The organism is Haloplanus sp. (genome assembly GCF_028275055.1).
Lineage (GTDB): Archaea > Halobacteriota > Halobacteria > Halobacteriales > Haloferacaceae > Haloplanus.
In genome coordinates, this window is record NZ_JAQCNJ010000006.1 from 1 (window position 1) to 102017 (window position 102017).

107 protein-coding genes, 4 tRNA genes, 1 rRNA gene and 1 pseudogene are annotated in these 102017 nt (G+C 66.9%); 65 read left to right on the top strand and 48 right to left on the bottom strand.

Annotated features, from left to right (window positions below):
• Positions 1 to 187: 187 nt before the first annotated feature.
• A 5S ribosomal RNA gene (gene rrf, locus Q0925_RS00365) occupies positions 188 to 309 on the top strand.
• A gap of 144 nt (positions 310 to 453) precedes the next feature.
• Positions 454 to 529: transfer RNA gene (locus Q0925_RS00370), tRNA-Cys, on the top strand.
• Positions 530 to 1063: 534 nt separating this feature from the next.
• Here the strand turns inward: Q0925_RS00370 and Q0925_RS00375 are convergent.
• The 3 genes from Q0925_RS00375 to Q0925_RS00385 form a co-directional block, all read right to left on the bottom strand.
• Positions 1064 to 1657, bottom strand: a complete 594-nt coding sequence (locus tag Q0925_RS00375; RefSeq protein WP_299330615.1) for a GNAT family N-acetyltransferase — start codon at positions 1655 to 1657, stop codon at positions 1064 to 1066.
• Positions 1658 to 1954: 297 nt separating this feature from the next.
• Positions 1955 to 3784 (bottom strand): phosphatase PAP2 family protein, encoded by a 1830-nt coding sequence (locus Q0925_RS00380; protein WP_299330617.1) that lies wholly within the window; start codon positions 3782 to 3784, stop codon positions 1955 to 1957.
• 375 nt (positions 3785 to 4159) lie between these two features.
• The gene (locus Q0925_RS00385) at positions 4160 to 4465 is read right to left on the bottom strand and encodes a hypothetical protein (protein WP_299330618.1); all 306 of its coding nucleotides are present in this window, start codon (positions 4463 to 4465) and stop codon (positions 4160 to 4162) included.
• A gap of 252 nt (positions 4466 to 4717) precedes the next feature.
• On the opposite strand from Q0925_RS00385, the gene Q0925_RS00390 reads away from it, so the two are divergent.
• Together Q0925_RS00390 and Q0925_RS00395 are read left to right on the top strand one after the other, a co-directional pair.
• A complete protein-coding gene (locus tag Q0925_RS00390; RefSeq protein WP_299330861.1) occupies positions 4718 to 5722 on the top strand; it encodes an alcohol dehydrogenase catalytic domain-containing protein in 1005 nt (334 codons plus the stop codon).
• 93 nt (positions 5723 to 5815) lie between these two features.
• On the top strand, positions 5816 to 7306 hold the full coding sequence (locus Q0925_RS00395) for a methyl-accepting chemotaxis protein (RefSeq protein ID WP_299330620.1): 1491 nt from the start codon (positions 5816 to 5818) through the stop codon (positions 7304 to 7306).
• Between the two features lie 210 nt (positions 7307 to 7516).
• Here Q0925_RS00395 and Q0925_RS00400 read toward each other — a convergent pair whose 3' ends face one another.
• The 4 genes from Q0925_RS00400 to Q0925_RS00415 form a co-directional block, all read right to left on the bottom strand.
• The gene (locus Q0925_RS00400) at positions 7517 to 7984 is read right to left on the bottom strand and encodes a dCTP deaminase (RefSeq protein ID WP_299330622.1); all 468 of its coding nucleotides are present in this window, start codon (positions 7982 to 7984) and stop codon (positions 7517 to 7519) included.
• A 39-nt stretch (positions 7985 to 8023) separates the two neighbouring features.
• Positions 8024 to 9397, bottom strand: coding sequence for an ATP-binding protein (locus tag Q0925_RS00405; protein WP_299330624.1), 1374 nt, complete (start codon positions 9395 to 9397; stop codon positions 8024 to 8026).
• Positions 9398 to 9463: 66 nt separating this feature from the next.
• Positions 9464 to 11332 (bottom strand): cation:proton antiporter, encoded by a 1869-nt coding sequence (locus Q0925_RS00410; RefSeq protein ID WP_299330627.1) that lies wholly within the window; start codon positions 11330 to 11332, stop codon positions 9464 to 9466.
• Between the two features lie 121 nt (positions 11333 to 11453).
• On the bottom strand, positions 11454 to 12353 hold the full coding sequence (locus Q0925_RS00415) for an MBL fold metallo-hydrolase (protein ID WP_299330630.1): 900 nt from the start codon (positions 12351 to 12353) through the stop codon (positions 11454 to 11456).
• 99 nt (positions 12354 to 12452) lie between these two features.
• Here Q0925_RS00415 and serS point away from each other — a divergent pair, with 99 nt between their 5' ends.
• From serS to Q0925_RS00430, 3 genes and pseudogenes are all read left to right on the top strand, one after another.
• Positions 12453 to 13838, top strand: a complete 1386-nt coding sequence (serS, locus tag Q0925_RS00420) for a serine--tRNA ligase (RefSeq protein WP_299330633.1) — start codon at positions 12453 to 12455, stop codon at positions 13836 to 13838.
• Between the two features lie 98 nt (positions 13839 to 13936).
• A pseudogene (locus tag Q0925_RS00425) lies at positions 13937 to 14575 on the top strand (IS6 family transposase).
• Positions 14576 to 14601: 26 nt separating this feature from the next.
• Positions 14602 to 14892 (top strand): amphi-Trp domain-containing protein, encoded by a 291-nt coding sequence (locus tag Q0925_RS00430; RefSeq protein ID WP_299330637.1) that lies wholly within the window; start codon positions 14602 to 14604, stop codon positions 14890 to 14892.
• On the opposite strand, the gene Q0925_RS00435 is transcribed toward Q0925_RS00430, so the two are convergent.
• Positions 14889 to 15239: a nuclear transport factor 2 family protein gene (locus Q0925_RS00435; protein WP_299330640.1), complete on the bottom strand. Its 351-nt coding sequence runs from the start codon at positions 15237 to 15239 to the stop codon at positions 14889 to 14891. The two genes, Q0925_RS00430 and Q0925_RS00435, sit on opposite strands and share 4 nt — an antisense overlap.
• Positions 15240 to 15319: 80 nt before the next feature.
• Here Q0925_RS00435 and Q0925_RS00440 point away from each other — a divergent pair, with 80 nt between their 5' ends.
• Complete coding sequence (locus Q0925_RS00440) at positions 15320 to 15808, top strand: DUF367 family protein (protein ID WP_299330643.1); 489 nt, start codon at positions 15320 to 15322, stop codon at positions 15806 to 15808.
• A 54-nt stretch (positions 15809 to 15862) separates the two neighbouring features.
• The gene (locus Q0925_RS00445) at positions 15863 to 16867 is read left to right on the top strand and encodes an NOG1 family protein (protein WP_299330645.1); all 1005 of its coding nucleotides are present in this window, start codon (positions 15863 to 15865) and stop codon (positions 16865 to 16867) included.
• Positions 16868 to 17205: 338 nt separating this feature from the next.
• On the opposite strand, the gene msrA is transcribed toward Q0925_RS00445, so the two are convergent.
• Complete coding sequence (gene msrA, locus Q0925_RS00450; RefSeq protein WP_299330646.1) at positions 17206 to 17766, bottom strand: peptide-methionine (S)-S-oxide reductase MsrA; 561 nt, start codon at positions 17764 to 17766, stop codon at positions 17206 to 17208.
• A 79-nt stretch (positions 17767 to 17845) separates the two neighbouring features.
• On the opposite strand from msrA, the gene Q0925_RS00455 reads away from it, so the two are divergent.
• From Q0925_RS00455 to Q0925_RS00515, 13 genes are all read left to right on the top strand, one after another.
• Positions 17846 to 18649 carry a CPBP family intramembrane glutamic endopeptidase gene (locus Q0925_RS00455; RefSeq protein WP_299330649.1) on the top strand — a complete coding sequence of 268 codons (804 nt, stop codon included), beginning with the start codon at positions 17846 to 17848 and terminating at the stop codon, positions 18647 to 18649.
• Between the two features lie 48 nt (positions 18650 to 18697).
• On the top strand, positions 18698 to 20197 hold the full coding sequence (gene tgtA / locus Q0925_RS00460) for a tRNA guanosine(15) transglycosylase TgtA (RefSeq protein ID WP_299330652.1): 1500 nt from the start codon (positions 18698 to 18700) through the stop codon (positions 20195 to 20197).
• 69 nt (positions 20198 to 20266) lie between these two features.
• On the top strand, positions 20267 to 20653 hold the full coding sequence (locus tag Q0925_RS00465) for a hypothetical protein (protein WP_299330654.1): 387 nt from the start codon (positions 20267 to 20269) through the stop codon (positions 20651 to 20653).
• Positions 20654 to 20758: 105 nt separating this feature from the next.
• Positions 20759 to 20953, top strand: a complete 195-nt coding sequence (locus Q0925_RS00470) for a cold-shock protein (RefSeq protein ID WP_299330656.1) — start codon at positions 20759 to 20761, stop codon at positions 20951 to 20953.
• Positions 20954 to 21347: 394 nt separating this feature from the next.
• A complete protein-coding gene (gene arcS / locus Q0925_RS00475; RefSeq protein WP_299330659.1) occupies positions 21348 to 23108 on the top strand; it encodes an archaeosine synthase subunit alpha in 1761 nt (586 codons plus the stop codon).
• Between the two features lie 25 nt (positions 23109 to 23133).
• Entirely contained in the window at positions 23134 to 25041 is a 1908-nt protein-coding gene (locus Q0925_RS00480; protein ID WP_299330662.1) for an aldehyde ferredoxin oxidoreductase family protein, read from the top strand.
• Positions 25038 to 25217, top strand: coding sequence for a hypothetical protein (locus Q0925_RS00485; RefSeq protein WP_299330664.1), 180 nt, complete (start codon positions 25038 to 25040; stop codon positions 25215 to 25217). The genes Q0925_RS00480 and Q0925_RS00485 overlap by 4 nt, the downstream gene beginning before the upstream one ends.
• Positions 25218 to 25271: 54 nt before the next feature.
• The gene (locus Q0925_RS00490; RefSeq protein WP_299330666.1) at positions 25272 to 25658 is read left to right on the top strand and encodes a hypothetical protein; all 387 of its coding nucleotides are present in this window, start codon (positions 25272 to 25274) and stop codon (positions 25656 to 25658) included.
• A 72-nt stretch (positions 25659 to 25730) separates the two neighbouring features.
• A complete protein-coding gene (locus Q0925_RS00495) occupies positions 25731 to 26012 on the top strand; it encodes a ubiquitin-like small modifier protein 1 (RefSeq protein WP_299330669.1) in 282 nt (93 codons plus the stop codon).
• Entirely contained in the window at positions 26009 to 26281 is a 273-nt protein-coding gene (locus tag Q0925_RS00500) for a hypothetical protein (RefSeq protein WP_299330672.1), read from the top strand. The genes Q0925_RS00495 and Q0925_RS00500 overlap by 4 nt, the downstream gene beginning before the upstream one ends.
• Positions 26282 to 26283: 2 nt before the next feature.
• The gene (locus Q0925_RS00505) at positions 26284 to 26652 is read left to right on the top strand and encodes a hypothetical protein (RefSeq protein WP_299330675.1); all 369 of its coding nucleotides are present in this window, start codon (positions 26284 to 26286) and stop codon (positions 26650 to 26652) included.
• A 293-nt stretch (positions 26653 to 26945) separates the two neighbouring features.
• Entirely contained in the window at positions 26946 to 27698 is a 753-nt protein-coding gene (locus tag Q0925_RS00510) for an AzlC family ABC transporter permease (RefSeq protein WP_299330678.1), read from the top strand.
• The gene (locus Q0925_RS00515) at positions 27695 to 28033 is read left to right on the top strand and encodes an AzlD domain-containing protein (protein ID WP_299330681.1); all 339 of its coding nucleotides are present in this window, start codon (positions 27695 to 27697) and stop codon (positions 28031 to 28033) included. Before Q0925_RS00510 ends, Q0925_RS00515 begins: the two co-directional genes overlap by 4 nt.
• A gap of 9 nt (positions 28034 to 28042) precedes the next feature.
• Here Q0925_RS00515 and aceA read toward each other — a convergent pair whose 3' ends face one another.
• Positions 28043 to 29104: an isocitrate lyase gene (gene aceA, locus Q0925_RS00520; protein ID WP_299330683.1), complete on the bottom strand. Its 1062-nt coding sequence runs from the start codon at positions 29102 to 29104 to the stop codon at positions 28043 to 28045.
• A gap of 465 nt (positions 29105 to 29569) precedes the next feature.
• Here aceA and Q0925_RS00525 point away from each other — a divergent pair, with 465 nt between their 5' ends.
• From Q0925_RS00525 to fer, 8 genes are all read left to right on the top strand, one after another.
• Positions 29570 to 30520, top strand: a complete 951-nt coding sequence (locus Q0925_RS00525) for an ABC transporter ATP-binding protein (RefSeq protein WP_299330685.1) — start codon at positions 29570 to 29572, stop codon at positions 30518 to 30520.
• Positions 30517 to 31284 (top strand): ABC transporter permease, encoded by a 768-nt coding sequence (locus Q0925_RS00530; RefSeq protein ID WP_299330686.1) that lies wholly within the window; start codon positions 30517 to 30519, stop codon positions 31282 to 31284. The genes Q0925_RS00525 and Q0925_RS00530 overlap by 4 nt, the downstream gene beginning before the upstream one ends.
• Positions 31285 to 31397: 113 nt before the next feature.
• Positions 31398 to 32297, top strand: coding sequence for a S49 family peptidase (locus Q0925_RS00535; RefSeq protein ID WP_299330689.1), 900 nt, complete (start codon positions 31398 to 31400; stop codon positions 32295 to 32297).
• Positions 32284 to 33297, top strand: coding sequence for a DUF4350 domain-containing protein (locus Q0925_RS00540; RefSeq protein WP_299330691.1), 1014 nt, complete (start codon positions 32284 to 32286; stop codon positions 33295 to 33297). Before Q0925_RS00535 ends, Q0925_RS00540 begins: the two co-directional genes overlap by 14 nt.
• 67 nt (positions 33298 to 33364) lie before the next feature.
• On the top strand, positions 33365 to 33955 hold the full coding sequence (gene trmY / locus Q0925_RS00545; RefSeq protein ID WP_299330693.1) for a tRNA (pseudouridine(54)-N(1))-methyltransferase TrmY: 591 nt from the start codon (positions 33365 to 33367) through the stop codon (positions 33953 to 33955).
• Positions 33956 to 34005: 50 nt separating this feature from the next.
• A tRNA-Pro gene (locus Q0925_RS00550) sits at positions 34006 to 34078 on the top strand.
• Between the two features lie 288 nt (positions 34079 to 34366).
• Positions 34367 to 34825, top strand: coding sequence for a hypothetical protein (locus tag Q0925_RS00555; protein WP_299330696.1), 459 nt, complete (start codon positions 34367 to 34369; stop codon positions 34823 to 34825).
• 345 nt (positions 34826 to 35170) lie between these two features.
• Complete coding sequence (gene fer / locus Q0925_RS00560; RefSeq protein ID WP_299330698.1) at positions 35171 to 35833, top strand: ferredoxin Fer; 663 nt, start codon at positions 35171 to 35173, stop codon at positions 35831 to 35833.
• Positions 35834 to 35848: 15 nt separating this feature from the next.
• On the opposite strand, the gene Q0925_RS00565 is transcribed toward fer, so the two are convergent.
• Positions 35849 to 36727 (bottom strand): hypothetical protein, encoded by an 879-nt coding sequence (locus Q0925_RS00565; RefSeq protein ID WP_299330700.1) that lies wholly within the window; start codon positions 36725 to 36727, stop codon positions 35849 to 35851.
• 85 nt (positions 36728 to 36812) lie between these two features.
• Here Q0925_RS00565 and Q0925_RS00570 point away from each other — a divergent pair, with 85 nt between their 5' ends.
• Entirely contained in the window at positions 36813 to 37178 is a 366-nt protein-coding gene (locus Q0925_RS00570) for a zf-TFIIB domain-containing protein (protein ID WP_299330702.1), read from the top strand.
• 23 nt (positions 37179 to 37201) lie between these two features.
• Here the strand turns inward: Q0925_RS00570 and Q0925_RS00575 are convergent, their stop codons facing one another.
• Both Q0925_RS00575 and Q0925_RS00580 read right to left on the bottom strand, forming a co-directional pair.
• The gene (locus tag Q0925_RS00575) at positions 37202 to 38236 is read right to left on the bottom strand and encodes a hypothetical protein (protein WP_349254376.1); all 1035 of its coding nucleotides are present in this window, start codon (positions 38234 to 38236) and stop codon (positions 37202 to 37204) included.
• Between the two features lie 130 nt (positions 38237 to 38366).
• Positions 38367 to 39308, bottom strand: a complete 942-nt coding sequence (locus Q0925_RS00580) for a DUF7139 domain-containing protein (protein ID WP_299330705.1) — start codon at positions 39306 to 39308, stop codon at positions 38367 to 38369.
• 104 nt (positions 39309 to 39412) lie between these two features.
• Between Q0925_RS00580 and Q0925_RS00585 the strand changes: the two genes are divergently transcribed.
• Together Q0925_RS00585 and Q0925_RS00590 are read left to right on the top strand one after the other, a co-directional pair.
• Complete coding sequence (locus tag Q0925_RS00585; protein ID WP_299330708.1) at positions 39413 to 40684, top strand: aryl-sulfate sulfotransferase; 1272 nt, start codon at positions 39413 to 39415, stop codon at positions 40682 to 40684.
• Positions 40685 to 40730: 46 nt separating this feature from the next.
• Complete coding sequence (locus Q0925_RS00590) at positions 40731 to 41288, top strand: NUDIX hydrolase (protein WP_299330710.1); 558 nt, start codon at positions 40731 to 40733, stop codon at positions 41286 to 41288.
• 49 nt (positions 41289 to 41337) lie between these two features.
• On the opposite strand, the gene Q0925_RS00595 is transcribed toward Q0925_RS00590, so the two are convergent.
• A complete protein-coding gene (locus Q0925_RS00595) occupies positions 41338 to 43272 on the bottom strand; it encodes an aldehyde ferredoxin oxidoreductase family protein (protein WP_299330714.1) in 1935 nt (644 codons plus the stop codon).
• A 118-nt stretch (positions 43273 to 43390) separates the two neighbouring features.
• On the opposite strand from Q0925_RS00595, the gene Q0925_RS00600 reads away from it, so the two are divergent.
• The 3 genes from Q0925_RS00600 (at position 43391) to Q0925_RS00610 (ending at position 47254) form a co-directional block, all read left to right on the top strand.
• Complete coding sequence (locus tag Q0925_RS00600; protein ID WP_299330717.1) at positions 43391 to 43756, top strand: VanZ family protein; 366 nt, start codon at positions 43391 to 43393, stop codon at positions 43754 to 43756.
• 62 nt (positions 43757 to 43818) lie between these two features.
• Entirely contained in the window at positions 43819 to 44889 is a 1071-nt protein-coding gene (locus Q0925_RS00605) for an archaeosine biosynthesis radical SAM protein RaSEA (RefSeq protein WP_299330719.1), read from the top strand.
• Positions 44890 to 45037: 148 nt separating this feature from the next.
• Positions 45038 to 47254, top strand: coding sequence for a hypothetical protein (locus Q0925_RS00610; protein WP_299330722.1), 2217 nt, complete (start codon positions 45038 to 45040; stop codon positions 47252 to 47254).
• On the opposite strand, the gene purQ is transcribed toward Q0925_RS00610, so the two are convergent.
• From purQ to Q0925_RS00625, 3 genes are all read right to left on the bottom strand, one after another.
• Positions 47251 to 47943 carry a phosphoribosylformylglycinamidine synthase I gene (gene purQ / locus Q0925_RS00615; protein ID WP_299330723.1) on the bottom strand — a complete coding sequence of 231 codons (693 nt, stop codon included), beginning with the start codon at positions 47941 to 47943 and terminating at the stop codon, positions 47251 to 47253. The genes Q0925_RS00610 and purQ overlap by 4 nt on opposite strands.
• Positions 47940 to 48191, bottom strand: coding sequence for a phosphoribosylformylglycinamidine synthase subunit PurS (purS, locus tag Q0925_RS00620; protein ID WP_299330726.1), 252 nt, complete (start codon positions 48189 to 48191; stop codon positions 47940 to 47942). The genes purQ and purS overlap by 4 nt, the downstream gene beginning before the upstream one ends.
• Before the next feature lie 223 nt (positions 48192 to 48414).
• Positions 48415 to 49428 carry a phosphoribosylaminoimidazolesuccinocarboxamide synthase gene (locus Q0925_RS00625; protein WP_299330728.1) on the bottom strand — a complete coding sequence of 338 codons (1014 nt, stop codon included), beginning with the start codon at positions 49426 to 49428 and terminating at the stop codon, positions 48415 to 48417.
• A 92-nt stretch (positions 49429 to 49520) separates the two neighbouring features.
• Between Q0925_RS00625 and Q0925_RS00630 the strand changes: the two genes are divergently transcribed.
• From Q0925_RS00630 to Q0925_RS00650, 5 genes are all read left to right on the top strand, one after another.
• Complete coding sequence (locus Q0925_RS00630) at positions 49521 to 50045, top strand: DUF4112 domain-containing protein (protein ID WP_299330730.1); 525 nt, start codon at positions 49521 to 49523, stop codon at positions 50043 to 50045.
• A 43-nt stretch (positions 50046 to 50088) separates the two neighbouring features.
• On the top strand, positions 50089 to 51396 hold the full coding sequence (locus Q0925_RS00635; RefSeq protein WP_299330732.1) for a tRNA pseudouridine(54/55) synthase Pus10: 1308 nt from the start codon (positions 50089 to 50091) through the stop codon (positions 51394 to 51396).
• A gap of 41 nt (positions 51397 to 51437) precedes the next feature.
• Positions 51438 to 53231, top strand: a complete 1794-nt coding sequence (gene pepF / locus Q0925_RS00640) for an oligoendopeptidase F (protein ID WP_299330734.1) — start codon at positions 51438 to 51440, stop codon at positions 53229 to 53231.
• Positions 53232 to 53350: 119 nt separating this feature from the next.
• Positions 53351 to 54580, top strand: a complete 1230-nt coding sequence (pan2, locus tag Q0925_RS00645) for a proteasome-activating nucleotidase Pan2 (protein ID WP_299330737.1) — start codon at positions 53351 to 53353, stop codon at positions 54578 to 54580.
• A 227-nt stretch (positions 54581 to 54807) separates the two neighbouring features.
• Positions 54808 to 55191 carry a DUF5811 family protein gene (locus Q0925_RS00650; RefSeq protein ID WP_299330865.1) on the top strand — a complete coding sequence of 128 codons (384 nt, stop codon included), beginning with the start codon at positions 54808 to 54810 and terminating at the stop codon, positions 55189 to 55191.
• Positions 55192 to 55536: 345 nt separating this feature from the next.
• Here the strand turns inward: Q0925_RS00650 and infB are convergent, their stop codons facing one another.
• Positions 55537 to 57339 (bottom strand): translation initiation factor IF-2, encoded by a 1803-nt coding sequence (gene infB, locus Q0925_RS00655; RefSeq protein WP_299330738.1) that lies wholly within the window; start codon positions 57337 to 57339, stop codon positions 55537 to 55539.
• Between the two features lie 134 nt (positions 57340 to 57473).
• Here infB and Q0925_RS00660 point away from each other — a divergent pair, with 134 nt between their 5' ends.
• The 5 genes from Q0925_RS00660 (at position 57474) to Q0925_RS00680 (ending at position 61721) form a co-directional block, all read left to right on the top strand.
• On the top strand, positions 57474 to 57719 hold the full coding sequence (locus Q0925_RS00660) for a PRC-barrel domain-containing protein (RefSeq protein ID WP_299330740.1): 246 nt from the start codon (positions 57474 to 57476) through the stop codon (positions 57717 to 57719).
• On the top strand, positions 57720 to 58178 hold the full coding sequence (locus Q0925_RS00665) for an NOB1 family endonuclease (RefSeq protein WP_299330742.1): 459 nt from the start codon (positions 57720 to 57722) through the stop codon (positions 58176 to 58178). It abuts the gene before it with no gap.
• 156 nt (positions 58179 to 58334) lie between these two features.
• Positions 58335 to 59369, top strand: a complete 1035-nt coding sequence (locus Q0925_RS00670) for a zinc-dependent alcohol dehydrogenase family protein (protein WP_299330745.1) — start codon at positions 58335 to 58337, stop codon at positions 59367 to 59369.
• Between the two features lie 47 nt (positions 59370 to 59416).
• Entirely contained in the window at positions 59417 to 61159 is a 1743-nt protein-coding gene (locus Q0925_RS00675) for a Rieske (2Fe-2S) protein (protein ID WP_299330747.1), read from the top strand.
• 40 nt (positions 61160 to 61199) lie between these two features.
• Positions 61200 to 61721 (top strand): OsmC family protein, encoded by a 522-nt coding sequence (locus Q0925_RS00680; protein ID WP_299330749.1) that lies wholly within the window; start codon positions 61200 to 61202, stop codon positions 61719 to 61721.
• On the opposite strand, the gene Q0925_RS00685 is transcribed toward Q0925_RS00680, so the two are convergent.
• A tRNA-Ser gene (locus Q0925_RS00685) sits at positions 61703 to 61788 on the bottom strand. The genes Q0925_RS00680 and Q0925_RS00685 overlap by 19 nt on opposite strands.
• 97 nt (positions 61789 to 61885) lie before the next feature.
• Here Q0925_RS00685 and Q0925_RS00690 point away from each other — a divergent pair.
• On the top strand, positions 61886 to 62329 hold the full coding sequence (locus Q0925_RS00690; protein ID WP_299330751.1) for a transporter: 444 nt from the start codon (positions 61886 to 61888) through the stop codon (positions 62327 to 62329).
• A 58-nt stretch (positions 62330 to 62387) separates the two neighbouring features.
• Here Q0925_RS00690 and Q0925_RS00695 read toward each other — a convergent pair whose 3' ends face one another.
• Complete coding sequence (locus tag Q0925_RS00695; protein WP_299330753.1) at positions 62388 to 62531, bottom strand: hypothetical protein; 144 nt, start codon at positions 62529 to 62531, stop codon at positions 62388 to 62390.
• 307 nt (positions 62532 to 62838) lie between these two features.
• On the opposite strand from Q0925_RS00695, the gene Q0925_RS00700 reads away from it, so the two are divergent.
• Complete coding sequence (locus Q0925_RS00700; RefSeq protein ID WP_299330755.1) at positions 62839 to 63006, top strand: hypothetical protein; 168 nt, start codon at positions 62839 to 62841, stop codon at positions 63004 to 63006.
• Between the two features lie 456 nt (positions 63007 to 63462).
• Here the strand turns inward: Q0925_RS00700 and Q0925_RS00705 are convergent, their stop codons facing one another.
• The 3 genes from Q0925_RS00705 to Q0925_RS00715 are packed head-to-tail and all read right to left on the bottom strand — an operon-like array spanning position 63463 to position 65574.
• Complete coding sequence (locus tag Q0925_RS00705) at positions 63463 to 63759, bottom strand: hypothetical protein (protein ID WP_299330758.1); 297 nt, start codon at positions 63757 to 63759, stop codon at positions 63463 to 63465.
• A gap of 1 nt (position 63760) precedes the next feature.
• The gene (locus Q0925_RS00710) at positions 63761 to 64033 is read right to left on the bottom strand and encodes a winged helix-turn-helix domain-containing protein (RefSeq protein WP_299330760.1); all 273 of its coding nucleotides are present in this window, start codon (positions 64031 to 64033) and stop codon (positions 63761 to 63763) included.
• Positions 64034 to 64086: 53 nt separating this feature from the next.
• On the bottom strand, positions 64087 to 65574 hold the full coding sequence (locus tag Q0925_RS00715) for a molybdopterin-dependent oxidoreductase (RefSeq protein ID WP_299330763.1): 1488 nt from the start codon (positions 65572 to 65574) through the stop codon (positions 64087 to 64089).
• A gap of 186 nt (positions 65575 to 65760) precedes the next feature.
• Here Q0925_RS00715 and Q0925_RS00720 point away from each other — a divergent pair, with 186 nt between their 5' ends.
• The gene (locus tag Q0925_RS00720; protein ID WP_299330765.1) at positions 65761 to 66957 is read left to right on the top strand and encodes an MFS transporter; all 1197 of its coding nucleotides are present in this window, start codon (positions 65761 to 65763) and stop codon (positions 66955 to 66957) included.
• A gap of 3 nt (positions 66958 to 66960) precedes the next feature.
• Here Q0925_RS00720 and Q0925_RS00725 read toward each other — a convergent pair whose 3' ends face one another.
• Positions 66961 to 67992: an NAD(P)/FAD-dependent oxidoreductase gene (locus tag Q0925_RS00725; RefSeq protein ID WP_299330767.1), complete on the bottom strand. Its 1032-nt coding sequence runs from the start codon at positions 67990 to 67992 to the stop codon at positions 66961 to 66963.
• 71 nt (positions 67993 to 68063) lie between these two features.
• Here Q0925_RS00725 and Q0925_RS00730 point away from each other — a divergent pair, with 71 nt between their 5' ends.
• Positions 68064 to 68747, top strand: a complete 684-nt coding sequence (locus Q0925_RS00730) for a TenA family protein (protein WP_299330770.1) — start codon at positions 68064 to 68066, stop codon at positions 68745 to 68747.
• Here the strand turns inward: Q0925_RS00730 and Q0925_RS00735 are convergent.
• Together Q0925_RS00735 and ddh are read right to left on the bottom strand one after the other, a co-directional pair.
• Positions 68744 to 70159: an MATE family efflux transporter gene (locus Q0925_RS00735; protein WP_299330772.1), complete on the bottom strand. Its 1416-nt coding sequence runs from the start codon at positions 70157 to 70159 to the stop codon at positions 68744 to 68746. The genes Q0925_RS00730 and Q0925_RS00735 overlap by 4 nt on opposite strands.
• Before the next feature lie 184 nt (positions 70160 to 70343).
• Positions 70344 to 71282, bottom strand: a complete 939-nt coding sequence (gene ddh / locus Q0925_RS00740) for a D-2-hydroxyacid dehydrogenase (protein WP_299330775.1) — start codon at positions 71280 to 71282, stop codon at positions 70344 to 70346.
• A 124-nt stretch (positions 71283 to 71406) separates the two neighbouring features.
• Between ddh and Q0925_RS00745 the strand changes: the two genes are divergently transcribed.
• On the top strand, positions 71407 to 73017 hold the full coding sequence (locus tag Q0925_RS00745; protein ID WP_299330777.1) for a thiamine pyrophosphate-requiring protein: 1611 nt from the start codon (positions 71407 to 71409) through the stop codon (positions 73015 to 73017).
• Between the two features lie 100 nt (positions 73018 to 73117).
• Entirely contained in the window at positions 73118 to 73354 is a 237-nt protein-coding gene (locus Q0925_RS00750; RefSeq protein ID WP_299330779.1) for a DUF2061 domain-containing protein, read from the top strand.
• 1 nt (position 73355) lies between these two features.
• On the opposite strand, the gene Q0925_RS00755 is transcribed toward Q0925_RS00750, so the two are convergent.
• The 7 genes from Q0925_RS00755 to Q0925_RS00785 form a co-directional block, all read right to left on the bottom strand.
• Positions 73356 to 75332 (bottom strand): aconitate hydratase, encoded by a 1977-nt coding sequence (locus Q0925_RS00755; RefSeq protein WP_299330781.1) that lies wholly within the window; start codon positions 75330 to 75332, stop codon positions 73356 to 73358.
• A 287-nt stretch (positions 75333 to 75619) separates the two neighbouring features.
• Entirely contained in the window at positions 75620 to 76171 is a 552-nt protein-coding gene (locus Q0925_RS00760) for an NUDIX hydrolase (protein ID WP_299330783.1), read from the bottom strand.
• Positions 76164 to 76547 carry a hypothetical protein gene (locus tag Q0925_RS00765; RefSeq protein ID WP_299330785.1) on the bottom strand — a complete coding sequence of 128 codons (384 nt, stop codon included), beginning with the start codon at positions 76545 to 76547 and terminating at the stop codon, positions 76164 to 76166. Before Q0925_RS00765 ends, Q0925_RS00760 begins: the two co-directional genes overlap by 8 nt.
• A 44-nt stretch (positions 76548 to 76591) precedes the next feature.
• Entirely contained in the window at positions 76592 to 77005 is a 414-nt protein-coding gene (locus Q0925_RS00770) for a DUF5809 family protein (RefSeq protein ID WP_349254378.1), read from the bottom strand.
• Positions 77006 to 77035: 30 nt separating this feature from the next.
• Positions 77036 to 77446: a DUF5810 domain-containing protein gene (locus Q0925_RS00775; protein WP_299330789.1), complete on the bottom strand. Its 411-nt coding sequence runs from the start codon at positions 77444 to 77446 to the stop codon at positions 77036 to 77038.
• Positions 77447 to 77493: 47 nt separating this feature from the next.
• Positions 77494 to 77976: a ribosomal protein S18-alanine N-acetyltransferase gene (rimI, locus tag Q0925_RS00780; protein ID WP_299330792.1), complete on the bottom strand. Its 483-nt coding sequence runs from the start codon at positions 77974 to 77976 to the stop codon at positions 77494 to 77496.
• An 81-nt stretch (positions 77977 to 78057) separates the two neighbouring features.
• Positions 78058 to 80034: an aconitate hydratase gene (locus Q0925_RS00785; protein WP_299330796.1), complete on the bottom strand. Its 1977-nt coding sequence runs from the start codon at positions 80032 to 80034 to the stop codon at positions 78058 to 78060.
• A 32-nt stretch (positions 80035 to 80066) separates the two neighbouring features.
• On the opposite strand from Q0925_RS00785, the gene Q0925_RS00790 reads away from it, so the two are divergent.
• Positions 80067 to 80666, top strand: coding sequence for a deoxyuridine 5'-triphosphate nucleotidohydrolase (locus Q0925_RS00790; RefSeq protein ID WP_299330867.1), 600 nt, complete (start codon positions 80067 to 80069; stop codon positions 80664 to 80666).
• Here Q0925_RS00790 and Q0925_RS00795 read toward each other — a convergent pair.
• The 5 genes from Q0925_RS00795 to Q0925_RS00815 all read right to left on the bottom strand — a co-directional run bounded on the left by Q0925_RS00795 (position 80663) and on the right by Q0925_RS00815 (position 83782).
• Positions 80663 to 81016 (bottom strand): hypothetical protein, encoded by a 354-nt coding sequence (locus Q0925_RS00795; RefSeq protein WP_299330799.1) that lies wholly within the window; start codon positions 81014 to 81016, stop codon positions 80663 to 80665. The genes Q0925_RS00790 and Q0925_RS00795 overlap by 4 nt on opposite strands.
• Before the next feature lie 116 nt (positions 81017 to 81132).
• Entirely contained in the window at positions 81133 to 81456 is a 324-nt protein-coding gene (locus Q0925_RS00800) for a hypothetical protein (protein WP_299330802.1), read from the bottom strand.
• Positions 81457 to 81718: 262 nt separating this feature from the next.
• Positions 81719 to 81829: transfer RNA gene (locus Q0925_RS00805), tRNA-Lys, on the bottom strand.
• 399 nt (positions 81830 to 82228) lie between these two features.
• The gene (locus Q0925_RS00810) at positions 82229 to 82900 is read right to left on the bottom strand and encodes a DUF7119 family protein (protein WP_299330805.1); all 672 of its coding nucleotides are present in this window, start codon (positions 82898 to 82900) and stop codon (positions 82229 to 82231) included.
• 57 nt (positions 82901 to 82957) lie between these two features.
• The gene (locus Q0925_RS00815; protein ID WP_299330808.1) at positions 82958 to 83782 is read right to left on the bottom strand and encodes a hypothetical protein; all 825 of its coding nucleotides are present in this window, start codon (positions 83780 to 83782) and stop codon (positions 82958 to 82960) included.
• An 85-nt stretch (positions 83783 to 83867) separates the two neighbouring features.
• Between Q0925_RS00815 and Q0925_RS00820 the strand changes: the two genes are divergently transcribed.
• Together Q0925_RS00820 and Q0925_RS00825 are read left to right on the top strand one after the other, a co-directional pair.
• Positions 83868 to 84542 (top strand): lipoyl protein ligase domain-containing protein, encoded by a 675-nt coding sequence (locus Q0925_RS00820; protein ID WP_299330810.1) that lies wholly within the window; start codon positions 83868 to 83870, stop codon positions 84540 to 84542.
• Between the two features lie 37 nt (positions 84543 to 84579).
• Complete coding sequence (locus Q0925_RS00825) at positions 84580 to 85872, top strand: dihydroorotase (protein ID WP_299330812.1); 1293 nt, start codon at positions 84580 to 84582, stop codon at positions 85870 to 85872.
• 15 nt (positions 85873 to 85887) lie between these two features.
• Here the strand turns inward: Q0925_RS00825 and Q0925_RS00830 are convergent, their stop codons facing one another.
• The gene (locus tag Q0925_RS00830) at positions 85888 to 86508 is read right to left on the bottom strand and encodes a DUF5806 family protein (protein WP_299330815.1); all 621 of its coding nucleotides are present in this window, start codon (positions 86506 to 86508) and stop codon (positions 85888 to 85890) included.
• Positions 86509 to 86609: 101 nt separating this feature from the next.
• Between Q0925_RS00830 and Q0925_RS00835 the strand changes: the two genes are divergently transcribed.
• Positions 86610 to 86978, top strand: coding sequence for a universal stress protein (locus Q0925_RS00835; protein ID WP_299330818.1), 369 nt, complete (start codon positions 86610 to 86612; stop codon positions 86976 to 86978).
• Entirely contained in the window at positions 86975 to 87511 is a 537-nt protein-coding gene (locus Q0925_RS00840; RefSeq protein ID WP_299330821.1) for a GNAT family N-acetyltransferase, read from the top strand. Before Q0925_RS00835 ends, Q0925_RS00840 begins: the two co-directional genes overlap by 4 nt.
• Here the strand turns inward: Q0925_RS00840 and Q0925_RS00845 are convergent.
• The gene (locus Q0925_RS00845; RefSeq protein WP_299330824.1) at positions 87490 to 87942 is read right to left on the bottom strand and encodes a universal stress protein; all 453 of its coding nucleotides are present in this window, start codon (positions 87940 to 87942) and stop codon (positions 87490 to 87492) included. The genes Q0925_RS00840 and Q0925_RS00845 overlap by 22 nt on opposite strands.
• An 81-nt stretch (positions 87943 to 88023) precedes the next feature.
• On the opposite strand from Q0925_RS00845, the gene Q0925_RS00850 reads away from it, so the two are divergent.
• Complete coding sequence (locus tag Q0925_RS00850) at positions 88024 to 88473, top strand: universal stress protein (protein WP_299330827.1); 450 nt, start codon at positions 88024 to 88026, stop codon at positions 88471 to 88473.
• 44 nt (positions 88474 to 88517) lie between these two features.
• A complete protein-coding gene (locus Q0925_RS00855) occupies positions 88518 to 89711 on the top strand; it encodes a DHH family phosphoesterase (RefSeq protein ID WP_299330830.1) in 1194 nt (397 codons plus the stop codon).
• A gap of 6 nt (positions 89712 to 89717) precedes the next feature.
• Here Q0925_RS00855 and Q0925_RS00860 read toward each other — a convergent pair whose 3' ends face one another.
• Together Q0925_RS00860 and Q0925_RS00865 are read right to left on the bottom strand one after the other, a co-directional pair.
• Positions 89718 to 90137: a DUF5807 family protein gene (locus Q0925_RS00860; RefSeq protein ID WP_299330833.1), complete on the bottom strand. Its 420-nt coding sequence runs from the start codon at positions 90135 to 90137 to the stop codon at positions 89718 to 89720.
• A gap of 49 nt (positions 90138 to 90186) precedes the next feature.
• Positions 90187 to 91173, bottom strand: coding sequence for an SHOCT domain-containing protein (locus tag Q0925_RS00865; protein ID WP_299330836.1), 987 nt, complete (start codon positions 91171 to 91173; stop codon positions 90187 to 90189).
• Between the two features lie 148 nt (positions 91174 to 91321).
• Between Q0925_RS00865 and Q0925_RS00870 the strand changes: the two genes are divergently transcribed.
• A complete protein-coding gene (locus tag Q0925_RS00870) occupies positions 91322 to 91606 on the top strand; it encodes a hypothetical protein (RefSeq protein WP_299330839.1) in 285 nt (94 codons plus the stop codon).
• A gap of 3 nt (positions 91607 to 91609) precedes the next feature.
• On the opposite strand, the gene Q0925_RS00875 is transcribed toward Q0925_RS00870, so the two are convergent.
• Entirely contained in the window at positions 91610 to 92035 is a 426-nt protein-coding gene (locus Q0925_RS00875) for a DUF7112 family protein (RefSeq protein WP_299330841.1), read from the bottom strand.
• A 2-nt stretch (positions 92036 to 92037) separates the two neighbouring features.
• Positions 92038 to 92418, bottom strand: coding sequence for a 30S ribosomal protein S6e (locus tag Q0925_RS00880; RefSeq protein ID WP_299330842.1), 381 nt, complete (start codon positions 92416 to 92418; stop codon positions 92038 to 92040).
• 189 nt (positions 92419 to 92607) lie between these two features.
• Here Q0925_RS00880 and Q0925_RS00885 point away from each other — a divergent pair, with 189 nt between their 5' ends.
• The 3 genes from Q0925_RS00885 to Q0925_RS00895 are packed head-to-tail and all read left to right on the top strand — an operon-like array spanning position 92608 to position 96603.
• On the top strand, positions 92608 to 95193 hold the full coding sequence (locus Q0925_RS00885; protein ID WP_299330844.1) for a heavy metal translocating P-type ATPase: 2586 nt from the start codon (positions 92608 to 92610) through the stop codon (positions 95191 to 95193).
• Between the two features lie 52 nt (positions 95194 to 95245).
• Positions 95246 to 96334: a matrixin gene (locus Q0925_RS00890; RefSeq protein ID WP_299330846.1), complete on the top strand. Its 1089-nt coding sequence runs from the start codon at positions 95246 to 95248 to the stop codon at positions 96332 to 96334.
• Positions 96334 to 96603, top strand: a complete 270-nt coding sequence (locus Q0925_RS00895) for a hypothetical protein (RefSeq protein WP_299330848.1) — start codon at positions 96334 to 96336, stop codon at positions 96601 to 96603. Before Q0925_RS00890 ends, Q0925_RS00895 begins: the two co-directional genes overlap by 1 nt.
• Here Q0925_RS00895 and Q0925_RS00900 read toward each other — a convergent pair.
• Positions 96600 to 97898 (bottom strand): cobyrinic acid a,c-diamide synthase, encoded by a 1299-nt coding sequence (locus Q0925_RS00900; protein ID WP_299330849.1) that lies wholly within the window; start codon positions 97896 to 97898, stop codon positions 96600 to 96602. The two genes, Q0925_RS00895 and Q0925_RS00900, sit on opposite strands and share 4 nt — an antisense overlap.
• Before the next feature lie 230 nt (positions 97899 to 98128).
• Here Q0925_RS00900 and Q0925_RS00905 point away from each other — a divergent pair, with 230 nt between their 5' ends.
• Together Q0925_RS00905 and Q0925_RS00910 are read left to right on the top strand one after the other, a co-directional pair.
• Positions 98129 to 98914: a CbiX/SirB N-terminal domain-containing protein gene (locus Q0925_RS00905; protein WP_299330850.1), complete on the top strand. Its 786-nt coding sequence runs from the start codon at positions 98129 to 98131 to the stop codon at positions 98912 to 98914.
• Between the two features lie 122 nt (positions 98915 to 99036).
• Positions 99037 to 100110: a PAS domain-containing sensor histidine kinase gene (locus tag Q0925_RS00910; RefSeq protein WP_299330852.1), complete on the top strand. Its 1074-nt coding sequence runs from the start codon at positions 99037 to 99039 to the stop codon at positions 100108 to 100110.
• 16 nt (positions 100111 to 100126) lie between these two features.
• Here Q0925_RS00910 and Q0925_RS00915 read toward each other — a convergent pair whose 3' ends face one another.
• The 3 genes from Q0925_RS00915 to Q0925_RS00925 all read right to left on the bottom strand — a co-directional run.
• Positions 100127 to 100876, bottom strand: a complete 750-nt coding sequence (locus Q0925_RS00915; protein WP_299330853.1) for a cobalt-precorrin-7 (C(5))-methyltransferase — start codon at positions 100874 to 100876, stop codon at positions 100127 to 100129.
• The gene (locus Q0925_RS00920) at positions 100873 to 101559 is read right to left on the bottom strand and encodes a precorrin-8X methylmutase (RefSeq protein WP_299330856.1); all 687 of its coding nucleotides are present in this window, start codon (positions 101557 to 101559) and stop codon (positions 100873 to 100875) included. The genes Q0925_RS00915 and Q0925_RS00920 overlap by 4 nt, the downstream gene beginning before the upstream one ends.
• A 119-nt stretch (positions 101560 to 101678) precedes the next feature.
• A partial coding sequence (locus Q0925_RS00925; protein WP_299330858.1) for a cobaltochelatase subunit CobN occupies positions 101679 to 102017 on the bottom strand: 339 nt, incomplete at its 5' end.

Below are 102017 nucleotides of genomic sequence, written 5' to 3' on the forward strand. Positions count from 1 at the left end.
GGGGTGTACGCGTCGAGGCAACGAGACGTTGAGCCCGCGAGCACTAACAGTCCAAGCCACATTCATCAGATGTCGCACTGTGACCCGATTTGATTGTCGGGTCCAGGCGCTAGCTGGATCGCACGTAGATACGGTCGACAGGCAACCGACAATGGATGGTCGGCGGTTCGATTCCGCCGGTCGGCATGAAGGCGGCCAGAGCGGCGGGGAGACACCCGTACCCATCCCGAACACGGACGTTAAGCCCGCCTGCGTATCGGGCAGTACTGGAGTGGGCGACCCTCTGGGAGTCCTGATTCGCCGCCTCACCACTCATACTTGATTTGCCTCGGCGAGCCGTAGGCTCGCCGGGGTGTTTCCGTACCCGAACGCCCGTCAACGGCCTGCGTACCGCATCATCGGCTTCAACGGCGACCGCTATGCTTAAGCGACGGGCACCGTAGTATTGAACGCGCCAAGGTGGCAGAGTCCGGCCTAACGCAGCGGCCTGCAGAGCCGCCCATCGCCGGTTCAAATCCGGCCCTTGGCTTTCTGACCGCCTAGAAATCCAGCGCCGAAGAGTAAAGCACCGATCAGTATACGCGGTACACGTTTCATTCCAATCAGTATGTACGGTGGTCCTTTATCATCCGATGAAAACATCAAGGTGGCGGGAATACGGATCTCACTCCTCCGATTCCTGCTCATCGTTCCATACGCCAATCGGTGTGGAGGGGACTCTCAACCGACAGGTGAGTTCTCAGTATCCAATAAGACAAAGAAGGCCTCCTGTGTGTCCGTGGCTCCTCTGGGCCGGCGAGGTGGGACTCAGGTGGATGAACATGATCGTCTCACTCAACGGATTGACCGACACTGCCGGCCTCCGGGGTGAGTCGACGCTTCGGCCTCAGCAGATGTCGTGTGGAGCCGCGGTCGGCGCAACAGCACCGAGGTCGGTCGTGACCATCGAAGACGAGGGAGTCCGTCCGGTCCCGGGCCGACCCACCGCATCGAGAGCAGTGCGACTGTCGGACTCCTCACGCGTGGGTCGCGTGTTATTCTGGGGCCCCCGAAAGGGGTGTCATCAGCGGTTCCGTTCCCACTCGTCGCGGGCGATGCTGTACCGAAGCGAATCACGGGGTTCCTCGCCAATGACGATATCGTTGCGAATCCGCCCCTCCCGACGACCGCCGAACCGGTCGATGTATGACTCGATGGCACGTTGTGAGGGCTCGTTCTCCGGGTCGCAGGTGACCGCAACCACCTCGAACTCCAATCGGTTGAAGGCGAGTTCGAGAAAGCGGGCGGCTCGCTCGCCGGAGTAGCCCCGCCCCCAGAAGGGTTTACGGAACCACGTCCCGAGCTTCGCCAACCGGCACTCCCAGTCGGGGTGCAATGCCGCCATACCGGCCAGTTCCCCCTCGCGGTCGCCCTCGGTCGGCCGGACGGCGTAGTGGGCGTCCTCTCCGGCCGCAAACGCTTCGCCGCAGTCCCGGATGAATTCGGCCGTCTCCTTCGGTGACTCGTGTGGATCCCACGGGACGTACCGCGTTATCGTGTCGATATCCGGTGCCTCGCGATGGACATGCTGGTACAACTCCAACGGGTCGGTCGTTTCGGGATGGAGTCGCTCGTAGACGAGCCGGTCACTCTCCATCCGATCAGGAAAAAGGCCCATAGTTCAACACCGGAAGCGAGCAACAAAAATCCCGGCTGACCGGCGGTTAACCGCTCCGCTTTTCATCCTGTCTGTGACCGGTCACGGCTCTCTCAGCGTGGTACTTCGTGTCTCACACAGCGCTTCTGACGGTAGTTCGGCAGTTCACACAGGCTCTGCTGAACGCAGGGCGTGCACCGGTCACGCCGTGTCACCGAACCACCGTCAGCAAGCGGTGACACATTTGTGAAAGTCCCCGACCATGGGCTGGAGCCCACATGCAGGCGCTATCGGATTAAAACTGGCCTGTCGCTCGGATCACGAAGGGTGCCTGGGGGTGTCCTGATCGGCTTCGTACCGGAGTTTTCTAAGCGTCCGTGTGTACTCGGTAATCGCCATCTCGGCATCAGCACCGTACTCCAGATACCGGGTGAATGTCGGGGCAATCGTTTCTCGCCCGTCGAACGCGCGGCCGAACACGTCCATCAGCAGGCCAACCGCCACCTGTTCGCCGAGTTTCACCCCTTCGTAATGGTCGCTGTAGTAGTGGACGCCGGCGAACATCCGCGCGAGCCCGACGTTCGAGATCAGCTTGTCGATTTCCTGATGAACACCGCGGTGCCCGTCGGGAACGTCGTTCATCGTCGGGGGGTGCTCACCCTCGCCCCGATCGACCGGTAGATAGTAGTCGGCCTCATCGTTCCAGTCGGCGTTCTCGAACCACGTTTTTAGGATGGTGCCGCAGGCACCGGCGATCACCGAGTGACCGCTGGGATACGCCGGGTGAACCGGCGACCCTTCTTGATACACCGTGGACAGGAACCCGGGGTCCCCGTCGCCGCCCGCCCGGAGTCGGCGCTGGCGATCGAGGATCTCCGCGTCCGCTACCAAGGCGTCGACATTGAACCTATCCCTGCCCGGCGAGTCGTCGTTGAACTCCTGTGCGTGAATCCGACCGGCGTAGGTTTCGGGCCGACACCGGAAGTGAGCATAATATTTCTGATAAAATGCCGCCAGCAGTGCCTCCCGGCCTGCCCGGGCGATCAGGTCCAGCAGTCCGACCGGACCGTTGTCGGTGTAGTTGAACACCGGTCCCTCCTCACGGGTAACGTACGCGAGTCCATCGTCGTAATCGACCCAGTCTCTGCCCAGCAGGTACAGCGCGGCGATCAGATACTCCTGATACGGCGGTTCGGCGTTGACGATCGTCGCCAAGTGTCGTGGGGTCTCGAGATAGCCGCGCCCACCCTCCGTCTCGGATGGAGGGTTCGGATTCAGTTCCGCCGAGATCAGGCTCCCGTCGTCGTCTGTCGGGGCGATTCCTTCAAGAACGTCCAGCCACCTTTCCCGGGATTTGTTGTAATCGATCTCCTGATACCGCAGATAGCGCTGCTTGGTCGGCAGCGACCATAGATCCACATCGTGTAACAGGAACTGGGAGACGTACGGCCCCCACCAGTCGGCCGCGCCAACGCCACCCTCCACGAACAGGCGGTCCGTGCCGTACCACCAGTCTTCATCTATGTCGGCGTCACCGATCCTGTCGAGATCGGTCGTCAGTGGATCGTACACGTCGTCGAACCGGTCACTGGTGGTCGTCGTGTCACAGTCATCGGGTCCCGGTTCGTTTTTCCACTCCACGAACGGCACGTCCCGGAGTTGCTCCATGGCATAGAGGTCGATCATCTCGGCGGCGGTGTGTGGTCCCGTCGGGTCCGGTGCCATCGGCATCACACCCCGCCAGGCCTCCATTCCGGCGAGACTGACCGAATGCACGCCAGGCACGCCGATAAACAATCGCCCGTCGACGTCCGGGTCGTTCTTTCCGCCCCGTTCGAACATCGTGGCCACGCTCGGGTCGGCCGCTTCCCTGACCGCATTGAGATAGTGCTCGACCTTTTGATCAGGGTCCACGACGCCCTCGGACCGTGTGTCGTCATCGCCGTCGTCGTCCAGTGGCATTCCCTTCGTGAACAGGTACGGCCTGTAGTCGCACCTGTCGATCGTGACGATGGTATCCTGGCGTTCGGTGCTACGGTTTTGATAGGTTTGTAGCCCGTCCACGAACTGTTCGACCGACTCCCGGCCACGCTCCGACTCAACTAACACCTCGCGCTCCTCGATACCGATTTGTGGGTTGTGAACCATACACGTACGCCCCGTGGTTTCGTACTCGATACTATCAATTAAAACTATCTTCTGACCCCGACACGGAACCCGTGACGTGGCTCCACCACGCGCTCCCCCGCCCGCGCTCGACGACCTGCGAGCCATCGGGGCCCGGCAGCGGACGGCCCACGAAGGAGTCGATGTCGTCCGTAGGTCAGACGGGGTCGATACGTCCGAGAACACGGCTCTGTGCCGGTCGGCGTACGCCGTCGGCGTGGGGTAACTCCCGGCCCCCAGACGTTCTCGTGGGGCCGCGGTCGCCCTCACTGGTGTGGCCTGTCCCGCCACAAAGGGTCGGCGTCCGGGATCCGGTCGCGTGGCCTCACGACCCGCGACCGAGCGGGCTCCGGCCGTTCAGGTACTGTTCGCCTCGACCGCCAGTTCGATGGCTCGGTCCACGGCTTCGTCCCCTTCGCCAACGTCGTCGTACGCCTCGGTGAACGAACTCATCACATCCTTGGCCAGTTCGCGGGCGTCGGCTTCGGACGGCTGGACGTTGTCGACCGCCGTCGACTCCTCTGCCTCCTCATCGACGACCCACACCTCGAACATCCCGTCCTGATCGGCGGTCGGTTGGAACTTCACCTCCACCTCGACGGTGCGGCTCTCGTACTCGCGACGTCCGGTCTTCAGCCATCCCGATGGAACCGATCTACTCATGGAGACATATTCGCCCGTAACCCAGATAAGACTATCCGTCAGCGCCACGTAGTTCGGCACTGGAGACAGATCCCTCGGGACCGCTGTTTCCGGTTTAGACGGACCCGCTGTGCGTGTCCACGTACACGCCGAAGAGACGGTGTCCGAGGCCGTCCTCGGAGAGTGTCCTCGTCCCGCAGGGAGGGGTGGTACCGTTCACGGACCCCCGCGTTTTTATCGCGCCGCCACGTCTGGTCGTCCATGACAGAGACGATGCAGGCGGCTGTCGTTCCGGAGGCGGGGGCCGACTTCGAGGTCGTCGAACGCGAGGTCGCGGATCCGGATCCGACCGAGGTCCGGGTCGCGGTCGACGCCTGTGGGATCTGCCACAGCGACGCGTTCGTGGTTGAGGGCACCTTTCCCGGTGTGACGTACCCACGGATCCCGGGGCACGAGGTGGTGGGTCGGGTCGATGCCGCCGGCGCCGACGTGACCGCTTGGAGCGAGGGGGATCGCGTCGGTGCGGGCTGGCACGGCGGCCACTGTTTCACCTGCGACCCGTGCCGCCGTGGCGACTTTCTCCAGTGTGAGAACGCCGAGATCACGGGGTTGAGCTTCGACGGTGGCTACGCCGAGTACGCGACGGTCCCATCGGAGGCGGTGGCCGCTGTCCCAGACGATCTGGATGCCGTCGACGCCGCACCGCTCCTGTGTGCCGGCGTCACCACCTACAACGCCCTCCGGAACAGCGACGCCCGCCCCGGGGATCTGGTGGCCGTCGTCGGCGTCGGTGGGCTGGGTCACCTCGGCGTCCAGTACGCCCACGCCGCGGGGTTCGAAACCGTCGCCGTCTCACGGAGCCCGGACAAGCGGGAGATGGCCGCCGACCTCGGTGCGGACCACTTCGTCGACGCGAGCGAGACCGACCCCGCCGAGGCACTCCAGGACCTCGGTGGCGCAAAGGTCGTTCTTTCGACTGCGCCGTCGGCCAACGCCGTCGAGTCGGTGATCGGCGGCCTCGGTACGAACGGCGAGGCCGTCGTCGTTGGGCTGCCAGGCGACCCCGTCCCCACGGACGTTCAGCATCTGATCGGCACCTGTGGCGCGGTGTCAGGGTGGGGGTCCGGCCACGCTCGTGACTCCCAGGACACCCTTGAGTTCAGTTCGCTGCGGGAGATCACCCCCGTCGTCGAGACGTTCGGTCTCTCGGATGTCGGCACGGCCTACGACCGGATGATGAACAACGACGCCCGGTTCCGAGCGGTACTCGACATCTGACTCGGCCGGGTCGGTGTAGCTCTCGGAATATCAATCGAGATACCCGGCCCACTAGGTATATACCCGCGAGTTCGATTATAGTAGCCGATAGCGATGTCCACGACACCACCTGCCGGTTCCGAGCCCCCTGCAGCCGAGTTTCCGCTGACCTTTGAACGGATCGTCGGTCGCATCGGTGCGCCAATCTTCATTCTCGACGCCGACCACGAGGTGGTGGTCTGGAACCACGGGATGGAGGAGTTGACCGGGAGCACACGCGCCGACGCGCAGGCGGCGGACTCGGTCGGTGAGGCGTGGTATCAGGACGGCCGTCGGGCCAAGACGCTGGCCGACAAGGTGCTCGAAGCCCCGCAGGACGCCCACGAGCGATTCGATGTCAGGCGGGTCGACAACGGCGAGTTCCCCGAGTACCGAGACCGGAGCACGTTCACCGACACCCGCGGCGACACCCGTCACATTACGTTCAGCGCGTCGCCGCTTTTCGACGACGGCAACCTCGTCGGTGTGGTCGAACTGGTGACAGACCGGACGGAGGAGGTGCGCCGGCGACAACGGATCGAGGACCTCGTCGCTGAGGTCACCTCGACGATGCATGCGATTCAGGACGGTGACCTCGCCGCTCGCGCCGACTTCGACGCAGGCGGGTCGATCGACGAGGAACTGTGTGCGGTCGTCGACTCGTTGAACGGGATGGGAGAGACACTCGACGGACTCGTGGCCGACGTGGACGAACAGACCCGGGAACTCCGGGAGATCACCCAGGAGGTCGCCGACAGCGCCACCCGAATGGAAGACATCGCCACGGAACAGGCCGAGCGAAGCGAGGCGGTCGCGAGCGAGGTGTCGACGCTCAGCGCGACCGTTGAGGAGGTCGCCTCGACCGCCGATTCGGTCGCCGACACCAGCCGTCAAGCCCGCGACCACGCCGAGGAGGGAAGCGAGACGAACCGCGAGGCCCGTGACGCGATGTCGGCGGTTCGGACGTCGAGCCGCGATGTCCGCGAGGACGTGGACGAACTCAACGACACCGTCGACGAAATCGACGAGGTGGTCGACGTGATCAACGACATCGCGGACCAGACGAACCTGCTGGCGTTGAACGCCAACATCGAGGCCGCCCGCGCCGACCGCGACAGCGACGGATTCGCCGTCGTCGCCGACGAGGTCAAAACCCTCGCACAGGAGGCTCAAGACCAGGCCGGCGAGATCGAATCCATGATCGTCGATGTTCAAGACCGGACCGAGGGGACGGCCGATAGCCTCCGGACGACCGAACGCCGGATCGACGACGGTGTCGCCGAGGTGGAGGCGAGCATGGAGAAACTCGACGACATCGTCGACGCGGTCGGTGAGGCCGTCGCGGGCATCCAAGAGGTGTCGGAAGCGACCGACGAACAGGCGGCGAGCGCCGAGGAAATCGCCGCCATGGTCGACGAGGCACGCGACCGCTCGGAACGCGTCGCCGAGGAGGTCACGCAGGTCGTCCGGTTGACCCAACGCCAGACCGAGAAGGTGGCAGAGATCGCACAGCGTGTCGGTCGCCTGCGCGGCGACGGTCACCGGTCCCCGAGCGACCTGCGATAACACCCACCGCCACCGAAACAACGCGGTGGCGGTCCTCCATAGCCCGCCGTTGCCCATGGCCCGGCGTGGGACTCCGGAGCCTCGCTCGCGGGCCCGGTCGTGGCACGGGTGACGAGGTGGGCCGGAGGCCGGGGCCGGCGCGTCGTGTTCCGTCCGCCCCGTTTCTGGTCGTCTCGTCGCCCGGTCAGTCCCCGACCGCCTCGACCCGCTCTACCGTTTCAACCGGGTGGTGTCGGCGCGGAGCGTCGAGACCCGCGCGTTCTCCTTGAGTCGGACACCATCCCCACCAACCGAGAGGGGCATCCGGGGAAGCGAGGCGACCACCCGCGTCGGATGGCTTGCGCCCCGTTCTAAGACCGCTCTGCGGGCTTGGAGAAGAACCTCCTCGTCGCCGGACAACGACTCGTTGTACTCGATCAGATACTGACCGGCGTCGAGGTGCCACCACCCGTGGTCTTCTCCGGGATTCCGGCGACGGGTTCCGTGGGGAGTGGTCGTCGCTGGGGCGAGTTCGCTGCCGCCGAAGTCGACCCGCCCGGGGTCGTCGACGACGTATACCTGCCGCGCCGTGAGGTCGACACCGTCGTCGTGGACCTGCGTGTCGGTGTGTAGAAGTCCGTCGACGGCGGCCGCCACGCCCTCGTGATCGATCTCGTCTTTGTCTCCCTGCCCCGTCATGTGTGACTGTACGACGTGCCGGCTCAAAAGTCCCACCGACTAGTGATCGTGATCGTGATTGTGGTCGGCATGGCCGCCGTCACCGGCCACAAGGGTATCGGCGTCGCCATCGATCATATCCATGTTCTTCAGGTTGTCTCGTTCCTCGAAGTCGGCGACGGCGTCGAGGATATCCTCCTGTGTGAGCACCGTCCGTTCCTCGGTGAGCGCTTCAAGTACCGCCTCCCGCAGCACCATCCGAAGGTCGCTCCCGGTGAGGCCCTCCGTCTGCTCGGCCACCGCTCCCGGATCGAACTCGGCGATGTCCATGCGGCGGGTGATCACCTCAAGGATATCGGCCCGCATCTGTACGTCGGGCTTGGGGAAGTTGACGATCTCGTCGAAGCGCCGCCACGCCGCGGCGTCGAGTTGGTCGGGGTGGTTGGTCGCGCCGATCAACAACACCTCGTCCCGAATGAGGCTGATGTCGTCGATGCTTTTGAGCAGGGTGTTGACCGCCCGTTTTAGCGCGGCGTGTTCGTCGGAGCGCCGCGTTTTCGCGACCGAATCGAACTCGTCGATAAAAAGGATACACGGCGAGAGGCGCTTTGCCACCTCGAAGGTCTTTTCGACGTTTTTGGCCGTCTCACCGAGGTACTGGCTGGTGATCATCGACAACTTCACCTCAACGAACGGCTGGCCGAGTCCGTGTGCCAGCGCCCGCGAGGCGGTCGTCTTCCCCGTTCCCGGCGGGCCAACGAAGAGGAGTTTGCCGATCTCGCGCAGGCCGATCTCAGCGAGGTAGTCGCGGTGTTCGATCGCCTTGACGATCTTTTGAATCTCCCCTTCCTGATCGTCCGTGAGAACGAGATCATCGAGTGTCATCTCGATCTCCTCGGGAGCCCGAACCTGCACGAGATCGAGCATCTCCGCGTCCTCCTCCTCGTCGAAGTACGCGTCGAGAAGGCTATCGATCCACACCCGGTCGGCGTGGATCGGTCGGGTCTGCTCCCGGGCTTCGGCGGCGGTCACATCGACCCCGTCGTGGCCGGAAAGGACCGACGCGAGCGTCGGGTTGGTGGCGATCCGATCCCGGTCGATCCGGTCGACGATCCAGTCGGCCGCCATCGACGGTTCCGTCAGCGAGATGCGGCCAGAAAAGTCCTCCTTTTCGGTGAACAGGAGGTCCGACACCGCCTCCCACGGTCGGTCGATACCGGTCGCTTGTCGTGCGGTTTCGTTGGTGACCACCAGTGGTCGCTCGATTCCGCCGGCCGGGACGTCGCCGTCCCGTTCCCCGTCGTCTTCACCTTCGTCGGTCCAGAACACCCGCCTGTACCGAGGCGGGAGATCGTTCTCGTCGAGGCTCCGGTCGTCGGTATAGACGTGGGCCGTCAGCAGAAACTCCACGACTTCGAGAGCCGGGTCGTTCATCCTTCAATTGTTCTCGCGGTAGCCGTTTAACATCGTCGGATCGGACGACGCCCGCGGTGGCTCGGGCTACGCCCCGTCGGGGTTGACGAACGTCAGCGCCTCCCGGACCGCCTCGTCGTCGCCGATGAGCGTGACCCGGTCGCCCAGCTCGATCGTCTGTTCCCCGTCCGGGACGAACGTCTCCCCGTTTCGGGCCACCAGCGCGATCAGACAACGCGGTGGAAGCTGTGGCCCGATCTCGGAGAGGCTCCTGCCGACGAGTTTCTCGGCGGTGACCTCGACTTCCTGGACATCGCCTCGCTCCCCGATGTCGTCCATCCAGTTGACGAGCGACGGCCGCTCGATGTAGTCGTCGAAGGCCATCGCGGTGGCGTCGACGGCGGAGATGGCCCGCACCCCGAGGTCCTCGAATGCGTCGACGTTGCCGGGGTTGTTTACCCGTGCGAGCGTGGTTTCGGGTCCGAACTTCGACTCCGCCAACTGGGCGACCAGCAGGTTCACGTCGTCGTCGCCGGTGGTCGCGGCAACGATTTTGGCGTTCTCCGCCCCCGCCGAGCGCAACACCTCGGTGTCGGTGCCGTCGCCGTGGTGGACGGTCAACCCTTCGTTACGAGCCGTTTCGACGGTGTTCACATCCTCCTCGACGAGGACGACGTTCTCTCCACGGCCTTCGAGCCGGGCGGCGAGGGTCTGGCCCACGCTCCCGGCTCCGATGATGATCACACGCATTGGTATCACGTCGAGAAATTCGGCAATCCGTCTGGCGAACCCGGCTTCCAACGCGACGGTGAGAAAGATGACGAGAAAGACCGTTCCGACGAGAACGTTCGCCGCCGCCGGCATCCCCTCGGCACGGAACTCGACAGCAAAGAGCGTCGCGACCGAGGCGGGAATAATGCCACGCGGGCCGACGAAGCTCATAAACAGTTGCTCGCCGCGAGTGAAGCGGTCACCGGCCGTGCTGACGAACACGAGCACCGGTCGGATCACCAACGCGACGGCGGCGGCGACGATCAACCCACCGACGCCCAACCCGAGGAGATACTCGAACTGTAGCAGCGCTGCGAGCGTGATGAACACAAAGGAGAGAACGATCAACGTCACGTCGCCTTTGAAATCGGTGACCTCCTCCTCGTATGGCACGTCGGTGTTGCCGAGGATGACGCCCGCGGTGGCGGCGGCGGCGATGCCGGCCTCCGTGGCGATGGCCTCGGCCCCGCCGTAGGCCACCAACGCCCCGCCGAGAACGAGGAGACGGGCGTTCTGTGGCGCGTTTCCGGGCGAGAGGTCGACATAGCGGAGCGCGTAGAAGACGACGGCGGCAACGGCCAACCCGACGACGATTCCGCTCCCGAGTCGCTGTGCAAACAGGGCGAACAACGCGGCGGGTTCGCGAACCTCCGCGATGATCGCCTCGAAGATGACCACCGCGAGGATGGCCGCCGTCACATCGTTGACGATCCCCTCCGTTTCGAGTGCGGTGCCCACCCGGCTCCGCACCGGCACCACCTCGAGAATGGGCGCGATGACGGTCGGGCCGGTGGCGACCAGCAACGCCCCGACCAGCGCCGAAACCAGCCACCCCACGCCGAGTGCGTAGTGGACGACGACCGCCGTTCCGACGAGCGCGATGGCCGCCCCGAGAGTCACCAACTTGAACGCCGCCGCCGGTGCCTCCCGAAGCCGGCCGATACGGAGGTGGAACGCCCCCTCGAAAACGATGACCGCGACCGACAAGCCAACGATGGCCGACAACGCGTTCCCGAAGGAGTCGGGCCCGACGACGCCCAACACCTCCGGGCCGAGGATCACCCCCGACGCCAACAGAAACACGACGCTCGGAACCTGAAACCGATCGGAGAGGAGCTGTGCCACGACGCCAACCCCGATGAGGGCGGCGACCAGCGTGATCAGATTCCCCCCGCCGGCTGTCATCGGTACGCCTCCATGCGTCCACGACGACACGAGCGACGCCGATAAAACCCGCCCTTTCGCCCCAAATATCAGTGAAAAAAACAGACCGACCCCCGAGCCACCCGGTGTGGGAGACGAGCGCTCACCCTTGACCGTCGAAATAGCCGAGAACGCCACGCACGTTGAGACGGCGTTCCGCCCGTGCCTTCCGTCCCCCCCACGGGTCGACCGGTTCCGTCGTCTCGACGAAATGGTCGATAACGGCCTCGTCGTCGCCGAGTTCCGACCGCTTCGTGCGGACGCGGTCGACCCACTCGGAGAGGACCTCGTCGTACTCCGTCATCAGTCCCGGCGTGAACGGTGCGTCGCCGAAGTGCCCGAAACAGATCCTGTCGGGGTTACGGTCGGCGATGGCCGCGGCGTCGTCGAGACAGGTTTCCAAATCGAAGTTCGCCGGCGGTGACGTGGGCTGTAATCGTTCCGCACCCGGCGGCCGGATACCCGCGGCATCCCCCGAAAAGAGCACGTCGTCGCCGCGGTCGTGGAAGCACACCTGATGTGGGGCGTGGCCGGGGGCGTGCACCACGTCGAGAACGCGGTCGCCGAGGTCGATCACGTCCCCGCCCTCGATCGCCTCGATCCGGTCTTCGGGGATCGGTTTCGGGTCGACGTAGTACCCCCACTGGTCGCCGACGGCCGCCTTCGTCCCGGCGACCAGCCGATCGGGGTCGACCAGGTGGGAGACGCCGGTCTCGTGGGTTCGAACCGTCGCGTCGGGGTACTCCGCCAACAGATAGCCCGCCCCGCCCGCGTGGTCGAGGTGGATGTGCGTCGTCAACACGAGGTCGAGGGCGTCGACGCCCACCTCGTCGAGGGCGTCGATCACGCGGTCGACGTTCGTCCCGAGGCCGGTGTCGACGACCGCCGGTCGCTCGGCGTCGAGGATGTAGACCGATCCGTAGCCGGGCACGTCGTACGCGCCCGTGTCGACGTAGTAGAGGTCGGTACAGTCGGGGACGGCGGTGAGGTCGCCGATAGCCATGGTCGAATCCCGACGGCGGCGGTAAAAAGCGTTCTGACGCCCCACCCCGGCCGGTCGGTCCCGACACGGTTTTGTCTCGGCCGCGAGAATCCCCGGCAAATGCTCAGCAGGCAGTATCTCCGCGAGAACCCCGACACCGTTCGGCGAACCCTCGAGAACCGGGGGATGGCCGACGACGTGGATCTCGACCGACTGCTGGAGGTCGACGAGGAGTGGCGGTCGCTCAAAAGCGAGGGTGACGACCTGAGACACGAGCGAAACGAGGTCAGCGACCGGATCGGCCGCCTCAAAGCCGAGGGAGAGGAGGCGGCGGCCCAGGAGGCCATCGAGCGGTCGTCGGAACTCAAAACGCGTCTGGAGACGGTCGAATCCGAGGCCGATGACCTCGAAGCCGATCTGAAGGCCGGTCTGCTGGAACTCCCGAACGTCCCCCACGAGGACGTGCCGGTCGGTGACGACGAGAGCGACAACGTCGAGGACCGCCGCCACGGCTTCGACGACCTGCGAGACCTGCCCGAGACCGTCACGCCCCACTACGACCTCGGCGAGAAACTCGACGTGATCGACGAGGCCCGCGGCGCGAAAACGACGGGGGCGGGCTTCTACTTTCTGAAAGGTGACGGCGCGCGTCTCGAACACGCGCTCATCCAGTTCATGATGGACGTTCACCGCGAACAGGGCTATGTCGACCTCTTTCCCCCGGTCCCGGTCAAGTCCACGTCGATGGAAGGGACCGGCCAACTCCCGAAGTTCGCCGATGACGCCTACCGGATCGGCGGCGGCGAGACGGAGGCCTACGACGACGACGACCTCTGGCTGTGTCCCACCGCGGAGGTGCCCGTCACCAACATGTACGCCGACGATATCCTCCTCCGGGACGACCTCCCGCTCAAACACCAAGCCTACACCCCGAACTTCCGGCGCGAGGCGGGCGAACACGGCACGGAGACGCGGGGTATCGTTCGCGTCCACCAGTTCAACAAGGTCGAACTCGTCAACTTCGTCGAACCCGAGAACAGTTACGACCGACTCGAAGCCCTCGTCGACGAGGCCGAGGCGGTGCTTCGGCGGCTCGAACTCCCGTACCGCGTTCTGACGCTCTGTACGGGCGACCTCACCTTCGCCTCCGCAAAGACCTACGACATCGAGGTGTGGGCCCCCGGCACCGACGCCGACGACGGCCCGGACCGTGGCGGGCGGTGGCTCGAGGTTTCCAGCGCCTCGAACTTCGAGGACTTCCAAGCCCGGCGCGCGGGGCTTCGTTACCGCCCCGAGCGCCACGAATCGGCGGAGTATCTCCACACGCTCAACGCCTCCGGCACCGCCGTCGGACGTGTGATGGTCGCCATCCTCGAATACTACCAGAACGAGGACGGCACCGTCACCGTCCCTGAGGTTCTCCGGCCGTACATGGACGGGAGGGAGGTCATCGAGGGCCACGAGAAGGTCGGCGAGAGTGCGGTGGGCGCGGGCGACAGGGAGTGAGGTGCCGCGGTCGACGCCGGTAGGCCAATCGTAACTATATGTGCGGGCTGCTAGGTCGCGTTAAGTTAGAGAATGAGGCGCTCGACTTCAGAGTGTCTATGGCCGAAATCGAACGCCTCAGCGAACGTATCGCGTGGATCGACTTGTCGTTTGTGGAGCGAGATCGAACGCCGCGATGGGCGATTGAAGTAGGGATCCGCGGTCATTTGGCCGGTATGTCACTACGTGAGGTAAGTAAATTTCTCGAAAGCTTTGGGATCAATCGGAGTCACGTCGCTATTCATAACTGGGTTCATAAAGCCGATCTACAGCCGATCTCGACCGTCTCCGAGGATCAACTTGCGGTTGACGAAAAGATGATCCGCCTCCATGGCCAGAAGTTCTGGCTGTACGGCGCGGTTGATCCACAGACGAACGAGATCCTTCACGTGAGCCTCTATCCGACCGCAAATAAACAGACCACGCGATGGTTTCTCACCGAGCTACACCGCCGCTATCAACTCAATGACGTGGAATTTCTCGTCGATGACGCAGACTATCTCGGATCAGTTCTCGCTGAAGATGGCTATCGATTTCAAATCATTCGACATGGAAATCGGAATGCCATCGAACGTGTCTTTTGGGAAATAAAACGATGAACATTATCGTTTGCGAATAGTTTCAGCAATGTCGCGCTAGAGACAGCTCAAAACTGGCTCGAAGCCTTCGCCGTCTACCACAATTCACGCCAAACTTAATATGACCGGCTGCTGCTGTCGACGTGATGGCAGACGTTCCAACCGACGACCCGACCGGCACAGTTACGAACGACTACTTTGAGCAGGAGTACGAAGTGAGTGCCGCCGAGGCCGGTGAGTTCCTCGCCGAACTGGGCGAACAGCTCCAGTCCGGGGACGGGGACGTGACGGTCTCCGGCGACGACTGGGACCTTCCCTTCACTTACAGGGAGCCAGTCGAACTCGAGTTCGAATTCACCGGCGGCCACGATTCGGAACTGGAGATCGAGGTCGAACTGTCGACGGCGGGCGACGAGTCGCCCCCGTCGCTCGGCTAGTCGGTGTACGTCGTGAGCGACGCGACCCGGTCGCCCTCGACCCGGTGGACGTCGACGAAGCCGAACAACTCGTCGCCGTCGACCGCCCGAAGGCGACCCCGGGCGAACGTCTCTCGCTCCCCGGCACACACCGAGTCGAGGACGTGTTCGGTGTCCGTTCGGGGTCGCTCCTCGCGCATGAACCGGACGAACCGGTCCCGGCCGTCGAGGGTGCGGTCCGGCCGCCGGTGGACGAACTCCGGGTCGAGGAGGCTCCGGAGGCGGTCGTACTCCCCGGCGTCGATGGCGGCGTAGAACGCCCGAACCGTCCCCGCTGCCGTCGCGTCCCCGCCGGCGTCGTCGTCCATACCCTCCGGTGGGGGACGGCGGGGGAAAATCGTTGCCGTCGCCCCGGTCCGCTTTTGTCCGTCGACCGCCTGCCTCCGGCGTGGACCTGCACGTTCGCTACGCGGGCGACGACGACCCCGAGAAGTGTACCGCCCGCAAACTCGCGCGGTTCGACCTCGCCGACCTCCACCGTTCGGACCGCGCGACACCGCATGGGGTCGTTCTCAATCCACACGCCGAACGGGCACTCTCCCCGGCCGATGTGACGGAAACGCTCGTGGCGCTCGACTGCTCGTGGGAGTCGGCGGACGAAGCCCGGTTTTCCCTCCCCGGCGACCACCGGGCGCTCCCCTATCTGGTCGCCGGAAACCCGATCAACTTCGGCAGGCCGTTCCGTCTGACGACCGTTGAGGCTCTCGCCGCCGGCCTGGTCGTTCTCGGTCATCGTCCCCACGCCGAGCGTATCCTCTCGAAGTTCACGTGGGGCGAGACGTTTCTCGAACTCAACGACGAACCGCTCCGGCGGTACGCCGACTGCGCGGACTCCGAGGCGGTCGTCGCGGTTCAACAGGAGTATTTGGACCGATAACGCGGCGAGCGCCGGAAGGACGGTCTTTTATCCGCGGGAGTTGAAAACACGACAATGATTTTCGAAGCCCTGCCGACCACGCCTCGGTCGGAGGAACTCATCGACAAGGCCTTCTCGCGGGCCGCCCGCTCCGGTCGCGCGAAGTCGGGACTGGAGGCCCAGCAGTCGATGCTCCAGACGGCGGGCAACATCCTCTCGGACAATCTGGAGAACGTGGTGACGGAGTGGCCGGATTTCGGCGTCGTCGACCCCTTCTACCGCGAACTCGCCGACGCCGTGTTGCGCGGCTCGATGCCTTCCCGTGCCGGCGACGACGGGACCGAACAGGTGGGCGTCGACGCCCTCCGGGCCAGTCTCTCCGAGGTGACGTGGGCTGGCCGACAGGTCGAGGCCATCCAGCGGGAGTACAACGGCAAACTCCGCAACGCCGACCTGGAGACGGCGCGAAAGCACCGCAAGCAGGCGTTCGCACGGATGGCGGACGTTGTTGAGGAGGTCGAGACCGACCTTCTGCGGATCGGCGAGGCACGGAACGCGCTCCGTGACCTGCCGGACATCCGCCCGGACGAACCGGCCATCGTCGTCGCCGGCTACCCCAACGTCGGCAAGTCGTCGTTCGTGAACGCGGTCACACGCGCCGACAACGAGATCGCGCGCTACCCGTTTACGACTCGGGGCATCCAGATCGGCCACCTCGAACGCGACCACGTCCGCTACCAGATCATCGACACGCCGGGCCTGCTCGACCGCCCGGCCGACGAGCGAAACGACATCGAGAGTCAAGCGGTGAGTGCCCTCGGACATCTGGCCGATGCCGTCCTCTTTGTCGTCGACGCCAGCGGGGCGTGTGGCTACCCCACCGACGCCCAACTCGACCTTCGTGATTCGGTCGTCGATCGGTTCGACGCCCCGGTCATCACCGTCTGTAACAAGAGCGACCGTTCCGACGATGTGGATGCCGACGCCTACATGAGCGTCACCGACGGGGAACGCGTTGAGACCGTTCTCGATCTGGCCGTCGACGCCGTCGACTGGGAGCCGGACCTTCCCTCGCGCTAGGCCGTGGCGTCGGTGCCACCGACGCTCGCGGTCACCTCCGGATCCGTCGCACCGTTTTCCTCCGTGTCGACCCGTACCCGCCGGCCGGCGACCGTCGCACACCCCCGCCTCGACGCACGGCTATGTGTCCACGACAACGAGGCCACCGGAGACACGGCCGAGTCGCCCGACGGGAAGCGGTGTGAGAGCGTCGACCCCTCGCCATCGAGAGTGTGACGGGGCGACTCCAACCTGCCCGCCGACACCGCCACCCGGACGAGTCACACGGGACCGTGTCCCGCCCACCCCGCCCGTTCGACGGAGCGCCGCCCGCGTTCCCGGCACCGACGCCCGCGGAATCAGTCCTCGACCGTCGCTTCCGACCCCGTCCGGTCGGCGAACTTCTCGCGCACCTTCCGCATCTTGGGGCGGATCTGCACCTGACAGTACGCCTGCTGTGGGTTGTTCGCGTAGTAGTTCTGGTGGTACGGGTCGGCCTCGTAGAACGTCTCCAAGGGCTCGATTTCGGTGACGATCGGGTCATCGTAGTCGTCGGCGAGGCGGTCGACAACGGCCTCGACGGTCGCCCGTTGCTCGTCGTCGTGGTAGAAAACGGCCGAGCGGTACTGTGACCCCACGTCCGGCCCTTGTCGGTCCTCGGTGGTCGGATTGTGAAGGGTGAAAAACACCTCCAACAGGGTCTCATAACCCACCACGTCGGGGTCGTACTCGACCTGCACCGCCTCGGCGTGGCCGGTCCGACCCGAACACACCGCCTCGTAACTGGGGTTCTCGACGTGCCCGCCACAGTAGCCCGAGGTCACCTCGTCGACCCCTGCCAGTTCCTCGAAGGGCGCTTCCAGACACCAGAAACACCCGCCTGCAAGCGTCGCCACCGCGTGGTCATTGTCGTCGGTCATACGCCCATGTAGGGGCCGGCCCCGTATGTACTCCGTGCCCGGCAGGAAGCTTTTCGACCCTGCCGTCCCAGATAATGGTATGCCCTCGCTTGATGACACGGTGACCGACCGGTTGCGGGCGGTCGTCATCGTGCTTCTGGTCTCCGGTGTCGGCCTTGGCGTCGGTGTTGCGCTCGTGGTGGCGCTTTCGCTCGGACTGACGGCCCGTGGTGTGGAGCCGTCGCCGGTGACATTTCTGGTTATCTCGCTCGTGTCCGTCCAAGGCGTCGCCTTCGGCGGTGTCGCCCTGAGCTACCTCCGTCTGCGCGACCGGTCGCTCCGGAGCCTCGGCGTCCGTCTCCCGTCGATCCGTGAGGTCCTGATCGTCGTCGGCGGGTACGCGGCGGCGCTCGTGGCCGCCGTTGTCGGGTCGATCGTTGTTTCCGTGACCGGCGCGCCGGCCGGCGAGAACCAGGTCTCGGAGTTCGCCAGCACCGATCCGACGGTTCTGCTCTGGCTCATCCCCGCCTCGATACTGCTCATCGGCCCAGGCGAGGAACTCCTCTTCCGTGGTATCGTTCAGGGCCGCCTCCGTGAAACGTTCGCCGCCGTTCCCGGTGTCGTTCTCGCGAGTGCCCTTTTTGCGGCAATCCACTACGTCGCGCTGACCGGTGGGGCGGGCGGCCGACTCGTGACGGTGGGGGTTCTCTTTTTCCCCGCACTCGTCTTCGGCGGCGTCTACGAACTGACCGACAACCTCGTCGTGCCGTCGCTGGTTCATGGGGCGTACAACGCGACGCTGTTTGCCTTCGCTTATTTGGCGATTCGGCTGTCCGAGAGCGGTGGACTTCCCGAACAGGGGGCGTCCGTCGTCGTCGTGGTGACGGCGGCGCTCCCGGGCTGATCCGGCCGGGAGCGGAACGCTTACCGCCACGCCCGGGGAAACCGGGGTATGCGCGAACGCTTCGAGCTCCGGCGCGGTGACGCACTCGGCCGGATTGGGGAGTTGACCGTCCCCCACGCCGGTCGAACCGTCGAGACGCCGGCACTCCTCCCCGTCATCAACCCCAATCTCCGGACGGTGTCGCCCGCCCGCCTCGAAGCCGAGTTCGGTGCCGACGCCCTCATCACCAACGCATACATTATCCGCGGGACCGAGGACCTCCGCGAGCGGGCACTCGATGAGGGACTCCACGAGATGCTCGAGTTCTCGGGTGTTATCGTCACCGATTCCGGCTCCTTCCAGCTTTCCGAGTACGGCGAAATCGACGTGACGACCCGCGAGATACTCGACTTTCAGCGCGCCATCGGCTCCGACGTGGCGACGCCGGTCGACGTGCCGACGCCGCCCGACGCCACCCGCGAGACCGCCGAGGCCGATCTTGAAACGACCGAACGGGCCCTCGCCGACGCCGAGGCGGTCGACACCGGCGAGATGCTTCTCAACGCGCCGATTCAGGGGTCGACACACCTCGACCTGCGGGAGGCGGCCGCCCGTCACGCCGACGCCACCGACCTCGACGTGTTTCCCGTCGGCGCGGTCGTTCCGCTGATGAACGACTACCGCTACGCCGACGTGGTCGACGTTGTCGCGGCCGCGAAACGGGGACTCGGCGCGGACGCCCCCGTCCACCTCTTCGGTGCGGGCCACCCGATGATGTTCGCGCTCGCGGTCGCGATGGGGTGTGACCTCTTCGATTCCGCGGCCTACGCCATCTACGCCCGCGACGGGCGTTATCTCACCGTTCGCGGGACGAAACACCTCGCCGACATCGACTACTTCCCCTGTTCGTGTCCGATCTGTACGTCTCACACCCCCGAGGAGCTCCGCGCGGCGGAGAACGGTGAGCGGGATCGTCTGCTGGCCGAACACAACCTCCACGTCTCCTTTGCGGAGATCCGCCGGATCAAAACGGCGATCCGCGAGGGGACTCTGCTGGAACTCGTCGAATCGCGCGCCCGTGCCCACCCCGCGATGCTCGACGGCTACCGGACGCTTCTGGACCACGCCGAACGGATCGAGCGCCACGACCCGGCCTCCAAGGGCACCTTCTTTTATTGTTCGACCGAAAGCGCCCGCCGGCCCGAGGTGGTCCGCCACCACGGCCGCCTCACCCGTCTCGACGCGCCCGACTGCCTCCTGTTGACCGAAGGTAACTCGCCCTCGGACGACCGCTTCGACGCCGCGTGGCGCGTCCTGCCGCCCTTTGGTCCCGTCCCTCGGGCCCTGTCGGAAACCTACCCCTTCACCGCCGAACTCCCCGACCGGATCGATCCGGCCGCACAGGTGGCCGCCGCCCGCGGGGTCGTACGCCTCGTCGCCGCGAACCCCGAGACGAGCGTGACGCTCGTCCACGACGACTGGCCGGCGTCGGCGCTCACACCGATCCCCGAGTCGGTGACCGTCGAATGCCTCGGCCGGCGGCATACCGGCGGCGTCGACCGAGACTGACCGTTCGTCCGAGGGTCTGCGCACCCACACATCATTCATATACACGCAGACCGTATGTGCCAGTGACAGATGTCCAACCGATCGCGCTCAGGCGACCCGACGGATCGAGACCACGACGCGCCGTCGACAGACGGGGTGACACGTGACGACCCGCTTTCGGCCGACACCGCCGAGGAACTCCGGGCCATCGCCGACCGGATCGACGACCTCGCCGGGTCGCTCCCGATCGGGCCCGCCCGACACCACGCCCGCCAAGCGGCCATGGCGGCCCGAACGACCGCCGACGGCGAGGCAAATCCCGTGGCCCGCCGCGTGGCCCTCGGCGAACTCGTCACGGAACTCCGAACCGCCGCCGACGAGGCCGCGGCGACCAGGACGCAGTACGAGTTTCTCGAATGCTTGTACGAGGACGCGTTGCCGGTGACCCGCGACGCGAGCGGCGCGATATACGGCTGAGTCCGGCCCCGTCACGGTCGGCCGGCACATACCGGCCTGCGCACCGTCCGTGGTACCACGACTCTCGGAACGGTTATACCCTGTCGGGGTGTACGTATGTTTGTAATGGCAAACGGTAAGGTTGATTTCTTCAACGATACAGGCGGCTACGGCTTCATCGAGACTGACGACGCGGACGACGACGTGTTCTTTCACATGGAGGACGTTGGCGGTCCGGACCTCGAAGAGGGACAGGATGTAGACTTCGAAATCGAGGACTCACCGAAGGGTCCGCGCGCGACGAACCTCGTTCGTAACTGATTCGTTCGTAACCGATCTCGACACGGCCGCCTCGCGGCGACACCGACCGAGACGCTCGTTTTCACGATACTACACGCCGAGCGACCGCTCCGGCCGCCGGCGTCAGCCACGGATCGTGTCCTCGTCGTTCATCCGACCACCGACATCCCACGAGTCACACCGTTCGGTCTCGTCGTCGACGCCCGTGTCACAACACGAGCCTCAAGAGGCCATCGTCGAGCGTCCGGCAGGCCGGTCCGATGGCCCCGATGGCTCCCGATCCGCCGACAGAACCGCCGCGATGGTCTCGCGGTCCCTCCGTCGGTGTGCCCCGTCACAGGCCGTGCCGGGACGTGGACGGCTACAAACGCGGTCGGAACGCAACGTAGTTCCGCCTCGGCCACGAGGCTCCCGCATGACCGAGTACTTCGAGGTACACGGGCGCGACGGGGCCGCCCGTCTGGGCGAACTCCGCCTCCGTGACCCCACGACGACGCCCGCTATCGCCGACGATGTCGTCGTCGACGCCGGAAGCCTGTGGGCCGCCGACCGCGACCACCCCACTGGAACCGACGCCGAACTGACGATCCTCCCGCATCGGGGCTTCCCCGCAGGGACCGACCCGACCGTACAGGACACCTTCACCGTCGACTATCCCGATGTCGATTATCCGAGTGCGGGCGTGATCACCGCCGAGACGGCCGACGACTACGGCTGTGACGCCTACGTTCTCTCGAACGCCGCCGGTGTCGTCGGCCATGGCGCCTCCTTCCGCGACGAACTGATCGCCGTTCGAGAGGCGATCCCACCGGACACCGCGCTCTACCTCGCCGGCGTCGCGACGCCGGCGAACGTCGCCAGCCTCGTCGCCGCCGGCGTCGACCTCGTCGACACGAAACTGGCGCGGGTAAAGGGCCGACAGGGGCGTTATCTCACCACGGAGGGCGAGTACCATCTCGACGAACTCGACGAACTGCCCGGTGCCTTTCCGTCCGATCCACCGGTCGATGCGTTCGACCGCGAGGCCTGCGTCGATCACAACGTCGCCGTTCTCCGATCCGCGCTCGCGACCGTCCGGACGCGGATCCGACGGGGCCGGCTCCGGGACTACCTCGAAGGCCAAGCCCGCCACGAGAACTGGCTGACCGCCGCGTTCCGGGAGTTCGATCAGGAGTACGGTTATCTGGAGCGACGGACGCCCGTGCTCCGCGACACGGAACTCAGCGCCGCGAGCGAGGACACCCTGAATCGCGTCGAGATCCAGCGGTTCGCCGACCGCGTGACAACACGTTACCGAAACCGATTCTCGAACCCGCTGGTGCTCGTGCCGTGTTCGGCGCGCAAGCCATACAGTGACTCCCAGAGCCACGCCCAGTTCCACCGCGCGATCGATTACCGCGGCCACATCGTCTCGATTACCTCACCTATCGGTGTCGTGCCCCAGGAATTGGAGTGTACCTACCCGGCCCAACATTACGACGCGGTGGTCACCGGCGACTGGACCGACGGTGAAAAGCGGTTCGTCGCCACGGTGCTGGAACGGTATCTGGAACGCAACGACTACCCGCGGGTGATCGCCCACGTCTCCGGCGAGGGTTACCGCGACATCTGTGCCCGCGTCGCCGAACGCGTCGACGTCCCCTTCGAGTTCACGGCCGAAGATCACCCCACCACCGACACCTCGCTCTCGAATCTCGATGCCGCGCTGTCGGGCGAGCTCAGATACTCGAAGCGGGAACGCCAACACAACACGATCCGGGCAATCGCGGACTACCAGTTCGGCCCCGGTGTAGGCGACGAACTCTTTTCGAACCTGCACACGACGAGTCACCACCCCAAGCTACAGGTACGCGACGGCGACGGGACACAGCTCGCGGCGCAGGTGCCACAGTACGGCGTGCTCTCCTTTACACTCGCTGGCGCTCGCCACTGGGCCGAGAGCGACGCGCCGACCAAACGGGTCCAAATCGACGGGTTCGTACCTCATGGGAGCGTTCTCGCCCCGGGCGTCGTCGACGCCGCCGACGGGATCCGCGTCGGCGACGAGGTGGTGGTTGAGGGGCCGGCCGCCTTCGGCGTCGGCCGCGCGGCGATGCACGGCCGCGAGATGCGGGCGAGTACCCGCGGCGTTGCCGTCGAGATGCGCCACGTCGAGGCGACCGAGGACAACGTTTAACATGGTCTCCCGACTACCTGCGCCGATGTCATCGTCCCCCCGGCGCGACGTGATCCGGATCGACCTTTCAGCGGGGACCGTCACCCGCGACCGTGTCCCGGCGTCGTGGCGCCGCGACTACCTCGGCGGAAAGGGGTTGGGTGCCCGCTACCTCTACGACGAACTCGATCCCGGAACGGACCCACTTGGTCCGGACAACCGGCTTTGTCTCCTTCTCGGACCGCTCTCGGGTTATCTTCCCGGTGAGTCTCGCTACGCGGCGATCACGAAGTCACCGCTCACCGGGGTCTTTTTGGACTCATACAGCGGCGGCTCCTTTGCCGACGCCCTCGCCGGCGCGCTCCCCGAGGCGTTCGGGTTCGTGATCGAGGGTGTCGCCGACGGCCCTCGGACGGTCACCGTCACCGACGGCGAGGTTCGGATCGAGGACGCCGCCGACCTGTGGGGGGCCGACGCCGCCGAAACCGACGCCGCCATCGACGGGTCGGTCGCTTGTATCGGCCCGGCGGGCGAGAACCGGGTCGCGTACGCGACCATCGCCTCCGACGGCGGCGACCACCACGCCGGTCGGGGCGGGGCCGGCGCGGTGATGGGAGCCAAACGGCTGAAGGCCGTCGCCGTCCGCGGTGAGCCACCCACCCTCCCCGACGAGTTGGCCGGCCTCCGTGACCGGTATGCCGCCGCCTACCGCGACGACGACACCGGCCGGTGGCAGGCCGCCGGCGAGACGGTCGAGAGCGTCGACTTCGCCAACGAGGTTGGCGTTCTCTCGACACGCGGGTGGCAGGGCGGGCGCTTCGACGACGCGGGCGACATCGGCATCGAGGCGGTCCGTGAGGCCGCGACCGGCCGGGAGAACGCCGAGGACGCGGTCCCCGGCGGTTTCCGGGTCGACACCGACGAGGGGGAGTCGATCCCCCGCGGCGGCGCGTTGATGTCCCTCGGTGCGGGCCTCGGCGTCGACGACGTCGAGACGGTGGTCCGCTTGGCCTCGATCTGTGACCGTCTCGGAATGGACGCCATCAGCGCCGGCAACGCGGTGGCGTGGGCGATGCGCGCCGGTGACGGTGTGGGACGTGGTTCCGCGGGCGGTAGCCCACAGGCCGGTAGCGGAGAGGGGTCACGCTCCCCGGACCCGACCGGCCGATCCGACGGCCTCGACCCCGACCTTTCGTTCGGCGACGCTGACGCCGCCGCCGCGCTCCTTTCGGCCATCGCCACCCGATCGACAGACCTCGGTGACGTTCTCGCCGACGGCGTGGCACGCGCCGAAAAGCGCCGCGACGGCGGCGCGGTCCCGACGGTGAAGTCGATGGAACTGCCGTCGTACGACCCCCGCGGGGCGGCCGGAATGGCGCTTGCATACGCCACCAGCGACCGCGGGGGCTGTCACCGCCGCGCCCGCCCGGTCGAGCGCGAGGCGTTCCAACGCGACGAGTGGACGACCGCCGACCGTGTCGCCACCGTGATCGGCGCACAGAACGTCCGGTCGACGCTCTGGAGCCTCGTTGTCGATGACTTTGCCGGCGAAACCATGTGGAGCGACCTCGGCGCGGAGTGGTTGGCCGCGGTCGGCATCGAGTACGACCGCGAATCGCTCGCGACGCTTGGCGAACGCGTCTGGACGCTCGTGCGCCTGTTCAACGTCCGCGAGGGGATCGACCGCGCCGACGACTCGCTTCCGGATCTGTTCGAGGAGCCACTCCCCGACGGCCCGGCCGCCGGTCGGACGGTCGACCGCGAGGCGTTCGACGCCATGCTCGACGCCTACTACGCGGCTCGAGGCTGGTCTCCCGACGGTGTCCCGACCGCCGACACGGTCGATCGGTTGGGACTACGCGCCGTTGTCGACGACGAAACGCCGCTCGGATCGGCCACCGCGGCGGGTGACGGGAACACGTCCACCGACGGCCCGCGCGGCCGGGGCCCGTGACCGACCGTCGTCCGACGGGGTCGAACCCCTCGCGACCCCACCCCTGTTACCGGTGTGGGGAGACGATCGAACCCGGACACGTCTACGGCGTCCTTGACCTGCTTGATGCGGACGGCGATCTTCAGGTGTTACTTTGTCGGCGCTGTGCCGCGGCGCTCCGTGACTTTCTCGAGTGAGGTGTGGTTGGCCGGGGTCGGGAGCCTTTTGCCCCTCCGGACGCACGCTCGGATATGGACGAGTTCGACCTCGGCGTTCCGCGCCAGATTCTGGAATCGCTCCCTGAAGACGACGAGGCCGCCCGACAGGACATGCAACGAGCCGTCGCGGGGCTTGAGGCCCGCCTCAACGAGACCGTCGAGGCCGCCGAAACGGAGCGCGAGGCCGCAAGCGGCGTCGCCGACGGCTTGGAGCGACTGGAGGACCAACTCGAACAGTACGACGACTTTGTCCCCGAACTCCGGGCGTGGGGCCAGTCGCCCATCTACGCCATCGCGTGGCGCAACCTGCAGGCGGATCTTATCATGCAGATCCAGGACGTTGGCTGGCTCGCCGGCCACCTGGACCGCGAACGGACCTACCGCACCGTCGACGACGGCATCCGCCTGAGCGATATCTGAGCCACACCCGCACGGCTCCGGCCGCCGCGCGTGGGTCGCGTGACTTTTCACTACGGCCGCTCATCCAACGGTATGGATCTGGAACTGCGATTCTTCGCGACGTTCCGCGAGGCTGTCGGTCAGAAGGAGCTTGAACGAGAGTTCAAGAACGGGTCGACTGTCGGCGACGTTCTCACGACGCTGGAAACGGAGTACGACGGCATGGAGGGACAACTGCTCGACGACGAGGGTGAGCTACAACCCAACCTCAACATCCTGAAAAACGGCCGCGAGGTGCTCCACATGGAGGGGTTGGACACGGTCATGGAAGACGGCGATACGCTCTCGGTGTTCCCCCCGGTGGCGGGCGGATGACGCCCGATGAGTGGGTGACGCGGGAGCGGTCCTTCCGCGGCATCTCGAAGCGTCTGGCGATCAACTATCTGGAGACGCTGGGTGCCGACCGGATCGACGACGATCGGGTCGAGGCAGAGGCGTGGGCGGCGACGCTCTCGGAACAGACCGTCGGCGTCGGACCGTCGGTGTCGCTGACGCAGGTCGACCTCGTTTTCGAGGGCGACCCCGAGGGCCTCGACGACCTGATCGAACGGTTCGCCCGCAAGGCGATGCGAGCCGGGGGATAACGGTGTCCGGCGCGCCGAACTCCCCGATCGACGGGCAGGTGTTTATGCTCGCCGCGGCAAAGGCGAGCGTCGGTCCCGGCTCGCTGTCGGACCTTCTGGCACGGGTTCAGACCGACCTCGCCGACCGCGTTGACGCCTACCGCCGGGAGTTCGAGCGGGTCGACGACGACGACGGTGACCGGGAGGTGTTTCTCGTCCCGGCCGACCACTGGGAGTCGGTCGGCGAGCGTCTCGGCTTCGGCCGGCGTGAAACACGGGCGGTCGCCCGCACCCACGCCGAACAGCTCCGCCGGATCGGCTCCGACACCGGCCGCCGCGAGGAGTTCGAGACGGCACTGGAGATCAGGCAGGCGGTCGTTGTCGGCCGCTGACGGTGCCGTGTCGGGCTATTGAACTCGTTGTGTGCTCCCGCCCCGGGTCGACCACACGCGCTAAACCGTTCTCGAAAAAACCGGTGTCGGCTGTCCACGCCGGCGGCCCTGTGCCGACCCCGACCCGGACCCCGAAACGACGCGGACCCGCCTGACAGCACGCTTGTTTTCGTCGGCCGAAGACGATGATCCCCGCCGGCACCCGCGGCGGGACCGGAGACACCTCCGAACCGGTCACGGAGCCGTGGTCTCGAACCGAAAGGTCGTTGCCGGCCCACGGTGGAGGGTGAGCCATGTCCCGCCTTCCCGCCCCCCTTCTCGCCGGCGCTCGGGCGTCGGTGCCGTTGTTGCTCGGACTGGTCCCGTTCGGTCTCGTCGCCGGTGTCGCCGCGGTCGATGCTGGCCTCTCGCCGCTTCAGGCCATCGGACTCTCGGTCGTCGTCTTTGCCGGTGCGTCACAGCTCGCCGTCGTCGACCTCCTCGGCCGGGATGCCCCCCTCGTGGTTGTCGTTCTCACGGCGACGATCATCAACCTGCGGATGAGTATGTACTCGGCGTCGATCGCTCCCTACTTCGCCGGCTTCCGTCGACGGTGGCGGGGCCTCTGTGCGTATCTGCTGACCGATATGTCCTACGCGCTGGCTATCGCGACGTTCACCGACGGCGGTGGTGCGGACGCCGCTCCCGACACGCCCGACTCAGACCCCGCTCGAGCGCGGCTCGACCCGGCCGAGCCGACACACCGCCGCGGCTACTACCTCGGCACGGCGGTCGCCATCTGGGCGGTCTGGCAGGTCGCCACCGTCGCCGGCGTCGTTGTCGGCGCCCGGATCCCCGATCGCTGGGGCGTCGGCTTCGCCGTACCGCTGGTGTTTCTCGCTTTGCTCGTCCCCGACCTGACCGACCGCCCCCGCGTGATCGCGGCGCTCGTGGGCGGCGGCGTCGCGGTCGTCGGGTCGGGGTGGCCCCTGAACCTCGGTCTCATCGGCGGTGCACTCGCCGGCGTGGCCGCCGGCGTCGCCGCCGACAGGAGGGCGACCGCGTGACGACGACCTACGGACCCCTCGCCGTCTGGGCGGTCGTTCTCCTCGTTGGCCTTCTCACGTTCTGTATCCGGTACTCCTTCATCTACCTTTTCGACCGGATCGACGGGGTGCCGCCACGGGCCGAGTCGGCGCTTCGGTACGTGCCTGCGGCGGTGCTGGCGGCGCTGGTGGCGCCAGCCGTCGTCGACCCCGGGCCGACGGTCGCCGCGACGCTCGTTGACGACCGCCTCGCCGCGGGTGCCGTCGCGGCCGCGGTGGCGTGGTACACCGAGGACGTGCTCGCGACCATCGGTGCTGGTATGATGGCACTGTGGACGATGGGTGCCGTTCTGTGAGCCACGGTGTCAGTCGTCGTTCGCCGGCGGTGTCTCCGTCTCGCCGTCGGTGGTGATCGGGTCGTCCTCCGCGTCGCTGAACCCGGCCGACTCCTCCATCCGACGGCTGGCCTCCGGGTCGAACTCGGCTTCGGTCCGTTGATACTTGCTCACGAAGGAGAGTTCGTGGTGGCTCTCCGTCGGGTGGCCGAGATACCGATCCTCGAGGTCGAACTGCGCTTGTTCGCCCGTCTCGGCGAGCGTCTTGAAGTCCTCGTAGGCGGCGTGGGCACCGGAGTGGAGGGAAAAAAGGGTGATGAAGACGTACCGGTATCCGAGGTCACCCAGCTCCGCGAACGTCAGCGGATCCTCCTCCTCGGACCACGCGAAGGAAGAGGAGTAGTTGAACGCCAGATCCAGATCGGGGTGTGTCTCGTGGATGGTCTCGGCGTACTTGACGGCATCCTCTCGGGAGGGGTCGGGCATCTCGGGCCACACCAGATCGACGCCGGCGTCGGCGTAGATCCGTCCGCGCTCGAGATGTTCCTCCCAGTCACCGTTGGCGGAGCCGTAGGCGTCGGTCCGGGCGATGATCACGGTGTCGTCGCACTGCTTGGCGTCGACGGCCGCCCGGAACCGGGCCTCGGCGTCCTCCCGTGAGACGATTTTCTTCCCGGCGATGTGGCCACACCGCTTGGGCGTCGTCTGGTCCTCGATGTGGACCGCGGCGACGCCGGCTTTCTCGTACTCCCGAACCGCTCGGCGGACGTTGTGTATCCCCCCGTATCCCGTATCGCAGTCGGCAACGACGGGCAGGGTCGTTGCCTCCACGATGCGCTTTGCGTTTTCGACCATCTCGGTCATCGTCACCATCTCCAAATCCGGGAAGCCGAACTGCCCGAGAACGGTCGAGTAGCCGCTCATGTAGACGGCGTCGTGGCCCGTCATCTCGGCGAGGCGGGCGTCGAGCGCGTGGTAGATCCCGGGAGCGAAAACGAACTGTTGATCCTCAAGCCGGTCCCGGAAGGCTTCGGCTGCAGGGTTGTCGATTTCTCTCGTGTACGTGTCGACATCGAGGTCGTTCGGCGTCATCGGCCGTTCTCCGTGCCGCCGGTCGGTTGTCCCCCGGGTCGATTGACGTCGGGAACGAGCGGGGCTTGCTGTGCCAGTTCATCATCGTACGCACGCCGAACCGCGGCGTCGGCCGACGGCCGCTGCGCCGGTCTGTCGTCGGTCGTTATCCGCCCGCCGTCGGTGCGCGTGTCGTCCGCGCGGCCGATGTCGGGAACGAGCGGGGCTTGCTGTGCTAGTTCATCGTCTGGCCGGGTCGTCGGTTCCATATCGGTGGTGGGTGGTTACCGGTCGGTTATCTCTCGATCCAGTCCGTCTCGCAGCCGTTGCCGTGTACGCACATTGCGTCCGTCACGAGACCCGCCTTGGCAATAAAGTTAATGATTTATAATGATAATATACATTCATTACATTATTCGGTGCGTGCCATCGGTCCCCAACCCGACTCCACGGTGCTTAATTCCGTCCGGCACCGAAGGTCAGCAGATGGTAGCCGCTATCGAAATCGACGGTCTCACGAAACGATACGGCGATGTGACGGCGCTAGATGGCGTCTCGCTTTCGGTCCCTGAGGGGAGTTTTTTCGGCCTGCTCGGCCCGAACGGCGCGGGGAAGACGACGTTCATCAACATTCTCGTCGGCCTCGCCCGGAAAAGCGGCGGCGAGGCGCGTGTGTTCGGTCACGACATCGAGACCGAGTACCGCGCCGCCCGCGACCGGGTCGGCCTCGCCCCACAGGAGTTCAACGTCGACCGCTTCTTTCCGATCCGCGAGGTACTCGAACACAAGGCGGGCTACCACGGTATCCCGAGCCCGGAAGCCCGACAACGGGCCGATGAGGCGTTGAAACAGGTCGGCATCTACGAGAAACGTGACACCCGCTTCGACTGGCTCTCCGGGGGCATGAAGCGTCGGTTTCTCATCGCCCGTGCCCTCGTCACTGACCCCGACCTCCTGATCCTCGACGAACCGACCGCCGGCGTCGACGTCCAACTCCGTCACGACCTCTGGGAGTTGATCACCGACCTCAACGAGGGCGGGACGACCATCCTTCTCACCACCCATTACATCGAGGAGGCCGAACGCCTCTGTGACGAGGTGGCGATCCTCGATCAGGGACGGGTCGTCACGGTCGCCACGCCGGGCGACCTGATGGACCGTGGCACCGACCGCATCACCGTCACGTTCCGCGATCCGATCCGGTCGACTCCCTCCATCGCCGCGGGCAACGGCCAGGTTGAGGCGGTCGAGATTCGGGACGGACGCCTCGTTGTCTCCGCCTCTCAGGGCGGCCTCGTTGCCCCCGAACTCGTCCGCGAACTCGACGCCGCGGGCTATGAAATCGTCGACTTGGACGTATCGCGCACCTCGCTCGAAGAGGTGTTCGTCGAACTGACCCGGTCGGACTCGTCGGTCACCGAGGAGGGGACGGCATGAGTCGCCCGACCGTCCAACTCCGGACGCTGGTGCGGCGGGAGATCCTCCGGTTCGTCAGGCGACCGTACAACACGTTCCTTCCACCGATCATCACGAACACGCTGTACTTCGCCGTCTTCGGTGTTATTCTCGGCAGTCGAATCGGCTCCATCGCCGGCGTGAGTTACATCCAGTTCGTCCTCCCTGGACTGGTCGTTCTCGGATCCATCTCCGACGCCTTCGAGAACGCCTCCTTCTCCATCTTTCACGGCCGGTGGAACGACTACATCGACGCCGTAATTGTCACGCCGATGTCGAATCTCAACATGGTCGCGTCGTACGTGATCGCGAGTGCGATCCGAGGGATCGTCACGGCGTTGCTGATCGTCGGCGTCGGCCTCGTGTTCACCTCTGTTCCCATCTCACACCCGTTCTATCTGGCCGCGAACGTTCTCGTCATCACAACACTGTTCGGTGGCCTCGGCATCATCGGCGGCCTGTGGGCCGACGATTTCGACTACCTCACGGTGATGAACCAGTTTATCCTCCGCCCGCTCGTCTTTTTCGGCGCGGTGTTCTACTCGCTTTCCGTGCTGCCGCCGCTCTGGCGACAGGTTTCCCTGCTCAACCCGATGGTGTACATGGTCAACGGCGTCAGATACGGGATGATCGGCGTCTCCGAGGTCGACCCGAACACCTCCCTGGCCGTTCTCTCGACGGCGACGGTGGCCGTTCTCGCGGCCGATTACCTCCTGTTCAGGCGCGGCTACGGACTGACGGAGTAGCCCGTCTCCGAGCCTCCCCCCGGACGGCAAAGGCTGGCAACGAGTGACATGGTACAATCGCCGTTTTCGTTAAACGGAGTTATTAATCGGCGGCGACCGCACAGCCAGTCGCTATGTCGAACAGTCCAGACGGTTCCTCGATGACCCGGGCCCAGTCGTACGCCCTCGTCGTCGCGGCAGCCGTCCTGTTGAGTGCAATCCTCGCGCCGGTCGCCTACGATCGGGCGACACAACCCGACAGTCGGGTCGCCGTTATCACGATCGAGGGGGCGATCTCCTCGAACACCGTGACCCCGATCCAAGAGGACCTTCGCGAGGCCCGCGAGAACGAATCGATCGATGCGGTCGTTCTGAACGTCGATAGCCCCGGCGGCGGTGCGGCCGCGAGTGAACAACTCTACCTCTCGGTTCAGCGGACGGCCGCCGAGATGCCCGTTGTCGCCAGCGTCAAATCCGCGGGCGCGTCGGGAGCCTACTACGCGATGCTCCCCACCGAGGACATCTACGTCACGCCGGCCTCCATCGTCGGGAGTGTCGGCGTCCGGGGCGCGGCCCCCACACCGTCCCTACCCGGTGAGATCAAAAGCGGTCCGGACAAGGCCAGTTCCACGGCCGACCGGCGTCGTGCACAGATCGAGACGCTCCAGCGCGCGTTTGTCGGGAGCGTTATGAAACACCGTGGCGACGACCTCGAACTCAGTCGAAGCGAGGTTGCCCACGGCAAGGTGTACACCGGCGCTCGCGCCGTCGACAACGGAATGGCCGACGAAATCGGCTCCTCACAGGATGCCATCCGTCGGGCGGCCGACGCGGCGGGCCTCGACGACTACGAAGTCGTCCGCAAGGAACCGCCGACCACCGGCGGTCTCCTGCTTCTCAGCACCGACGACGGCGGAACGGTCGTCGTCGAGAAGAGCCCGGTTGGCTACGACGCGGTCGACGCGCCGACGTATCTGATGGTTTACGGAACGGTCAACACACAAGACGAGGTGATCGGCAATGTCAGCGCCTAACTCCAGACTCGCCGCGGTGTTCGTCGTGATCGTGGTCGTTCTCGTCGGTGGCGCGGCCGCCGCCCCGTACGCCCTCGGATCGGGTGGTGGGGACGACGACCCGACCACCGCCGCGAACCAGCAGTTCCAACCCGACTCCGTTCTCCCCGACAGCGGTGCCGAGGAGGGCGAGGTCAGCATGGACAGCGATGCGAGTGACAAAACCGTTCTCGTCGATGTCGGGCACGCGAACGACGTCTCGGGGACACAACTCGAACCGTTGTTGTCGACGCTCGCAGAGAACGGCCATCAGGTCCGCTTCTATCGCGGCCAGCGTCGCAGTCTCAACGAGTCGCTTCGCTCCGCCGACGCGTTTCTCGTCGTTAGTCCCCGCGAGCGGTTTACCGACGACGAACTCGCCGGCGTCCAAGCCTTCACCGACGCCGGCGGCCGCGTCCTCGTGATGGGCGACCCGCCCGCCGTCCAAGCCGGCGGCGGTCCGTTCTTCAGCCTCGGCGGGCTTGAAGAGACCGGGCCACAGACGGCGTCGCTCGGCTCGAACTACGGCATCGCCTACGGTTCGGGCTATCTTTACAACATGGCAACAAACGACAACAACTACCAGAGCATCTACGCCCGACCCGCCGGCGACTCCGCTCTCGCCGACGGCGTCGACCGTGTCGTGATGCGCGAGGCCGCCCCGATCCGAACCGGGGAGGCGACCCAGGTGCTCGTCGCATCGGAAGGAACGCAACTCTCGACGACCCGCGAGACCGGCCGCTACGCCGTGGTCGCCCGCAACGGCAACGTGGCCGCCGTCGGTGACACCGAGTTCGTCACACGGGAGAACGCCCACGACGCCGACAACGAGGTGCTCATCGGCAACCTCGCCGACTTCCTCGTCGACGGCGACAAGGAGCCCGGCGCACCGGCCGATCCCGACTCCGATCGCCCGACGCAACCGGGCGGCGGTCCGCCCGAACCGCCCAGAACCCCGCAGCCGACCCCTGCCCCCGCCTGACCGACCGCTCCCGGTTCAGCCCGCCGCCGGGTGAAAGAGCCAAGTCCGGCGCCCTCCCACTCCACGTATGCGCCAGTTCGTCGTCATCGGCCACGACGCCCCTACGACACCCGAGTTCGCACTCGACGACCTCACGGGCGGAGCCGGCCGCCTCGACGTGCTCTGTCGGTGTGTCACGTCGGCCTTTGTTCTCTCCCACACGATCCGTGAGAACGTCCGCGTCCACCTCGTTCTTGCCGACGCGTTCACCGTGACGTTCGCGGGGAGCGACCTCCGCCGTCTCAACCCCGACGAGCGGAGTACGGCCGCGCTGATCCGGGGTGCACTGGAGCGACGTGACGACGCCATTGGCCACCAACCGGTCGAGTCCAGCCCCGGTGTCTCGATCCGCCACCGGGGACTCGAACCGACGCTTGACGCCACGGCGGGGTCGGTCGTCCACCTCCACGAGGCGGGCACACCGGTCGTCGACGCCGACCCGCCGGCCGATCCCGTCTTCGTTCTCTCGGACCATCACGACTTCACCGACGAGGAGACGGCCACACTCGCCGACTGCGCCGATCTGCGGCTCCGCCTCGGCCCGCGGGCGCTCCACGCCGACCACGCCATCACCATCGCCCACAACTACCTCGACACCGGTGGCTATCGGACGTACTGAGTGGGGCGAATCACAACTGTTAAACTCGCCGCTGGCGTTTCTCAGGTCGCGGGCCGGTGGGGTAGCTTGGTATCCTTCGGCCTTCGGGTGGCCGTAACCACGATTCGAATTCGTGCCGGCCCACTTCTCCCACGTTCAATATCGGTGAGAACCTGTCTTCGGGGGCCTAACGATGTCCTCACGGGTGGTTGTCCTGCGAGTTACGGCGCGCGTGGTGAACGCCACCGGCCCGCCCCGGATTCAGGTCGGTCACCGGGTTGCACTGGTCTGTCTCCCGTGACGACTCCCGGAAAAAAGTACTCGATGATGGTCGCCTACACCGAGGAGACGTTCACCTCCGTCGCCCAAGACGAGACAGGTGGCGGCCGACCCTGACCTGCCGTATTTGTGTGTCCCGACATCATAGGCGATATGGATTTGGATCGGTTCGCTACCGACACACCCACCGACGACGCGCCGGCCGACGGACAGGTCTGTGTGGTCGCGACACAACCGGACACGTTCGAACGGTGCCGAGCGGGCCTGTACCCATCGCCGCGGTCCTACCGGCGCACCCGGCGGTCGTTCGAGTGGTTGGCGTTCTACCGGACGAAGCCAGTCTCTGCAGTGACACATTACGCACGGGTAACCGACCGTGTCGACCAGACGCGAGGCGGTCCGGGGCCGATGGATGAGAACGACTGGGTCGCGACCATCGACCCCTTCTCGGACACCGAGGCGGTGACCGTTTTCGAGTTGGGTAACCTCGTTCCGCTCGACGCACCGGTCGACAATGACGGGACGGGTGTCCGTGGGGCGTGGTACTGTTCCATCGCCGACCTCCGGGCGGCGGCGACGTTGTCGGCGCTGGCCGAACGGGCGGAGACCTGACAGCCCCTCTCGGGCGCAGGGTGACACACGGTCGTGCCCGCGTCCCCGTGAGCGCCGTCGACCCGCTTGCTCGTGACGATACTGCAACGGGAGTGAATCAGTGGGGGGCACTCCCAAGCCGACCGATGGCCCGCCACCACATTGTAACCCGTCCCTTACCTGGCGGTTCGGCCATCGGCTTCCACGGTTCCCGCCGTCGGGACGTCCCATCAACTCCTGTGAACGCCCGGCCGGTGTGCCGACCGCCGACTCGCTCACGGCCGCCACGGACCGCCTCGCCCGACGGTGCCGAGAGGCGCAACACCGGCGGTGGGTGTTTATACCTCTGACCCTCTACCCGAACCTGTGGACGATCCGTACGACGTACTGGGGGTCAAGCCGGACGCCGACGAGGCCGAGCTAGACCAAGCGTACCGGCGGCGTGTGGTGGAGACGCACCCGGATCAGGGCGGTTCGGTACGTGCCTTCCAGCGGGTAAAGGCGGCCTACGAGGCCGTGATGAACGACCGGGACGAGTCGGCGCCGGACGCCGACGCTGCGGCCGACACCGAGGCCGACGAGGCGTCCGACGAACGCCGCGATATCGTCTCCCGTGTTGAGTATCTGGACTACGAGGTAATCCAAGACCGCGGGTGGTCACTCGATGACGACGACCTGTTCGAGAAGGCCTCGACAGCGGGACTCGACCCGACCGCCTACGGCAAGTTCTTGATCAACCCCGGAGAAACGCTGCTCGAGGCAGCCGAGAATCGTGGGTTCGCATGGCCGTACGCTTGCCGTGGCGGTGCGTGTGCGAACTGTGCGGTCGCGGTTGTCGACGGCGAGATGGCGACGCCAGTCGATCACATCCTGCCGGCGGAGATGGTCGACCGGGGCATCCGCCTCTCCTGTATCGGCGCGCCGACGACGGAGACGCTCCAGGTCGTCTACAACGTGAAGGGACTGCCCGACCTCGACGAACTCAAACTCCCCCCGTATCGGTTCGAGCGGGCGCGGTCGACCGACTGAGCGCCGCAACGCCGGTCAGTGTCGCCGGGCGAGCGCCATGGCGGTCAGCGCCAGTGCCGCGGCAAGAACCGTCAGGACACCGAAGCCGTGACCGTCGCCGACCGTAGCCGTCGCGGGGTCCGTTGGCGTCGCGGGCTGTTCAGCCCGCGTGGGCGTGGCGGGGAGTGGAGTGCCGGTCGGTGTCGGTGTGGTTGTTGATGCCGTCGTGGTGGGGGCCGACGCGGGCGTTGTCGTCGCCGTGGCCGTCGGTGTCGCCGTCGTGCCCCTCACTCGCACTGTCGCCGTTCGCGAGGCGGCATCGACGCCGCTCCCCGCCGCGGTCACCGTGTAAACACCCGGCACCGGGTCGCTGATTTCAACGCGTATCAGTCCCCTGCTCCCGGTGATCCGCCCCGTCGCCACGGTGGCCCCCGAGGGACCGACGACCGTCACGTTGAGGCGGTCGACCGCGTCGAAGTTGTACCGCGCCCTGACGGAGAGGCGGTTGAGGTGTTCGGGATCGGTGCTCCGGTTGGTGACAGTCACCGCCTGCTGGTCGCGGAGTTCGAGCGAATCGATTTCCGGCCGACGAACGCTGAGTTCCGCCTGCACGTCGCTGTCGGTGGTCACGTAGTACGATCCGGGCTCGACGCCGTCGAAGTCGGCGGCCGCGGGGGACTCGATGGTGAACGACGCGCCGCCGCCAACGGCGCGAAACGTCGTCGCGTTGGTTCCGATCGCTCCGGAACCGCCCGACAGTTCGACCGCCGAGATGTTCAGCGTCTCACTAACGTAGACACGAACGGGTGGCGTCGTCTCCGCCGGCTCGGATCGTGGGTCGTTGACGGCGGCCCCTGGGAGCGTGACCACGCCGACGAGGAGGACCACGAGCAGCGGGATGACCGTTCGGCGCATGTTTCAGATTGTTGAATGGTGTATCATAAATCTATGCCGGTGGAGGCGGGGGAAGGCTGAAGAGGCGGCGTGAAAACTCTGTGGCATGGACTGCCCGCAGTGTGGCGACACACTCGATACCTACGCCCTGAGCGGCCGGGAGGCGTCCGTCTGCGAGAACTGCGGCTACGTCGGCATCGACGCCGAACACCGAGGTACCCCCCGTCGGATCGAGTCGTGGAACGACGCGCTCCGACGGTTCTACGGGAGCGACGAGGACCCGAGTGTCGAACTCCGACCTCCGTTGTCCCGGCCCTCCGGGGACGACGCGAGCGATGAGTCGTGGAACGACGCGCTCCGACGGTTCTACAACCGGCAGACCGATGACACCGACGACACCGACGCGCCGACCGGTGGCCCCGTGACGGAGGGGGATGCTACCACGAAGCCGACCGACGCCGAGACCGGATAGCCGGCTTCTCGGTCACGGCCGCCTCAGTCTTCCGCCGACGATCCCTGCGCCTGTCGGGCGTTCTCGCCGTCGTCCTCCTGTTCCTCGTCGGAGCGGGCGGCGACGAGGGCACCGCGAGCGACACTGTAGAGCGGTTCGCTGACGCTCTGGACCTCGCTGATCGAGAACGGAATCGATGCCTCTTGAAGATGGTCCTCGAACAACTTCTCGAAGCCGCGGGGGCTGGAGGTGCCACCGGTGACGACGACCGGCACGTCGAGGTCCTCCTCGACGTCCTCCTCGTCGACCTCGCGGGCGATGTTCTCGATCACGTAGTCAAGCAGGTTCTCGTAGTAGATGGCGAGTGCGCCCTCGACGCCACCGACGTCGGTGCGGAAGTCGAGTTCGAAGTCGTCCTCCTTGATCGAGGTGATCTTGTCGACGGGCGTGCCCGTCGCTTGGGCGGCCTGCTCGTCGATCCAGTCGCCCCCCCGGGCGATGGAGAACTTCATGACGGGCACCGCGTAGTACGACAGACAGACGTTGGTCATGCCCGCGCCGAACGAGACGCCGAGGCCGGTAAAGTTGTGATTGGCGAGTTCGGAGTAGATGACCGCCATCCCCTCGTTGATCGGTTCGGTCTCATAACCCATGTCGCCAAGCATCGATTCGAGGGTCTTCTCGTGGTACAGCGTCGAGAGCTTCGAATCGATCGGGTCGGCCGGACTGGAAAAGTAGAGCCGTTCGCCCGGGTGGTCGGGCTGGCCGACCACCTGTTCGGTGATCAGTTTGATCATCGGGATGGCCGAGGACTCCTCCGAGGAGAGGATGCCGTGTTGCATCGGGCGGCGCGTCTCCTCGTTGAAGATGTTGGCGAAGTTCAGGGCGTCGTCGCCGACGACGTACACCTTGTCGTCTTTCCGGATGTGGAGAACGTCGCTCCGGGAGAGCATCTGCTCCGCCATATCGGAGTACTCGATTTCCACGAAGGAGTTGCGTTGCTGGACGAAGACCGTCTCCGCCCCCTCCTGCTGTGCCGAGATGAGGTTCATCGTCCCGACGTCTAGGCCTTTTGCCATACGGGTGTGATGCCCCGTCGCCATCATAAACGTTTCCGCCAAAGTGTCGACGGATTATATAGACCTGACACACGTCAGACGACGAAAATCGGGACACACCGGGTGACTGCGCGCCGGCGTGCCCGTGTCGTCACCACGAGAACAGGTTTTTTGCGCGGTCGACGAACCCCTCGTCGTCCTCGGTGGCCACTTCCTCCGCTTGCTGTTGTTGGCGGAGTTCGCTCAGCGCCGCCGTCTGGTCGTCGACTCCGGAGGCAGTGTCGGTGTTCTGCTCGCGGCCTTGCAGTTTTTGCAGGTTCGAGAGCGCGTCGTCGACGCCATCCCCGGACGACCGGACGGTCGTTGCCTCCGCGTTCTCGAAAGCCTCGCGGTCGACCTCCACGTCGGCATCCGTGTTCAGTTCGAGGCGTTTCGTCTCCGTCCGATCGACCCCGCCCCACGAGAGGTCGGCGTCGGCCATCGCTTCGTCGATGTCGCGACGCACCCGCTCCTCCGAGACGGAGTCGGTCGTCCCGCCGCCGGCCCCGGCGTCGCCCCCGCTCCTCCCGGCGTCCACCGCCCCGCTACCGGTCACCGCGTCGTCGCTTTCGGTTCCGGCGCGTGCCACCTGGTGGCCCACGAGAGCCGCCCCCGTCGCCCCGACAACGGCGACGAGGCCAACGGCGTACACGGCGATGATCTGTGCGCTGTAGTCCGGCGCCCGCGAGACGTTCCAGTTCATCGGATAGACCGACGCGAACGCCCCGACAGCGATGAGACACACCGCGACCCCGGCGAGGGCAGCGTACCGCATCCGGCCGTCGCCCGGCAGGAGGACGACGATGCCGAGCAACAGCGCCGGAAACCCACCCGCCGACGCCACCACCGCCACCTCCCGGAGGGCGAAGGCGGTGTCTCCCGGATCACTGGCGAGCGCCGACAGAAAGAACACGACGATACCGATGGCCCCGAGGGTAATACCCCCAAAGAAGAGCGCGAACCCCAGATAGACGTCGGTCTCCGTCTCGGGGGCTCCGATGTATCGCTCGTACAACTCGAAGAGTGCGTTGTCGGGGGTACTGTCAGGGGTCATGGAATGAGTCTATAGGCTCATCACACAAGACTGTTGCCGACCGTCTGACGCGGATCTGACGCCGTATCCGAAGGCTTATCATCGAACTCGCCGACCCACGTACGATGCCTTCTCGGTCCAGTCTCCGCGTGGGCGACGCACTCGTTGTCCTCGGCTGTCTGTGTCTGCTCGGAACGGTCGGCGGCGGCGCGGCCCTAGCCCCCGCCGGCACGCCCGGCGGGACCACCGACGCCTCCGGAGACGCCCGACAGACGCTCGTCGGTGTCCAAGGGGTCGGCAGCTACCACGACGGCGGCTCGGTCCGCTTTTTCGATGGCACCGACGAGGGGTGGCGCGAACCCTCCGCTCCGGTGTACTTCGACGTGACACGACTGGAGAACGGCCGCGTCCTCGCGGGCTACATGGCCGGCGGGTACGAGGCGTGTGGTCCTTACGAGGCGCCGTGTCACCGCACCGGCTACCGGATCATCGACCCTGACCCCTCGCCCGAGGTGGTCGAGGAGTGGTCGTTCCCGGTCCGTACCCGCGTCGCCAGCGAGGTCCACGATGTCGAACCCCTCCCCGGTGGCGGGTTCGTTCTCGCGGACATGGAACACGAGCGGATCCTGATCGTCGAGAACGGCGAGGTGACATGGGAGTGGAAGGCGAGTACGCGCTACACCGCTCCCGAGGATCCGACCACCCAGGACTGGCTCCACATCAACGATGTGGACCGCATCGGCGATGACCGATTCCTCGTCTCCGTTCGGAACGCGAACCAGTTGCTCGTTCTCGAACGCGGCGAGGGCGTCGTCGAGGTGATCAACGCGGACCCCGACGGCGACACCGACGACCCGACCGGCGACCCGGACGTCCTCTACCACCAGCACAACCCCCAGTGGCTCGGCGACGGGGCCGTTCTCGTCGCCGACAGCGAGAACCACCGCGTGGTCGAACTCCACCGGACCGAGTCGGGTGACTGGGAGCCTGCATGGATTCTCGAGGGGGCCGGCGGCCAGAAGTTCGACTGGCCCCGCGACGCCGACCGCCTCCCCAACGGCAACACGCTGATCACCGACACGCGAAACGCCCGGATCGTCGAGGTCAACGAGTCCGGCCGCGTCGTCTCGGAACGCCAACTCGACTACCGAGCCCTCCCCTACGAGGCCGATCGCCTGCCCGCCGGCGAAACGGTCGGCGGATCCACCTACGGCGACGAGGGGACGACGGGCGCCGCCGGCGGGAGCGTTCCGGTGTTGACGCCTGTTCTCCGGCTGGCAAGCGCCGCCGTGCGCCTCCCGCTCTGGGTCGGTGAACTCCACGTCTTTGCGACGCTTGTTTCCCTCGTTCTCGTCGGCTCCGGGGTCGGTCTCCGCATCCGCCGGCGCTTCCGGTGACGCCCCGGCCGGCGCGCTTTTCCCCGCCGCTTCCCCCACGTCCCGTATGGACGATGACCTCCGCTGGGAGACGACCGACTCGGCCATCGACTACTCCTGTCCCGGCTTCGACGTGCGAGACGACGAGGTAACGCTGCCCGACGGCACCGAGACCGACTACCAGTACGTCGATGAGTCCCCGGCTGTGGTTGTCCTTCCGTTCACCCCGAACGGCGACGTGGTCGTTATCGACGAGTGGCGACAGGCGGTCGGCCGAGTGAACCGCGGGCTCCCCGCCGGGTCCGTCGAGAACGACGACCCGGATATCGAGACGGCCGCCCGGCGCGAACTCCGCGAGGAGACGGGGTACGAGGCCGGATCGATGTCGCGGCTCCTCTCGGTCGAACCGACCAACGGCATCGCAAACTCGGTCCACCACCACGTCGTCGCCCACGACTGTACCCCCACCGGCTCGCGCAATCTCGATTTCAACGAGAGCATTCGCGTCTCCACGACCGCCTACGACGACCTCCTCGCGGCCGCCCTCGACGATGACCTGTGGGACGGGCGGGCTGTCACCGCGGTCACGGGATACGAACTTCGGGCACGAGACGCCGACACGTAGCCGTCGCTGACCGACTGAAAAATAAAGAAGTCGTGGGGTGGCCGGAGCCTCAGTCGTCGGCCGGGGCCTGGCCGCTGGAGCCGGAGACGCCCGTGCCGGGGCCGAGGTCGATGTCGAGGTGTTCGAGCGTGTCGTCGGTGACGACGCCGTCCTCCCAGCCACGGTGCTCGTAGTACTCGGTCTTCATCTCGCTGAGCTCGCAGAGTTCGCCCTCGGAGCCACCCTGACCGGGGATGGCCTCGTCGTCGCCTTCGACGAACCGACCCGGGAGCGAGTCGTCCGCGCCGTCGAAGCCGGCGAGGTTGTTGAAGTAGCGTTCGAGGTTGTACACCCGTTCGCCGGCCGTCATGAGTTCCTCTTCGGTGAGGCCACGGCCGGTCATGCCGTTGTACTGTTTGATGTACTCCTCGATGCCCTCCGCGAACGCGTTGAACTTGCAGATGTCGAACGAGTCCGAGATGGCGTGGAGGTCTTGGAAGGTGGCACAGAGTTCGCCCTTGCCTTCCCAGTCGTAGGGATCGACCTTCTCCGGAATGCCGAGGATCTCGGCCGCCGGGGTGTAGCCGCGCAGGTGGCAGGCACCGCGGTTCGAGGTGGCGTATCCGATGCCCATGCCCTTCATACAGCGCGGGTCGTAGGCCGCGATGGTCTGGCCCTTGACGTCGAGGCGGGTGTCGTGTGCGTCCATCTCCTCGGCGGCGCGCTCCGGACCCTTCGCGAGGAGGTCGCCGAGTTCGCTGTTGCGGTGGCCAACCTCCTCGATGAGGTCGATCATGTGCTCCTCGTCGCCCCAGTCGATGTCGTCGTCGAGGCCGTCGAGGTAGCCCTTCTCGGTCATCTCCATCGCCATGGCCAGCATATTACCCATGTCGATGGTGTCGACGCCCACGTCGTTACACCGGTCGATCATGATCGCGATGGAGTCTCGGTCGTCGTTGCCGGACATGGTCCCGAGGGCCCACGCCGACTCGTACTCGTAGGACTCCATCTGGACGTTCATGTCCTGACCCTTGTGCTCGTAGTTGACCTCGACCTCCTTTTTACAGGCGACCGGGCAGGAGTGACAGGTCGGCTCGTTGACCAGGATGTTCTCGCGGACGTTCTCGCCGCTGATGTTCTCGGCGGTGACGTCGGTCCCTTCCTCGTCGTTCATCGCGAACGAGGAGGTGTACTGGCCGTTCTTTGTCGGGTGGCCGTCCATCTCCTCGGTGATGTTCATTAGGACGTTCGTCCCGTACATCGAGAGCGCACCCTCGTTGGGCGCGGTGACGTCGGACTCCTGGATGACCTGCATCGCCTGCCGGGCACCCTCACCGAACGTATCGGAGTCCGCAGGCTTGGGCATCTCCGTACCGGCTTTCACGACGACGGCCTTGACGCCCTTGTTGCCCATCACGGCACCGGTGCCGCCACGGCCCGAGGCACGGTCGTCCTCGTTGACGATACAGGAGTAGCGGACCTCGTTCTCGCCGGCCGGGCCGATGACCATACAGGAGAGGTTCTTGCCGTAGGACCCCTCGACCTCCTCCTCGAGGATCTCGCGCGTCTCGTGGACGCCCTTCCCCCAGATGTGGGAGGCGTCATGGAGTTCGATCTCGCCGTCCTCTGCGACGGCGTAGACGGGGTCGTCCGTCTGGCCGTCGAAGAGGATGCCGTCGAAGCCGGCCCACTTGAGTCGAGCACCGGACCAGCCACCGTGGTGGGAGTCCGTCACCGTCCCCGTGAGCGGCGACTTCGTACAGATCGCGATCCGGCCGCTCATAACCGCCTGTGAACCGGTCAGCGGCCCGTTCATGAACGCAAGGCGGTTGTCGGGCCCCAGCGGGTCGACGTCGGGACCGGCGTCGAAAACGTACTTGACGCCGAGCCCACGCCCGCCGATATACTTCTTTGCGTCCTCGTCGTCGACGCTCCGGTAGGAGACGTCGCCCGAACTGAGGTCGACCTGTGCCACGTTGTCTCTGAATCCGCCCAAGTCTGTCATGGTAACGTGCGTTAGTTGGTTACGCTTCCAACCTGTTAATCGTTGCTCCGCCGACGTAATCACGTTTGGTTTCGTAACAAGTTTTAGGCCGGCCTAATGTCACGAAAACGCGTCACTAATGCACCGATCGATCATCACGGTCGCGGTGGGACTCGCCCTCATCTCGGGGTCGGTCGTAAACCCCGATTGGCTCGGGTCCTCGGGTGCCGACACGGCGGCGTTCTCCTGGGCGTTTCACCTCGTCGGCTACGCCGTTCTCGCCGCCGCCATCCGGCGTTCGTTCGGCCCTGGGTGGCGCGGTGCCGCCGCTGCCGTCGCCGTCGCGACCGGCGTCGGAGCGGGCGTGGAACTCGTTCAGTTAGGCATCGCCTACCGCACCGGCAGCGTCGCCGACGCCGTTCTCAACGCCGTCGGTTCGGTCGTCGGTGTGACGGCTGCCCGCGTCGCCCGGTACCGTCCGTGGGTGTCGCCGACCCGGCGGTAACTCCCTCCTGTCGTTGTACCGACCCCGAAGCCGCTTTACGCGTCGGCCGGCTACCGTCGGCAATGAGCGAACCGAGCCCCGACGTGTACGAACAGGGGAAGGGAATGGACGCACACAACCAGGTGATGCGGGGAATCCGGTCCCGCAAGAACGAGACGTACGACCCCCACGAGCCGACGCGGGTGTGGATCGACGAGGACCAGACGCCCGACGGCGTCTCACAGTCGCTGACCATCATCCTCAACACCGGCGGCTGTCGCTGGGCACGGGCCGGCGGTTGCACGATGTGTGGCTACGTTGCCGAGTCCGTCGAGGGGGGTTCGGTCACCCACGACGCCCTCATGGACCAGATCGACGCCTGTCTCGCCCACGAACGCGAGAACGCCGACGACCCCGCCGACCTGATCAAGATCTACACCTCCGGCTCCTTTCTCGACGAACGCGAGGTCGGCGCCGAGAGTCGGCGTGCAATCGCCGACACCTTCGCCGACCGGGAACGCATCGTCGTCGAGTCGCTTCCCGACTTCGTCGACCGCGGGAAACTCGCCGATTTCACCGATCACGGTCTCGCGACCGACGTGGCGGTCGGACTGGAGACCGCCACCGACCGCGTGCGCCACGACTGTGTGAACAAGTACTTCGACTTCGAGGACTTCGTCGACGCGACCGGGGAGGCCGACGCCGCCGGTGCAGGCGTGAAGGCGTACCTCCTGTTGAAACCCCCTTTTCTCTCGGAGCGCGAGGCCGTCGAGGATATGACCGCCTCCGTGCGCCGGTGTGCGGAGTACTGTCACACTGTCTCGATGAACCCTTGTAACGTCCAGCGCTACACCATGGTCGACGATCTTTATTTCCAGGGTGGATACCGCCCGCCGTGGCTCTGGTCCGTCGCCGAGGTGCTCGAACGAACGGCCGACACCGACGCCATCGTCGTCTCCGACCCCGTCGGCGGCGGCAGCGACCGCGGGCCGCACAACTGCGGCGAGTGTGACGGCCGGGTCGAACGGGCCATCAAGGACTTCAGCCTCCGGGGTGACCCGACCGTATTCGAGCAGGTGTCCTGTGACTGCGAGGCGACGTGGCAGACGGTGCTTGAGGCCGAGACGAGTTACGCGATGCCGCTTGCGCGCTGACGACCACGCCCACGCCACAACACCTTTCGCTCGCCGGCCGCAGGTTGTTCTATGCCCCACACAGCCGACCGTCCGGCTTCACCCCGGAGCGGTTGTCCCGGCCGCCCGACCCTCCCCACGTCCGGCCCGACACAACCGGGTGAGTCGAATGGTCGACACTGACGCCGACGCCTTCGACTTCGACTTCGGCCGCCGGTCGCTTCTCGCCGCCCTCGCGGGCGCCGGAACCGCGTCGCTGGCCGGTTGTCCGGCTTCGAACGGCGGGGGCGGGGGCGGCGACGGCGGTGAGGACCCGACCCCCACGACGACAGCCGACCCCGAGACGGCGAGCAGGCTGGCCGAGCGGTTCGCGCCGACCTTCGCGTTCGACACCGCCGAGCAGTGGCTTCCGACCGACCCCCGGCCGTACACGAGTGAACGCGACGGCCGGACGGTTGTCGACGGCTTCGACGCCCTCAACGGGTACACGAGTCGGCACGACGAGGCAGGCGACCCCCCGGAGCCGACGGTGTTCTACCACGTCGTCGAGTACGCGGACTCACCGCTCGCCGTTGTCCAGTTCTGGTACTACTTCGCGTTCGACCAGTTCACCACCAACTTCCACTGGCACGACTGGGAGGTGTTACACGTGTTTGTCGACACCGGCACCGACGACCCACAACTGTTCGTCGCGAGTTCGCACTCCGAACGGGTGCCGAACAACGAACACCTCGACCCGGACCCGGACCGCGTGCCTCGGGTTCTCTCGGAACTCGGTTCCCACTCCAGTGCGCTGTCGCTGAACGACCGCCGAAACAGCTTCCAGCGTCTACCCCTCGATACCCTGCCGGCCGACATCACGAACCGAGCGCTCGACGCGGTCGAGCAGTTGGCCGACCTCCCGGCGGCCTACGGCCTCCCCCGGGACGAGGGTCTCCGACTCCCATACGTCGTTCCCGAACTCGACGGCACGCCGGTCCACGAACACCCCGATCTGCCCGCCGTCGACCGCGACGCTCTCGTCCCCCGGCCGTTGACCGTCCGGTCGTTCGACGCCCTCTCCTCGCCCCCGACCGACCTCCCGTCCCGGGAGACGGGCCTCGTTTTCGCCCCCACAAACGAAGACGACGGCGACGTGACCTACGACCTCGTCCCGACCCGTGACCTCGAGACCATCGACGAGTTCACCGGGCCGCGATTGAGTTTCGAGTTTGCGGTTCCGGAACTCGCCGAGGACGCCATCGCGGGTCATATCACGACCGCGGGGACGCCGTGGAATCAACAGCGGTACAACGATCCGGTCGCGGATATCACTGAACCCGCACACCGGTCGGAACTGTCCGACCGCTACGACGCCGTCTCGCCGCCCGGGCCGATCAACGACCTCGTCGCGACGGTGTCCGAGACGGTCCGGTCGCCGGTCGCCCCCGACGACGAGGGTGTCGAGACGACCGACGCCTCCGTCGAGGCGGTAACCCTTCTCCAGAGTGACCCCGTCGCCGCACCGACGTTTCGCGGGGTTGCGATGCTCCGTGGCGTCGAGGCCGGCGACCACCGGTTGACGGTCAACGGGGCCGGCGTCGCTCCCCACACGGAACCGGTAACGGTCGGCGGGGGCGAGACGGAGGCGGCGACCGATACGGCCACGACCACGACCACGGTCACCGCCGCCGCCGACGCCGACGGGACCAACGCCGTCACCCTCGCGGGCGTCGAGGGCGAGATTCCCCTCGTTCCTGCGGGCGAAGCGACCAAACTCGAGGTCGACGCCGACGGCACCGACGCGGATCTATCCACCCTCGCTGTCGACGACGACTTCGGCGGCCGACTGTACGAGGCGTCGGTCGACGGTCCCGACGCCGTCTACATCCACCGCGGCGGGGCGTACACGGCGGAGGTCCGCGACGTCGACGACGCAGTCGGCGCATTCCGGGTCAACCCCTCCGGGACCGATCCGGTCCGGATCGACCGCCCACGGACGGGGACGGCGTCGCTGGCGTCGTTCGTCGAAACGCTGGTCGCGGAGACAACGGACCGCCTCGGCGAGGTGGGGGACGATGACGATGACGACGACGACGCGGACGAGGGCGGCGACGACGACGACACGACCGGTGGCGGGGGGACGACCCAGACCTTCGGCGGCTTGCTCCGGGCGCTGGAAGCGGTCAGTGGCGCGGCGGGCCGCGCGGCCGACCGGGCCGAGGCGGGTGACCGGGGTGGATCGGATCGGGCACTCTCGGCGCTCGCGTCGAACCTTGACCGCGCCATCGAACGCTTCGATGGGCTCCGCGAGACGCTGCCGGCCGACCGGGCGGCCGCGACGGATCGGCAGTTGCGGGAGGCCCAGCGACGGACGAACCAGGCGACCGCCGCGAAAAAACTTTAGACGGTCGCCGACGTGGCCCCGAACCCACGCAGGAGCACCGCCCCGTCCGTCCCACCGAGGTCGGGGAGTGTCGCCCGTTCGGGGTGGGGCATCATCACCGCTGTCGTTCGTTTCTCGCCGACGACGCCGGCGACGTTGTCCCGCGAGCCGTTGGGGTTGGCGTCGTCGGTGACCACGCCCTCGGCGTCGCAGTACCGAAGCAGGATCCGGTCGTCCTCTATCAGTCGCTCGTGGGTGTCGTCGTCAGCCTCGAATCGGCCCTCGCCGTGGGCGATAGGGAGTTCCAGTACGTCGCCCTCGTCGTACCCCCGCGTCCACGGCGACTCGGTCGTCTCGACCCGGACGTGGACCCGTTCACACTGGAAACGCGCGCTCCGGTTGACGGTGAACGCGCCCGGGGTAAGACCGGCTTCACAGCCGATCTGTGCGCCGTTACAGACGCCGAGGACCGGAATGCCCTCGCTCGCCGCCTCGCACACCGCGTCGATGACCGGCGTGCGTGCGGCCATCACCCCTGCCCGGAGATAGTCGCCGTAGGAGAAGCCGCCGGGGAGCAACACACCGGTCGCGTTCTCGGGCAGGCCGTTCTCGTACCAGACGCGTTCGGCGTCGATCCCGAGGTGAGACAGCGCGCGAACGGAGTCGCGGTCACAGTTGCTCCCGCCGAACTGGAGCACTGCGACCGTCATCGGCCCGAAACCTCAACCTCGTAGTCGTGGATGGTCGGGTTCGCCAGCAGTCGCTCGGCCATCTCGTCGGCGCGGTCGCGCGCCGCCTCACTGTTCTCGGCGTCGAGGTCGATCTCGAACCGGTCGGTCGACCGGAGGTCGTCGAGTTCGAACCCGAGTCGTTCGAGCGCCTGCTGTGTCGTTTCGGCCTCCGGATCGAGAACCCCGCGCTTGAGCCGGATCGTGACCGTCGCGGTGTATGCCGTCATCGGTCGACCGTGGGTGGCCACGAGGCAAAGCCGTTTTGGAGTGCCGGCCTCCGGCCGAACGGCGTAGATCGCTCGGCCCGCTAGCGTTCGTATGGCCGTCCAGTAACCCGACCGACTCCACCATCTCTGTCTGTGCTTTCGGTCGCTGCTCGTCTCGGCGGCGGTCTACCGGTTCACGACGAGCCTGCTGTACGACCAGCCACGGCCCGGCGTCGGTCCGTAGTTACAGGGTGCGGACGGCGTCGACGGCGTCCGTAACCGGCGGAGCGTCGAACCACGACCCCCCGGTGTAGGCGTTCGCGCCAGCGGCGTACAGATCCGAGACGGCGGTCACGACCGACGCCGGAAGCGGGTCGGGGTCGGCGGCACAGCGGTCGCGCCAGTCGGCGACATCCAGACGGTCGGCCTCGGCCTTTGCCTCGCTCACCGCCTCGACCCACCCGGGGTCGGCCCGCTTGTAGTACTGGCGAACCACCTCCTTCGACACCTCCTGACCGTCGTAGGCAAAGCGATTCTCGTCGAACGTCCCCACCACGTCGGCCACCTTCACCTCCCCGTCGACGTAGCAACACTCGATCTTGCCGTCCTCGTGGACGAACCCGGCGTTCTCGGCGCGGTCGGTGACGACGCGGTTCACCTCGCGGGCGAGAACGTCGAGGTCGTCGAGGGCGGCCGCGCCGGCGATACGGTTGGCCTCGGCCCTGTCGAGATACCGGTCCTGTTCCTCGTACTTCGTCGAGAACTCCACCACAGGGTCCGGCAGGTCGACCGGCTCCTCGGGCCAGTCGCCGCGGTCGAGACCGTACTCGCGCGGTTTGCCACGCCGCCGGAGGCTCGATCCCACCGGGACTGTGTTGCGAAAAACGATCTCCAGCGGGATCAGGTAGTTGTTCCCGGCCGCGCGGTGGAAGGCGTCGTAGTCGTACGCGCCCTCCTCGAAGGGCAGATCCGGCACCCGAACGAGTTCGATAGCGAGTTCCCGTGGCGCGTCGTCGACGGCCGACAACTGCACCGCGTCCGGTCCCACGCCACGGTAGTGGGTCGACACACCCTCTGATTCCAGCAGTTCGAAGTTGAACGCACCCATCGTACAAAGGCTCCGTCCCTTTTTGGGGATTCGGTCGGGCATCGCCCCCCAATCGAACACGGAGTAGTCGTCGGTGAAGTCGAAGCGCCCCCGCCCCGTCGCCGTCGCCGTGGGTTCGCGCTCGACGCGGAACTCCTTGACGCTCGTCATGGTGGCGTTCGCGCGCGCCGTCGGCAAGAAGCTTTCAGTTCCGACGCCCCCGACCCCCGAACGATTTTACGACGGCGCGCCACGGTACGAGCGTGTCACGTCCCCCCGCCCCGCCGGAGGAGGTCCCCGCCGACCCAGGGTCAGCGGGGTCCGACCTCGATCCGGACGTTGCGGCCGACCTCCGGCGCCTCCGTGGCCTGAGTCATTTTCTCGACGACTCCATCCGGATCCCCGGCACCACCTACCGCGTCGGTGTCGAACCCTTGCTTGGCCTCCTCCCCGTCGCCGGCGACGCCGCCGGCCTCGTGTTCTCGGCGTACGTTCTCGCCGTTGCCGTCCGAACGGGCGTCCCGCGGGCGACGCTCGGCCGGATCGTCCTGACGCTCTGGCTCGACGCCACCGTCGGGTCGGTTCCGCTTCTCGGCGATCTGTTCGACGCCTACTGGAAGGCGAACCTGCGGTCGACCCGCCTGCTCGATGCCCGTCTCGCCGACCCCGAGAGCGCGGCGGCCGACCGCCGGTACCTGCAACGAGCCGGCGTTCTCGTCGCCTGCCTCGGCTGTCTCGGTCTCGCCGGGGTTGTCGCGCTCGGCTGGTGGCTCGCCGGCATGGTCTGAGCGGAATGGCAAGACAGTTACGCGAGCCGACCTCCCGACCGGTATGAGCCTTCTCGACGACGCCCGACGGCTCGCCGCGACCGGCCCCGTCTGTGACGCCTGTCTCGGGCGCGTCTTCGCCGACCGGAGTTTCGGACTGACCAACGCCGAACGTGGGCGGTCGCTCCGCGTCGCCGTCGCCCTCGACGACGACGACGATTTCGACCCCGTCACCGTCGAGGACTGCTGGGTCTGTGAGGGGCGGTGTGGCGAGTTCGACGACTGGGCCGCCCGCGCCGCCGACACCGTCGGGAACGTCGAGTTCGACACCTATCAGGTCGGCACCCGGACGCCGCCGCTGATCGAGGAAAACGAGCGACTGCTCCGTGAGGAGGTGGGACGCGACCCCGAGATGGCGCTTGCCCCCGACGGCGACGCCGCGGGCGAGCCGTTCAAAATGGAGTTCAACCGCGAGGTCGGCAAACGCGTCGGCCGTCTCGTCGACGCCGAGGTGGAGTTCGAGCGGCCGGACGTGCAGTTCATCGTCGACCTCGACGCCGACCGGGTCGAGGCGGAGATCAACTCCGCGTTCGTCTACGGCCGGTACCGGAAACTCGAACGCGACATCCCACAGACCGAGTGGCCCTGCCGGGAGTGTCAGGGGAGCGGCCGGCAGGGACGCGAGCCCTGTGACCACTGCGGCGGGTCGGGCTACCTCTACGAGCGCAGCGTGGAGGAACTCACCGCACCGGTCGTCGAGGACGTGATGGACGGCGTCGACGCCCTCTTTCACGGCGCGGGTCGCGAGGACGTGGACGCCAGGATGCTCGGCACCGGTCGCCCCTTCGTCATCGAGGTGAAAGAGCCCCGCCGCCGCCGTGTCGACGTCGACCGTCTCGAGGCGGACGTGAACGCCTTTGCCGACGGCGCGGTGGAGGTCGAGGGGCTCCGTCTCGCGACCTACGAGATGGTCGAGCGCGTGAAACGACTCGACGCGAGCAAGACCTACCGCGCCGCCGTCGCGTTCGACGCCGACATCGAGGCGGACGCCCTCGACGCGGCGCTTGCGAGTCTCGACGGCGCGACGGTCGAACAGGAGACGCCGAGCCGGGTCGACCACCGCCGGGCGAGCATGACTCGGACCCGCGAGGTGTACGACGCCGACGGTGAGTTCGAGGATCCACGCCACGCGACCGTCGAGGTCCACGGGGCCGGCGGACTCTACGTAAAGGAACTCGTCTCGGGCGACGACGGCCGGACAGAGCCGAGTCTGGCGGGGCTGCTCGGTGTCGGCGCACGCGTCACCGCCCTCGACGTTCTCGCCGTCGAGGGCGAGGCAGGTTCCTTCGAGAACGGGGAGTACTTTGTGTAACACACGAACGCTTACGACGACCGCTCCCCAACGCTGACCCGATGAGTTCGGTTCCTGAACGGAGCGAGATCGACGACGAGAACAAGTGGGATCTGGAGAGCATCTTCGCGAGCGACGAGGACTGGGAGACGGCCCTCGCCGACATCAGCGACCGGATCGACGACCTCTCGGTGTACGAGGGGCGGGTGACCGAGAGCCCGGAGACGCTGCTCGAACTGCTCGAACTGCGGGAGGATCTCCTGCGGGACGTGTCGACGGTGTCGACATACGCCAGCCTCCGGAGTAGCGAGGACACGAGAGACGGCGAGTACCAGGCCATGTCGGCCCGGGCGGAGTCGCTCGCGGCCGACGCCCGGAGCGCCGCGAGCTTTGTTCGGCCGGAACTACAGGCCCTCGACCGCGCGGAACTCGACGACTTCGTCGAGACCGAACCTGTTCTCGCCGAATACGACCACTACTTCGACGACGTGCTTCGCGCGAAGCCACACACCCGTTCGAAGGAGGTCGAGGAGCTGCTCGCGGACCTCTCGGACGTGACCGACGCCGCGAGCGACGTCTACTCCATGCTCTCGAACGCCGATATGGAGTTCCCGACCGTCGAGAACCCTGACGGCGAGGACGTGGAGATCACGCTTGGCAACTTCACCAAACTCCAGAAGCATCCAAACCGCTCGTTCCGCCGCGAGGTCCACGAGGTTTTCTACGACCACTGGGCGGACGTGCGCAACGGCGTCGGGACGGCGTTGAAAAAGAGCGTGACCTCGGACGTGAAGCTCGCTCGCGCCCGCAACTACGACACCGCCCGCGAGGCGGCGCTCGACGGGCCGAACGTCCCTATCGACGCCTACGACACGCTCGTCGACACCGTTCGGGAGAACCTCGACTACCTCCACCGTCACGCCGACCTCAAAGCCACCGCGCTCGGTGTCGACGACCTGCGGATGTGGGACCTCTACGCGTCGATGGCCGACGGGGAGCCGCCGTCGATCCCCTACGGACAGGCGGTCGAGTACGTCGTCGACGCGGTCGAACCGCTCGGCGAGGCGTATCAGGAACGGCTGGCCGAGGGACTCGACTCCCGGTGGGTCGACGTTTACGAGAACCGCGGCAAGCGCTCGGGTGCGTTCTCGGCGGGCACGTACGACACCCAGCCGTTCATCCTCATGAACTACCAGAACGACGTGTCGTCGATGTACACACTGGCCCACGAGCTCGGCCACTCGATGCACTCGGAGTTGGCCAACGAAGCCCAGCCGTGGCAGTACAGCGACTACGACATCTTCGTCGCCGAGGTGGCGAGTACGGTCAACGAGACGCTGCTCACCCACCACCTGCTGGAGACCGTCGACGACGACACGCTCCGCCGACACGTTCTCGACGAGTACCTCGAACGCTTCCGGTCGACGTTGTTTCGCCAGACCATGTTCGCGGAGTTCGAACTCCGGATCCACGAGACCGTCGAGAACGACGGCGCGCTCACCCCCGACCGGTTCGACGACCTGTACCGCGAGTTGAAAGAGGCGTTCTACGAACCCGCGGTCGTCGACGACCGGATTGCCCGCGAGTGGATGCGGATCCCCCACTTCTACTACGGCTACTACGTCTACCAGTACAGCACGGGTATCAGCGCGGCGACGGCAATCGTCGACCGGATCCGGTCCGAGGGCGAGAACGCCGCCGCGGACTACCGCGAAGCCCTGCGGATGGGTGGCTCCGCGTATCCCGCCGAAATCCTGGAGCAGGCCGGCGTGGACACGACCGACGCGGGGTACATCGAGACGGCGCTTTCGACATACGACGAGACGCTGGACGAGATGGAACGGCTGATCCGGTAGACAGCCCGGTACTCCCTCGGGATCACGGGTGCGTCCCACCGGCGGTGTCAGTCGGGGTTCGCGTCCGGGTTCGCGTACCCAAAGGCCCATTTACACCCGCTACTTAGGAAAGATAACCAATGTCACGGAGTCCGTCGCTTCCGGACCGCCCGCGGTTGGATCTGGATCCCGAGATGTCCGACGCGGAGCGGCTGGACGCCATCCAGCAACATTACGAGCGGATGATCCGCGTCAACGAGGAACTGGCAGAGCGGCTCGATGAAACCGACGACCGTCGCGAGGAACTGATGGAAGAGGTCGACCATCTCAAGCGCCGAAACGAGGTGCTGAAGACCTCGTCACTGTACGTTGCCACCGTCGAAGAGGTGGCCGACGACGGCGTCATCATCAAACAGCACGGCAACAATCAGGAGGTGCTCACCGAACCGTCCCCGCGCATCCGAAAGGAACTCGCTGCGGGCGACCGCGTCGCCGTCAACGACTCCTTCAGCGTGCAGGCGATTCTCGACGACGAGACGGATTCGCGAGCACAAGCCATGGAGGTCGAGGAGTCGCCGACGGTCACCTACGACGACATCGGCGGCATCGGCGACCAGGTGCGCGAGGTGCGCGAGGCCGTCGAGGACCCCCTGTTGACGCCGGAACTGTTCGAAAAGGTCGGCGTCGATCCGCCGTCGGGTGTCCTGCTCCACGGCCCGCCGGGGACGGGGAAAACGATGCTCGCAAAGGCCGTCGCCAACGAGACGGACGCCACATTCATCAAAATGGCCGGCTCCGAACTCGTCCGGAAGTTCATCGGCGAGGGGTCCCGACTGGTCCGTGATCTCTTCGAACTCGCCGAGGAGCGCCAGCCGGCGGTCATCTTTATCGACGAGATCGACTCCGTCGCCGCCAAGCGGACGGACTCGAAGACCTCCGGCGACGCCGAGGTCCAGCGGACGATGATGCAACTGCTCTCCGAGATGGACGGCTTCGACGACCGCGGCGAGATTCGGATCATGGCCGCGACCAACCGGTTCGACATGCTCGACGAGGCGATTCTCCGCCCCGGCCGGTTCGACCGGCTCATCGAGGTGCCAAAGCCCGACGCCGAGGGCCGCGCTCAGATCCTCAGCATCCACACCCGCGACATGAACGTCGACGACGACGTCGACTTCGCGGAACTGGCCGACGATCTCGACGACTACAGCGGCGCCGACCTCGCCTCCCTCGCGACGGAGGCCGGGATGTTCGCCATCCGCGACGACCGCACCCTCGTCACGATGGCCGACTTCCGCGACGCAAAGGCGAAAATCGAGGACAACGAGGACTCCGGCCCGGTGATGGCTTTCACTGACTACCAGTACTGAGTCCGACCGGTTCCCGACGGATCGCTTTTTCTCGACCCGTTCTTCGGTGGTCGGTTCCGGGCAACCGCCGCGTACCGTGGTGTCGGTTCTCGGACGGACCGCCGTGCCCGCCGGCGTGTGTCGTCGGCATGACCTCCGATACACGGCGCTCGAAGGTCCGTACCGCCCACATCGTCCGGAGCGCCGACGGCTTTTTAGCCGCGCTCCCCCTACCTGAAACGACTGCGATGAATGGAAACACGCCGTACGGAGGCGCGCCGGGAGTCGTCGACGCCGGACAGCGGTCGACGGACGTCGAACTCACTCAGAACCAGCGACAGTCCCTCCAGCGGGCCGTGGCGGGAATCGTCTCACAGACCCGATCGTACCTGCCCGACAGTTACACCGTCGGGTCGGAGCTATCCTACGGGTCGAACGGACCGACGGCAACCGTCGCCGTCCGTCCGCCGGCGGGCCATCCCGTGAGCGCGGGGTTCGCGCCCGACCTCGACGATCTCGAAACCGGACTGGAGACCGACGAACGCGACGAGGTCGCGCGCGGACTGGCCGCGAGCGCCGCGCTTCAGGTGATGGATGCCGTCGGCGACGGTATCACGCCGACCGCTCGCTGACGTTTTTCTCGTTCGCCGTCGGCGGGGCGATCAGGACCGCATAACAGAACAGGAGCGCCGACGGCCGTCGGTGTCGCCGTCACCGCCGACACGAACGCCCCGAGAAGCAACGGCACCGGGAGCAGTGCCAGCAACAGGTCATACCGGGACGGTGTTGTCGGTAGGCTGATACTGTCGCTCTGGGGCGTTTGAACGCTCATACGTACTCACTCCACCTTTTGATTGCTAATTTGTAAACTAAAACGTTTCGCCGAGCGTATCTGAGGAGTCGACCGAACGTTCAAAAAACCACCGTAAATAATATGGATACGTTACTTCGGGCCATCGGTCCGGGCGCGGCTCGGCTTACTTCCCCCAGAACGGATCCCGCCGCCGGTGGTTGTCGAGAAAGCCTTGGAGCGCCTCGAGTTCGTCGGCGGCGATTTCGTCGGTCAGTTCCTGTTCGAGGATCTTCGCGTGTTTCTCGGGCACGTCGACCCAGAGCTCATCACCCTCGTCGATCCCGCGGCCGACGGTCGGGCCGTCGATGGCGACGCTGACGCGTTCGCCCGCCCGCGCCTCGTCGACGTCGTCGCCCTGTTTCTGGATGCCGCTCAACTGACCGACACGGTCGAACTCGTTGCCGTCGAAGCCGCCGACGTAGGAGTTGTTCTGGAGGGTGCCCGAGAGCACCTCGACGCCGACGACGGCGGGGTCGGACTGGCGGAAGACGTGGTCGTCAAGGATCCGGAAGCGGGCGGGCCGGACGATCTTGTCGAGAACGGTCTCCTGTTGGGCGCGCTGGCGTTCCTCGATAAACGTCTCGTAGTCCTCGACCAGTTGGTAGATCACGTCGTCGTGGAACAAACGTACGCCGCCCTCCTCGAGTTCGCGCTCGGCGTTCGCGAGAACGTCGACGTTGAACCCGAGGATCACTTGATGTTCGGCGCCGTCGGCGGTGCTGGCGACGGCCACGTCGCGGGGGGCCACGTCGCCGACCTCCGCCCGAAGGATCGGCACCTCGGCATCGACGAGAGCGTTTGCGATCGCCTCCAGACTGCCGAGCGTGTCGGCTTTGACGACGACGCCGTTCTCCTCGGTCTCGACCTCGATCTCGGCGAGTTCGGACTCTACATCCGCGGCGACGGCCGCCCGCTCGCGGTCGCGAACGACCCGGACGGGAGCGCCGGCCATGGCCTCGGCTAGATCGGGGGCGGCGATCTTCACCCCGGCGGCGGCGGCGACGGCGTCGACCCGTCCGAACCGCTTCTCCGCGCGGATCTCGGCCAGCGGCTTGGGTTGGAGGAGCGCTCGCACCTCGGTCACGATGGGGTCGCCGGTCCCCCCGACGACGATCTCGTCGCCCTCGCGGATCGTCCCGTCGTACATCACCGCATCGAGGGTGGTGCCGAAGCCTTTCTCCTCTTTCACCTCAAGGACCGTCCCCGCGCCAGGGCCGTCCACGTCGATCGTCATCTGTTCTTTCATGTACCGCTGTGACAACCCCATCAACACGGTCAGGAGGTCAGGGACCCCCTCGTCGGTCATCGCGGAGACGGGGACGACACCGATGTTGCCTTGGAAGTCTTGGACCCGCCAGTAGAGGTCGGCCGAGAAGCCCGAGTCGGAGAGTTGGCCGATGATCTCGTAGAGGTTTTCGTCGAGTCGGGAGCGGGCGCGATCGCTCTGTGACTCGTAGGAGACCTGTATCGGCTCGCCGTCCTGTGGGTTCCACCCCGGTGTGGTGTCGATCTTGTTGGCCGCGACGACAAACGGCGTCCCGGTCCGTTTGAGAATGTCGATGGCCTCCTCGGTCTGGGGCTGGAAGCCGTCGTTTACGTCGACGACGAGAATAGCGATGTCGGCGAGTGCGCCGCCGCGCGAACGAAGCGTCGAGAAGGAGTGGTGGCCGGGCGTGTCGATAAACAACAGCCCGGGCAGATCGAAGTCGTCGGGATCGACGAGGCTGCCGGCGATCCCCGAGATGGTGTCGAGGGGGACCGCAGTCGCCCCGATGTGCTGGGTTATCGCGCCGGCCTCGCCCTCACTGACCGCCGAGCCGCGGATCGTATCAAGCAGGCTGGTCTTCCCGTGGTCGACGTGCCCGAGCACGGCGACGATGGGGGTTCGAAGTGCGTCCGGTCGGTCGCGTGTGTCCGAATCTGACATGGTGTCCCCCGACAGAAGGTTGCTTAGTGGGCAAGAGCCGTGGACCGAAGTTAAGTCTTTCAACATCCCCTCACGCCGCTCGCTGCGGTGTCGGCCCCGTGGCGTTTAAGTTCGTGCCCTCGAATATCACGCCCATGTCCAACGTACTCGCGGAAAACCTTTCGGGGAAGTCCGTGATGGGTTCCGATGGAACCGAACTCGGGATGTTGTACAACATCACGATGAACCTGAACACTGGCGCGCTGAACGACCTGCTCGTGTCTCCCAACGAACAGTTCTCCGCGTCCGACTCCCGCTTCCAGCAGGACGACCAGGGGCGACTCCACGTCCCCGTCTCCCGTGTGCAAGCGGTGAAAGACTATATCGTTATCGACCGGTAGATGCACGTTCTCGACTCCTCAGCGTTTATCCACGAGTACCACACCTCAGAGTCGATGGCTTCCATCCCCGCGGTTGAGGAGGAACTCGAAGACGAGAGCGCCTACCGCTTCGACGCCATGGAGGGTGCGGGGATGCACATCCACATCCCGGCCGACAACACCGTCGAGACCATCGAACGGGCGGCCATCGAGACGGGTGACGGCGAGGAACTCTCCGATACCGACGTGCGTCTCGTCGCCACCGCCTTCGAACTCGACGGGACGCTCGTCACCGACGACTACGCGATGCAGAACGTCGCCGAACATCTCGGCGTCGTCGTCGAGGTGATCGCCCGTGAGGGCATCTCCGAACAACGCGACTGGCGGTTCCAGTGCCAAGGTTGTGGCCGCGAGTTCGACGACCACCGCGACCGTTGTCCCATCTGTGGGAGCGACCTCTCGCGAAAGAACCCCGCCTGAGAGGCGAGCGCCGCGCCCTCGGGCCGCCCGGGCCTCGTCGCCTCTCCCCAACGAAACACGACACCGCGCCTTCGTGATGCCTTTCCCGTCCACCCGTGGCGTGATCGTTCGGTGTCCCGGCGTGTCCATTTTACCCCTCGGGGTCGGTGGTGTGGTATGCGCGCCGCAACGTATCACGGTCCCGGCGATATCCGGATCGAGGAGCGTCCAAAGCCCGAACTCGAGGCCCCAACCGACGCCATCGTCCGCGTCACCCACACCGCGGTCTGTGGCTCAGACCTGTGGTTCTACCGCGGCGAGAGCGACCGGGAGGTCGGCTCGGCTGTCGGCCACGAGCCTATGGGAATCGTCGAGGCGGTCGGTGACGACGTGCGCTCGGTCAACCCTGGTGACCGCGTACTCGCCCCCTTTCGGATCAGTTGTGGCGCCTGTGAGTTCTGTCGGAAAGGCCTGCACACCTCCTGTGTCGACGGTGATTCGTGGGGCGGGGCGAACGGCGGTGGGCAGGGCGAATACGTCCGTTCGACCCACGCCGACGGCACGCTCGTTCGGGTTCCCGACCGCCACGCCGACGACGAGGACACCCTCCGGGCGCTTCTCCCGTTGACCGACGTGTTGGGGACGGGCCACCACGCCGCCACCAGTGCCGGCGTCGACGCCGGGGCCACCTGCGTCGTCGTCGGCGACGGCGCGGTCGGCCTGTGTGCGGTTCTCGCCGCCCGCCGCCTCGGCGCGGAGCGAATCGTCGCCGTTGGCCACCACGAGGACCGTCTCGCCGTCGCCGAGGAGTTCGGCGCGACCGACACCGTTGCCGCCCGCGGCGACACGGCCATCGAACGGGTCCAGGAACTGACCCACGGCGGCGCGAATCACGTCGTCGAGTGTGTCGGCGCGTCGTCGTCGATGAACGCCGCCATCTCGATGGCTCGTCCCGGCGGCACCGTTGGCTACGTCGGCGTCCCCCACGGCGTCGACGAACTCGACCTGTACGGCATGTTCGGCGACAACGTAACCCTCCGTGGCGGCGTCGCCCCCGTCCGGGCCTACACCGAGGAACTGATGGCCGACGTACTGGACGGCACGCTTGACCCCTCGCCGGTCTTCACCGAGACGGTCGGCCTCGACGGAGTCCCCGAGGGCTACCGGCTGATGGACGACCGCGAGGCGATCAAGGTGCTCGTGAAGCCGTAACGGGCACGCGAGCCACGCTTATTCCCCTCGGTGCGCTATGGCGTGCTATGACCGGATTCGAACGCGTCGCCGCCGCCGACGAGGCCCGCGAGGCGAGTCCGCAGGTCGTCACCGCCGACGGTCGACCCATCGGTCTCTTCTACCACGAGGGATCGTTTCACGCCGTCGACAACCGCTGTCCCCACATGGGCTTTCCCCTCGCCGAGGGGTCCGTCGACGACGGCATTCTCACCTGCCCGTGGCACCACGCCCGTTTTGAACTCTCCTGTGGTGATACGCTCGACCCATTCGCCGACGACGTCACCGCCTTCCCGGTCGAGGTGCGGGACGGCGACGTGTACGTCGATCCACATCCCGACCGCGAGACGCCGCCGGCGACCCATTGGGAGGAGCGCCTCGACCACGGCCTCCGGGAGTCACTCGACCTCGTCGTTGCCAAGGCGGTTCTTGGCCTCGACGACGCCGGCGTCGCGCCGACGGTCCCCTTGGAGGTGGGGACGGCCTTCGGGACACGGTACCGCGAGAACGGGTGGGGCAGGGGGCTGACGACGATGACGGCGATGGCGAACCTCCACGACGCCCTCCGGCCCGAGGACCGGCGGCGGGCCCGCTACGTCGGCCTCGGAGCGGTGGCCGACGACTGCGCCGGCGAACCCCCCTTCTTCGTTCAGGAGCCGTTGTCGACCGACGGCGTCGCCCCCGACCGCCTCGCCGACTGGTTCAGAGAAACGATCGAGCTTCGGGACGCCGACGGCGCGGAGCGGGTACTCCGGGCGGCCATCGCGAGCGACGCCGACGAGTCGGCACTCGCCGGAACCGTTGTTGCCGCGGCGACCGACCACCGGTATCTCGACTCCGGTCACCGCCTCGACTTCGCGAACAAGGCCTTCGAACTGCTGGACCGGATCGGCTGGGACCACGCCGACGCCGTTCTCCCCAGCCTCGTGCCCGCGCTCGCCTCGGCCGACCGCGCCGAGGAGCGGTCGGCGTGGCGCCAACCCGTCGACGTGGCCGGCCTCGTCGTCGAGGCGAGCGACGCGCTTCCCGACCTGATCGAGACCGGCGAGAAGAAGACGTGGACCGAACCGGACGGCTTCGTCGACCGGCTCCTCGCCGACGACCCCCACGCTGTGATGGATACGTTGACCGACGCCATCGAGGCGGGGGCGAGCGCCGCCGCCCTCGCCCGAGCGGTCGCCGACGCCGCCGCCAGACGGGTCGCGCAGTTCGGCACGGCAAACGAGTTCCGCGACTGGAACACAGTGCATCACACCTACACGTACGCGAACGCGGTCTGTGGCCTCGCTGGGCGCACCGACGCCCCCGAACTCTACCGCGCCGTTTTCGACGGAGCGATGAGCGTCTACCTCGACCGCTTTCTCAACACGCCGCCAGCCCCCCTGCCCGATCCCGACGGCGACGCCGACCCGGACGCCGTTCTCGACGACCTGTTGGAGACGTTCGAGGTTGAGGCCGACGACACCGTGTCCCGCGCCGGCCGACTCGTGGCCGAGTATCTCGCGGCCGGTGGCGACGCCGCCGGTCTGAAGCGCGCGATCGGCGAGGCGCTGTTGCGCGAGGACGTCGGCTTCCACCCGCGACAGAACGTCGAGGCGGCCGTGTCCCGGTACGACGCTGCGGCCGCGAACGGTCGGGAGCGCCGAGGACGCGCCCACCTCGTCGCGACGGCGCGTTACCTCGCGGCCCACACGCCCACCCGTCGAGAGGGCGAACAGACCTTCCGGATGGCCCAGCGCCTCGCCAGAGGCGAGACCCTTCACGAGGCCTGACGCCCGGAACGCTTTTTCTCCCGCTCAATCCACGGTACACATGGCGAGGAATCTCCACGAGCGACAGGCACCGCTGAAAGAAACCTACGAGTCCGACCCCGAGGCGGCGCAGGTGACGCTCACGGCCACCGGTGACGAGGCGGCAGACGCGACGGCCTGCAGTGTCGCGGTGGGTGAGGCCGTCTACGAGGCGGAACTCCACGAGGGCGCGGGTGGCTCCGGCACCGCGGCCTGTTCGGGCGACCTCCTGCTCGGTGCGCTCGCCGCCTGTTCGCAACTGACCGCACAGGCGGTGATCGAAAACTTCGGCGTCGACGCCACGGTGTCGGTCCGTGTCGAGGGCGACCTGGATCTCCGGGGAACGATGGGTGTCGCCGACGTCCCTGTCGGGTTTCAGGACATCCGCCTCGACGCGACGCTATCGGGTGACCTCGACCCGGAGACGGCGGCGGCGATTCAGGAGGCGACCGAGCGGTACTGTGTGGTGTACCGGACGCTGGTCGACACGCCGGACGCGACCACCGAATGGGCGTTCGAAAAAAGCGCCGAGGATGAGATTTGAACTCATGTGTCCTGAACGGACAGTTGCTCTCGAAGCAACCGCCTTGGCCGGGCTAGGCTACCTCGGCACATGATGAGTATGATCGTGCGGGCGTTTAATCGGTTTCGATTCGACGCCGGCTCCCGATCCCGCGGATTGAAGTCGCCGTAGCCCGAGCCGCGACCATGGCGACGGTCGACACGGCGATAAACGCGATACACCTGCTGGTTGCCGGTCTGTGGGCCGGCAGCGTTCTGTTCGTGGCCGGCGGACTGCTGCCCGCCGCCCGCGACGGCGACCTCGGTGCAACGGTGCTCGGCGGGCTGATCGGTCGCCTCCGGTGGGGGTCACGGGTCGCGTCGGTCGTTCTCTTGCTCACCGGCGGCCATCTCGCTGGAACACGGTACACCGCCGAGACGCTCTTTGGGTCTACGCGTGGCTACCTCGTTCTCGCGATGGTCGGGTTGTGGCTCGCCATGGCCGGTCTCATTGAGGCGGGGTCGGGCCGCCTTCTCGACGGCGTCGACGAGCGAAGGGTGCGAAAGCCCGCACGCGCGGCGACGCCGTTTTTTGTCGCCGCGACGGGTGCGGCCGTCGGGCTACTCGTTATCGGCGGCGTCCTGCTCTGACCGGTAGAAACCGACGCCGACCGCCGGATCCCGGCGGTCGACAGGTTGCCGTGGCGAGTTACGTCGTCGGGGTGTGCCGGTCGCCTCGGCCACGCACCGACGACGAGTCACCGTAGACGATGCGCTCGACGATTTCGTCGAAATCGGGAAGCGTACGGTCACGTGTCGGTTCGTCCGCTGGCACGTGTGGTACGAGGGTCATCTGCCGTCACCCCGTTCGAACATGACGGCGTTCTGAATAAAAAACGTTCTGCCGCTCCGATCACCGGCTGTGCCCCCGTCTGAGGGCCACGACAGCCGTCATGACGGTTCTCACCGGGCACCCGCTCCGGACGTCTCGGGCCGGAGGAGCAGACGACCACGGCCGCCGCCGATGGGCCGCGACGGCGGCCGACACGCCGAGCCACCCGGGCATAGCTCCGGACACACGCCCACGTCACGTCCTGGGCCACACTATCGGCTGCCACGAACCGCATACTTTTTATTTTAGGGTTACCTAAACAGTGTCAATGCCAACTGGTAAACGGTCCCACACGGACGATGACGGGGAGCCACAGTCGCCCGAAACGCCCAGGGTGTCGGTCTGTGAGAGCTGTCCCGGTCGAACGGTGTTTCTCGAGTCCGGCAACACGGACGGTTGGATCGCAAGCGACCTGACGATGGAACCGACGCGCTAGTCCGCGCTGTGTTTTCGCGGGCCCTCCGAACACCCGTTTGACCCGACCCGGACACCGCCACCGAGGGGCCTCGCCGCGCGTTTCGACCACCCGTGGCAGGCGTTCGTGCGTACACCCCGACCATGCCCGATGGCAGGCCCGACGTGGCTCGCGTCCGTCCGTCGTTTCCGTGCTGTCGGTCGATAACCCGCCGTAATCGCGCCCCAGTCGCGACCGGAAACAGGCGTCCTACGACACCACACATCCGATGGCATCGACCGAACGCGTCGCGTTCGCTCCACTCACGTCTCCCAACCCCAGCCAACCGATCCGGAACGACCGGATCTGCCACGGAGAGGAGAACGGGACGACGAGCGGTGTCCCGAACGCCGCCGCGTCGCTTGCCGTGGCCTGTGAGCGAAACGGGGACCGTACAGAACGGTCGTGTGCGGAGTCGGACAGCCACCCCGCTTGGCCTTACCGGAGCGTGACGGAGGTGAGAAACCCGAGGGCGACGAACTGGAGCGCCCGCATCGCGACCACCGTCGTCTGTGCGGCCGGGTCGGCGGCGTACAACATCCCCGAACTGATGAAAAAGCCGATGGCGACGACGTTCTCGACGGCGAGAACACCCGCAAACGCGACGAAACCCAGCGTGAGCGGGGTGCCGAACCGGCGGTAGTTTCGCCCCCACACGACGAGCAGGGTGGCAAGCAGGCCGATGTTCAGCGCGGACAGGACGGCTGCAACCGACAGCAGTGGTGTCATGTTCATTTCAGATATGCTCCGTTATCTCCTCGAACCGGTCGCGGTGGCGGTCGAACCGGTCGGTGAGAAAGTAGAGGCGGCCGTACTCCTGATCGCCGCTCTCGACGACGTCGTGATCTTCGAGCATGTCGAGATGGTGGCGAACGGAGTTGTAGTCGATGTCGAGCGCCTCACAGAGTTTGTTCGCGTTACGCGGTCGCTCGTCAAGGAGACGGATGATCCGCGCGCGGTTCTCGCCGCCACGCGTCCCGGCGAGCAGGTACCAGAGTGCCTTCTCCATTTGGGCGCTGTGTAAGTGGTGGTGAGCGGTGGGCGCAAAACAGTTCGCCTCGGTCACAGCGACCGTGGATCGACCGTCTTCGAGACCCACCCACTCGGTCCACTGGGGAACGCCTCCGCCTCCTCCTGTGGTTGGACGGTCCCCGTTCCGTCGACGGCGCGAACGACCACCTCGTGGCGGTTCCCGGCCTCATACCGGTGGACCCACTGTCGCCACACGTCGTCGCCCGGCAACGGCTCCGAAAGCTCTGCCTCGACCCACGTCGCTCCGGCGTCGGTCGATACCTCGACACGGTCGATCCCACGCGTCCCGGCGTAGGCCGTGCCGCCAACCTCGATCCGGCCGTCGTCGAGACGGTTCTCCGCCCAGAGTTTGGCCACCGTTTCGACCGGGCCTGTGCCGTGCCAGCCGCGCTCCTCCCAGTAGCCCGTCGCGGGTTCGTCGAGGATTTCGATTTCAGTGAGCCATTTCACGTTGATTTCGCCCCAGTGGCCCGGGATCAGCGCCCGTGCCGGCGCGCCGTGACCCCGGGGGAGCGGCCGGCCGTTCATTCCGACCGCGAGAAATCCCTCTTCGAGTGCGTCGACCGGGAACTCCTCGTAGAAGCCGTCGGCCGCCCGAAGCATGACGTACTCACCCTGTAGCCCCGCCTCCTCGAGAAACGTCGCGAGCGGGACGCCCGTCCACAGCGCGTTATCGAGTTTCCTTCCGTTGAGCGACTCACCCACACACCGAAGCGTCGCAAAGCGGTGTTCCTGCTCCATCGCCTCGATATCCGAGACGGTGATCGTCGTCTCCTCGTCGACCGCGCCGTGAATCCGCATCGACCAGTCCTCACGGGCCGGATCGGGATCGACGTTGGCGACGTCGACGCGGTAGAAGGAGTCGCTGACCAGCGGTTCCAGCCCGTCGACCGACAACGACTTTGACTCGGCCTCGTCGAGCAAGGTCGCCACGTCCTCGGGGACCGGCTCCGTACTCGCGGCGTCCGTTCCGACCCCGCTGTCGTCCACCGCTCGCCGCCCACCGACGCCGACGACACCGACCGCGAGGGCGGCGGCGCCCGCGAGCACCGTCCGCCGCGAGTCGTCGACATCGACCGCCGCCGCGGTCGGTTCCCGGAGGTCGGCGGCGACAGACACCAACGCCCCACCGACCGCGGCCCCGAGTGCCGAGGGAACCGACCCTGACAGGCCGACCGAAACGGCGGCAATGGCGACGCCCACGGCCGCCGGCGAGACGGTCCGTCGGCCGCGCCGGGCCGCGACGAGTCGCGCACCGCCGGCGACCGCCCCGAGTGCAACCACGGTGGCCGCGAGCCCCGAGAGGTAGGCGAGGTCGCTCCCTATGTCCCCGAGAACGGTGATGGCGAACGTGACGATGGCGGCCGGTGTCAGCGTCACCATCGTGTTCGCTATCGTCGCCGCGACAAACGCCGTGGACCCGCCGACAACGGCGTAGGACCCGGCGACTGCGGCCGTCCCGGCCGCGAACGCGACGGTGCCGCCGAGAACGACCCGCCGCCACGGTAGGGGGGTCACGCCCCACCCCGACAGTCCGCCGCGTCCGCGTTCGTTCGACGCCACCCGCGTCGGTTCGATCGGATCATACCTCCACCGAAGGGCGGTGACGTGTAAGGCGTTTCTCAACTTCCGTCCGAACTCCGTCTAGAATTCGATCGGAGTGCGTCGAAAGACAGTAGGCGACGGCCTCGGTATCGCCGTTACGTGTCGTCCAGTCAATCCCGGAGTCGTGTCGCCCTCGCGGTGGTGGTGTACGCGGTGTTGTTGGCACAGGTTCTGTTGTACCCCGGCGTCGATACGCTGGTCGCGGCGCTCGGCGCCGAGACGGCCGGTCTCGACGCGAGCATGTGGTTTCTGACCGCCGAGTTCGCCGCCTTTGTCGCCTTCGCCGTTCCATGGGGGGCCGCAAGCGACGCCGCCGGCCGGCGGGTCCCCTTTGTCGCCGCCAGTGCTGTTCTCGGGGGACTCGGCTACGCGTTGCTCGTGGTGTTGCCCGCCGCCGTCGCCGTCTCCTTTGAGGCGGTTCTGGTGCTCCGTGCCCTGCAGGGGGCCGCCACGGTCGGGGCGTTCTCGTTGTCGATGACGATGCTGATGGATCTGGAGGGCTCACACGGTCGCAACATGGGCGCCGGTGGTATCGCAATCGGGCTTGGGACGGCCACGGGCGCACCGATCGGTGGCGTTCTCTACGAGATCGGCCCGCTTGTCCCGCTCTACGCCGCCAGCGCCGTTCTCTGTGTTCTCGCCGTCGCCGTCCCCCTGTTCATCGACGACGCACCCTTGGACGGACGCTCGGCCGACCGGTCGCCGCTCGACGGCCTCCGCCGGACGCCACGGCTCGCTCTCCCCTACGCCTTCGGCTTTGTCGACCGCCTGACCGCCGGATTCTTCTCGCTGGTCGGCACGCTCTACTTCCGGACCGTCTTCGGGCTGAGTCCCGGCGCGACCGGGCTGACGCTCGCGTTGTTTTTCGTCCCGTTCGCCCTCCTGCAGTACCCCTTCGGCGTTGTTTCCGACCGGATCGGCAGACGGCTCCCGATCGTCGCGGGGTCGGCGTTGTACGGCGGGGCGGTGATCCTCGTCGGTGCGGCGGCGACGGTCCGGGCTGCACAGGCGGCGATGGTCGTTGTCGGCGTTCTCGGCGCGTTGATGGTCCCCGCGACGATGGCACTGGTGACCGACCTCGCCGCGCCGGACGAACGGGGCGTCGCCATGGCCGGATTCAACATCGCCGGAAGCGTCGGCTTTCTCGTCGGCATCCTCCTCGGCGGTGTCGCCGCAGACGCCTACGGCTACCCGGCGGCCTTTCTCCTCGTCGGCGGCCTCGAACTCACCATCGCGGCGGTGACGATTCCCGTCTTTCTCCGGGCCGGCGGCCAGGTGACCGAGACCGAGGGCTGACGCTCACAACGCGGACGCCAGTCGCTCACCGGTGTCCAAGCCGTTTCGGACGGCGGCGTGGAGGCGCGCCTCGCCGGTGACCCAGTCGCCGACGGCGTACAGTCCGTCGTTCTCTGCCCCGTCGAGAACCCCCGTCCGGAGCCCCGACTCCGGCAGCGCGTAGCGCCACCCTTGGTGGTCGGTCCACGCCGGACCGGCCAGACGGTCGTCACCGACGATACCGGCGGCGTGTTCCGCGAGAACGGCGACGTTGTCGGCCGGCGGTTCGTCGTAGCGGTCGGCGGACCACTCGCCGCCGGCCTGCACCACAAGCACCGACTCGCCGTCCGGGACGTGGCCCGGCTTGCACTCCTCGCGGCTGATCCAGCCGACCGCGTGTTCCTTGTCCGTGTTCACCAGCCCGTAGTACGGCCGGTCGAGTTCGAACTCGTAGCCGAGAACGGCCGTCCACACCGCCCGGTAGTCGATGTCCCGGGCGGCGGCGACGAGTTCCGTTCTCGCCTCGGCGTCCCAGTCCGCCTCCGCCAACAGGTCCGCTGTCTGTGGGGCCGGCGGGTTGCAGACGACGGCGTCGAACGGCCCCCAGCGCTCCCCATCGGCGTCGGTGAGTGTCCACGACCCATCCGCCCGCGCGAGGCGCTCGACGCGTGTTCGTCGGTGAATGGTCGCGTCGGTCGCCCCGAACAGGCTCTTTGCGAGGCGGGTCAGTCCGCTCCGGTAGGTCAACTTTCGCTCGTCGGCCTCTCGCCCCTCACTCACCGTCCCCGTCCGGTCGAAAACGTCGATGTCGCCCGCCACCTCGACGAGGCCATCGTCGAACTCCGAGACGAGGTCGACCACACGGTCGTCGTTGTCCTTGAGGTAGTTCGCGCCGTAGTCGTATGTTACGCCGCCCCGGCGACGGGTCGCCGCCCGGCCACAGAGCCCTCCCGACTTCTCCAAAACGGTGATCGAGGCCTCGGGAACCGTCTCGTCGAGAACGTAACAGGCCGCGGCGGCAGCCGCGCCCGCACCGACCACGCCGATTTCGGTCATACACACACTTCGGCCCCAGCAGTAAAACCCCACGGCAAGATATAGGTCGGTCCGCGGGATCACTCGTGGGTATGTCCGACTCCGACCCCTTCGAGACGGACCCCTCCGACCGCGCCGGTGTCCGGCCCACCGACTGGCTCCGCAACCGCGCCGAACCCGCGTGGCACGACGCGGTCGAGCACCGGTTCGTCCGCGAACTCGGCGACGGAACCCTTGAGGACGCGGTGTTTCGCCGGTATCTGGAGCAGGATTACGCGTTCGTCGAGACACTCGTCGGCGCGTTCGGCCACGCGCTCGGTGCGGCGCCGTCGATGGCTGCCAAGGGCCGTCTCGCGACGTTTCTGTGTACCCTCACCGACGAGGAAAACGACTATTTCGAGCGATCGTTCGACGCGCTCGGAACCGACGGCGACGCAGAACCGACCCCGACGACACGGGCGTTCGTGGATCTGCTCGGACGCGCCGCGACCGAGGGCGGCTACGGCGAGACGCTCGCGGTACTGGTGCCTGCCGAGTGGGCGTACGAGACGTGGGCGACCGGAATCGACGAGCCCTACCCCGACCGGTTCTACCTCTCGGAGTGGATCGACCTGCACGCGACCCCCGAGTTCGTCTCCGTCGTCGACTGGCTCCGATCGGAACTCGACCGCGAACTCGCCGCCGCCTCCCCGCGTCGCACACAACGGATCGAACGCCTGTTCCGGCGGACCGTCGAACTCGAACGGGAGTTTTTCGACGCCGCATACGACGGCTAGTCGCCGGCGGCGACGTGTGCACGCCCGATCGCCTTCCAGCGGTTCGACCGGACGCGTGCGACGTTCAGTCCGGCGGGGACCGCCGTCTCGACGACGAACGCGCCGAGCAACGCCGTCGATCCGAGCGGCGTCACGAGCCCCAACGCGGCGACGGGGAGTGCACACCCGTATCGGCCGACGAGCGACGTGACGAAGGGGTAGCGGGTGTCGCCCGCTCCCCGGAGCGTTCCGGTCGCGGAGCCGTCGACGCCGAGAAACACGACACTGACGGCCGCCGCCGCAACGAACCCGGTTGCGACGGCGACAACGGCCGGATCGGACACGAACAGCCCGGCGATCCGTCGGGACAGTGCGAACGCGGCCGTCGCCGCGACGACGTACACCGTCGCTGAGAGGCGAATGATCGCCCGGCCGTAGGCCTCGGCGTCGGCCTCGTCGCCCGCGCCGAGACGCTGGCCGACGAGCGTGCTCGCGGCGATGGAAAAGCCCCACGAGAAGCTGTCCATCAGCGTCCGGACGCGACGGGCCACCTCGTAGGCGGCGACGATGGCGGGGCCGAACGTGGCGGCGATGGCCACCAGCGGGAAGGCAACGAGCATCTCCGCGGTGCGGCGAGCCATCAGCGGCGCGGAGACGACGAGAAGCCGCCGGGTCAGGACGGCGACCCCGCCGAATCGGAGCGTCGCCCGCGAGACCGAGACCGGACACCTCCCTCTGCCCGCGTACGTGCGCCCGGTTAGTCCCCAGCCGAAGACGAGGGCGACGCCGCCGGTGGCGAGGGTCGTTCCGAGGGCGGCCCCCGCGACGCCGAGGCCGTAGCCGAAGATCAGCACCGCCGAGAGCACGATGTTGAGCGCCGCACCGCCCGCCCGGATCGTCATCGGCGTCACCGTGTCGCCGACGCCAGCGTACGTCCGGCTGGCGATCAGGTTCGGAAACTCGAAGGCGAGACCGGGCGCGACGATGGCGAGGTATGTCGCCGCGTGGCCGAGCGGTTCGGGGTCGGAGCCGAGAAGTCCGACGAGATCCGGTGCGAACACGGCGTATACCAAGGCGATGGGCGTTGCGATGGCGGCGGCGACGACCAGACTCACCGCCACCGTCGCGCTCGCGCGCTCGTACCGCTCCGCACCGTAGGCCTGTGAGACGAGCGTGACCGTTCCCCCCGCAAGGCCGATACCCAGAAACTTGCCGACCTGCCAGTAGGCGTTGGCGAATGCAAGCCCGGCGACGGCCGCCGTCCCAACGTCCCAGCCGACCATCGCGAGGTCGACCGTGCTCTTGGACATGATGGCGAGCCCGGTGATGACTCGGGGCCACGCGAGGTCGAACGTCTCGCCGAAGCGCCGACGGTCGATGACCCCGGCGCGGTCAAGAACGCCGGCGACGGCGGCGAGCGGTCGGCGGGCCATCGACGGTCATAACGGCTACCGATATACGAGTGTTGTGTCTCGGCGGCGACGGTCATGGGACGGGCACCCGAACGGCGCGGCACAGCCCGCCGAAATCCATCCCGATCGGGCGGTGGCGGTCGTAAGCGATCGTGAACGTTCGACGGCCCCGAGCCACCGGCTTCGTGGTGGCGCCGTACGATAGTCAGGCGACCCGGTTGCGGATGGCCTCGCCGGTTTGGTACTGTTCGAAGATCTCCTTGACGAGGTCGGCGATATCGAGGTGGTAGCGGTTCGTCGCAGAGCCGCGGTGTGGCGAGATGATGACGTCCTCGAAGTCCCACAGCGGGTTGTCCTCCGGAAGCGGTTCGGTCTCGAAGACATCGAGCCCTGCGCCGGCGATGGCCCCGGCGTCGAGGGCGTCGATCAGGTCGTCCTCGTCGGCGATGGGACCGCGGGCGATGTTGACGAGGTAGGCGTCATCGCGCATCCGCTCGAACTCGGGCGCGGAGAACATCCCCTCGGTCTCGGGGGTGTGGGGGACGGCGATGACGACGAAGCGCGCGTCGGCGATGGCCGCATGCAGGTCGTCGGGGTGGTAGCGTTCCGAGACGCCGGGGACGGGTTCGTCGGAGCGCCGGACGCCGACGACCTCCATCCCGAGGGCGTCGGCTCGCTTGGCGACGCCCTGTCCGAGCGTCCCGAGACCGACGACACACACCTGCTCGTTCTCGACGGTAAACGGACGCTCGTACTCCGGTTCGAGCCAGTCGTTCTCGTTTTGATGGTCGCGGTAGATGTGGAGCATCCGCGCCAGCGACACCATGTAGCCGATGGCGATCTCGCCGACGGTCGTGTCGTGGATGCCCGTGCTGTTTGTCAGGGGGACGCCCGCCGCGTCGTAGGCCTCGGTGTCGAACTCGTCGTACCCCGCGCGGATGCAGTGGGTCCAGCCGGCGTCGAGAAACGCCTCGCGAGGGCGGAAGGACGCCACCGCGTCCGTCTCGTCGAACGTCTCGTCGTCGCCGACGATTTCGACCGGCACGTTTAGATCATCGAAGGCGTCCGCGAACGCCTCGACCGGGATCTTTTGACCAACCGTTTCGTGGATACAGAGCCGTTCGAGGCTCGGTCGATCGGGCATACCTCCGACATCCGCGCTGTGTGTATTCAACGTTTCGACAGATGCCGAGTATCGGTTAGGTATCTGTCCTTATCTTTAATAAAAATTAACTTTACAATCCCGGGGGGGTATGTACCTCGTTACGATGAACGTAACAGATGCCATTGCCGAAATCTTGGCCGAAGAAGGTGTCGAACACCTGATTGGATTCCCGAGCCACCCCCTCTTTGACGACGAGGCGGCGAAAAAGGCGGGAATCCGCCCCATCGTCACCCGGCAGGAGCGGACCGCGGCCCACATGATCGACGGCATCGCCCGGGTCACCTCCGGCGATCAGGTGGAGGCGTTCGCCTGTCAACACGGTCCCGGCACGGAGAACTCCGTCGGTGGAGTCGCACAGTCATACGCCGAATCGGCGCCTTTTGTCGCGCTCCCGGCGGGGTACTCCCGTGCAAAGACGAACACCGACCCCAAGTTCAGTTCGCTCGTCACCTACCAGTCGGTCACCAAGACGGCCGAACAACTGACCGACGCCGACGCCGTCGGGGAGACGGTCCGGCGCGCGTTCCAAGCGGCCCGGAACGGACGACAGCGCCCCGGACTGGTCGAGATTCCGAAGGATATGTTCTCGAAGGAGGTCGGTGACCTCGACTACGAACCCACCTCGTCGACGCGGACGGCCCCCGATCCCGACGCCGTTGCGGCGGCGGCCGACGAACTCGTCGCCGCCGACGTGCCCGTCATCTACGCCGGCCAGGGCGTCCACTACGCGAAAGGCTGGGAGCCGCTGAAGGAACTCGCGGAACTGCTGGAAGCCCCTGTGGCAACGAGTCTCAACGGCAAGAGCGCCTTCCCCGAGGACCATCCGCTCGCGCTCGGTGCGGGGTCGAAAAGCGAGCCCCGACAGCTCAACCACTTCATCAACAAGGCCGACGTCCTGTTCGGCGTCGGGTGTAGTTTCACCAAGACGGCGTACGGCATCACGCCGCCCGAGGAGGACAACACCATCATCCACTCGACAAACGATCCGAGCGACGTCGATAAGGACGTGAAGTCGGATCTCGCGGTGATCGGCGACGCCAAACTCACCCTCGAGGCACTCATCGAGGAGGTCGAGGGCCGGGTCGACGACGACCGCGGCCGCTACGACGACGTCGTCTCCGAGATCGACGCCATCCGCGAGGAGTGGCTCGCCGACTGGGAGGACGACCTCACCGACGACTCGACGCCGATCAACCCCTACCGGGTCGTCAACGAACTCGACAACGTCGTCGACAAGGAGAACATCATCGCCACCGCGGACGCCGGCAACCCGCGGGACTTTATGTCCGCGTTCTTCGAGGTGACCGAGCCCCTCTCCTACATGGGCTGGGGGAAGACGACACAACTCGGCTACAGCCTCGGCCTCGCGATGGGTGCGAAGCTCGCTCACCCCGAGAAGCTCTGTATCAACGTCTGGGGCGACGGCGCTGTCGGGATGCTCGGCATGGACTTCGAGACGGCCACCCGCGAGGATATCCCGGTCCTGACCATCTACCTCAACAACCGCGAGATGGCCTCCTACGACACGCCCTTTTTCGGCAACTACGCCGAGGTGGCCGAGGCGCTCGGCGGCTACGGCGAACGGATCGAGGACCCCGGGGAGGTCGCTCCCGCGATCAGACGCGGGGTCGAAAAGGTCGAGAACGGCACGCCGACCATGCTTGAGTTTATGACTCAGAAGTACACAAAGAAGTCGCGACCCGATCTGGAGTGAGCGTCGTGTCGACCGGAACATAACCGAACCCGGTTACACCCGTTCCCACGGCTTGGCGTTTGTGGTTATGTTTATTTCGAACCGTCCCGTAGCATGAGCCATGTCGTCGAGCGTTGGGGGTCGTCGGCCACGGCAGGCGCGCTCCCGCGCCATCGTGAAGACGCTCTGTTACCGGCTGTTGATGATCGTGATCACCGTCGCCGTCGCGCTGGTCGTCGTCGGTGACCTCGGTGAGGCGGCGAGTATCGGCCTCGTCGCCAACCTCGCAAAGACGGCGACGTACTACGCCTACGAACGGCTGTGGGACCGGATCGCGTGGGGCATCCCGAACGCCTGACTCAGTCCGCGCTGCCGGCGTCCGTGCCCGCGGTGTCGGCGAACTCCTTGCGCGTGTGTGGAAGCTTTCCGCCACTCACCAGCAGTTCACGTTCCCGCTCGTTGGCGTCTAGCCGCGCCGTCGTCTCCCACTCGCCGCCGATACGGACCGTGAACGCCTCCTGCCCGCTCCGAACCGCCTCGGCGGCGTCATCGACGATTTCGACGGTGTCGCCTTGCTCGATGCGCTCGTAGGCGTCCGCGTCGACCGACAACGGCAACAGCCCGAAGTTGATGAGATTCGCCTTGTGGATGCGGGCAAAGGACTGTGCGAGAACGCCGTGGACACCGAGATACATCGGACAGAGCGCGGCGTGTTCTCGGGAGGAGCCCTGTCCGTAGTTCTCGCCGGCGACGAGAAAGCCGCCGTCGGCCTCGGCGGCCCGACCGGCGAACGTCTCGTCGACTCGCTTGAGGGTGTACTCCGAGAGCTTCGGCACGTTCGATCGGTAGACCGACACCTCCTGTGTCGCCGGAATGATGTGGTCGGTGGTGATGTTGTCGGGCATCTTCAACAGTGCCGGCCCCGAGAGGTCGCTTCCCATCGGATTTTTCAATGGCACCTCGTCGATGTTCGGTCCCTTGACGAGGCCGGTGTCGACCGACTCGTCGGGCATGATGATGTCCGCCTCGCTGGTGCCGATGTAGGACTCGGGCATCTCGACGCCCGGCGCGTCGACGCCGAGGTCGGCGGCCAGATCCCGCGGGTCGGTGATCTCACCCGTCAGCGCCGTCGCGGCGGCCACCTCCGGCGAGCACAGGTAGACCGCGTCCTCCTCCATCCCCGACCGGCCCTCGAAGTTGCGGTTGAACGTCCGGACGCTCACGGAGTCCGAGGCGGGGACGTGACCCGCACCGATACACGCCCCGCAGGTCGCCTCGGAGACGTTGACACCGGCCGCCATCAGTTCCGCGGTGTAGCCGTTCCGGGCCAGCATCTCCGAGGCCTGTTTTGACCCGGGGGCGATGATCGTCTCCGTCCGCCTCGCCGTCTCCCGGCCGTTGAGCAGTTTCGCAACCGGGAGGATGTCCTCGTACGCGCCGTTGGTACAGGAGCCGACGAGAACCTGATCGACGTTCTCGCCCGCCACCTCGCGGACCGGCACGACGTTGTCGGGCATCGACGGACAGGCGATCAGTGGTTCGATCTCCGAGAGGTCGACGACCACCTCGTCGTCGTACTCCGCGTTCTCGTCGGGCGAGAGTTCGACGTAGTCTTCGCCGCGACCCAACCGTTCGAGAAACTCCTCGGTCCGCTCGTCGCTGGGGAAAATGGAGGTGGTCGCGCCGAGTTCCGTCCCCATGTTCGTGATGACGGTTCGCTCGTGTGCCGAGAGACTCCCGACGCCCGGTCCCGTGTACTCGAACACCTTGCCGACGCCGAACTTGACGGAGAACCGGCGCAGGAGTTCGAGAATCACGTCCTTGGCGGTCGACCACTCGGGGAGTTCACCCTCCAACCGGACGTTGACGACCTCCGGTACGTCGATGTAGTACGGTGCGCCACCCATCGCGGTAGCCACGTCGAGACCACCGGTGCCGATACCGAGACAGCCCAGACCGCCCGCTGTCGGGGTGTGTGAGTCCGCGCCGAGCAGGGTCTTTCCCGGCGCGGTGTAGTTTTCCTTGTGGACCTGGTGGAGAATGCCGGTCCCCGGCCGTGCAAAGTACGCGCCGTACGTGCCTGCCGCCGAGCGGAGAAAACGGTGGTCGTCGGACACCTTGAAATCGGGCTGGTAGGTCTGGTGGTCACAGTGCTGGCCGGCCACCTCGACCTGTACCTCGTCGAGACCTAAGGCCTCGAACTGGAGCCACGCCATCGTCCCTGTTAGGTCGTGGGCGATGGTCTGGTCCACCTCGATGCCGACCTCCTCGCCCGTCTCCACCGTCCCATCGACGCGGTGTGCCTCGAGTATCTTCTCCGTGAGCGTTTGTCCCATAGGTAGTTGGGCTTGCGGACTCCGTCACATAATCGTTTTCACCGTCGCCCCCACAACATATCGATCGGAGTCTCCACCGATGCCTGTTATACCGGGCAGCCACCACTGAGTGTGCCCGCGCCCACCACAACCCCGACCCCGAGGATGGAAGCCCACGACCGGGGTCGCCGTGGAGGCGGCCGTTGACGATGGGACCGTCACGGCCAGCATACTGTCTATGTCGGCAAAACACCGCTACCACCCAAGCCGACCCGTTCGCCGGTCCACCTCTCCCACGTGGACGACCCCTACAACAACCCCTCCTCGCGTGCCAACAACACGCCCTCGACGGTGGCGTCGTTCGTGGGAGCCCGCCGCGCGGCGTCGAGGGCGTCCTCGACGGGAACGGCCCGCACCGAGAGAAACTCGTTGCTGTCGAGGTCCCGCTCCGCGGGGACTAACCCGTCGGCGAAAACGATACCGCGGCGGTGGCGTAACACGCCGGTCGCGGTCCAGAACTCCTGGAGTAACGCCGTCGACTCGGGGGTAAAACCCGTCTCCTCGCGGAGTTCGCGCGCCCCCGCGGTGGTGAACGATTCGCCGGTCTCGACGACGCCGGCCGGGAGTTCGAGTTGTGTCTCGCGGATCACCGGCCGATACTGTTCGACGAGAACGAGTTCGTCGTCGGTCCGGGCGACGACCACAACGGCGGGTGGCAGTTCCGCCCAGTAGTAGCGCTTGGTCGACCCGTCCGGTTGTTCGACGAGGTCGTAGCCGCCGGTGTACCAGCCGCTCTCGTACTCGACGACCGACTCGATCACCGGCCACTCGGTCGCGTCGTCCGACGGACGGTCACTCACCTTGCGTCACCTCGATCAGATACCGGTCGTCGCCGTCGACGACGACGACGATGCCGCCGCCGCGACGGGCGTCGGGGTTTCGCGTGAACAACGCGTCCTCCTCGTCGAACGGCGAGTGGGCGAACGACTCCTTCAGTCCAAACGGGCCCTGCCGGTAGGGCTCGGAACGCCCCGTTTCGATGGCGGCCGTGAGGTAGGGGTAGCGGCGCTCGGAGAGGTCGGTGACGTTCACCGCCGGTCCCTCGCGCTCGGTCGGCGTCGCGGTCATGTAGTACGCATCGCCGCTCCCCAACAGCGAGGGGAGGGCACCGAGAGCGAGGAGGCACACACAGACGACGGCGAACCCGAGTATCGCGCGGCGCGTGATCGGTCGCACAAACGGATTTGACTCCCCCCGAGTAAACCCGTTTCGCACCCCGGTTACAGGTGGTCGCGGTACAACCGCCCGAACGCCTGCCTGCGAACGGTTGCGACCGCCGCCTCACGCTCGTCCTGAAACGTAGCGGCGACGGCGGCATCCCCGAAGGGAGCGACGTGCCACCCGACGCGGTCCACGTCCGAACTGCCGAGCACCGTCACGTCGACGCCGGCATCGTCGCGCCACGAGTCGAACGTCTCGTAAGTGGCGACCCGAGCCACGAGCAACGAGGCGAAGATGGCGTCCCGGGCCGTCTCGACCACGTCGCTCGTCACCCGGTCGTGATACTCCTCCTTGCCGAAGTCCATCGCGGTCGCCGTCTCCCGAACGGCGGTCTTGGCCGCCGGGCCCACCGACTCGTATGCCTCCCGGGCCGACTCGAGCGTCTCGGGTTCGAACACGCCCTCCCGTTCCACGTCCATACGTTTCCTCCCGTGGGCGGCGGTTTACGCTTTTCTGTCGTTGTCTGTGTCGTCGTCACCGTCGCCACCCTCGTCCAACATCGCCCGGGTCATCTCCCGGGCTGTCGCGAGAGCGCTCCGGGCGTCCTTGTCGAGGGCCGCCGGGGCCCCACCGGCGCCCGCGCCGTCGACGGGTGGCCGATCGGCCTCGTGATGGTGATCGTGATCGTCATCGTGGACCGTGTCCTCGAACACCGCCTCGTAGGTCGCCTCGTCGGCGTGGTCGGCGACGACGGGAGCGAGGTCCGCGGCGCCGGCCTCTGCCCATCCGGGGACGTGGTCGTTGAGCCACGTCTCGTGGGCGTCGCCGTGGAGCATGGCGGTGAAAGCGAGGTGGTTCGCGAGATGCTCGGCGTCCTGCTGGGGCGTCTCACACACCGGGCACGCGTATTCCATGGCTCGATGTAGGTGGTCCTGCCTGAAACGTCCGGCGACCGTCGGCGTTACCCGTCCTGCCAGTCGGAGACGTGGAGCATCATCACGAGGGCATCCTCGCCGTCGCGGTAGTAGCCGGGAACCCGCCGCGTCGGCTGGAACCCCACGTCCCGGTACAGCGTCCGAGCGGTGTTGTTGCCCGCCCGAACCTCGAGTTTCACCAGATCCGCGCCCTCCACCGCGAGCGTCGTGAGCGACCGATACAGGAGAGAGCGCCCGATCCCCCGCCGCCGAGCCGACGGGGCCACCGCGAGGTCCTTGATGTGTCCCAACTCGCGGCCGAAATCCGGTGTCACGTCGCCGACAACGTAGCCGACCACGTCGCCGCTGCGGTCGGCGACCAGAAACCCCGGTTCGTCGACGAATCGGTCGAACGCGCCGTAGGGCCACGGCTGGGCGAACGACACCCGCTCGATGCGGACAACGTCGCCGAGGTCGCCCACCTCGGCGTCGCGGATGGTCACATCCGCCGGTTGCGTATGAACGGCCACAGGTCGGTTATGGCGGTGGAACGCAAAAACTCTCGGGAGAACGGGGATCCGATCATGCCACGACGGCCGCCGGCCGGCGCGTCAGTCGTCGGCTGGCGTCGCGCCGCCCGATTCCTCGTCGTACTGTTGTTTCGTGAGCGTGAGTTTGCCGCCGGCGGCGAGAATCTCCCGTTCCCGCTCCGAGGCGTCGAACGCTGCGGTCGCCTCCCAGTCGTCGTTGACGCGGACCGTGAACTCCTCTTGTCCGTTCTCGACGGCCGTGGCGACGTCGTCAACGACCTCAACGTGGTCGCCCTGTCCGATCCGGTCGTAGGTCTCCTCGTCGATGGTCAGTGGCAGCAGTCCGAAGTTGTAGAGGTTCGCCTTGTGGATGCGGGCGAAAGACCGGGCGAGAACGGCCTCGACACCGAGATACATCGGACACATCGCGGCGTGTTCACGCGAGGAGCCTTGCCCGTAGTTCTCGCCGGCGACGAGAACACCACTGTCGCTTTCCTTTGCGCGCTCGGCGAACGTGTCGTCGACCCGCGAGAGGGTGAACTCGGAGAGACGGTCGATGTTCGACCGGAACTTGAGAATCTCCGACGTGGCCGGGATGATGTGGTCGGTGGTGATGTTGTCGCCCATCTTCAGCAGCGTCTCGCCGGCGATGTCGGCTCCCAGCGGGTCCTTCAGGGGCACGTCGCCGATGTTCGGTCCCTTGATGAGTTCGTCGTCGACGGACTCGTTGGGTTCGATGATGTCGGCCTTCGAGCCGTCGTACCGGTCGGGCATCTCGACGCCCGGCGGTTCGAGATCGTCGAGTTCCGCCGCCAGATCACGCGGGTCGACGATTTCGCCGGCCAACGCCGCCGCCGCGGCCACCTGCGGCGAACAAAGGTAGACGGAGTCGTCCTCGATACCCGACCGGCCCTCGAAGTTGCGGTTGAACGTCCGCATCGACACGGAGTCCGAGGCGGGGACGTGGCCGATGCCGATACACGGCCCACAGGTCGACTCGGAGACGTTGACACCGGCGGCCATCATTTCGGCGGTCCAGCCTTCGCGGGCGAGGAGTTCGCCGGCCTGCTTCGAGCCGGGGGCGACGATCATCTCGAGGTCCTTTTTGATCTCGCGGTTCTTGACCATCTTCGCCGCCGGAAGAATGTCGGCGTACCCACCGTTGGTACAGGAGCCGACGATGACCTGTTCGACGTCCTCGCCGGCAACCTCGCGGACGGGAACGATGTTGTCCGGCATCGACGGACAGGCGACCAGCGGTTCGAGATCGGAGAGATCGACGACGATCTCGTCCGCGTACTCCGCGTCCTCGTCGGGCGAGAGGCCGACGTACTCGTCGCCACGACCCTGCCGTTCGAGATACTCCTTTGTGTGGTCGTCGGTTGGGAAAATGGAGGTTGTCGCGCCGAGTTCCGTCCCCATGTTCGTGATGGTGGTCCGTTCGGGAACCGAGAGGCTCTCGACGCCCGGTCCCGTGTACTCGAACACCTTGTCGACACCACCTTTGACCGAGAGCCGGCGCAGGAGATCGAGGATCACGTCCTTTGCGCTCGCCCACTCGGGGAGTTCACCCTCCAACCGGACGTTGACGACGTGGGGCATCTCGACGAAGTAAGGCCCCCCACCCATGGCGACGGCGACGTCGAGGCCGCCCGCGCCGATGGCGAGTTCGCCGAGACCGCCCGGGGTCGGCGTATGCGAGTCGGAGCCGAGCATCGTCTTCCCGGGTGCGGCGAAGTTCTCCTTGTGGACGTTGTGGCAGATCCCGTTGCCCGGACGGGAGAAGTACGCGCCGTAGGTGCCGGCAGCCGAGCGAAGAAAGCGGTGGTCGTCGGTGTTTTTGAAGTCGAACTGGTAGGTCTGGTGGTCGCAGTACTGCGCGGCGAGTTCTGTCTGGACCTCGTCGAGGTCGAGCGCCTCGAACTGGAGCCATACCATCGTCCCGGTCGTGTCCTGTGTGAGCACCTGATCGATCTCGATCCCGATTTCCTCGCCGGGTTCGAGTTCGCCTTCGACCAGATGATCGTCGAGTATTTTCTCCGTGAGCGTCTGTCCCATAACGTTCGAACATCCCTTGCCGACAGGTATAAATCCCGCGCCTTTCAGGCGCGAAACCCCGATACAGCGGCCTCTATCGCGGTGTTTTCAGCGTCTGCGGCCCACTCGGTCCGACGGACCGCTCCCGGAATCGGCACGGTTTTCTCCGCCGTCGCCGTCCGGTTTGTATGTTCCGTGCCGGGTCGTTTGTGGCCGCTCACACCACACCCATCGAGGCCGAACAGGTACAGCCAAACGGTGTCGACCTGACCGCCGACGAGATTTTCGAGACACGCGGTGGCCGCATCTCCCGTGACGGCAAACGGATCGGCGACCGAGAGGCCGTCGCCCCGGACGACGACGTCGGGGCGTACGTGCTCCCGACCGGCGGCTACATCCTCCGCTACGGTGAGACGATCCGGATCCCCGAGGACCACGTCGGCTTTGTTTATCCGCGGTCGTCGCTGCTGCGCAACGGTTGTATGCTCCACACCGCCGTCTGGGACGCCGGCTACGAGGGCCGAGGCGAGGGTCTGCTCGTTGTCCACCGGGATATCGAAATCGAACCCGGTGCCCGGGTCGCGCAGTTGGTGCTCGCCGAGGCGACCCACGACGGCACCTACGACGGTAGTTATCAGGGCGAGCACCTCTAAGGACTGATCACGACGGCTCGCTCGCCGGTACCCCACGCGACAACGACCCGGGTCTCCTCGCCGGCGGGGGCCCTGATTCCCGGCCGTCCGCGGTGGCCGACACGCTCGCCCGCCGGCACCTCGACGGCGACGACGGTGTTCCCGTCCTCGACCCGTGAGCCACTCACGTTCGCGTAGAACGTTCCGTCGCGGTCGCCCGTGTTCCGGACGATGAGGGTTACCTCCGGGTTTGTCTCGTCGGACACCGACACCGTCTCGACCTCGAACCGCGCCCCCGTTCCCAGCGACCCGACCACCGACTCCGGCAACGCCCACACCGCCGACCTCTGCAGCCCACGAACCCACGCCACACCCGCCGAGTCGGCAGCCGCCCGGTCGACGGGGATTCCGACCGGCCGTCCCCGCTCGGCGGGGTGGAACTCCGCCCGGAGCGGTGCCGATCCGCCATCGGCGGGAGTCCCGTCTGTCAGTACCCGGAACCGCGTGGGAGACTCGGCCCGGCACCGCCCTCGCTTTCGACGTTGACGACGACGAACTGGCGGGTGGCCGTCATCCCCACCGGACTCGTATGCTGGTCGATCACGACGGCCGGCCGCAGACGGGGGTTACGGACGGTCACCGTCGGACCCGAGCGCGGGTTGTGGGGGTCGTTTACCGACCGTTCGACGGTGGGATACCGATCCGTGGAGCCGCTCTCGCCGCCGACACATCCCCCGAGGGCCGCGACCCCGGTTCCCAGAGCCGACAGTGCGGCGCGGCGCGTTCGCGGCGATGTGGCGAGCCGTCGCATGAGTGTGACGCCTTGGCGGCCGAGATATAGGCCTTGTGACGGCTTGGGGGACACCGACCGTGTCTGGCTCCCGCTCCGCTTGCCGCATCGACTCCGCGGCAACGGAAAATCAAATGTGCCCGTTTTGCCGCGTGATCTCGATGTAACCCATCGGTGGCCGTCACGGTTTCCGATCAGATTTGAACGAACCCCGGCAGGGAGAAAGCCGAACCACGGTCGGTCCGCTCACTCGACGGTTCGCTCCGCTCACCGTCTCGTTTCACGGGCCGGGAGGGAGTTGAACCCCCGACCGTCTGGTCACTTCCGCAACCTCCCGGTTGACCGGGCGGCCACGTTAAAAGCCAGACGCTCTGCCTATCTGAGCTACCGGCCCTCAAACGTAGAACGTTGCGGGAGATATAAACACTTACGATGGCCGTTTCCCCGCCCCGACGAACTCCACGAACCGATTCCGAATCCACCACCCCGGCTGCCGTCGGCGGACGATTCCGCCGGAACACCGACCCGGTGGCCCATACCGCATCGACGGTGTTGTGGTGTGAATCACGATGCCGTTGCGTGGATCCGACGTCGGACACACTCACCGGTGCGAATCGGGACGTGAACCGAACACCCGTACCCACGCCGGGGTTGGCTGACGCCCGTGGACCGGGGAACCGGGAGCGTGTGTTCCGACCGTGCGTTGACCTGAGCAGGGCCACGGCCAGCGATCAAGGGTCAGTGTGTCGCTCCGATTCAACCTCCACCGGCGAACGGCGGTCTCACAACCTGTTTACACATCCAGGTACGCGTCAAGCGCCTCCGTCAACAGGTCGTCCGGGTCGCGGTCCTCGATCGACGCCCGCCGCCGGAGTTCGATATACTGGGCCGGCGGGAGCGTCGCCGCCATGCGTCCGAGGGTGAGTCCGCGGTCCGCGAGCGCAGACTCGACGGACGTGCCGTCGCCAACCTCGCTCGCCAGACTGCGGATTTCTCGGACGGTGAGGTCGTGGTCGAGAGTCGCCCACGCCAGTGCGTGGCGGTCGTCGCCGGAGACGCGAGCGATGTGTTTTGCGGCGGTCGGGGCGATGGTGCCGCGGGCGACGTGTCGGCGGATCGCCTGTGGCAGGTCGTGGACCCGCGCCCACTTCCGGATGAACGCCACTGACACGTCGCCGCCGGCGCGTTCCGCGGCTACCTTGTAGGAGCCGACACCCCGCACCAGCGCCGCACACGCCGCCGCGCCCCGGAGTACGTAGACGTGATCCTCGGAGCCGACGGTGTTCTCGGCGAACGAGCGAACCACGTCGGTAGCCAGTCCGACGCTTTCCGGGTCGTCGGGGTCGAACCCGACGGCTTCGTCCGCACGCTCGCCGGTCACCGACGGATCGGCGCGGACGACCGGTTCGCCAACCGGCGACTCCCGGTCGGCCGGGCGGTCAAAGCTGTCGGACTCGTCGCTCATTCTATCGAGTGTTTAGGGGGGAGGGGCAAAAGTCCCTCGCGGTCGCCAGACCACGGGTCATCCTCGCCGGACCGACAGATCGACCCGGTCGCCGACCGCGAGGTGGTGGTCCGGGCGGACGATTTTCGCGCCAAACGCCGCGTCCCGGGCGACAAACAACGACAGCCCCGTCACCGGCTGACCGTTCGCACACAGCGTGACGTCGTCCCATACCACGTCACCCCCCGCCGCGACGCCGACCCGCGTCCCCGCGATCGACACCGGCAGACGCTCGCGGTCGGCCGCCGGCAACACACCTCCGCCCTCGTAGTGGGGACACCCGCCGTCGAGAACGACCCCCGGTGTGCCGGCCAGCCCTGCCCACGACCCCGGGTCCGGATGTGTCGGCTCATCGAGCACGACGTACGTCTCGCCCGCCTCGCGGACGACACCCGTTCCGTCCCACGGGACCGGCCGTGGATCGACCCCCACCTCGACCGGGAGCGATCCGGACGCGCGATAGGGATTGGCGTCCGGCGTCCGGAAGCCGAGGTGGACGTGTCCGTCGACCCACGGGGCGAAAAACCCCGACCGAATCAGCGTCCCGAGCGAGTCGCCGGCCTCGACCCAGTCGCCAGTCTCGACCGCCGGTTCGACGTGGAGAATCCGGGCGATCCGATCGCCGGTGTCGATCAGGATCAGGTGGTCGTGGTCCGTGGCGTACCGACGGGACGGCGCACCAACCGTCCGGGTGCCGACCACCTCACCGGCGACGGGCGACGGGGCCCACGGCATTCCGGGGTAGAGATCGATCGCTCGGCCGTGCTCGTGGGCCGCGTACGGGGAATTGTAGCGGGAGAACCGCTCGAAGAACGCGAGCGTCGACGCCGGCACCGTGACCATATCGGTCGTTCGGGCGGGCGGAGTTATACGCGTCGCGACGCCGCGGCGCGAGCCAACTATGTGGCTTCCCACGTTTCGTCGAACCATGCGTGTGATCCGGGGTCCGGCCGGGTCGGTCGACGCCGACCGCCGGCGGACCGGTACGATGCTCTCGCGAACCGCCGAGACGGGGGAACCGGCCGTCCGCGTGTGGACGCCACCGCGCCACGTCGCCTTCGGCCGCCGGGAGGCCGCCGACCCGGGGTACGACCGGGCCGTCGCCGCCGCCCGCGACCGGGGGTTCCCGACGGTTGAGCGCCGGGTCGGGGGACGGGCCGTCGCTCACACGGGGTCGACGGTTGCGTTCGCCCACGCCGTCCCGGTTACGAACGCCCGGAGCGGGCTGACCGCCCGCTACGAAGCGACGACCGCCCGCCTCCGCCGCGCGCTCGCGGCCCTCGGCGTCGGTACGACGGTGGCCGAACCCCCCGACTCGTTCTGTCCCGGTTCCCACTCGTTGCGGTGTAACGGGAAGGTCGCCGGCGTCGCCCAGCGAGTCCGGCGCGACGCCGCTCTGATCGCAGGATGTATCATCGTCGCCGACCGCGAGGCGTTCGCCGGTGTTCTCGCTCCGGTGTATGAGGCCCTCGAACAGCCATTCGACCCCGAGACCGTCGGCAGCGTCGCGGCCGCCGGCGGGCCGGCCGAGACGCCTCCGGTCGAAACCGTCGTGGAGGGCGTGTTGGTCGGCGATGCGGAGCCGACGGTCGTTGAGGTGTGAACGAGGGACTTACCACGGCGGGGTCACAGATGTGGCTATGCTCGTCAGAAACGCGACGCTCGCGGACGGCCGGGTGCGCGACGTTCGCGTCGAGAAGGGGCGCATCGATGCCGTCGGGACCGACCTCACCGGCGGCGGCCGAACGGTCGATGCCGACGAACGCCTCCTGCTTCCGGGAGCGGTCGACGCCCACGTCCATTTCAGAGAACCCGGTGCGCCTCAAAAGGAGACGTGGCGGACGGGGTCCAGAAGCGCCGCCGCGGGCGGCGTCACGACGGTCGTCGACCAGCCAAACACCGACCCACCGACGACGACGGGAACGGCCTACGACCAGAAGGAACTCCTCGCCCGGGAGTCGCTCGTCGACTTCGGCATCAGCGGCGGCGTGACCGCCGACTGGACCCCCGACACGTTGTTCGACCGGCCGATCTTTGCGCTCGGCGAGGTGTTTCTCGCCGACTCCACCGGCGACATGGGGATCGACGGCGACCTGTTTGCCGACGCCGTCGCCCGTGCCGCCGCCGCCGGCGTTCCCGTGACCGTCCACGCCGAGGACGCCACCCGATTCGAGTCGGGCGTCCGTGACACCGGGTCGGGGACGGGTCGGGACGCCGACGCGGATCCTTGGAGCGCATACCGGACCGCGGAGGCCGAAATCGCGGCCGTCGAACGCGCCGTCGAGGTCGGCGTCGACGCCGGCGCGCGCCTCCACGTCGCCCACACCAGCACACCCGAGGCGGTCGACATCGTCGCCGACGCCCCCGACCGGGTGACCTGTGAGGTGACACCACACCACTGCCTGCTCTCGCGGGCCGACCTCGACGACCTCGGAACGTTCGGCCGGATGAACCCGCCGTTGCGGAGCGAACAGCGACGGGCCGCCCTCTTCGACCGGGTCGTCGACGGTCGGGTTGACACCGTCGCCACCGACCACGCCCCCCACACACGGGCCGAAAAGGAGACGACGCTCTGGGAGGCCCCCAGCGGCGTCCCCGGCGTCGAGACGATGGTTCCGCTTCTGTTGGCCGAGACGCGTTCGGGCCCCTTGACCGTCGAACGGGTCCGCGACCTGACGGCTGCGGTCCCCGCCGAGACGTTCGGATTGCATACCAAAGGACGGATCGAGACGGGTCGGGACGCCGACCTCGCGTTGTACGATCTGACCCGGACACGACCGATTCGGGGGAAACGCCTCCACTCGAACTGTGGGTGGACGCCGTTCGAAAACCGGCCGGCCGTGTTTCCCGAGTGGACGACAGTTCGGGGTACCCGCGTCTACGACGGGACGATGGACGAGTTCCGTACGGCGGCAGGCGAGAACGTCCGTTGAGTGTGGTCCGGCCGGTTAATCCACGTCGTTCCGGACCTCCTTGCTCGACTCCCGCACCTCGCGCATGACCTCGGAGATGCGGTCCTCGGCGTCGAGTTCCTCGGCGGCCGCGAGGTCGACGCCCTCGACCTCGAGGAGGAACTTCGCCACCTCGGTCACCTCGTACATCATCTCGTCGAGTTCCTCGGCGGTGAAAAAGCCGGACATTGCGCCGTAGAGAAAGGTCGCGCCGGCCTTCTGGACCTTCTCCTCGAAGGCGGCGCGGGCCTGATTGACCGCCTGTGGCGAGTAGGTGTCGGTCATAAAGGGAACGAGGCGAGGCAGGTTCTCGCCGATTTTCGTCATCTCGACGCCGGTCTCGGTTCGGAAGTCGACACAAAGGCGGGCGATGGCCCATTCGCGGGCGGTAACGTAGGTCCGATCCCGGAGAAAGTCGTTGACGCGGTCGTACTGTGCACCGTCGATCTTCTTGAAACGCTCGTACTTGCGCACGTCGCCCGGAACCGACGATTCGGGCGCGGTGGGGTCGACATCGACATCGACATCGACACCGGCCCCGGCCTCGCCGTCACCTTCCCGGGTGGCGTCGGTCCCGGTTCCGGTCCCATCGTCGGCCGTGGGCGCGTCGTCGCTCATGCGCCGCGGTTCCCCGCGCCAACGCAAAAGGGTTCCGTCGCGTCCGACCCGTGTCCGACACGACGGCCACCCTTTTTGACTCAGGGCCACGATACCCATGCATGAAGCTACTGCTGGGCATCGGCGGAAGCGACGACTCGTTCCACGCGCTGGAGCGGGTGGTCGAACGCGTCGCCGAGACGGGAGACGACCTGACGGTCGCGATCCTTCGAAACCCGGCAACCCAGGCGGCGCCCGATGGGATCGAACAACGGGTCCGGGCGACCCTCGACGAACGGGCGGTGACGGCGTCGATCCGCCACCTCGACGGCGACCCGGGGAGCCAGCTAGTCGCACTCGCCGAGCGGGAGGGGTTCGACCGGATCGCTCTCGGGGGCGGCGAGACCAGCCCCATGGGCAAGATCAAACTCGGGCGCATCGCGGAGTTCGTCCTGTTGAACTCGCACGTCTCGGTGACGCTCGTCCGATGACCGACGACGCTGCGGGCGAGCCCCCGTCACCACCGAGGACGTTCGACGACCGCGAGGGGCGGACGATCATCGTCCGCGACCACGACCACGACCGGGACCGTGAGGCGTTGACGGCGATGTACGAGGCGTTCGACCCCGCCGACCGTGCACAGGGCATCCCGCCTATGACGACCGACCGGATCGTCGACTGGTTGGACGCGATCACCGGGCCGGAGACGGTGAACGTCGTCGCGTGGCACGGCGACGACGTCGTCGGTCACGCGACGCTCGTCCCCGACGACGAGAACGGGGCCGTCGAACTCGCCATCTTCGTTCTTCAATCACACCAGTCGGCGGGGGTCGGCACGCAACTCATCCGAGCGTTGCTCGGTGCGGGACGGGCGGCGGGGTTCGAGCGCGTGTGGCTCACCGTTGAGCGCTGGAACGATCCCGCGATCAGCTTGTATGAAAAGATGGGGTTCGACGCCACCGACACCGAGAGCCTCGAACACGAGATGGAACTGGATCTGACTCAGACCGACAACACCGGCTGACGCGCGTAGAGGAGGACGTACTCGGCGGCCTTTGCAAGCATCTCCTCGGGGTCGTCGGAGATCGGCTCACGCGGGACGACGACAAAGTCGGCGCCGATCTCCTCTGCCGTGTCGAGAACGACACTCCCCGGATGGCGGGACAGTCGTGCCGTCGAGAAGCCATGCGTCATCGACGTCGAGAGCGACACGCCAGCCGCCGCGACGGTGTCTGCGACCCCCCGCAAAAACGCCTCGGTGTCGGCCGCGAGCGTTTCGTGATCGACCGCGCCGGTGTCGATGGCGTGGGCGAGGTCCTCGCCGACGACGTAGAGCGCGTGGATCCGGGCGTCGTACTCGGCGGCGATGGCGGCCGTGTACTCGACGGCCGAGAGCGACTCCTCGCTCTCGTCGACGGGGACGAGGACGAGCGACGGGGAGAGCGGACCGGTCATATGGGCTTGTCCACGGGCCATGATAAAAAACGCCCACGTCGTGACGCGGACTTTATGAGTCGACCGGCCGAACGTACTCCCATGTTCGACACCATCGTCGTCGCGACGGACGGGTCCAAGAGCGTTCGCCGGGCCGTTGGTGTGACGCTCGATTTTGCCGACCGGTTCGACGCGACGGTCCACGCCCTCTACGTCGTTGACGAGGGGGAGATCGGATCCTCGCCCGAACGGGTTCGTGACGAGATGCGAGATGCCCTCGATGCCGACGCCCGCGACGCCCTCGACGACGTGACCGCGGCGGCGGATCGGCCGGTGACGACCACGGTCCGGGAGGGGCGACCCGCCACAACGATCCACGAATACGCCGCCGAGGTCGACGCCGACGTGGTGGCGATGGGGACCCGCGGCCGCCACGGCGAGAACCGGTTTCTCATCGGTAGCGTCGCCGAGCGGGTGGTCCGGACCTGCCCCGTTCCGGTGTTGACCGTGCGTCAACTCGACGCCGGCGAAACTGCCGAGGCCGCCGTCTGACGGGGAACCACGGAATACTTCGGGGCGGCCCCCGACCGATCCGTATGGACGACGACCTGATCGACGCCGACAGGCTCTCGCTCTCCCGGAAATCCCGGCTTCCAGGAGCGGGGTTTTTTTACCCCGATTCGCTCGACGACGAGTACGCCGACCGGCGCGCCCGTGAGGCCGTCGAGGGCGCGGAGGTGGTGGTGGTCGCCGACGGCGACGCCGACGGGTTGGGGTGTGTGGCGCTGCTCCGCGAGGTGTACGACGCCGCACTCGACGTGGCCCCCTTCGAGGAGTCGTTGATAAACCGTCTCGACCCGGCGCTCAGTGACGACGGAGCCGACGAGGCCGGGGACGAGGCCCACGACGAGTCCCCCGTCGCGCTTGTCTCCGCCGGACCACACTCGCTGCTTGATGCTCTCGACCGCGTCGCGGAGTACGCCGATCCCGGCGTCGACGTCTACGTCTGTGACCTTTGTCCCGACGACGCCGCGATCACCGAGACGATCGACGCGGTCGTCGACCGCGCCGAGACGGTGCGGTGGTTCGACCACCACCAGTGGGACGACACGGCCGCTGCCGCCGTCCGCGAGGCGGGCGTCGACCTCGTCGTCGGCGCGTCCGACGAGGAGTGTACGACCGACGTGGCGCTCCGATCGCTCGATGCGACGTTTCCCGACCACCTCAAGGCGCTGGCGACGGTCACCCGGGACCACGACCTCTGGGTCAAGGAGGATCCCCGGAGCGACGACTTGGCCGACTACGCCCACTGGGCGAGCGCCGACGAGTACGTCACCGTTGTCGGTCGGTACGGTCCAGACCTGCCCGACCCGGTGATCGACTATCTCGAGGAGCAACGCGTCGAGAAAGAACGGTTGATCGAGGCGGCGGTTGACCGCGCCGAGATGCGGTCGGTCGGTCCGTGGACCGTCGGCGTCACCTACGGCCGTTGTTCGCAAAACGAGGTGGCCGAGACCCTCCGCGAACGGGGTGCCGACGCCGCCGTGATCGTTAAGCCCGCGGGGAGCGCCAGCATCCGGGGAAGCGAGGGGTTCGAGCGGTGTCACGAGGTGGCCGAACAGGTAAACGGCGGGGGCCACCCCCGCGCAGCCGGCTGTAAGCCCGACATCTACGACGACATGCTCGACTACGCCCACCACTGGTCGTCGGAGGGCTACGCGACCCGACAGGTGATCCTCGCGGCGTTCGAGCGACTCGTGGGGCAGGACACCGACGCCGCCGACGAGTGATCGTCCCTACGCCTCCCCGACGAGCCACCGATCGGAGAAGGCGTCGCCGTCGGGACAGGCGGCGTAGGCGTGGATCACGTCGCCCTCGGCGTAGATGCCGCCCACCTCCTCGTTCCGTGCCTCGGCAAAGGCGAGGACGAACGCCGCGTCCGCCCCGCAGTCGGGGCAGGTGCCACCCTGCAGGGTGTGGTCGACCTCACCTTCGGTGCCCATCGCCTCCTTGGCGAAGGCCATGGCGTCCATCCCGGTGCCGGCGGAGAAGAGGTCCCGCCCGCGCTCGCCGGGCACGACGAGGACGACGCCGCCCTCGACGGCCGTCCCGTGGGCCGACAGGGCGTCGTCGTCGAGGTAGTCGTCGGTGAGATAGAGCGCGACGTGGTCCAAGCGGTCGCCCGCGAGGAAGTCGTCGAGGTCGGTCTCGGTCATACCGGCCTGTGGCCGCCGAGCGGTAAAGAACGGTCGTTTCCGTCCGCAGTCAGTCGCTCAGCGTGAGGTCCGATGGGTCGGTCTCGTAGACGGTCCGGACCAGTTCTACGAAGTGCGACACCTCGTCGTCGACGTACCCGCTCGGCAGGTCGTCACGGAACCCGTCCTGCCTCCCGTTTCTCCCGATCATCACGCTCGGGCTCATACTGTCGTCGGAACTGTCGATCACCAACTCCCACTCTCCCCCATCGAGCAACTCGAACGTGCGCTCCTCGTGTCCGCGCTCGTGGAAGAAGCACTGGTACCTGAACCCGCCCTCGTCCGGAGAGTAACTCGCGGAGATCATGAAGGTGTCATCGGTCCTCCCGTCTTCGACCATGACTTGGTCGAAGCCGTTATCGTACTTGTCTTCGGGGATGAGGTCTCGGAACTCCCTGCCGAGGTCGAACCGGACCGCCTCCCGCCACGAGTCGTCGTCCGACGCCTCGTCCGCGTCCGCCTCGGCGTCCGCGGAGGGGAGGTCGTCAAGGAGCCGCGATTTTAACAACTCGTACTCTTCGGTCGTGAGGTCGCCGCATTCGTAGAGCGTTGAGAGGCGGTCGAGGTCGTCGTGAGCCTCCTCGGACATGGTCGACTCGCTCCGCGTAGACGCGGTGGAGGCTTCGATCGTCTCGCGAAGGTCGTCGACCTCGGCCTGATTCGGACCGGTGTACTCGTTGAGGTAGTTGAGGAGTTGCTCCCGTTCCCGTTCAGTCAGGTTGTTCGCGACCCCCAGTTGCCGGAACGTCTCGTCGGGGTCATCGACGGTCTCAGGCGGGTCGTTGATCGTCCCCGACGTGTAGAGGATCCCGATGTCGAACATGGACCATACGACCGTCGTCGGGACGTTGTCGCCCCCGCGATAGCCCGCCTTCCGCAGGATCCGCTCGCCGAGGTCGGTCACCTGTATCGTGATCGGGTGCGACCCGCCGACGTTGGCGAGGATGTAGTGGCCGGTCTTTGGGGAGTCGTCCGTGTAGCTCTTCAGTTCGGGCATGGATCACCATGCCCGAGAGTCGATAAAAATCCCCCTTCGAAGGCAGCGCGCCGTATACGTCCGCTATCCTTCGGTCCTCGACACGCGACGATCGCCGCTCGCCGTGGGAAACCGAAACACACCTGTCTCCGGACGCTCGACTGTCGGTATGGATGTCGACCGACCCCGACTCACCGGCGTGGTCTACGCCGCGTTCGGCGCGGCGGTACTGGCCGACAGCGCGCTCGACCTCCTGTCGTCGGTCACGCTCCTGCCGGCCGCGACGGCCGTCTTGGGGCTCTGGATCCTCGTCGCCGCCGTCGCCTCCATCGTCGACTCGGACGCGACGGTGTTCGGAATCGAGGTTGCGGTCGGCGAACAGGCTACGTGGATTCTGGTCCTCCTGACGCTCGGCACCGCGTTTCTGTTCGTCAGCACGGCACTCAGGCTGTGAGGGCTACTCCAGATCCTCGGCGATGGACGACAGCGACGAGTCCGGTCGGCGGGTGACCTCGTATATTGCCCGCTTCCCTGGGACGCGGACGCCGTAGAGATAGCCCGGGGTCACCTCGTCGAACTCGACGCTCTCCCCGGGGTCGCGGTCGACCCCCCGGAGCCACGCGACGAGTCGGTTCTCGCCGTCGCCGTCGGTTCGCGCGAGGCGGCGGTTGTCGTAGGCCCCGCGGAGCAGGCGGCCGTCGGCGTCGGTGACCACGGGCGCGTGGCACTCGGTTCCGTCCAAAACGAGACGGATCACGTCGTTCTCACCGAGGTCGACGGCTTTGGGGAGGCGCAGACAGGGGCGACGGGTGCCACCGCTTCGAGCCACCCGGGCGCGGTACGCCGTCACCCCGTCCCCGTCGCTGGCGACGCGGTCGGACACGGCTACCCGTCGCCGGTCAGGTCATCGAAGTCGGCGTCACTGTCGACGATTTTCACGTTGATCTGGGCGACGGCCTCGCTGATCTCGCGGCCCCGGACGGTGACGCGCTTTCGTTCGCCGTCACGGGACGGGTCGAAACCCACGCCGCCTTCGAGGAGGAGTTCTTTGAGCGCCGACCCCGAGACGTCAGCCCGGAGCGGCCGCCCGGCGTTGTCCGACCCGCCGGCCAGTTCGAGCGTCGCGCCGTCGAGGCCGACCGCCCCGCCGTCGACCTCCTCTCCGAGTTCACGCCCGAGAAATCTGTTCGCGTTCTGTCCGTCTACCTCGACCTGCGTGGTCCGACCCGCGTCCGGGTCCGAAACGACGACTTTGAACTCTGCCATGCCTGGATGCAGGCGGCGACCGATAAAAAGCACGTCGAAAGCGCCCGTCGCCACCGTCGGCGCTCGACCCGTTCGGACGGTGACCCGCCTGAATTATGAACTCAATCCAAATATTTTGTTAAGCATTCGGGTCAAACTGCGGCACACGTGGCAGGAGCGTTAATAAGGCCGGAGTCGTTAGAACCGATAATGAACGACGAAAACGACGCCGGCGAGGAGTCGGCGTCCGTCGGCGATCCGGCCGACGGGACCGAGGGGACGGTCCGTGCGTCGGTGCCGGAGATGGACTGTGCGTCGTGTGCGAGCAAGGTTGAGCGGAGCGTTCGGTCATTGTCGGGGATCGAGTCGGTCGACCCGCGGCCGGCGGGTGGAACGCTGGTCGTCGACTACGATCCGGGGGCGACAACGGCGGCCGCGGTCCGGGACCGCGTCGAGGGAGCGGGGTATGCTGTCGCCGAGACGACGACGGAGACGCTCGTGGTGCCGGGGATGGACTGTTCGTCGTGTGCCGGCACGGTCGAGTCGGCGCTTTCGTCGGTCGCAGGCGTCGTCGACTACGACGCCCGCCCCGCCTCGGGCCGGGTCGAGATCACCCGCGACCCCGGTCGGACGACCCGCGGCGACGTGGTGGCGGCCGTCGAGAACGCCGGTTACGAGGTGGTCGACGGTGACCGCGAGTCGCCGTCGGTGTGGCGGAGTCGCCGGGCGTTGAAAACCGCCGTCGGTGCGGTCGCTCTTCTCGCCGGTGTCGGCTTCGAGTACCTCCTCACGGGGTCGAACACCACCCTGACGACCGTTCTGGGTCGGCCGATCACCACCGCGTGGGCGCTGTACGGCATCGCGGCCGCCGCGGCGGGACAGGCCATCCTTCGCAACGGATGGTACTCGCTTCGTACACGGAGCCTCGACATCGACTTTCTGATGAGCGCCGGCGTGGTCGGGGCGGTCGCGGTCGACCTCCCTTTCGAGGCCGCGACACTTGCCGTTCTGTTCTCGGTGTCGGAGTTGTTGGAGCGGTACTCGATGGATCGCGCTCGGTCGTCGATGACGGAACTGATGGATCTCTCGCCGGATACGGCGACGGTGCGTCGTGAGGAGTCAGGGGCAGACGGGAGCGCGCGCGAGGAAACGACCGTCCCTGTCGACGAGGTGGCCGTCGGCGAACTGGTCGTTGTCCGGCCGGGCGAGCGCATCCCGGTCGACGGCGTCGTTCGTGAGGGCACAAGCGCCGTCGACGAGTCGCCGATCACGGGCGAGAGCGTCCCGGTCGACGTGACCGCGGGCGACGAGGTGTACGCCGGCAGCATCGTCGAGGAGGGGTATCTGGAGGTGGAGACGACCGCCCCGGCCGACGAGTCGACGCTCGCGACGGTGATCGACCTCGTGGCCGACGCCGAACGCGACAAGTCCGACCGCGAGCGGTTCGTCGACCGCTTCGCGTCGTACTACACGCCGGTCGTGGTCGGCCTCGCTCTCCTGACCGCCGCCGGCCCGCCGTTGCTCGTCGGCGCGCCCCTCGAGGTCTGGTTCACGCGCGGGCTGACCTTGCTGGTTGTCGCCTGCCCGTGTGCGTTCGTCATCAGCACGCCGGTCAGTGTCGTCTCGGGCATCACGAGTGCCGCCCGCAACGGTGTCCTGATAAAGGGCGGCGACCGCCTGGAGGCGATGGGCGAGGTGGACGTCGTCGCTCTCGACAAGACCGGCACGATCACGACCGGCGAGTTGGGTGTCACCGACGTGGTGGCGCTGAACGACCGCACCGCCGACGACGTTCTCGGCTGTGCGGCGTCGCTCGAACGCCGGAGCGAACACCCCATCGCGACCGCTATTGTCGACCATGCGGCCGGCCGCGGCGTCGGCGAGGGCGACGTCACCGCGTTCCGGTCGATCACCGGCGAGGGGGTCCGTGCCGACCTCGACGGCGTCACCCACTACGTCGGCAAGCCGGCGTTGTTCGAACGGTTGGGGTTCGACCTCGAACACGCACACGTCGCGACCGACGGGGGCGTCGCCGTCGGCGACGACGTGGCCCCCGAGCCCTGCGACCACGGCCCGGGCACGTACCTCGACCTCGTCAACGACGTCGTGCCGCGCTTGCAGGCCGACGGGAAGTCGGTCGTTCTCGCCGGGACAGAGACGGAACTCGAAGGCGTTATTGCCGTTGCCGATACCGTACGCCCCGAGGCCGAGGGGACCGTCGCCCGCCTGCGTGAGTCCGGGATCGACCGCGTGGTGATGCTGACGGGCGACAACGAGCGGACGGCCCATGCCATCGCCGACAGGGTGGGGATCGACGAGGTGCGTGCCGACCTCCTGCCCGGGGAGAAGGTCGATGCGGTCCGTGAACTGGCCGCCGACTCGGAGGCGGCGGCGGACGAGGCGACGCGCCTGCCGTGGAACCGGACCGACGGGGGTGTGGCGATGGTCGGCGACGGCGTCAACGACGCCCCCGCCCTTGCGGCCGCCACCGTCGGCGTCGCCATGGGCGCGGCGGGCACCGACACCGCCATCGAGACGGCCGACGTGGCGCTGATGGGCGACGACCTCACCCGCCTCCCGTATCTCGTGGTTCTCGTACGGACGGCCAACGGTGTCATCCGGTCGAACGTTTGGTCGTCGCTCGCGGTGAAAGCCGTTCTCGCCGCGGGCGCGCCCCTCGGCCTCGTGAGCGTTATCCACGCCGTCGTCATCGGCGACATGGGGATGAGCCTCGCGGTGACCGGCAACGCGATGCGACTGGCGAACGTCCGACCGGGTGGCGACACCGACTCCTGATCGCCCACGCCGCCCGAACGGCTTTTTTCCCCGCGCCACTGACCTACGACAAATGCCGGGTCGCCGAACACCGCTCATTCCCGCGGCCGCCCTCGCGGTCCTTCTCGTCACCGCAGGGTGTGTGACCCCGTTCGTTCCGTCACCGTCGTCGCCGGCCGGTTCGACGGCGACGCCGACGGCGACGGGGACGAACGCGCCAGCCACGCCCGCGGCCGGCGGTGACGACGGCGCTGATGGGAAGCCGAACAACGTAACGGCGAACCCGTGGGGAAGCGATCCGGTCGTCGTCGCCGTCCGAAACGAGGGGCGCAGCGACCGTGCGTTCGTGCCACTGGTCCGTGAGGCGGCCGACTTCTGGTCGGAGCACGACGACCGGTATCTCGGCTTTCAGGTTCGGTACGACGTACGCCCCGACGCCGAGGATCCGGATCTCGTCGTGGCGTTCACCGACACCATTCCCGACTGTGGCAACGTGACCGATGCCGTCGGCTGTGCACCGTTTTTCACCGACTCCCGTCAGGTCGACCGACCGGAGACGGTGTGGGTCCAGACGGGTCTCGACAACGAATCGACGACGCTGGTGACCAAACATGAACTCGGACACACCCTCGGGCAGACCCACGCCGACGCGCCGTCGTCGGTGATGCAGGCGAAGTCGGTCATCTACACCGAACCCAAACCGGACGCCACCGAGCGTGACTTCCCGTGGGACGACTCCGAGTTCACCGTCCACGTCGACGCGGCAAACGCCTCCGATCCCGACGGCGTGCAGCGACAGACCGACCGGGCGCTAACCTACTACGAGAACGACCCGCCTGGGATGCCGGGCAACCTCTCGTTCGACCGCGTGGCGTCGCCCACCCCCGACACCGAGGTTCTGGTCCGTTTCGGCGCGGTGCCCGACTGCGAGCCGTCGGCCGGGTTCTGTGTCGAGTCCTACGGCACGGACCCGGACGGTGACGGGGCAATCGAGACGTACACCCGGATCGAGATCAGACTCGTCGGCGTCGACACTGACGCCGTGGGGTGGCACGTCGGCTACTGGTTGGCGCACGCCCTCGGTGCCGACGCCGACGAGGAGAAGCCGCCGCCGTTCCGGGACGCGGGGTACCGCGAGCGACGCAGCGCGTGGTGGAACTGATGGACGAGACGCGCCTCGGATCCGAACTCGCCGACAGGTACGACGCCGGTGAGGGGGAGCGTCGGGCGGTCGTGCGGGCGGCCCGCGACCTCGCCGACTCCGGCAGACTCGCCGCCGACCGCGGCGCGGCGCTCACCGCCGGGACCGTCGTTGAGGAGGTGGCCGATGCCCCCGGGGGATCGCTCGCCGAGCGCTGGAACTGGTGGATCGGGGCCTTGGAACTCGCATACGGCGGCTACGGCGAGTTCCGGATCCGCAAACACCGCTAAAACGAATCGAGAAAGGCGTCGAACGCCCCGCTTTCCGGGTGGACGTGACAGTACGTGCCGAGCGTCCGGTGGGCGGTGAGGCCGTCGTGGTCGCCGTCGATTCCGTCGCCCCGTTCCACGTCGAACACGAAGCGGGCGTCGCCATCCACGTCGGCGCTGGAGTAGTGGAACTCGTGGCCTTGGAGCGACGACCCCGTTTCGGCGGTGAGGGTGTCGTCGCGGGTACGGAGTTCGACGTGATCGAGCGCCTGGTAGCGGTCGTGCATCCGCACGTCGGCGGGGAGCACACCGGCCATCGCGTGGGTCTCACCCTCGGTGGTCGTCAGCGACCGCGCGAGCGCCATCAACCCGCCACACTCCCCGAGAACGGGCAGTCCCTCGCCGGCCCGGTCGGCAAGCGTCGACAGCGCCGGACTCGCCGCCAGTGCCGCGCCGTTGAGTTCCGGGTACCCCCCGGGGAGGTAGACGCCGTCGCAGTCGGGCAGGTCGTCGCCCGCGGTCGGGGCGAACGTCGTGACGGTCGCACGCTCCCGAAGACGTTCGAGGGTTGCCGGGTAGCAAAAGCGAAAGGCGTCGTCGTGGGCAACGGCGACCGTCGCGTCGGTCGACGTGTCCGGACCGGCCGGATCGGGGTGGGGTGGCGTTCGAGCGACCTCGTCGAGGCGGTCGGCCCGGATCGTCTCCGCCGCGGCGTCGAGTGCGTCGTCGCCGACGGGGAACTCGTCACCCATGTGGAGTCCGAGGTGACGGTCGGGAATCTCCAACCGCTCGTCCGGTGGGATCCGACCGAAATACGTCATCCCGTCGGGCAGGGCGTCGCGAATCCCCTCGGCGTGGCGGCCGCCGTGGGCTCGCTGGGCGAGAACCCCTGCCACGTCTATGTCGCGGCCTGCTTCGGCGGCGTAGCGCTCGAACCCCAGCGCCGTAGCGGCGACGCTCTCCATCCCGGCTTTCGCGTCGACGACGAGAACGACGGGGAGGCCAAGCGCCTCCGCGACGGCGGCGGTACTGGAGCCGTCGCCGTCGTACAGGCCCATCACACCCTCGACGACACAGACGTCGGCGTCGCCGCGGTGGTAGTTTCGGCGGACGCCGTCGACGCCCTCTAGCCACACGTCGAGCGTGCGGGACGGGCGGCCGGCGACGGCGGCGTGGTGGCTGGGGTCGATAAAATCCGGCCCGGCTTTCGCCGGTTGGACGGTCCGGTCCTCGGCTTCCAGTGCCCTGATCGTCGCGAGCGCCGCGACGGTCTTGCCGACGCCGGAGCGCGTCCCGCCGAGAACGAACCCCCTCACGCGCCGACCCCCGCGGAATAGAACGAGCGGTTCGGACGACGGAACGACCGGATTTGGACTCGTTGAGCCGTCATATGACCGGCTGTCGGCGACGCAGACGCCTACCTTTTGGGGTGGGTCGTCGAACCGCCGCCCCGTCCCAAAGTTATTTACTGATCGACATCGAGGCTTGAGAACAAGCCGGCTTGGATTAACTCAACAGAGATTGAGTTACGGCCGGAACCACACAGATGACACACGAGACAGTCCTGCTCGTCGGACGGCGGGGAGCCAACACGGAGGCGGTGTTGCGAACACACGCCGAGCGACTGCGAACGCGTGGTGTCGCCGACGGCGTGGTCGTCGCGACGTACGATCACGAACCGGTCCGGGAACTGCGGGGGACGCTTTCGGGCCTATCGGCCGACCGCGTCTACGCGCTTCCGGCGACGCTCGCTCACAGTTACGAGACGACGGAGGACCTTCCCGCGGCGTTGTCCTACGTTCCCGGCGAGGTCCGCTACTGCGAGCCCGTGGGTCGGAGCCCGGCGATCACCGACGTTGTCGAGGGCCGGGCGACCGAACAGGTCCCGGCCGCGGCGTCGGCATCGGTCGTGCTGGTCGGGTTCGGTAACAGTTCTCAGCCCTACCACCGGCAGGCCGCGGAGTACCACGCGTCCCGTTTGCGTGAGCGAACGGCCTACGGCGAGGTGCGGACCTGTTTCCTGCTCCAGAACCCTGCCGTCGAGTGTGCACGCTACAACGTGACCGGAGACCGGGTGGTTGCGGTCCCGTTGTTTGTCTCACGAAGCGACGCCACCGAGTCGGAAATCCCGGACAAACTCGACCTCGACCGGGGTGGCATCGAGTACGCGGACCCCTTCGGTACACACCCCTGTGTCACCGACGCGTTCGAGGCCGAGGTGACCAGACAGCGTGTTCTCTCGGCCGGCGGATCAACGCCCTCGACGTTCGAGTCGACGCTCGCCTCCTCGCGGACACCCCTCGCCACGGACGGCGAGGGACCGTCCGACTGACCGCCCCGTAATCCGCCGGTCACAACGTCTCGACAACGGTTGCGTGCCTGGTAAGTAGCCGAACCGCCAACGGATTGCGCAGTAATTTAAGGTACTGGCATTTTTATCGAGTGTCACAGCACGTGACGAACGATACAGATCCGAAATCCGAACAAACAGTCGACGAACGTCGATACCGTCACCTCATAAGCCACATCAACGACGCGGTCGTTGAGTTCGAACTGGTAGACGGAAACCCGGTCGTCAGGGGTGTCAACGAGGCTTTTGTCGACATCTTCGGCTACGACACCGCCGAACTACAGGGGGAGTCGCTCAACGAATGGATCGTTCCGGCGTGGCACAGCGCGGAGGCACGAGAACTCGACAAACAAATGGCCTCGGGAGCGGTTACGACCCGGCAGGTCGAACGGAAAACCGCCGACGGACTCCGGGAGTTCCTGTACCAAGGGATCCCGTATGACCATCGCGCCCCCGGAATAGACGGGTTGGCTATCTACACCGACCTGACCGACATCACCAGACAGAAACGGCAGTTACGGGTGATGAATCGGCTGCTCCGTCACAACCTGCGGAACACGATCAACGTTCTTTCGGGGGCGACGGCTCGACTGCTCGATGAGTTCGACGAACGGGCCGAAACGCCGACGCAGTTGGCGGCGACCGTCGAGCGGGCGATTTCGGATCTGGAGACGCTGACGCGGGACGCGAGCGACATCAACACCGTCATCAACGCGACAACCAACGACCCGGTGATCGACTGCGTGCCACTCGTCCGGACGGCCGTCTCGGAGTACGCCCGACGGCATCCGGAGGCGTCCGTCCGAACCGCACTCCCCGCGTCGATGACGGTGAACGCGGACCGCCGACTCCGGTTTGCCATCGAGAGTCTCGTCGATAACGCCATCCAACACAATCCAAGCGACGGGCCGACGGTTCGGATACGGATCGAACGCCCCGAGTCGGCCGGTTGGGCCGACATCTACGTCGACGACGACGGTCCCCGGATCCCCGAAGAACAACGACGGATCATCACCGACGACGCGGCGATCACGCCCCTACAACACGGGAGCGGGCTGGGACTCTGGCTCGCCAAGTGGACAACGGAACTGTTCGGCGGCAAGCTATCGTTCACCGCGAGCGAGTTCGGCGGCAACAGCGTCCGGATCCGGCTTCCGCGGCCCCGAGGCGGCCGGTAACATCACGGTCGCCCGATCAGCCCCGACCGGACCGAACCGCGAGCACCGACAGGTCCGAAAAGGGCGTCTCCTCTCGGCCGGACCCACCCTCGTGAGTCGCCAACTCCTCGAGCGTCGAGCGTGTGATCGTCTCGTTGTCGTGGGTCAACCGCTCCATGACCAGCGCCGTCGTCGTCGGCACCGCGCCCGCGTCCAGCAGGTGGGCCGCCACGTCCCCGGGCATCCAGTCGTACGGCCGCGGCAGTATCAGCAGATGTCGGTCGCCGACATCGGCCCGCAGGCGAGCGAGGTCGCCCGCAAGCGACCCGCGCTTATGGAGGGTGACGAACGTCGTCGCTTCCATCGGCGTCCGGGCACGGCTCGCGGCCACCTGCAACGATGAGATACCCGGTACGACCCGCACTCGGCCTTCGACGGCCGACGCAACCTTACCGACGAACTGGTAGCCCGAGTGGTTCGGGTCGCCCATGAGGACGGCAACGCCGGCGGCGCCGGCCGAAACCCGGTCGGCGAAGGCAGACAGCGTCTCGCTCTCGTCGTCGTAGCCACAGGTGAGCCAACGCGCGTCGGTGTCGACTTCACCCCGCACCACGTCAACGACCGTCTCGAACCCGACGACGACATCGGCCTCACGGATCGCACGCCGTGCCCGCGGGACGAGATACTCCGGGTTCCCGGGGCCGACGCCGACGGCGTCGACCCGCTCGTCGCCCCCCGTTTCGGGTGTGTCCGCGGCGACGGCCGCAGGGTCGCGGTCGCCGGTCATAGGTCGACGGTCCCGTCGCGGGCGTCGCTGGCGACGTGGACCAGTTCGTTCGTCAGGCCGGCCGCCAACCCGCTCCCGCCGCGGCGGCCCACGTTCGTCACCGCCGGGACGCCGTGTTCGGCGGCGACGGTCCGCAGGCGCTTCCGGCTCTCGGCGGCCTTGACAAAGCCCACGGGCGTGGCGACGACGACGGCCGGTCGGGTGCCGTCCTCGATGCAGTCCGCGAGCGCCAGTGCCGCCGTCGGCGCGTTGCCGACCGTTGCGATCGCGCCGTCGTAGACGTTCTCGCGGTCGAGTTCGAGCACCGAGGCCGCGGTCCGGGTCATCCCCGTCTCCGCGGCCAGTTCGGTCCCGTTGCCGATGGCCTTCCGCACCGGACAGTCGTGCCCTCGGCCGGTGATCCCCGCTTTCACCATCGTGATGTCGGTGACGATCGGTCGCTCGTCGAGAACGGCGCGTGCGCCGGCACGAACCGGGTGGTCGGGGTCGTCGCCGGTGAACCGAACGAGGTGCTGGAACTCCGGGTCGCCCGTGGCGTGGACGGCCTTCTGGCGAATCCGGTCCGCGAGCGTCTCGTCGGGGACGAGTTCGCGCACGCGGTCCATGCTCGTCTCCGCGATCGCCATGGCGTCCGCGGTGGTGGCGCCGAGGTCGGCGTACTCCTCCATCCCGTCAGTCGTCATCGCTCTCCCTCCCGATGACGACACACGACCACCGGCACGCGACAACGACCACCGTCAGTCGTCATCGCTCTCCCTCCCGATGACGACACACGACCACCGGCACGCGACAACGACCACCGTCAGTCGTCATCGCTCGTCACCTCCGCGGTGTCGGCGTCGGTCGATGCCCGTGCCTCCAGGTCGCCGTCGACACGCAGGTTCAGGTCACGCAGGCGGTCGGCCGTCGCGTCGTCGGCGTCCCAGAGGCCGCGTTCGATCGCCTCCAACAGGGTGTCGGTGATGCTTTCGAGCGCCCACGGGTTCACATCGCGAAGCCATTCCTGTCGCCCCTCGTCAAAGGCGTACTTCTCGGCCACGTCTGCCCAGAGCGTGTCGCTAACGACGCCGGTCGTGGCGTCCCAGCCAAGCGCCACGTCGACCGTCGTCGAGAGATCGCCCGCACCCTTGTAGCCGTGGTC

Coding starts and splice junctions, on each gene's coding strand:
- Q0925_RS00375 (WP_299330615.1), bottom strand. CDS start 1,657: ATGGGCCTTTTTCCTGATCGGATGGAGAGTGACCGGCTCGTCTACGAG.
- Q0925_RS00380 (WP_299330617.1), bottom strand. CDS start 3,784: ATGGTTCACAACCCACAAATCGGTATCGAGGAGCGCGAGGTGTTAGTT.
- Q0925_RS00385 (WP_299330618.1), bottom strand. CDS start 4,465: ATGAGTAGATCGGTTCCATCGGGATGGCTGAAGACCGGACGTCGCGAG.
- Q0925_RS00390 (WP_299330861.1), top strand. CDS start 4,718: ATGCAGGCGGCTGTCGTTCCGGAGGCGGGGGCCGACTTCGAGGTCGTC.
- Q0925_RS00395 (WP_299330620.1), top strand. CDS start 5,816: ATGTCCACGACACCACCTGCCGGTTCCGAGCCCCCTGCAGCCGAGTTT.
- Q0925_RS00400 (WP_299330622.1), bottom strand. CDS start 7,984: ATGACGGGGCAGGGAGACAAAGACGAGATCGATCACGAGGGCGTGGCG.
- Q0925_RS00405 (WP_299330624.1), bottom strand. CDS start 9,397: ATGAACGACCCGGCTCTCGAAGTCGTGGAGTTTCTGCTGACGGCCCAC.
- Q0925_RS00410 (WP_299330627.1), bottom strand. CDS start 11,332: ATGACAGCCGGCGGGGGGAATCTGATCACGCTGGTCGCCGCCCTCATC.
- Q0925_RS00415 (WP_299330630.1), bottom strand. CDS start 12,353: ATGGCTATCGGCGACCTCACCGCCGTCCCCGACTGTACCGACCTCTAC.
- serS (WP_299330633.1), top strand. CDS start 12,453: ATGCTCAGCAGGCAGTATCTCCGCGAGAACCCCGACACCGTTCGGCGA.
- Q0925_RS00430 (WP_299330637.1), top strand. CDS start 14,602: ATGGCAGACGTTCCAACCGACGACCCGACCGGCACAGTTACGAACGAC.
- Q0925_RS00435 (WP_299330640.1), bottom strand. CDS start 15,239: ATGGACGACGACGCCGGCGGGGACGCGACGGCAGCGGGGACGGTTCGG.
- Q0925_RS00445 (WP_299330645.1), top strand. CDS start 15,863: ATGATTTTCGAAGCCCTGCCGACCACGCCTCGGTCGGAGGAACTCATC.
- msrA (WP_299330646.1), bottom strand. CDS start 17,766: ATGACCGACGACAATGACCACGCGGTGGCGACGCTTGCAGGCGGGTGT.
- Q0925_RS00455 (WP_299330649.1), top strand. CDS start 17,846: ATGCCCTCGCTTGATGACACGGTGACCGACCGGTTGCGGGCGGTCGTC.
- tgtA (WP_299330652.1), top strand. CDS start 18,698: ATGCGCGAACGCTTCGAGCTCCGGCGCGGTGACGCACTCGGCCGGATT.
- Q0925_RS00465 (WP_299330654.1), top strand. CDS start 20,267: ATGTCCAACCGATCGCGCTCAGGCGACCCGACGGATCGAGACCACGAC.
- Q0925_RS00470 (WP_299330656.1), top strand. CDS start 20,759: ATGGCAAACGGTAAGGTTGATTTCTTCAACGATACAGGCGGCTACGGC.
- arcS (WP_299330659.1), top strand. CDS start 21,348: ATGACCGAGTACTTCGAGGTACACGGGCGCGACGGGGCCGCCCGTCTG.
- Q0925_RS00480 (WP_299330662.1), top strand. CDS start 23,134: ATGTCATCGTCCCCCCGGCGCGACGTGATCCGGATCGACCTTTCAGCG.
- Q0925_RS00490 (WP_299330666.1), top strand. CDS start 25,272: ATGGACGAGTTCGACCTCGGCGTTCCGCGCCAGATTCTGGAATCGCTC.
- Q0925_RS00495 (WP_299330669.1), top strand. CDS start 25,731: ATGGATCTGGAACTGCGATTCTTCGCGACGTTCCGCGAGGCTGTCGGT.
- Q0925_RS00500 (WP_299330672.1), top strand. CDS start 26,009: ATGACGCCCGATGAGTGGGTGACGCGGGAGCGGTCCTTCCGCGGCATC.
- Q0925_RS00510 (WP_299330678.1), top strand. CDS start 26,946: ATGTCCCGCCTTCCCGCCCCCCTTCTCGCCGGCGCTCGGGCGTCGGTG.
- aceA (WP_299330683.1), bottom strand. CDS start 29,104: ATGACGCCGAACGACCTCGATGTCGACACGTACACGAGAGAAATCGAC.
- Q0925_RS00525 (WP_299330685.1), top strand. CDS start 29,570: ATGGTAGCCGCTATCGAAATCGACGGTCTCACGAAACGATACGGCGAT.
- Q0925_RS00530 (WP_299330686.1), top strand. CDS start 30,517: ATGAGTCGCCCGACCGTCCAACTCCGGACGCTGGTGCGGCGGGAGATC.
- Q0925_RS00535 (WP_299330689.1), top strand. CDS start 31,398: ATGTCGAACAGTCCAGACGGTTCCTCGATGACCCGGGCCCAGTCGTAC.
- Q0925_RS00540 (WP_299330691.1), top strand. CDS start 32,284: ATGTCAGCGCCTAACTCCAGACTCGCCGCGGTGTTCGTCGTGATCGTG.
- trmY (WP_299330693.1), top strand. CDS start 33,365: ATGCGCCAGTTCGTCGTCATCGGCCACGACGCCCCTACGACACCCGAG.
- Q0925_RS00555 (WP_299330696.1), top strand. CDS start 34,367: ATGGATTTGGATCGGTTCGCTACCGACACACCCACCGACGACGCGCCG.
- Q0925_RS00565 (WP_299330700.1), bottom strand. CDS start 36,727: ATGCGCCGAACGGTCATCCCGCTGCTCGTGGTCCTCCTCGTCGGCGTG.
- Q0925_RS00570 (WP_299330702.1), top strand. CDS start 36,813: ATGGACTGCCCGCAGTGTGGCGACACACTCGATACCTACGCCCTGAGC.
- Q0925_RS00575 (WP_349254376.1), bottom strand. CDS start 38,236: ATGGCAAAAGGCCTAGACGTCGGGACGATGAACCTCATCTCGGCACAG.
- Q0925_RS00580 (WP_299330705.1), bottom strand. CDS start 39,308: ATGACCCCTGACAGTACCCCCGACAACGCACTCTTCGAGTTGTACGAG.
- Q0925_RS00585 (WP_299330708.1), top strand. CDS start 39,413: ATGCCTTCTCGGTCCAGTCTCCGCGTGGGCGACGCACTCGTTGTCCTC.
- Q0925_RS00590 (WP_299330710.1), top strand. CDS start 40,731: ATGGACGATGACCTCCGCTGGGAGACGACCGACTCGGCCATCGACTAC.
- Q0925_RS00595 (WP_299330714.1), bottom strand. CDS start 43,272: ATGACAGACTTGGGCGGATTCAGAGACAACGTGGCACAGGTCGACCTC.
- Q0925_RS00600 (WP_299330717.1), top strand. CDS start 43,391: ATGCACCGATCGATCATCACGGTCGCGGTGGGACTCGCCCTCATCTCG.
- Q0925_RS00605 (WP_299330719.1), top strand. CDS start 43,819: ATGAGCGAACCGAGCCCCGACGTGTACGAACAGGGGAAGGGAATGGAC.
- Q0925_RS00610 (WP_299330722.1), top strand. CDS start 45,038: ATGGTCGACACTGACGCCGACGCCTTCGACTTCGACTTCGGCCGCCGG.
- purQ (WP_299330723.1), bottom strand. CDS start 47,943: ATGACGGTCGCAGTGCTCCAGTTCGGCGGGAGCAACTGTGACCGCGAC.
- purS (WP_299330726.1), bottom strand. CDS start 48,191: ATGACGGCATACACCGCGACGGTCACGATCCGGCTCAAGCGCGGGGTT.
- Q0925_RS00625 (WP_299330728.1), bottom strand. CDS start 49,428: ATGACGAGCGTCAAGGAGTTCCGCGTCGAGCGCGAACCCACGGCGACG.
- Q0925_RS00635 (WP_299330732.1), top strand. CDS start 50,089: ATGAGCCTTCTCGACGACGCCCGACGGCTCGCCGCGACCGGCCCCGTC.
- pepF (WP_299330734.1), top strand. CDS start 51,438: ATGAGTTCGGTTCCTGAACGGAGCGAGATCGACGACGAGAACAAGTGG.
- pan2 (WP_299330737.1), top strand. CDS start 53,351: ATGTCACGGAGTCCGTCGCTTCCGGACCGCCCGCGGTTGGATCTGGAT.
- Q0925_RS00650 (WP_299330865.1), top strand. CDS start 54,808: ATGAATGGAAACACGCCGTACGGAGGCGCGCCGGGAGTCGTCGACGCC.
- infB (WP_299330738.1), bottom strand. CDS start 57,339: ATGTCAGATTCGGACACACGCGACCGACCGGACGCACTTCGAACCCCC.
- Q0925_RS00660 (WP_299330740.1), top strand. CDS start 57,474: ATGTCCAACGTACTCGCGGAAAACCTTTCGGGGAAGTCCGTGATGGGT.
- Q0925_RS00665 (WP_299330742.1), top strand. CDS start 57,720: ATGCACGTTCTCGACTCCTCAGCGTTTATCCACGAGTACCACACCTCA.
- Q0925_RS00670 (WP_299330745.1), top strand. CDS start 58,335: ATGCGCGCCGCAACGTATCACGGTCCCGGCGATATCCGGATCGAGGAG.
- Q0925_RS00675 (WP_299330747.1), top strand. CDS start 59,417: ATGACCGGATTCGAACGCGTCGCCGCCGCCGACGAGGCCCGCGAGGCG.
- Q0925_RS00680 (WP_299330749.1), top strand. CDS start 61,200: ATGGCGAGGAATCTCCACGAGCGACAGGCACCGCTGAAAGAAACCTAC.
- Q0925_RS00690 (WP_299330751.1), top strand. CDS start 61,886: ATGGCGACGGTCGACACGGCGATAAACGCGATACACCTGCTGGTTGCC.
- Q0925_RS00695 (WP_299330753.1), bottom strand. CDS start 62,531: ATGACCCTCGTACCACACGTGCCAGCGGACGAACCGACACGTGACCGT.
- Q0925_RS00700 (WP_299330755.1), top strand. CDS start 62,839: ATGCCAACTGGTAAACGGTCCCACACGGACGATGACGGGGAGCCACAG.
- Q0925_RS00705 (WP_299330758.1), bottom strand. CDS start 63,759: ATGAACATGACACCACTGCTGTCGGTTGCAGCCGTCCTGTCCGCGCTG.
- Q0925_RS00710 (WP_299330760.1), bottom strand. CDS start 64,033: ATGGAGAAGGCACTCTGGTACCTGCTCGCCGGGACGCGTGGCGGCGAG.
- Q0925_RS00725 (WP_299330767.1), bottom strand. CDS start 67,992: ATGACCGAAATCGGCGTGGTCGGTGCGGGCGCGGCTGCCGCCGCGGCC.
- Q0925_RS00730 (WP_299330770.1), top strand. CDS start 68,064: ATGTCCGACTCCGACCCCTTCGAGACGGACCCCTCCGACCGCGCCGGT.
- Q0925_RS00735 (WP_299330772.1), bottom strand. CDS start 70,159: ATGGCCCGCCGACCGCTCGCCGCCGTCGCCGGCGTTCTTGACCGCGCC.
- ddh (WP_299330775.1), bottom strand. CDS start 71,282: ATGCCCGATCGACCGAGCCTCGAACGGCTCTGTATCCACGAAACGGTT.
- Q0925_RS00745 (WP_299330777.1), top strand. CDS start 71,407: ATGAACGTAACAGATGCCATTGCCGAAATCTTGGCCGAAGAAGGTGTC.
- Q0925_RS00750 (WP_299330779.1), top strand. CDS start 73,118: ATGTCGTCGAGCGTTGGGGGTCGTCGGCCACGGCAGGCGCGCTCCCGC.
- Q0925_RS00755 (WP_299330781.1), bottom strand. CDS start 75,332: ATGGGACAAACGCTCACGGAGAAGATACTCGAGGCACACCGCGTCGAT.
- Q0925_RS00775 (WP_299330789.1), bottom strand. CDS start 77,446: ATGGAATACGCGTGCCCGGTGTGTGAGACGCCCCAGCAGGACGCCGAG.
- Q0925_RS00785 (WP_299330796.1), bottom strand. CDS start 80,034: ATGGGACAGACGCTCACGGAGAAAATACTCGACGATCATCTGGTCGAA.
- Q0925_RS00800 (WP_299330802.1), bottom strand. CDS start 81,456: ATGCGACGGCTCGCCACATCGCCGCGAACGCGCCGCGCCGCACTGTCG.
- Q0925_RS00810 (WP_299330805.1), bottom strand. CDS start 82,900: ATGAGCGACGAGTCCGACAGCTTTGACCGCCCGGCCGACCGGGAGTCG.
- Q0925_RS00815 (WP_299330808.1), bottom strand. CDS start 83,782: ATGGTCACGGTGCCGGCGTCGACGCTCGCGTTCTTCGAGCGGTTCTCC.
- Q0925_RS00820 (WP_299330810.1), top strand. CDS start 83,868: ATGCGTGTGATCCGGGGTCCGGCCGGGTCGGTCGACGCCGACCGCCGG.
- Q0925_RS00825 (WP_299330812.1), top strand. CDS start 84,580: ATGCTCGTCAGAAACGCGACGCTCGCGGACGGCCGGGTGCGCGACGTT.
- Q0925_RS00830 (WP_299330815.1), bottom strand. CDS start 86,508: ATGAGCGACGACGCGCCCACGGCCGACGATGGGACCGGAACCGGGACC.
- Q0925_RS00835 (WP_299330818.1), top strand. CDS start 86,610: ATGAAGCTACTGCTGGGCATCGGCGGAAGCGACGACTCGTTCCACGCG.
- Q0925_RS00840 (WP_299330821.1), top strand. CDS start 86,975: ATGACCGACGACGCTGCGGGCGAGCCCCCGTCACCACCGAGGACGTTC.
- Q0925_RS00845 (WP_299330824.1), bottom strand. CDS start 87,942: ATGACCGGTCCGCTCTCCCCGTCGCTCGTCCTCGTCCCCGTCGACGAG.
- Q0925_RS00850 (WP_299330827.1), top strand. CDS start 88,024: ATGTTCGACACCATCGTCGTCGCGACGGACGGGTCCAAGAGCGTTCGC.
- Q0925_RS00855 (WP_299330830.1), top strand. CDS start 88,518: ATGGACGACGACCTGATCGACGCCGACAGGCTCTCGCTCTCCCGGAAA.
- Q0925_RS00860 (WP_299330833.1), bottom strand. CDS start 90,137: ATGACCGAGACCGACCTCGACGACTTCCTCGCGGGCGACCGCTTGGAC.
- Q0925_RS00865 (WP_299330836.1), bottom strand. CDS start 91,173: ATGCCCGAACTGAAGAGCTACACGGACGACTCCCCAAAGACCGGCCAC.
- Q0925_RS00870 (WP_299330839.1), top strand. CDS start 91,322: ATGGATGTCGACCGACCCCGACTCACCGGCGTGGTCTACGCCGCGTTC.
- Q0925_RS00880 (WP_299330842.1), bottom strand. CDS start 92,418: ATGGCAGAGTTCAAAGTCGTCGTTTCGGACCCGGACGCGGGTCGGACC.
- Q0925_RS00885 (WP_299330844.1), top strand. CDS start 92,608: ATGAACGACGAAAACGACGCCGGCGAGGAGTCGGCGTCCGTCGGCGAT.
- Q0925_RS00890 (WP_299330846.1), top strand. CDS start 95,246: ATGCCGGGTCGCCGAACACCGCTCATTCCCGCGGCCGCCCTCGCGGTC.
- Q0925_RS00895 (WP_299330848.1), top strand. CDS start 96,334: ATGGACGAGACGCGCCTCGGATCCGAACTCGCCGACAGGTACGACGCC.
- Q0925_RS00905 (WP_299330850.1), top strand. CDS start 98,129: ATGACACACGAGACAGTCCTGCTCGTCGGACGGCGGGGAGCCAACACG.
- Q0925_RS00915 (WP_299330853.1), bottom strand. CDS start 100,876: ATGACCGGCGACCGCGACCCTGCGGCCGTCGCCGCGGACACACCCGAA.
- Q0925_RS00920 (WP_299330856.1), bottom strand. CDS start 101,559: ATGACGACTGACGGGATGGAGGAGTACGCCGACCTCGGCGCCACCACC.